This is a genomic window from Vreelandella lutescens (genome assembly GCF_014640815.1).
In the GTDB taxonomy this organism is placed as follows: Bacteria; Pseudomonadota; Gammaproteobacteria; order Pseudomonadales; family Halomonadaceae; genus Vreelandella; species Vreelandella lutescens.
Genome location: NZ_BMHM01000004.1, coordinates 171,199 through 283,759, shown reverse-complemented (window position 1 = coordinate 283,759; position 112,561 = coordinate 171,199). Strand labels below are relative to the sequence as shown.

Annotated in this window: 110 protein-coding genes (2 of these 110 running past the window's edge); 51 read left to right on the top strand and 59 right to left on the bottom strand. The window is 57.7% G+C overall.

Going from position 1 to position 112,561, the window contains the following annotated elements; genetic code table 11:
* Together IEW65_RS11985 and trhO are read right to left on the bottom strand one after the other, a co-directional pair.
* Nucleotides 1-623, bottom strand: the 5' portion of a protein-coding gene (locus tag IEW65_RS11985) for an enoyl-CoA hydratase (RefSeq protein WP_188639709.1). Its footprint begins 178 nt before the window's first position; the window shows 623 of its 801 coding nt (coding positions 1-623); the start codon lies at nt 621-623; its stop codon lies beyond the left edge, outside the window.
* Nucleotides 624-729: 106 nt separating this feature from the next.
* Complete coding sequence (gene trhO / locus IEW65_RS11980; protein WP_188639708.1) at nt 730-1,689, bottom strand: oxygen-dependent tRNA uridine(34) hydroxylase TrhO; 960 nt, start codon at nt 1,687-1,689, stop codon at nt 730-732.
* A gap of 225 nt (nt 1,690-1,914) precedes the next feature.
* Between trhO and IEW65_RS11975 the strand changes: the two genes are divergently transcribed.
* Nucleotides 1,915-2,604 carry a pirin family protein gene (locus IEW65_RS11975; RefSeq protein WP_188639707.1) on the top strand — a complete coding sequence of 230 codons (690 nt, stop codon included), beginning with the start codon at nt 1,915-1,917 and terminating at the stop codon, nt 2,602-2,604.
* 107 nt (nt 2,605-2,711) lie between these two features.
* On the opposite strand, the gene serA is transcribed toward IEW65_RS11975, so the two are convergent.
* Nucleotides 2,712-3,956, bottom strand: a complete 1,245-nt coding sequence (gene serA / locus IEW65_RS11970) for a phosphoglycerate dehydrogenase (RefSeq protein WP_188639706.1) — start codon at nt 3,954-3,956, stop codon at nt 2,712-2,714.
* A gap of 289 nt (nt 3,957-4,245) precedes the next feature.
* On the opposite strand from serA, the gene IEW65_RS11965 reads away from it, so the two are divergent.
* The 5 genes from IEW65_RS11965 to IEW65_RS11945 all read left to right on the top strand — a co-directional run bounded on the left by IEW65_RS11965 (nt 4,246) and on the right by IEW65_RS11945 (nt 8,851).
* The gene (locus tag IEW65_RS11965; protein WP_188639705.1) at nt 4,246-4,542 is read left to right on the top strand and encodes an exodeoxyribonuclease VII small subunit; all 297 of its coding nucleotides are present in this window, start codon (nt 4,246-4,248) and stop codon (nt 4,540-4,542) included.
* Nucleotides 4,536-5,429, top strand: a complete 894-nt coding sequence (gene ispA, locus IEW65_RS11960; protein WP_188639704.1) for a (2E,6E)-farnesyl diphosphate synthase — start codon at nt 4,536-4,538, stop codon at nt 5,427-5,429. The genes IEW65_RS11965 and ispA overlap by 7 nt, the downstream gene beginning before the upstream one ends.
* 2 nt (nt 5,430-5,431) lie before the next feature.
* Nucleotides 5,432-7,357 carry a 1-deoxy-D-xylulose-5-phosphate synthase gene (gene dxs / locus IEW65_RS11955; protein ID WP_188639703.1) on the top strand — a complete coding sequence of 642 codons (1,926 nt, stop codon included), beginning with the start codon at nt 5,432-5,434 and terminating at the stop codon, nt 7,355-7,357.
* Nucleotides 7,358-7,402: 45 nt separating this feature from the next.
* Nucleotides 7,403-8,164, top strand: a complete 762-nt coding sequence (gene djlA / locus IEW65_RS11950) for a co-chaperone DjlA (protein WP_188639702.1) — start codon at nt 7,403-7,405, stop codon at nt 8,162-8,164.
* A 63-nt stretch (nt 8,165-8,227) separates the two neighbouring features.
* Nucleotides 8,228-8,851 carry a glutathione S-transferase family protein gene (locus IEW65_RS11945; protein ID WP_188639701.1) on the top strand — a complete coding sequence of 208 codons (624 nt, stop codon included), beginning with the start codon at nt 8,228-8,230 and terminating at the stop codon, nt 8,849-8,851.
* Nucleotides 8,852-8,854: 3 nt separating this feature from the next.
* Here IEW65_RS11945 and ribA read toward each other — a convergent pair whose 3' ends face one another.
* Nucleotides 8,855-9,490 carry a GTP cyclohydrolase II gene (gene ribA, locus IEW65_RS11940; RefSeq protein WP_188639700.1) on the bottom strand — a complete coding sequence of 212 codons (636 nt, stop codon included), beginning with the start codon at nt 9,488-9,490 and terminating at the stop codon, nt 8,855-8,857.
* 220 nt (nt 9,491-9,710) lie between these two features.
* On the opposite strand from ribA, the gene hemE reads away from it, so the two are divergent.
* From hemE to IEW65_RS11900, 8 genes are all read left to right on the top strand, one after another.
* Entirely contained in the window at nt 9,711-10,826 is a 1,116-nt protein-coding gene (gene hemE / locus IEW65_RS11935) for a uroporphyrinogen decarboxylase (RefSeq protein WP_159343496.1), read from the top strand.
* Nucleotides 10,823-11,683: a polyamine aminopropyltransferase gene (gene speE / locus IEW65_RS11930; protein ID WP_188639699.1), complete on the top strand. Its 861-nt coding sequence runs from the start codon at nt 10,823-10,825 to the stop codon at nt 11,681-11,683. The genes hemE and speE overlap by 4 nt, the downstream gene beginning before the upstream one ends.
* Nucleotides 11,684-11,771: 88 nt before the next feature.
* Nucleotides 11,772-12,797, top strand: a complete 1,026-nt coding sequence (locus tag IEW65_RS11925) for an amino acid ABC transporter substrate-binding protein (protein ID WP_188639698.1) — start codon at nt 11,772-11,774, stop codon at nt 12,795-12,797.
* Nucleotides 12,798-13,022: 225 nt separating this feature from the next.
* Complete coding sequence (locus IEW65_RS11920) at nt 13,023-14,048, top strand: amino acid ABC transporter substrate-binding protein (RefSeq protein ID WP_188639697.1); 1,026 nt, start codon at nt 13,023-13,025, stop codon at nt 14,046-14,048.
* An 84-nt stretch (nt 14,049-14,132) separates the two neighbouring features.
* Nucleotides 14,133-15,323, top strand: a complete 1,191-nt coding sequence (locus IEW65_RS11915) for an amino acid ABC transporter permease (RefSeq protein ID WP_188639696.1) — start codon at nt 14,133-14,135, stop codon at nt 15,321-15,323.
* 20 nt (nt 15,324-15,343) lie between these two features.
* On the top strand, nt 15,344-16,444 hold the full coding sequence (locus IEW65_RS11910) for an amino acid ABC transporter permease (protein ID WP_188639695.1): 1,101 nt from the start codon (nt 15,344-15,346) through the stop codon (nt 16,442-16,444).
* An 85-nt stretch (nt 16,445-16,529) separates the two neighbouring features.
* Nucleotides 16,530-17,258: an amino acid ABC transporter ATP-binding protein gene (locus IEW65_RS11905; protein WP_054640785.1), complete on the top strand. Its 729-nt coding sequence runs from the start codon at nt 16,530-16,532 to the stop codon at nt 17,256-17,258.
* Nucleotides 17,259-17,366: 108 nt separating this feature from the next.
* Entirely contained in the window at nt 17,367-17,759 is a 393-nt protein-coding gene (locus IEW65_RS11900; protein WP_188639694.1) for a RidA family protein, read from the top strand.
* Here the strand turns inward: IEW65_RS11900 and IEW65_RS11895 are convergent.
* The gene (locus IEW65_RS11895) at nt 17,756-18,349 is read right to left on the bottom strand and encodes a histidine phosphatase family protein (RefSeq protein ID WP_188639693.1); all 594 of its coding nucleotides are present in this window, start codon (nt 18,347-18,349) and stop codon (nt 17,756-17,758) included. The two genes, IEW65_RS11900 and IEW65_RS11895, sit on opposite strands and share 4 nt — an antisense overlap.
* 159 nt (nt 18,350-18,508) lie before the next feature.
* Between IEW65_RS11895 and phnD the strand changes: the two genes are divergently transcribed.
* The 7 genes from phnD (at nt 18,509) to IEW65_RS11860 (ending at nt 26,696) form a co-directional block, all read left to right on the top strand.
* Nucleotides 18,509-19,498: a phosphate/phosphite/phosphonate ABC transporter substrate-binding protein gene (gene phnD, locus IEW65_RS11890; protein ID WP_188639692.1), complete on the top strand. Its 990-nt coding sequence runs from the start codon at nt 18,509-18,511 to the stop codon at nt 19,496-19,498.
* Nucleotides 19,499-19,555: 57 nt separating this feature from the next.
* Complete coding sequence (gene phnC / locus IEW65_RS11885; RefSeq protein WP_188639691.1) at nt 19,556-20,362, top strand: phosphonate ABC transporter ATP-binding protein; 807 nt, start codon at nt 19,556-19,558, stop codon at nt 20,360-20,362.
* Nucleotides 20,349-21,152, top strand: a complete 804-nt coding sequence (gene phnE / locus IEW65_RS11880) for a phosphonate ABC transporter, permease protein PhnE (RefSeq protein WP_188639690.1) — start codon at nt 20,349-20,351, stop codon at nt 21,150-21,152. The genes phnC and phnE (IEW65_RS11880) overlap by 14 nt, the downstream gene beginning before the upstream one ends.
* Nucleotides 21,146-21,955: a phosphonate ABC transporter, permease protein PhnE gene (gene phnE, locus IEW65_RS11875; protein ID WP_188639689.1), complete on the top strand. Its 810-nt coding sequence runs from the start codon at nt 21,146-21,148 to the stop codon at nt 21,953-21,955. Before phnE (IEW65_RS11880) ends, phnE (IEW65_RS11875) begins: the two co-directional genes overlap by 7 nt.
* A gap of 92 nt (nt 21,956-22,047) precedes the next feature.
* Nucleotides 22,048-22,479, top strand: coding sequence for a baeRF12 domain-containing protein (locus IEW65_RS11870; RefSeq protein ID WP_188639915.1), 432 nt, complete (start codon nt 22,048-22,050; stop codon nt 22,477-22,479).
* A gap of 102 nt (nt 22,480-22,581) precedes the next feature.
* Nucleotides 22,582-24,450: a methyl-accepting chemotaxis protein gene (locus IEW65_RS11865; RefSeq protein ID WP_188639688.1), complete on the top strand. Its 1,869-nt coding sequence runs from the start codon at nt 22,582-22,584 to the stop codon at nt 24,448-24,450.
* Nucleotides 24,451-24,590: 140 nt separating this feature from the next.
* Nucleotides 24,591-26,696, top strand: a complete 2,106-nt coding sequence (locus IEW65_RS11860; RefSeq protein ID WP_188639687.1) for a methyl-accepting chemotaxis protein — start codon at nt 24,591-24,593, stop codon at nt 26,694-26,696.
* Between the two features lie 3 nt (nt 26,697-26,699).
* Here IEW65_RS11860 and IEW65_RS11855 read toward each other — a convergent pair whose 3' ends face one another.
* Nucleotides 26,700-27,626 carry a LysR family transcriptional regulator gene (locus tag IEW65_RS11855; protein WP_044629892.1) on the bottom strand — a complete coding sequence of 309 codons (927 nt, stop codon included), beginning with the start codon at nt 27,624-27,626 and terminating at the stop codon, nt 26,700-26,702.
* A gap of 193 nt (nt 27,627-27,819) precedes the next feature.
* Between IEW65_RS11855 and IEW65_RS11850 the strand changes: the two genes are divergently transcribed.
* Nucleotides 27,820-28,596: a ferredoxin--NADP reductase gene (locus IEW65_RS11850; protein WP_009098338.1), complete on the top strand. Its 777-nt coding sequence runs from the start codon at nt 27,820-27,822 to the stop codon at nt 28,594-28,596.
* Nucleotides 28,597-28,764: 168 nt separating this feature from the next.
* Here the strand turns inward: IEW65_RS11850 and glnK are convergent, their stop codons facing one another.
* The 3 genes from glnK to IEW65_RS11835 form a co-directional block, all read right to left on the bottom strand.
* The gene (gene glnK / locus IEW65_RS11845) at nt 28,765-29,103 is read right to left on the bottom strand and encodes a P-II family nitrogen regulator (protein ID WP_009098335.1); all 339 of its coding nucleotides are present in this window, start codon (nt 29,101-29,103) and stop codon (nt 28,765-28,767) included.
* A 264-nt stretch (nt 29,104-29,367) separates the two neighbouring features.
* Nucleotides 29,368-30,615, bottom strand: a complete 1,248-nt coding sequence (locus IEW65_RS11840; RefSeq protein WP_188639686.1) for an ammonium transporter — start codon at nt 30,613-30,615, stop codon at nt 29,368-29,370.
* A 75-nt stretch (nt 30,616-30,690) separates the two neighbouring features.
* The gene (locus IEW65_RS11835; RefSeq protein ID WP_058579766.1) at nt 30,691-31,029 is read right to left on the bottom strand and encodes a P-II family nitrogen regulator; all 339 of its coding nucleotides are present in this window, start codon (nt 31,027-31,029) and stop codon (nt 30,691-30,693) included.
* A gap of 371 nt (nt 31,030-31,400) precedes the next feature.
* Between IEW65_RS11835 and IEW65_RS11830 the strand changes: the two genes are divergently transcribed.
* From IEW65_RS11830 to IEW65_RS11810, 5 genes are all read left to right on the top strand, one after another.
* Nucleotides 31,401-31,757: an accessory factor UbiK family protein gene (locus tag IEW65_RS11830; protein ID WP_188639685.1), complete on the top strand. Its 357-nt coding sequence runs from the start codon at nt 31,401-31,403 to the stop codon at nt 31,755-31,757.
* 269 nt (nt 31,758-32,026) lie between these two features.
* Nucleotides 32,027-32,962 carry an AraC family transcriptional regulator gene (locus IEW65_RS11825; RefSeq protein ID WP_188639684.1) on the top strand — a complete coding sequence of 312 codons (936 nt, stop codon included), beginning with the start codon at nt 32,027-32,029 and terminating at the stop codon, nt 32,960-32,962.
* Nucleotides 32,963-33,104: 142 nt separating this feature from the next.
* On the top strand, nt 33,105-35,201 hold the full coding sequence (locus tag IEW65_RS11820; protein WP_188639683.1) for a TonB-dependent siderophore receptor: 2,097 nt from the start codon (nt 33,105-33,107) through the stop codon (nt 35,199-35,201).
* 107 nt (nt 35,202-35,308) lie between these two features.
* Nucleotides 35,309-36,178 carry an ABC transporter substrate-binding protein gene (locus IEW65_RS11815; protein ID WP_188639682.1) on the top strand — a complete coding sequence of 290 codons (870 nt, stop codon included), beginning with the start codon at nt 35,309-35,311 and terminating at the stop codon, nt 36,176-36,178.
* A gap of 117 nt (nt 36,179-36,295) precedes the next feature.
* The gene (locus IEW65_RS11810) at nt 36,296-37,804 is read left to right on the top strand and encodes a YifB family Mg chelatase-like AAA ATPase (protein WP_188639681.1); all 1,509 of its coding nucleotides are present in this window, start codon (nt 36,296-36,298) and stop codon (nt 37,802-37,804) included.
* A 10-nt stretch (nt 37,805-37,814) separates the two neighbouring features.
* On the opposite strand, the gene IEW65_RS11805 is transcribed toward IEW65_RS11810, so the two are convergent.
* Together IEW65_RS11805 and IEW65_RS11800 are read right to left on the bottom strand one after the other, a co-directional pair.
* Nucleotides 37,815-38,402 (bottom strand): NADPH-dependent FMN reductase, encoded by a 588-nt coding sequence (locus tag IEW65_RS11805; RefSeq protein WP_188639680.1) that lies wholly within the window; start codon nt 38,400-38,402, stop codon nt 37,815-37,817.
* A gap of 19 nt (nt 38,403-38,421) precedes the next feature.
* On the bottom strand, nt 38,422-39,390 hold the full coding sequence (locus IEW65_RS11800; RefSeq protein WP_188639679.1) for an alpha/beta hydrolase: 969 nt from the start codon (nt 39,388-39,390) through the stop codon (nt 38,422-38,424).
* Nucleotides 39,391-39,609: 219 nt separating this feature from the next.
* Here IEW65_RS11800 and IEW65_RS11795 point away from each other — a divergent pair, with 219 nt between their 5' ends.
* Both IEW65_RS11795 and IEW65_RS11790 read left to right on the top strand, forming a co-directional pair.
* Complete coding sequence (locus IEW65_RS11795; protein ID WP_188639678.1) at nt 39,610-41,784, top strand: malate synthase G; 2,175 nt, start codon at nt 39,610-39,612, stop codon at nt 41,782-41,784.
* A gap of 294 nt (nt 41,785-42,078) precedes the next feature.
* Nucleotides 42,079-42,495: a PaaI family thioesterase gene (locus tag IEW65_RS11790; RefSeq protein WP_188639677.1), complete on the top strand. Its 417-nt coding sequence runs from the start codon at nt 42,079-42,081 to the stop codon at nt 42,493-42,495.
* A gap of 37 nt (nt 42,496-42,532) precedes the next feature.
* Here the strand turns inward: IEW65_RS11790 and paoC are convergent, their stop codons facing one another.
* From paoC to IEW65_RS11775, 3 genes are read right to left on the bottom strand one after another with little or no spacing between them, the layout of a single operon-like run.
* Nucleotides 42,533-44,716 (bottom strand): aldehyde oxidoreductase molybdenum-binding subunit PaoC, encoded by a 2,184-nt coding sequence (gene paoC, locus IEW65_RS11785; protein ID WP_188639676.1) that lies wholly within the window; start codon nt 44,714-44,716, stop codon nt 42,533-42,535.
* A 3-nt stretch (nt 44,717-44,719) separates the two neighbouring features.
* A complete protein-coding gene (locus IEW65_RS11780) occupies nt 44,720-45,670 on the bottom strand; it encodes an FAD binding domain-containing protein (protein ID WP_188639675.1) in 951 nt (316 codons plus the stop codon).
* Nucleotides 45,667-46,233 carry a 2Fe-2S iron-sulfur cluster-binding protein gene (locus IEW65_RS11775; protein ID WP_188639674.1) on the bottom strand — a complete coding sequence of 189 codons (567 nt, stop codon included), beginning with the start codon at nt 46,231-46,233 and terminating at the stop codon, nt 45,667-45,669. Before IEW65_RS11775 ends, IEW65_RS11780 begins: the two co-directional genes overlap by 4 nt.
* Before the next feature lie 168 nt (nt 46,234-46,401).
* Between IEW65_RS11775 and IEW65_RS11770 the strand changes: the two genes are divergently transcribed.
* From IEW65_RS11770 to IEW65_RS11760, 3 genes are all read left to right on the top strand, one after another.
* Nucleotides 46,402-47,391, top strand: a complete 990-nt coding sequence (locus IEW65_RS11770) for an XdhC family protein (protein ID WP_188639673.1) — start codon at nt 46,402-46,404, stop codon at nt 47,389-47,391.
* Nucleotides 47,392-47,396: 5 nt separating this feature from the next.
* Nucleotides 47,397-47,993, top strand: coding sequence for a nucleotidyltransferase family protein (locus IEW65_RS11765; RefSeq protein ID WP_188639672.1), 597 nt, complete (start codon nt 47,397-47,399; stop codon nt 47,991-47,993).
* A 118-nt stretch (nt 47,994-48,111) separates the two neighbouring features.
* The gene (locus tag IEW65_RS11760) at nt 48,112-50,634 is read left to right on the top strand and encodes an EAL domain-containing protein (RefSeq protein ID WP_229755547.1); all 2,523 of its coding nucleotides are present in this window, start codon (nt 48,112-48,114) and stop codon (nt 50,632-50,634) included.
* On the opposite strand, the gene IEW65_RS11755 is transcribed toward IEW65_RS11760, so the two are convergent.
* Nucleotides 50,621-51,061: a DUF411 domain-containing protein gene (locus IEW65_RS11755; protein WP_188639671.1), complete on the bottom strand. Its 441-nt coding sequence runs from the start codon at nt 51,059-51,061 to the stop codon at nt 50,621-50,623. The genes IEW65_RS11760 and IEW65_RS11755 overlap by 14 nt on opposite strands.
* Nucleotides 51,062-51,205: 144 nt before the next feature.
* Complete coding sequence (locus IEW65_RS11750) at nt 51,206-51,586, bottom strand: DUF423 domain-containing protein (protein WP_188639670.1); 381 nt, start codon at nt 51,584-51,586, stop codon at nt 51,206-51,208.
* 142 nt (nt 51,587-51,728) lie between these two features.
* Here IEW65_RS11750 and thiS point away from each other — a divergent pair, with 142 nt between their 5' ends.
* From thiS to trmB, 3 genes are read left to right on the top strand one after another with little or no spacing between them, the layout of a single operon-like run.
* Nucleotides 51,729-51,950 (top strand): sulfur carrier protein ThiS, encoded by a 222-nt coding sequence (thiS, locus tag IEW65_RS11745; protein ID WP_188639669.1) that lies wholly within the window; start codon nt 51,729-51,731, stop codon nt 51,948-51,950.
* A gap of 27 nt (nt 51,951-51,977) precedes the next feature.
* Complete coding sequence (locus tag IEW65_RS11740; RefSeq protein WP_188639668.1) at nt 51,978-52,772, top strand: thiazole synthase; 795 nt, start codon at nt 51,978-51,980, stop codon at nt 52,770-52,772.
* Nucleotides 52,773-52,784: 12 nt separating this feature from the next.
* Nucleotides 52,785-53,537 (top strand): tRNA (guanosine(46)-N7)-methyltransferase TrmB, encoded by a 753-nt coding sequence (gene trmB, locus IEW65_RS11735; protein ID WP_188639667.1) that lies wholly within the window; start codon nt 52,785-52,787, stop codon nt 53,535-53,537.
* A gap of 3 nt (nt 53,538-53,540) precedes the next feature.
* Here trmB and IEW65_RS11730 read toward each other — a convergent pair whose 3' ends face one another.
* From IEW65_RS11730 to IEW65_RS11720, 3 genes are all read right to left on the bottom strand, one after another.
* Nucleotides 53,541-54,143, bottom strand: a complete 603-nt coding sequence (locus tag IEW65_RS11730) for a glutathione S-transferase family protein (RefSeq protein ID WP_188639666.1) — start codon at nt 54,141-54,143, stop codon at nt 53,541-53,543.
* A gap of 17 nt (nt 54,144-54,160) precedes the next feature.
* Nucleotides 54,161-55,162, bottom strand: a complete 1,002-nt coding sequence (locus tag IEW65_RS11725) for a 2-hydroxyacid dehydrogenase (RefSeq protein WP_188639665.1) — start codon at nt 55,160-55,162, stop codon at nt 54,161-54,163.
* A 310-nt stretch (nt 55,163-55,472) separates the two neighbouring features.
* Complete coding sequence (locus IEW65_RS11720) at nt 55,473-56,387, bottom strand: AEC family transporter (RefSeq protein WP_188639664.1); 915 nt, start codon at nt 56,385-56,387, stop codon at nt 55,473-55,475.
* A gap of 122 nt (nt 56,388-56,509) precedes the next feature.
* Between IEW65_RS11720 and IEW65_RS11715 the strand changes: the two genes are divergently transcribed.
* Together IEW65_RS11715 and IEW65_RS11710 are read left to right on the top strand one after the other, a co-directional pair.
* Entirely contained in the window at nt 56,510-57,010 is a 501-nt protein-coding gene (locus IEW65_RS11715) for a hypothetical protein (RefSeq protein ID WP_188639663.1), read from the top strand.
* 4 nt (nt 57,011-57,014) lie between these two features.
* Nucleotides 57,015-57,620, top strand: coding sequence for an SCO family protein (locus IEW65_RS11710; RefSeq protein ID WP_188639662.1), 606 nt, complete (start codon nt 57,015-57,017; stop codon nt 57,618-57,620).
* A 40-nt stretch (nt 57,621-57,660) separates the two neighbouring features.
* On the opposite strand, the gene IEW65_RS11705 is transcribed toward IEW65_RS11710, so the two are convergent.
* The 7 genes from IEW65_RS11705 to IEW65_RS11675 form a co-directional block, all read right to left on the bottom strand.
* Nucleotides 57,661-58,734 carry an alpha/beta hydrolase family protein gene (locus IEW65_RS11705; protein ID WP_229755546.1) on the bottom strand — a complete coding sequence of 358 codons (1,074 nt, stop codon included), beginning with the start codon at nt 58,732-58,734 and terminating at the stop codon, nt 57,661-57,663.
* Nucleotides 58,735-58,737: 3 nt separating this feature from the next.
* Nucleotides 58,738-59,418, bottom strand: coding sequence for a BamJ family beta-barrel-assembly machinery protein (locus tag IEW65_RS11700; RefSeq protein WP_188639661.1), 681 nt, complete (start codon nt 59,416-59,418; stop codon nt 58,738-58,740).
* 151 nt (nt 59,419-59,569) lie between these two features.
* A complete protein-coding gene (locus tag IEW65_RS11695) occupies nt 59,570-60,013 on the bottom strand; it encodes a universal stress protein (protein WP_188639660.1) in 444 nt (147 codons plus the stop codon).
* Between the two features lie 21 nt (nt 60,014-60,034).
* Complete coding sequence (locus IEW65_RS11690) at nt 60,035-61,318, bottom strand: TRAP transporter large permease (RefSeq protein WP_188639659.1); 1,284 nt, start codon at nt 61,316-61,318, stop codon at nt 60,035-60,037.
* 17 nt (nt 61,319-61,335) lie between these two features.
* The gene (locus IEW65_RS11685; protein WP_188639658.1) at nt 61,336-61,923 is read right to left on the bottom strand and encodes a TRAP transporter small permease; all 588 of its coding nucleotides are present in this window, start codon (nt 61,921-61,923) and stop codon (nt 61,336-61,338) included.
* Between the two features lie 240 nt (nt 61,924-62,163).
* A complete protein-coding gene (locus IEW65_RS11680) occupies nt 62,164-63,210 on the bottom strand; it encodes a TRAP transporter substrate-binding protein (RefSeq protein ID WP_188639657.1) in 1,047 nt (348 codons plus the stop codon).
* A 185-nt stretch (nt 63,211-63,395) separates the two neighbouring features.
* The gene (locus IEW65_RS11675; RefSeq protein ID WP_188639656.1) at nt 63,396-63,968 is read right to left on the bottom strand and encodes a TIGR02444 family protein; all 573 of its coding nucleotides are present in this window, start codon (nt 63,966-63,968) and stop codon (nt 63,396-63,398) included.
* Nucleotides 63,969-63,997: 29 nt separating this feature from the next.
* Between IEW65_RS11675 and IEW65_RS11670 the strand changes: the two genes are divergently transcribed.
* Nucleotides 63,998-65,944 carry an ATP-binding cassette domain-containing protein gene (locus tag IEW65_RS11670; RefSeq protein ID WP_188639655.1) on the top strand — a complete coding sequence of 649 codons (1,947 nt, stop codon included), beginning with the start codon at nt 63,998-64,000 and terminating at the stop codon, nt 65,942-65,944.
* Nucleotides 65,945-65,948: 4 nt separating this feature from the next.
* Here IEW65_RS11670 and dtd read toward each other — a convergent pair whose 3' ends face one another.
* The 10 genes from dtd to IEW65_RS11620 form a co-directional block, all read right to left on the bottom strand.
* Nucleotides 65,949-66,386, bottom strand: coding sequence for a D-aminoacyl-tRNA deacylase (dtd, locus tag IEW65_RS11665; protein WP_188639654.1), 438 nt, complete (start codon nt 66,384-66,386; stop codon nt 65,949-65,951).
* Nucleotides 66,387-66,480: 94 nt separating this feature from the next.
* Nucleotides 66,481-67,056: a chalcone isomerase family protein gene (locus IEW65_RS11660; protein WP_229755545.1), complete on the bottom strand. Its 576-nt coding sequence runs from the start codon at nt 67,054-67,056 to the stop codon at nt 66,481-66,483.
* A 118-nt stretch (nt 67,057-67,174) separates the two neighbouring features.
* Nucleotides 67,175-68,020, bottom strand: a complete 846-nt coding sequence (locus tag IEW65_RS11655; protein WP_188639653.1) for a universal stress protein — start codon at nt 68,018-68,020, stop codon at nt 67,175-67,177.
* 120 nt (nt 68,021-68,140) lie between these two features.
* Entirely contained in the window at nt 68,141-69,007 is an 867-nt protein-coding gene (gene thiD / locus IEW65_RS11650) for a bifunctional hydroxymethylpyrimidine kinase/phosphomethylpyrimidine kinase (protein ID WP_229755544.1), read from the bottom strand.
* Between the two features lie 166 nt (nt 69,008-69,173).
* Nucleotides 69,174-70,283 (bottom strand): TRAP transporter substrate-binding protein, encoded by a 1,110-nt coding sequence (locus tag IEW65_RS11645; protein ID WP_188639652.1) that lies wholly within the window; start codon nt 70,281-70,283, stop codon nt 69,174-69,176.
* Nucleotides 70,284-70,454: 171 nt separating this feature from the next.
* Nucleotides 70,455-71,858, bottom strand: a complete 1,404-nt coding sequence (locus IEW65_RS11640; RefSeq protein ID WP_188639651.1) for a TRAP transporter large permease — start codon at nt 71,856-71,858, stop codon at nt 70,455-70,457.
* Nucleotides 71,858-72,418, bottom strand: coding sequence for a TRAP transporter small permease subunit (locus IEW65_RS11635; RefSeq protein WP_188639650.1), 561 nt, complete (start codon nt 72,416-72,418; stop codon nt 71,858-71,860). Before IEW65_RS11635 ends, IEW65_RS11640 begins: the two co-directional genes overlap by 1 nt.
* Before the next feature lie 103 nt (nt 72,419-72,521).
* Nucleotides 72,522-73,364, bottom strand: a complete 843-nt coding sequence (locus tag IEW65_RS11630) for an endonuclease/exonuclease/phosphatase family protein (RefSeq protein WP_188639649.1) — start codon at nt 73,362-73,364, stop codon at nt 72,522-72,524.
* Nucleotides 73,365-73,366: 2 nt separating this feature from the next.
* Nucleotides 73,367-73,999, bottom strand: a complete 633-nt coding sequence (locus IEW65_RS11625) for a thiol:disulfide interchange protein DsbA/DsbL (RefSeq protein WP_188639648.1) — start codon at nt 73,997-73,999, stop codon at nt 73,367-73,369.
* A 118-nt stretch (nt 74,000-74,117) separates the two neighbouring features.
* Nucleotides 74,118-74,747 carry a c-type cytochrome gene (locus IEW65_RS11620; RefSeq protein ID WP_188639647.1) on the bottom strand — a complete coding sequence of 210 codons (630 nt, stop codon included), beginning with the start codon at nt 74,745-74,747 and terminating at the stop codon, nt 74,118-74,120.
* Nucleotides 74,748-75,056: 309 nt separating this feature from the next.
* Here IEW65_RS11620 and yihA point away from each other — a divergent pair, with 309 nt between their 5' ends.
* Nucleotides 75,057-75,704, top strand: coding sequence for a ribosome biogenesis GTP-binding protein YihA/YsxC (gene yihA / locus IEW65_RS11615; RefSeq protein WP_188639646.1), 648 nt, complete (start codon nt 75,057-75,059; stop codon nt 75,702-75,704).
* Nucleotides 75,705-75,711: 7 nt separating this feature from the next.
* On the opposite strand, the gene IEW65_RS11610 is transcribed toward yihA, so the two are convergent.
* From IEW65_RS11610 to IEW65_RS11575, 8 genes are all read right to left on the bottom strand, one after another.
* Nucleotides 75,712-76,449: an HAD family hydrolase gene (locus IEW65_RS11610; RefSeq protein ID WP_188639645.1), complete on the bottom strand. Its 738-nt coding sequence runs from the start codon at nt 76,447-76,449 to the stop codon at nt 75,712-75,714.
* A gap of 2 nt (nt 76,450-76,451) precedes the next feature.
* Nucleotides 76,452-77,357 (bottom strand): tyrosine recombinase XerC, encoded by a 906-nt coding sequence (locus IEW65_RS11605; protein WP_188639644.1) that lies wholly within the window; start codon nt 77,355-77,357, stop codon nt 76,452-76,454.
* Nucleotides 77,350-78,075, bottom strand: a complete 726-nt coding sequence (locus tag IEW65_RS11600) for a DUF484 family protein (protein ID WP_188639643.1) — start codon at nt 78,073-78,075, stop codon at nt 77,350-77,352. The genes IEW65_RS11605 and IEW65_RS11600 overlap by 8 nt, the downstream gene beginning before the upstream one ends.
* A 16-nt stretch (nt 78,076-78,091) precedes the next feature.
* Entirely contained in the window at nt 78,092-78,925 is an 834-nt protein-coding gene (gene dapF / locus IEW65_RS11595) for a diaminopimelate epimerase (RefSeq protein ID WP_188639642.1), read from the bottom strand.
* Nucleotides 78,925-80,196 carry a diaminopimelate decarboxylase gene (lysA, locus tag IEW65_RS11590; RefSeq protein ID WP_188639641.1) on the bottom strand — a complete coding sequence of 424 codons (1,272 nt, stop codon included), beginning with the start codon at nt 80,194-80,196 and terminating at the stop codon, nt 78,925-78,927. The genes dapF and lysA overlap by 1 nt, the downstream gene beginning before the upstream one ends.
* Entirely contained in the window at nt 80,196-80,324 is a 129-nt protein-coding gene (gene lptM, locus IEW65_RS11585) for an LPS translocon maturation chaperone LptM (RefSeq protein ID WP_188639640.1), read from the bottom strand. Before lptM ends, lysA begins: the two co-directional genes overlap by 1 nt.
* A complete protein-coding gene (gene argH / locus IEW65_RS11580; protein ID WP_188639639.1) occupies nt 80,321-81,724 on the bottom strand; it encodes an argininosuccinate lyase in 1,404 nt (467 codons plus the stop codon). The genes lptM and argH overlap by 4 nt, the downstream gene beginning before the upstream one ends.
* Nucleotides 81,725-81,818: 94 nt before the next feature.
* Entirely contained in the window at nt 81,819-84,269 is a 2,451-nt protein-coding gene (locus IEW65_RS11575) for a sensor domain-containing protein (RefSeq protein ID WP_188639638.1), read from the bottom strand.
* 137 nt (nt 84,270-84,406) lie between these two features.
* Here IEW65_RS11575 and hemC point away from each other — a divergent pair, with 137 nt between their 5' ends.
* The 4 genes from hemC to IEW65_RS11555 are packed head-to-tail and all read left to right on the top strand — an operon-like array spanning nt 84,407 to nt 88,848.
* Nucleotides 84,407-85,351, top strand: coding sequence for a hydroxymethylbilane synthase (hemC, locus tag IEW65_RS11570; RefSeq protein ID WP_268234723.1), 945 nt, complete (start codon nt 84,407-84,409; stop codon nt 85,349-85,351).
* Nucleotides 85,348-86,124, top strand: coding sequence for a uroporphyrinogen-III synthase (locus IEW65_RS11565; RefSeq protein ID WP_188639637.1), 777 nt, complete (start codon nt 85,348-85,350; stop codon nt 86,122-86,124). Before hemC ends, IEW65_RS11565 begins: the two co-directional genes overlap by 4 nt.
* 16 nt (nt 86,125-86,140) lie before the next feature.
* Complete coding sequence (locus tag IEW65_RS11560; RefSeq protein WP_188639636.1) at nt 86,141-87,589, top strand: uroporphyrinogen-III C-methyltransferase; 1,449 nt, start codon at nt 86,141-86,143, stop codon at nt 87,587-87,589.
* Nucleotides 87,586-88,848: a heme biosynthesis HemY N-terminal domain-containing protein gene (locus IEW65_RS11555; protein ID WP_188639635.1), complete on the top strand. Its 1,263-nt coding sequence runs from the start codon at nt 87,586-87,588 to the stop codon at nt 88,846-88,848. The genes IEW65_RS11560 and IEW65_RS11555 overlap by 4 nt, the downstream gene beginning before the upstream one ends.
* 58 nt (nt 88,849-88,906) lie before the next feature.
* On the opposite strand, the gene mscL is transcribed toward IEW65_RS11555, so the two are convergent.
* A complete protein-coding gene (gene mscL / locus IEW65_RS11550; RefSeq protein WP_188639634.1) occupies nt 88,907-89,398 on the bottom strand; it encodes a large conductance mechanosensitive channel protein MscL in 492 nt (163 codons plus the stop codon).
* A 156-nt stretch (nt 89,399-89,554) separates the two neighbouring features.
* Nucleotides 89,555-90,739: a 4-hydroxybenzoate 3-monooxygenase gene (gene pobA, locus IEW65_RS11545; protein ID WP_188639633.1), complete on the bottom strand. Its 1,185-nt coding sequence runs from the start codon at nt 90,737-90,739 to the stop codon at nt 89,555-89,557.
* A 143-nt stretch (nt 90,740-90,882) separates the two neighbouring features.
* On the opposite strand from pobA, the gene IEW65_RS11540 reads away from it, so the two are divergent.
* Nucleotides 90,883-91,797 carry a helix-turn-helix domain-containing protein gene (locus IEW65_RS11540; RefSeq protein ID WP_188639632.1) on the top strand — a complete coding sequence of 305 codons (915 nt, stop codon included), beginning with the start codon at nt 90,883-90,885 and terminating at the stop codon, nt 91,795-91,797.
* On the opposite strand, the gene IEW65_RS11535 is transcribed toward IEW65_RS11540, so the two are convergent.
* The 12 genes from IEW65_RS11535 to IEW65_RS11480 all read right to left on the bottom strand — a co-directional run bounded on the left by IEW65_RS11535 (nt 91,790) and on the right by IEW65_RS11480 (nt 104,237).
* Nucleotides 91,790-93,241 carry an aldehyde dehydrogenase gene (locus IEW65_RS11535; protein ID WP_188639631.1) on the bottom strand — a complete coding sequence of 484 codons (1,452 nt, stop codon included), beginning with the start codon at nt 93,239-93,241 and terminating at the stop codon, nt 91,790-91,792. The two genes, IEW65_RS11540 and IEW65_RS11535, sit on opposite strands and share 8 nt — an antisense overlap.
* 28 nt (nt 93,242-93,269) lie before the next feature.
* On the bottom strand, nt 93,270-94,559 hold the full coding sequence (locus IEW65_RS11530) for a TRAP transporter large permease (protein WP_188639630.1): 1,290 nt from the start codon (nt 94,557-94,559) through the stop codon (nt 93,270-93,272).
* The gene (locus IEW65_RS11525) at nt 94,549-95,094 is read right to left on the bottom strand and encodes a TRAP transporter small permease (protein ID WP_188639629.1); all 546 of its coding nucleotides are present in this window, start codon (nt 95,092-95,094) and stop codon (nt 94,549-94,551) included. Before IEW65_RS11525 ends, IEW65_RS11530 begins: the two co-directional genes overlap by 11 nt.
* Before the next feature lie 6 nt (nt 95,095-95,100).
* Complete coding sequence (locus tag IEW65_RS11520) at nt 95,101-96,132, bottom strand: TRAP transporter substrate-binding protein (protein ID WP_188639628.1); 1,032 nt, start codon at nt 96,130-96,132, stop codon at nt 95,101-95,103.
* Between the two features lie 318 nt (nt 96,133-96,450).
* Complete coding sequence (gene pcaG / locus IEW65_RS11515; protein ID WP_188639627.1) at nt 96,451-97,083, bottom strand: protocatechuate 3,4-dioxygenase subunit alpha; 633 nt, start codon at nt 97,081-97,083, stop codon at nt 96,451-96,453.
* A gap of 11 nt (nt 97,084-97,094) precedes the next feature.
* The gene (pcaH, locus tag IEW65_RS11510) at nt 97,095-97,826 is read right to left on the bottom strand and encodes a protocatechuate 3,4-dioxygenase subunit beta (RefSeq protein ID WP_188639626.1); all 732 of its coding nucleotides are present in this window, start codon (nt 97,824-97,826) and stop codon (nt 97,095-97,097) included.
* Nucleotides 97,827-97,858: 32 nt separating this feature from the next.
* Complete coding sequence (pcaDC, locus tag IEW65_RS11505) at nt 97,859-99,028, bottom strand: bifunctional 3-oxoadipate enol-lactonase/4-carboxymuconolactone decarboxylase PcaDC (RefSeq protein WP_188639625.1); 1,170 nt, start codon at nt 99,026-99,028, stop codon at nt 97,859-97,861.
* 11 nt (nt 99,029-99,039) lie between these two features.
* Entirely contained in the window at nt 99,040-100,242 is a 1,203-nt protein-coding gene (pcaF, locus tag IEW65_RS11500; RefSeq protein WP_188639624.1) for a 3-oxoadipyl-CoA thiolase, read from the bottom strand.
* A 10-nt stretch (nt 100,243-100,252) separates the two neighbouring features.
* Nucleotides 100,253-101,026 carry a CoA-transferase subunit beta gene (locus IEW65_RS11495; RefSeq protein ID WP_188639623.1) on the bottom strand — a complete coding sequence of 258 codons (774 nt, stop codon included), beginning with the start codon at nt 101,024-101,026 and terminating at the stop codon, nt 100,253-100,255.
* On the bottom strand, nt 101,026-101,844 hold the full coding sequence (locus IEW65_RS11490; protein WP_188639622.1) for a CoA transferase subunit A: 819 nt from the start codon (nt 101,842-101,844) through the stop codon (nt 101,026-101,028). Before IEW65_RS11490 ends, IEW65_RS11495 begins: the two co-directional genes overlap by 1 nt.
* Nucleotides 101,845-102,032: 188 nt before the next feature.
* On the bottom strand, nt 102,033-103,373 hold the full coding sequence (locus tag IEW65_RS11485; protein WP_188639621.1) for a class-II fumarase/aspartase family protein: 1,341 nt from the start codon (nt 103,371-103,373) through the stop codon (nt 102,033-102,035).
* Between the two features lie 177 nt (nt 103,374-103,550).
* On the bottom strand, nt 103,551-104,237 hold the full coding sequence (locus IEW65_RS11480) for a TetR/AcrR family transcriptional regulator (protein ID WP_188639620.1): 687 nt from the start codon (nt 104,235-104,237) through the stop codon (nt 103,551-103,553).
* A gap of 164 nt (nt 104,238-104,401) precedes the next feature.
* Here IEW65_RS11480 and IEW65_RS11475 point away from each other — a divergent pair, with 164 nt between their 5' ends.
* The 7 genes from IEW65_RS11475 to IEW65_RS11445 all read left to right on the top strand — a co-directional run bounded on the left by IEW65_RS11475 (nt 104,402) and on the right by IEW65_RS11445 (nt 111,870).
* Nucleotides 104,402-105,448 (top strand): DctP family TRAP transporter solute-binding subunit, encoded by a 1,047-nt coding sequence (locus tag IEW65_RS11475; protein ID WP_188639619.1) that lies wholly within the window; start codon nt 104,402-104,404, stop codon nt 105,446-105,448.
* Nucleotides 105,449-105,536: 88 nt separating this feature from the next.
* Nucleotides 105,537-106,034, top strand: a complete 498-nt coding sequence (locus tag IEW65_RS11470; protein ID WP_188639618.1) for a TRAP transporter small permease — start codon at nt 105,537-105,539, stop codon at nt 106,032-106,034.
* Nucleotides 106,031-107,296: a TRAP transporter large permease gene (locus tag IEW65_RS11465; RefSeq protein ID WP_188639617.1), complete on the top strand. Its 1,266-nt coding sequence runs from the start codon at nt 106,031-106,033 to the stop codon at nt 107,294-107,296. The genes IEW65_RS11470 and IEW65_RS11465 overlap by 4 nt, the downstream gene beginning before the upstream one ends.
* A gap of 28 nt (nt 107,297-107,324) precedes the next feature.
* Entirely contained in the window at nt 107,325-109,202 is a 1,878-nt protein-coding gene (locus IEW65_RS11460; protein ID WP_188639616.1) for a bifunctional sugar phosphate isomerase/epimerase/4-hydroxyphenylpyruvate dioxygenase family protein, read from the top strand.
* Nucleotides 109,199-110,077, top strand: coding sequence for a shikimate dehydrogenase family protein (locus IEW65_RS11455; RefSeq protein WP_188639615.1), 879 nt, complete (start codon nt 109,199-109,201; stop codon nt 110,075-110,077). The genes IEW65_RS11460 and IEW65_RS11455 overlap by 4 nt, the downstream gene beginning before the upstream one ends.
* 79 nt (nt 110,078-110,156) lie before the next feature.
* Nucleotides 110,157-111,107, top strand: coding sequence for an AEC family transporter (locus IEW65_RS11450; protein WP_188639614.1), 951 nt, complete (start codon nt 110,157-110,159; stop codon nt 111,105-111,107).
* 34 nt (nt 111,108-111,141) lie between these two features.
* Nucleotides 111,142-111,870, top strand: coding sequence for an SDR family NAD(P)-dependent oxidoreductase (locus IEW65_RS11445; protein WP_188639613.1), 729 nt, complete (start codon nt 111,142-111,144; stop codon nt 111,868-111,870).
* Nucleotides 111,871-111,909: 39 nt separating this feature from the next.
* Here IEW65_RS11445 and IEW65_RS11440 read toward each other — a convergent pair whose 3' ends face one another.
* Nucleotides 111,910-112,561, bottom strand: partial view of a tripartite tricarboxylate transporter permease gene (locus tag IEW65_RS11440; RefSeq protein ID WP_188639612.1) — the final stretch only. 845 nt of this gene lie beyond the right edge of the window; 652 of the gene's 1,497 nt are visible here — the last part of the coding sequence; its start codon lies off the right edge, out of view; its stop codon occupies nt 111,910-111,912.

The window sequence follows — 112,561 nt, the reverse complement described above, 5'->3', positions numbered from 1 at the left end:
TTCGCACAGATGCTCGATGTCAGCGCTGCCACGGCAGCATCAAGCTCGCCCTCCTCCGCCACGCAATTGATCAGCCCCCATTCAGCCGCTTGGGCAGCGCTGATAAAGTCACCGGTTAACAGCATTTCCATGGCCCGCTTACGGGCGACATTGCGCGAGAGCGCCACGGCAGGCGTCGAGCAAAACAGGCCCACGTTGATGCCGGAGACCGCAAAGCGGGCGCTGCTGGCGGCAACGGCTAAATCGCAGCTGGCAACCAGCTGGCAGCCTGCGGCGGTGGCAATACCCTGCACCTTGGCAATCACCGGCACGGGCAAATGAACGATGCTTTGCATCACCTTGCCGCAGCGCTCAAACAGCGCTTGGTAATAGGCCTTATCTGGGTTCGCGCGCATCTGCTTTAAATCGTGGCCTGCGCAGAAGGCTTTACCGCTGGCCGCCAATACCACGCAGCGCACGTGCTCATCTTGGGCAATGCCATCCAGCGCCGTTTGCAGCGCTTCCAGCATCGTTTCAGAGAGTGCATTAAAGCGCTCGGGCTGGTTGAGGGTGAGCGTGACAACGCCCGCATGGGAGGTATGCAGCAGGCAATCACGAGAGGCAGTGACAGGGGAGGACGACATGGCGGGCTCCTGAGCAGTGGTTGCTGCTCAGTCTAGCGCTTGCTCGGCCCGTCGAGGACGCGCTACGACCAAAGTGGCCTTCTGCAAAACAGAAGGCCACTGATGATTACGCTTTCTCGCGGGTGCCTTGACGATGGTTGTAGCCCAGCGGGTGGGGCTCGCCACGGGCTTTGGCCAGCTCGATTTGGCGCTGGCGCTCGCGGGCGGCGGCGCGGGTTTTCTCGGGCAGCGAGTCGATGCAGTGGGGGCAGCTAATACCCGGCTCATAGGCCGACGACTGCATATCTTCCTGAGAGATCGGCATCCGGCAGGCGTGGCACTGTTCGTGCTCGCCTTCAGTGAGGTCGTGGCGCACGGTAACCCGGTTATCAAACACAAAGCACTCACCGCGCCACAGCGACTTCTCTTCCGGGACTTTTTCCAGGTAGTTCAGCACGCCGCCTTTCAGGTGGTAGACCTCTTCAAAGCCCTCTTTCAGCATAAAGCTGGAAGCTTTTTCGCAGCGGATACCGCCGGTGCAGAACATAGCGACCTTTTTGTGCTGCTCCGGGTTGTAGTGCTCACGCACATACTCTGGAAACTCACGGAAGGTGGTGGTTTTCGGGTCCACCGCGCCTTCAAAGCTGCCAATCGCCACTTCATAGTCGTTGCGAGTATCAATCACCAGCACTTCAGGGTCGGAGATCACGTCGTTCCAATCTTCCGGATTCACGTAGGTGCCGACGGTGTCGTTGGGGTCGATGCCCGGCACGCCCAGCGTCACGATCTCTTTTTTCAGTTTGACCTTGGTGCGGTAGAACGGCGGCTCGTCGCAAAACGACTCTTTATGGTCGATATCACTTAAACGCGGGTCGGCGGTGAGCCATGCGAGCAGCGCGTCGATGCCTTCGCGGCTACCGGCCACGGTGCCGTTAATGCCCTCTTTGGCCAGCAGCAGCGTGCCTTTCACGTCGTTATCGACCATGGTTTGACGCAGCGGCTCGCGCAGCGCTTCAAAGTCGTTCAGGGTGACAAATTTATACAGCGCTGCTACCACAACGGGCGCAGTGGGAGTGGGGGTCGTCATGCAGTGCTCCTGGTAGTCGCCCTCGCAAAGGGCGGACCGGGTCAATAAAGGCGCGAATGATACCAAAAAGCCCACCGTCGGTGCATCTTGGCGTTGTTGATCCAGGTCAACACCGGCGCTATTCATCGATTAATTCGACGAAACCATTGAGAAAGCTTCACCCCACGCCGCGCGCACTCGGTCGTATAGTAGGCAGCAACTTAACTCCGTCATGAGGTGCTGTTGATGAAAATTCGCCGTTCCAACGAGCGAGGCTACGCTGATCACGGCTGGCTGCGCTCTTATCACACCTTCTCGTTCGCTAACTATATGGACCCCAACCATATGGGCTATCGCGCGCTGCGCGTGATTAACGAAGACCGCGTCGCCCCCGGCCACGGTTTTGGTGCTCACCCCCACCGGGACATGGAGATCATCTCCTACGTGCTGGAAGGTGAGATGGAGCACAAAGACAACATGGGCAATGGCGAAGTGATGCGCCCTGGCGACGTACAGCGCATGTCGGCAGGCACGGGCGTGTTGCACAGCGAGTTCAACCACTCCAAAGAGAACGGCCTGCACTTTTTGCAAATCTGGGTCGAAACCGCCCAGCGCGGCATTCAGCCCAGCTACGAGCAGAAGCACTTCCCCACCGCCGAGCGGCAGGGCCAGTGGCGCTTGGTGCTTTCCCCCGATGGCCGCGATGGCTCGGTCAGCGTCAACCAGGATATGAACCTGTATGCGAGCCTGCTGGGTGCAGGCGATCAGGTGGCGGCTCCGCCCTCCCGCTATGCATGGCTGCACGTGGTGAAGGGGGCTGTCGAGGTCAACGGTGAGACGCTCGCCACTGGCGACGCCGCTGCGTTTACCCCCGATGAGCCGTTTGAGCTGACTTGCACCGATGCCAGTGAAGTGCTGCTATTTGACCTTGCATAGCGCGCAAGCTTAGCTAGTACGCAGCACTCATCAAAACGCAAAACGGCCCCGGAGGGCCGTTTTGGTGTCAGCAGTACAACGCCGTCAGACTCGCTATTCTGCGCCGACTAGCTGTTCTGCGCCGAGTAGAGCGCGCGAATTTTCAGCGTGTGCTCTACCTGCTTTAACGCTTCCAGCGCCTGAGGGCCGTAGGCTTTATCCACATCAATCACCACGTAGCCCACCTTGTCGTTGGTTTGCAGATACTGGCCAGAGATGTTGATGCCATTTTCCGACAGCACGCGGTTGATCTGGGAAAGCACGCCGGGCACGTTGTTGTGGATATGCAGCAAACGATGCTTGTCCGGGTGGGCGGGCAGCGCCACTTCGGGGAAGTTGACCGAGGTCACCGTGGTGCCGTTATCCGAGTAGGTGATCAACTTCTCAGACACCTCAATACCGATGTTCTCCTGGGCTTCCAGGGTAGAACCACCGATATGCGGCGTCAGAATCACGTTGTGCAGGCCACGCAGCGGGCTTTGGAACTCTTCCTCGTTGCCTTTTGGCTCTACCGGGAAGACGTCGATGGCTGCACCGTTGAGCTTGCCAGCCTTGATGGCATCGGCCAGGGGCTCAATTTCTACCACGCTGCCACGGGCGGCGTTAATCAAGATAGCGCCATCTTTCATGGCGGCGATCTCTTTGGCACCGATCATCCAGCGCGTAGAGGCAAGGTCCGGCACGTGCAGGCTCACCACATCTGAGCGGCCCAACAGCTCTTCCAAGCTACCAACCTGGCTGGCGTTACCCATGCCCAGCTTGGTGATCACATCGTAATAAATGACGTTGAAGCCCAGCGACTCTGCCAACACAGACAGCTGCGCGCCGATGCTGCCGTAACCGACGATACCCAGCGTTTTACCGCGTGCTTCGTGGGAGTTTTTCGCCGACTTCAGCCAGCCCCCTTGGTGGGCCAGTGCATTTTTCTCAGGAATACCGCGCAGCAGCATGATCGCTTCTGCTAACACCAGTTCCGCTACCGAGCGGGTGTTGGAGTAGGGTGCATTGAAGACGGCGATACCACGCTTCAGCGCGGCCTCCAAGTCCACTTGGTTGGTACCGATACAGAAACAGCCAACGCTCACCAACTTCTCGGCCGCTTCGAACACGCGCTCAGTCAGCTGAGTACGGGAGCGAATGCCGATAAAGTGAACATCACGAATCTTTTCGATCAGCGCTTCTTCGTCTAACGACGTGGGCAGCTGTTCGATATTCTCGTAACCTGCGTTGTGAAAATTGTCCACCGCGCTTTGGTGGACGCCCTCGAGTAGCAGGATCTTAATCTTGCTCTTTTCCAGGGACGTTTTGGCCATGGCTGAATCAACCTCTATGGTCGGCGGCATGCGCCGTGTATCGGTTCACGGGAGGCCCGTATGGTAGCACAGCCGCTAGCGCTCTCGGCGTCTTGGTGTGATGAAAAGTGTGCGCTTTCAAGATGAACAGAGCGCAAGTCGATGAATCGACCCACGGGGAGGGCAGACGCCACCCCCTCGCCTCGGTGTATACTATGCGCCAGTATGACGTACCTGTTTAACAGCACCTGAAGCCACACTCGCCGCCCGGTGACCCCTCGGGCGCCCGGAAAACGGTAGGCATTGCCCAATGAGCGACACCACACCCCCACAAGATTTTGCCGCAACGGTTGCCCAGCTTGAGACCATTGTGGAACGCCTTGAGTCTGGCGAGCTCTCATTGGAAAATGCGCTCACCGCTTTTGAACAAGGCGTGCGTTTGACCCGCGATGCCCAGCAGCGGCTCGACACGGCCGAGCTGAAAGTGCGCGCACTCAGCGAAGATAACGCCGGAAAACTTGAGGTGGCTCCCTTCGCGGCGGCACCGGATGCCAGCGCCCCGATCCCTGATCCCGGCAACGACAGCGAGGAAACGCCGCCATGGTAACCGTTCAAGCCTCAAGGCTTACCACGCTACGCCACGCCAGCAGTACCCGCGTCGACGCTACGTTAGCTGCGCTGTTCGATGCACGCCCAGCGGTGGATGAGCGTTTAGAAGCGGCCATGCGCCATGGCCTGCTGGTGGGCGGCAAGCGTCTACGCCCCTTGCTAGTGTACCTCGCGGGCCAGGCACTCGGTGCCAGTGAAGACGACCTGGATGCTCCGGCAGCGGCCATTGAGCTCATCCACGCCTACTCGCTCATTCACGATGACCTGCCCGCGATGGACGACGACGACCTGCGCCGCGGCCAGCCCACCGTGCATAAAGCCTTTGATGAGGCGACCGCCATTTTAGCGGGCGATGCCTTACAGGCACTGGCGTTTGAGGTGCTCGCTAGCCGCCCGCACCCACGCTTGGGCCATTTGGTCACCACCCTGGCCGTGGCCTCTGGCCGCGACGGCATGGTAGCCGGCCAAGCGCTGGATTTAGCCGCCGTGGGCGGCCACCCAGATGCCGAGGCACTCGCCCACATGCACGCCCACAAAACCGGCGCGCTGATTGTCGCCGCCGTGCGCCTGGGCGGGCTGACCGCGGTGGACGCAAACGACCCGCGTCTTACGGCGCTGATTCGCTACGCTCGCGCCATTGGTCTAGCCTTCCAGATTCATGACGACATCCTGGACGTGACGGGAGACACCGCCACGCTGGGCAAAATTTCTGGCGCTGACGCCGCCCGCGCCAAGCCCACCTACCCCAGTTTATTGGGGCTGGCGGGCGCGCAGCGCAAAGCGAACACGCTTATTGACGAGGCCATTGCCGCCCTCGCCCCGTTAGGCGAGCAGGCCGCACCCCTGGCCGATCTTGCCCTCTATATGATCGAGCGCGACCACTAACGATGCCTATGAAGCTGTTCGACGAGATACCCCGCGAGCGCCCGGCGACGCCGCTGCTCGACTCTTTTGATCACCCCGCGGCACTGCGGGCCATGAACACGAAGCAACTCGCCCAGCTAGCGGATGAGCTGCGCGCTTACCTGCTGTACAGCGTCGGCGTGACCGGCGGCCACTTTGGCGCAGGTCTGGGCGTGGTTGAGCTCAGCGTCGCGCTGCATCACGCTTTTCACACCCCGAAAGATCGTTTGGTGTGGGACGTGGGTCATCAGGCTTACCCGCATAAAATTCTCACCGGCCGCCGCGATGCCATGCTCAGCATTCGCCAGCACGGTGGTTTGGCAGCCTTTCCTCGCCGGGCGGAGTCCGAGTACGACACCTTTGGCGTAGGCCACTCCAGCACCTCGATCTCTGCAGCGCTGGGCATGGCCCTGGCCGCCCAAGCACAAAACGACCCGCGTAAGGTCTGTGCCATCATTGGCGACGGTGCGCTCACCGCAGGGATGGCGTTTGAAGCGCTGGCCCATGCGGGCCACGTGAATGCCAATATGCTGGTAGTGCTGAACGACAATGAGATGTCGATTTCTGAAAACGTCGGCGGCATTGCCACGTATTTAGCCCGGGTACTCTCCAGCAAGCCCTACCTCAAAATGCGCGAAGAGGGCAAAAAGGTGCTTTCCCACCTGCCCGGAGCACTGGAGCTTGCCAAGCGCACCGAAGAGCACATGAAGGGCATGGTCAGCCCGGCCACGCTGTTTGAAGAGATGGGCTTTCACTACGTGGGCCCCATCGACGGCCACGACTTAGACGCTCTGACCCAAACGCTGCGCAACCTGCGCGATCAGCAAGGCCCGCAGTTCCTGCACATTAAAACGGTCAAAGGGAAAGGCTTCCTGCCCGCCGAAGCGGACCAGATTGGCTACCACGCGATTACTAAGCTGGAGAAAACCAGCGTCACGGTAAGCGCACCGCTGGTGAAGAAAGCAGCGGCTCCAAAAAGCGCTGCAAAGAAAAAATACTGCAACGTGTTTGGCGATTGGCTATGCGATATGGCCGCCGCCGACTCACGGCTAATGGGCATTACCCCCGCCATGGGCGAAGGCTCGGACCTGATTCGTTTCTCACAGACCTACCCTAAGCGCTACTTTGATGTGGCGATAGCCGAGCAGCATGCGGTGACTCTCGCCGCAGGGATGGCCTGTGAAGGCATGAAGCCGGTGGTGGCGATCTACTCCACCTTTTTGCAGCGCGGCTATGACCAGCTGATTCACGACGTGGCCGTGCAAGACCTGGACGTGACGTTCGCTATCGACCGCGCGGGCCTTGTGGGCGAAGACGGCCCCACCCACCACGGCAGCATGGATCTTTCGTTTTTACGCTGCGTGCCGGGCATGGTGATTCTGGCCCCAGCCGATGAAGCCGAGTGCCGCGCGATGCTCAGCGCCGCCTATCATCACCCTGGCCCGGCTGCCGTGCGCTACCCGCGAGGCACTGGCCCCGGCGCAGTGATTCCCGAACACCTGGAGCCGCTGGCGATTGGGCAAGCCCAGGTGCGCCGCGAGAGCACCAGCGACGGCGTGCGCATTGCGCTGCTGGCGTTTGGCAGCGTCAATAGTGCCGCCGCTGAAGTGGCTGAGAAGCTGAATGCCACGCATATCAATATGCGCTCGATCAAGCCCCTTGACCGTGATGCCGTGCTCCACGCCGCCGATGAGCATGAACTCCTCATCACGCTGGAAGAGAACGTGATTGCTGGCGGTGCTGGCAGTGCGGTTAACGAGCTGCTGCACGCAGAGGGCGTTCAGGTCGAAGTGCTGAATTTAGGCCTGCCGGATACGTTCGTTGAACACGGCACGCCCGCCGAGCTGATGCGCGACTGCGGCCTGGACGCTGACGGCATTGAGCGCGCTATTCGCGCCCGGCTGCCGTAATCCACGCGTATCACCAACGCCCTTCTTTAACCTGTTGAGATAGCTATGTTATTTCTGATTATTGTGTTTGGTTTGATTGGCCTTGCCGTCGGTGGCCCTGTTGGCCTGTTAGTGGGTGGCGGTTTGGGTTGGTGGCTGGGGCGGCGCATTGGCCGCCGCTTAAGCGCTGCCCGCATGCAGCTTCAAGAGGGCTTCTTGGAATCGATTTTTTCGGTCATGGGCTGCCTGTGCCAAGCGGACGGCAAAGTGACGGAGGGTGAGTTGAGCGTGGCCGAAAAGCTCTTCGACCAAATGCACCTACAGGGTGAGCACCGCGCTAAAGCCCGCGCCGCCTTTGCACGTGGCCGGGCAGATGACTTTAACCTGGAAGCCGAGCTGGCCAAGGTCAATCGCCTTACCCAGCGCCAGCCGGTGCTACGCCAGGTGTTTTTGCAGGTTCAGTTGAGCGCGATTGCCGCCGATGGCGTTCTGCACCCCGCCGAGCACGAGATGATTCTGCGCGTTGCACGTGGCATTGGCTGTAGCGACGCCGAAGTACAGCAAATCGAAGCAATGCTCCACGGTGCCGCCGCGAATTCCCAAGGTGCCAGCGAAGAAGCCTTAAAAGATGCGTACCGTGTGCTTGGGGTATCTGAAGAGACCAGCGACGCCGAACTTAAGAAAGCTTACCGCCGCCTAATGAGCCAAAACCACCCGGACAAATTGGCCGGTAAAGGCCTGCCGGAAAGCATGCGCGAAGTGGCCCAGGCGCGCACCAGTGAAATTGGTAATGCCTACGAGCGTATTCGCGCCGCCCGCGGCCAGTAGCCCGTGACAGGTTTCCAGGGAGTGCTACAGTGAAAGCTTCACGGTACTGCCTGGAGCCACCGAATGATCACGCTATACAGCTTTCCCAACTCCCGCTCTTTACGCGCCGCTTGGACGCTTGAAGAACTGGGCCTGGAGTACCAGTGCCACCACGTAGCGCTGGATAAAGGCGAAGGGCAAAGCGCGGAGCACCTCGCCCGCCACCCGGATGGTAAGGTGCCGGTACTGGAAGATGGCGAGCTAACGCTGTTTGAATCCGCGCCTATCTGCCGCTATCTCGCCGAGCAGTATGGCGATGGGCAACTGCTGCCTCAAAGCGTTGCCGAGCGCGCTCAGGTCGACCAGTGGCTTAGCTTTATCGTCACCGAAATCGAGCAGCCCCTGTGGTTACAGGCAAAACATAAATTCGCCCTGCCACAAGATAAGCGCGTGCCTTCGGTGCTACCCACTGCGGCCTGGGAATTTCAACGGGCACTGCTCGCGTTAGAGCGCCGCTACCGCGGCCAAGAAACCTTAGTGGGGAATACCTTCACTCTTGCGGATCTTTTCCTGACGCATACGCTGACCTGGGCGGCCAGCATGAAACATCGCCTGCCGGAGCCACTGGTGGCTTACCGCGCCCGCCACGCCAACCGCCCGGCTCTTGCCCGCGCCGCCGAAAAAGAGCAAGCGGCGGCTAACGGTTAAGCACTACCCCTTACGTTCAATATCCACATCGCTGGCCTGGGTGAAATCATCCAGCGCCATCATGTGGCCGAGCTTGCCCGCTTTGGTAGAGAGGTACTGCTCGTTGTGGGGGTTTAAGCCGGTGGTAATGGGCAGCCGCTCGACCACGTTAACGCCGTCGCGGGTCAGCGCATCTACCTTGCGGGGGTTATTGGTCATCAGCTTGAGCGCGGTAATGCCCAAGTGGTTGAGCATCGGCACGCAGAGGTCGTAGCGGCGCATATCAGCACCGAAGCCGAGCTGCTCGTTGGCCTCTACGGTGTCGGCCCCCTGGTCTTGCAAATGGTAAGCGCGGATTTTATTGAGCAGGCCAATGCCCCGCCCTTCCTGGCGCAAGTAGAGCAGCACACCGCGCCCCTCTTCTGCAATACGCTTCAGCGCCTCTTGCAGCTGGTAGCCGCAGTCGCAGCGCATGGAAAACAGCGCATCACCGGTTAAGCACTCAGAGTGTACGCGTCCTAACACCGGCTCACCGCCGTTCACATCGCCTAGGGTTAGGGCGATATGATCTTTACCCGTGGCGTCGTCTTCGAAGCCATGCATGGTGAATGTGGCCCAGGGAGTGGGCAGCCGAGAGGCAGCAATGAAGCGAATGGTCACAGGTTTCCTCGCTGATTAACCAAACCAGTTAACCACACCAGTGTTGGCGAAGTGGGCAGATAGTTTAACAGGAAGCCACGCGAGCCTCACGGTCTTCGCTGGGTGCGACGATTTTGCCACGGCTTGCGCCGCCACCCCCGGCTATCTTCACGTACAATTCCTATCTTCAGGTACGATGACTCCCTTACAATGCGGGCAAATTTCTCAAGAGCAAGTGTTTATGACCACCACACCTTTGCAAAACGACCGTTTTCTTCGCGCGCTGGCTCGCCAGCCCGTTGACCGCACTCCGGTGTGGATGATGCGCCAAGCCGGCCGCTACCTGCCGGAGTATCGCGCCAGCCGCGCTGACGCGGGCAGCTTTATGGACCTGTGCCGCAATCATGACCTGGCTTGCGAAGTCACCCTGCAGCCGCTGGAGCGCTACCCGCTCGACGCCGCGATTCTGTTTTCAGACATTCTAACCATCCCCGACGCCATGGGGCTGGGCCTCTACTTTGAAACCGGGGAAGGCCCCAAATTCAGAAAAACCGTGCGCACGCCGGAAGAAGTGGCGGCGCTGACCGTGCCGAACGCCGAGCGCGACCTGGACTACGTGATGCGTGCGGTCTCGACCATCCGTCGTGAGCTGAACGGCCGCATGCCGCTGATTGGCTTCTCAGGCAGCCCCTGGACGCTGGCAACGTATATGGTCGAAGGGGGCTCCAGCAAAGATTTCCGCCACCTGAAAACCATGCTGTACGACACGCCGGACACCATGCACCAGCTGCTGGACACTCTGGCGCAGTCGGTCACTGACTACCTGAATGCGCAGATTCGCGCCGGTGCGCAGGCGGTGCAGATTTTTGATACCTGGGGTGGCGCGCTCTCCACGCCTGCTTATTTAGAGTTCTCGCTGCGCTATATGGAGCAGATCGTCTCCGGGCTGATCCGTGAACACGACGGGCGTCGCGTGCCGGTGATTCTGTTCACTAAAAACGGCGGCCAGTGGCTTGAACACATTGCCTGTGCCGGTGCTGATGCGCTGGGTATCGACTGGTCGACCGAGCTTTCTGATGCCCGCGCCCGCGTAGGCCATAAAGTCGCCCTACAGGGCAACCTAGACCCCAACGTGCTGTTTGCTCGTCCTTCGGCCATTCGCGCTGAAGTGGCACGCGTGCTGGAGAGCTACGGCCACGGCCCTGGCCACGTGTTCAACTTGGGCCACGGCATCAGCCAGTTCACCAACCCCGATCACGTCACCGCCTTCATGGAGGCGCTGCACGACTTAAGCCCGCAGTACCATCAGGGCATTCCGACCCAAACGAACGACCAGTGCCCAGGAGCCAAGCAATGAGCGACTTACGCGACGACCAGTGGTTTACCGAAGTTTTTGATAGCCACGGCAGCGCTTTCTCGCTGAAAGTTACCGAAAAACTGCTGGACGTGCAGAGCCCTTACCAGCACCTGGAAGTGTACGCCACAGAGACCTACGGCAACCTGATGGTGCTGGATGGCTGCGTGATGCTGACCGATCGCGACAACTTCCTCTACCACGAGATGATTGCCCACCCAGCACTGTTCACCCACCAAGACCCCAAGCGGGTGGTGATTATTGGCGGCGGCGACTGCGGCACGCTGAAAGAAGTGCTGCGCCATCCGGGCGTTGAAAAAGTCACTCAGATTGATATCGACAAAGAAGTGACCAAAGCGGCAGAGCGCTTTTTCCCCGAGCTGGTGGAAGCGAATGGCGACTCCCGCGCCGAACTGCTGTTTGCCGACGGCGTTAAATGGGTAGATGACGCCGCCGATGAGAGCATCGACGTGCTGATCATCGACTCCACCGACCCGGTAGGCCCGGCCGAAGGCCTGTTCAAAACCGACTTTTTGAAGCGCTGCCACCGCATTCTGAAAAGCGGCGGCGTGATGGTTCAGCAGAGTGAGTCACCGCTGTATCACAGCGGCTCGATTATCCGCGCACTGCGCAACGACATGCGCGAAGCTGGCTTTGATAGCGTCGCCACCCTGCCCTTCCCACAGCCGGTGTACCCTTCCGGCTGGTGGAGTGTGACGCTGGCAGGCAAAGCGACCAACGTCGAAAGCTTCCGCGAAGAGGCTGCCGCCCATCACGAAATGCCGCTACAGTACTACACAGTAGATGCCCACCGTGGTGCCCTGGCGCTGCCGCCCTTTATGCGTAAGGCCTTCGCATAACCTCGCGGTTCCGCTTTGCATCAGGCCGGGCTCTGCCCGGCCTTTTTTATGCGCAGACAGTGCTGCGCGCCACGTTAAGGAATAACAAATGAACACCACGCGTTGGTTAGGATTGGGAATCACTCTGTTAGCACCCGCCCTGTGGGTGCCTGCCACAGCCATGGCCGATACCCTAGAGAACGTGCAAGCACGCGACAGCGTGCGCTGCGGCGTTAACGCCGCCCAGCCCGGCTTCTCATCGCTAGACGATAACGACCAGTATCGCGGCCTGGACACCGATGTGTGTCGCGCTATTGCTGCCGCCGCACTCGGCGATGCCAGCAAAGTCAACTTCGTGCCGTTAGATTCAGTGGAACGCTTTGCGGCGTTGCAGTCTGGCGAGGTGGACGTGCTCTCCCGCACCACCACCTGGACCTCAAGCCGCGACACCACCCTCGGGATGAACTTCACAGGCGTTAGCTATTACGACGGCCAAGCGTTCATGGTAGCCAGCGATCTCGGCGTACAGAGTGCCAAAGAGCTGGATGGGGCCGCTGTTTGCACCCAGTCAGGCACCACTAGCGAGCTCAACCTTTCCGACTACTTTCGCATTAACAACATGACCTATGATGCGGTGGTGTTTGATTCACCTGAGCAGTCGATTGCTGGGTTTGAAGCAGGCCGCTGCGACGTATTGAGCTCGGATGCCTCGCAGCTCTACGCGCAGCGCATTCAGCTGGCCGACCCCAATATGGCCGTGGTGCTGCCGGAAATCATCTCCAAAGAGCCGCTTGGCCCCGCCGTGCGACAAGGCGATGACCAGTGGTTCAACATCGTGAAGTGGTCGCTGTTTGCCATGCTGAACGCAGAAGAGCTGGGCGTCAGCCAAGCCAATGTGGATGAACAGTTAAGCTCAGACAATCCCGATGTGATGCGCCTGCTGGGGCAAGACGGCGACTTCGGTGAAGCCATGGGCCTACAGACGGACTGGGCCTACCAAATTGTGAAACAGGTCGGCAACTACGCGGATATTTATGATCGTAACGTGGGCACAGGTTCCGATTTTAAGATTGCCCGAGGTTTAAACGCCCTGTGGAAAGATGGTGGCATTCAGTACGCGCCGCCTATTCGCTAACACGCTAACAAAATACTCAGCAACGTTTGCCAGCAGCCGCGCACCAAAAAAGCGCAACGCGTAGCTGCTGGCGCACTTTTTTGCACCACGACCTTCGTTAAATTCGCTGATTTTACGTTGAAAAGCGCTGAATTTGCCGACATATCTTTTTTGGCACCTTCCTTGCTAGCTTTTAGTGATGCATCACCATGCATAACGACATTAAATCGAGGAAGGGGAACAAACATGATGAATAAGAAACACCTGGTACTGCTGGCCTCCGCTGGTGCTATTACCCTCGCCGGTGTCGCCACCGCCCAAGCCGATACATTAGAAGATACCCGCTCGCGCGGTGCCATTCAGTGTGGCGTCAGCGACGGCTTGCCAGGTTTTTCCGCCCCGGACGATAGCGGCGAGTGGCAGGGTCTGGACGTTGACGTATGTCGCGCCGTAGCCGCTGCAGTACTGGGCGACGCGGATGCAGTTAACTACATCTCCTTGAACGCCGTTGAGCGTTTCACCGCGCTGCAGTCTGGCGAAGTGGATATTCTTTCTCGTAACACCACTTGGACCACTACCCGCGATACTACCCTGGGCCTGAACTTCACCGGCGTTAACTTCTACGACGGTCAGGGCTTCATGGTGTCCACCGATCTGGGCATCACCAACGCCTCCGAGCTGGACGGCGCTGCCATCTGTATCCAGTCCGGTACCACCACTGAGCTGAACCTGGCGGACTACTTCCGTGCCAACGGCATGGAATTCGACCCGATCGTTTTCGATACCTCTGAGCAGACCGTGGGCGGCTTCCAAGCTGGCCGCTGTGACGTTCTGACCTCCGACACCTCTCAGCTGGCCGCGCTGCGCATTCAGCTCGACGACCCGTCTGCGGCAATGATCCTTCCCGACGTTATCTCTAAAGAGCCGCTGGGCCCAGTTGTACGCCAGGGTGACGATCTTTGGTTCAACATCGTGAAGTGGTCACTCTACGCCATGATCAACGGTGAAGAGTACGGCGTGACCAGCGAAAACGCTGAAGAAATGCTCAGCTCTGAAAACCCGGACGTTGCTCGCCTGCTCGGCCAAGATGGCAACTACGGTGAAGGCATGGGTCTTGAAGCCGACTGGGCTTACAACATCCTGAGCCAAGTCGGTAACTACGGTGAAAGCTTTGAACGCAACGTAGGTATGGGCTCACCGCTGGAAATTGAGCGCGGTGTTAACGCCCTGTGGAACCAAGGCGGCTTCCAGTACGCACCGCCGATTCGCTAAGCGTCTCGCTTGACCCCGGCCCGCTACCCTTTTTGGTGATGGCGGGCCATTTGATTGACCTTCCGTATCGCGGAGACGCCACCCATGTCCGTAAGACCTAACGCTCGCCCCGTTGGCCAAAAGCCACCGTTTTGGCGAGACCGCGCCAAACGTGCGCTCATCTTTCAATGTCTGCTGATTGCCGCTGTCATCGCTTTCCTGTTCTATGTCGTCGGCAACGTGCAAGACAACCTCTCCTCTCGGGGTATCACCACAGGTTTTGGCTTCCTGAGTAATACCGCCGGTTTTGGGATTGTGCAGAGTCTGATCGACTACTCTTCCCAAAGCACCTATGGCCGCACGTTCTTCGTTGGCCTGCTGAATACGCTGCTGGTGGGTGGATTAGGCGTCATCGCCGCCACCATCGTTGGCTTTATTGTCGGCATCTCGCGCTTATCGCCTAACTGGCTCATTGCCAAGCTAGCGGCAGCGTATATCGAGACGTTCCGGAATATTCCGCTGCTACTGCAAATTTTCTTTTGGTATTTTGCCGTACTGCGCACCCTACCAAGCGCCAGGGACAGCCTAGCCTTTGGTGAAGCCTTTTTCTTGAACGTGCGCGGACTTTACCTTCCGCAACCATTGTTTGAGTCGGGCTTTGGTCTTATACCTGTCACCTTTGTCATCGCCATTATTGCCAGTGTGGCCCTGGTGATCTGGGCGAAGCGTCGTCAGGAAGCGACGGGCAAACGCCTGCCTGCTTACTGGATTTCCTTTGCGCTGATTTTTGGCCTTCCTCTGCTAGTGATGTTTGCCACTGGCGTGCCCATCACCTGGGAAATGCCCGAGCTGCGCGGCTTTAACTTCCGTGGTGGTATTACGGTAATTCCTGAGTTCTTGGCACTGTGGTTTGCACTATCGATCTACACCGCGTCGTTTATTGCTGAAATCGTGCGCTCGGGCATTCAGGCTATTTCACACGGCCAAACGGAAGCCGCTCAGGCGCTTAGCCTGCCACGTAACCTGGTACTGCGCTTAGTGGTCATTCCTCAAGCGCTACGGGTCATTATTCCTCCACTGACCAGCCAGTACCTGAACCTGATTAAAAACTCGTCGCTGGCAACCGCCATTGGCTACCCAGACCTCGTCTCGGTATTTGCTGGCACCACGCTGAACCAGACAGGCCAAGCCATTGAGGTCATTGCCATGACCATGGCCGTCTATCTGACCATTAGTTTGCTGGTGTCCATGTTTATGAACTGGTTCAACGCCCGCGTGGCACTGGTTGAACGCTAGGTTGAGGCGAGGAGCCACAGATGATTCATAACCAAACCATGATTGAGCAGCGACCGGCGCCCAGCAGCTCCGTTGGGGCTGTTGCCTGGTTGCGCACGAACCTGTTTAACGGCCCGATCAATACGATTTTCACGTTAATCGGCCTGTATATTCTTTATCTACTGGTAGTACCGACCGTGCAGTGGGCGTTCATCAACGCCGATTGGGTAGGTACAACGCGTGATGACTGCTCCCGGGAAGGCGCTTGCTGGGTATTTATCAACGCACGATTATCCCAGTTTATTTACGGCCTATACCCTAGCTCGGAGATCTGGCGCGCCAATATCGTGTTTGCCATGTTCTTCTCTTTAATTGGGTGGCTTGCCATTCCTCGGCTGCCCTTTAAGCGCTGGGTAGCGATCTTTGCGCTCATCGTCTTCCCTGTTATTTCGTTTGTCCTGCTTTACGGCGGCTACTTTGACCTTCCCAAGGTGCCTACGCACCGTTGGGGCGGCCTAATGCTGACCCTGCTGTTAGCCACGGTGGGTATGGTCGGCGCGCTGCCTATCGGCATTGTGCTAGCCCTAGGCCGGCGCTCTAACATGCCCATCGTCAAAAGCTTTTGCGTGGTGTTTATCGAGTTCTGGCGCGGCGTGCCGCTGATCACCGTGCTGTTTATGGCCTCGGTAATGCTGCCGCTGTTCCTGCCCTCCGATATGAGCGTTGACCGCCTAGTGCGTGCCTTGATCGGCTTAACGCTGTTCCAGAGCGCCTATATGGCGGAGGTTATTCGTGGCGGCTTGCAGGCGATTCCAAAAGGCCAGGAAGAAGCGGCCGCCGCGCTCGGTATGACGTATTGGAAACGCATGGGGCTGATTATTCTTCCCCAAGCGCTGAAGATGATGATTCCCGGCATCGTGAATACGTTTATCTCGTTGTTTAAAGACACCACCCTGGTCATGATTATCGGGCTCTTTGACCTCTTGGGGATCGTGCAAGCGGCACTGGCCGACTCACGCTGGTTAGGCTTCTCGTTGGAAGGTTACGTGTTTGCCGCCTTCATGTTCTGGGTCTTCTGTTTCAGCATGTCGCGCTACAGCCAGTACTTAGAACGCAAGCTGCACACCGGCCATAAGCGCTAACGCCGCTTTCATTAACGATTTTTAGCAGGATAGTGACATGACTCAAGCAGCCACCAACAACCCTGGCAACAGTACTTCTGACCTGATGGTTGAAATGCGCGGCGTGAACAAGTGGTACGGCGATTTCCACGTACTTCGCGATATCTACTTGGAAGTAAAACGCGGCGAGCGGATTGTTATTTGTGGGCCTTCTGGCTCCGGTAAATCCACCATGATCCGCTGCATTAATCATCTTGAAGAGCATCAGAAAGGCGAGATTGTGGTCGGCGGCGTACCGCTTACCCAAGACGTCAAACGCATCGAGCAGATTCGCCGCAGCGTTGGCATGGTGTTCCAGCACTTCAATCTGTTCCCTCACCTCACAGTGCTTGAGAACTGCTGTATCGCCCCGATGTGGGTGCAGAAAAAGCCCCGCAAAGAGGCCGAAGCCATGGCCATGCAATACCTGGAGCGGGTACGTATTGCCGAGCAGGCCAAAAAGTATCCTGGCCAGCTCTCTGGCGGCCAGCAGCAGCGCGTCGCGATTGCCCGCTCACTGTGTATGCACCCAGACGTGATGCTGTTTGACGAGCCCACCTCTGCCCTTGACCCTGAAATGATCAAGGAAGTGCTGGACGTCATGGTGGAACTAGCCGAAGAGGGCATGACCATGCTCTGCGTCACTCACGAGATGGGCTTTGCAAAGACCGTGGCCGACCGCGTGATCTTTATGGACCAGGGGCAAATCATTGAAGAAAACGCGCCAGAGCCGTTCTTCAACAACCCGCAGTCTGAGCGTACCCAGCTCTTCTTGAGCCAGATTCTGGGGCATTAATTCAGCTTCCAGCGCCACATAGTGCTGAACGTGGGCCTCCAATGAGGCCCATTTTTGTGTGGCCTCTATCCCACAACCACTCCACAACATCACAACAAGTGAGTCATCATGGAAAAGCTATTTATTGACCGCGCACCGCAACCCATTGCCCCGTTTTCACACGCCTGCCGCGTGGGCGACTTGGTCTTTATCACTGGCCAAATGCCTACCGTGCCGGAAACCAACGAGATGCTGTTAGGCACTTTCACCGAGCAAACCCACCGGGTAATGCAGAACCTGGCCATCGTGCTGGAAGAGGTGGGCAGCAGCTTTGAGTACGTGGTGCAGTCGCGGGTGTTCATCACCAATATGGGCCACTTCGATGAGGTGAATCAGGTCTACGCCAGCTACTTCCAACAACCGCTGCCCACCCGCACCTGCATCGGCGTAACAGGGCTTGCGGGCGGCGCGGATGTGGAAGTCGATATGATCGCCTGGATTCCTCCCAAAGAGAGCGCTTAACCGCCCACCAGCGTAATGCTGGCGGGCAGTAGCGCAGGCTGCTCACGGTGCTGAGTCAGCGGCCTGCCCGCCAGCGCCGCGAGCAGAATCTGTAGCGGGTCGCCATGGCTGACCACCAGCACCGTTTCGCCAGTAAAGCGCTGCTCTAACGCTTCCAGCACGGCACACATCCGTGCGGCTACCCGGCTGACCGGCTCTACCTGCCACTGAGCATGCTCCGCACTTTGGGCATCGAAGGCCCACACGTCCGGGTAGTGGTGATCCGCCTGGCCATCCAGTTCGCCAAAGTGGCGCTCACGTAGGCGCACCTCTTGCGTCATCGATAGCCCAAACGCCGCTGCCACTCTGGCGGCGGTGTTCGTCGTGCGTAAAAAATCTGAATGTACGACCTGTGTAGGCGCCGGCCAGGACCACTGCGCTAGCACGTCTACCAACTGCTGTTCGCCCTGCTCTGAAAGCCCGTAACTCGTCAGACCCCGTTCAGGTGAGCTGATGATTTTTCCCTGTGCGTTGGCTTGGCTATGGCCATGGCGCATAAGGAGATAGCGGTTTCGCCAATGGTAGGAGGGGGTCAGGAAAGTGTTTGACATATCTTTGTAACAAATCCTAGATTGAAGATGCTCGTTTTCGAAAAATAAACATCTGCGTTTTTAAATGTCCATTTGCGAAACACACGCTGATCGCAGCACTGATCTGGCGTTCAGACAGTGGACATACGCTACAACAATAATGCACATATGAGGCTGACTATGAAAACGTCACATCTGCGCAAGCGTCCGCTTGCCATGCTCACGGCTATCTCTCTGCTACCCCTTGCCTTGCTCTCTAGTCATGCCTACGCCGAGTGCGAACGGGGTGACTTAGATACCCTTTACTGCGACGAAAATGGCGATATGGTCGCCGACCGCCCGGCCGATGAATCTGAATGGGCCAACCCAGATACGCTGATTTTTGCCTATACCCCGGTGGAAGATCCTGCCATTTATTCCGATATCTGGCAGCCCTTTATCGACCACTTATCGGAAGTCACCGAGCGCGATGTGCGCTTCTTTGCGGTGCAGTCGAATGCCGCGCAGGTAGAGGCCATGCGCAGCGGCCGCCTGCATATTGCGGGCTTCTCCACGGGCCCAACGCCGTTTGCGGTGAATCTAGCGGGTGCCGTGCCCTTTGCGCTGATGGGCTCTGACGATGGCCAGTTCGGCTACACCCTGCAGCTGTTTACCCATGTCGACTCGGATATCGAAACCCTGGAAGACTTAAAAGGTAAGCGAGTCGCCCACACCTCCCCCACATCGAACTCTGGCAACTTAGCGCCGAGAGCGCTGCTGCCCGAGCTGGGCATCACGCCTGAGGAAGATTACGAAGTGGTCTATTCCGGTAGCCACGACCAGTCCATGCTGGGCGTAGTGGCGCGGGACTACGATGCAGCCCCAGTGGCATCTGAAGTCGTCGACCGCATGGCCGCGCGAGGCCTTTACGATACCGACGATGTCCGGATGATCTATGAATCCGACCGCTTCCCCACCACCTCGTATAATTACGCGCACAATCTTCACCCTGACCTTGTGGAGAAAATCGAAGAAGCGTTTTTCACTTTCGACTTCGTGGGCACCGAGCTGGGTGACGAATTCGAAGGCGTCGAGAAATTCATCCCCATCACCTATCAGGATAACTGGCAGGTGATTCGCACCATTCAGGCCGCTAATGGCGTGACCTACACGCCCGAAAACCTGGAGTAACGCGTGCTGCGCCGCTTTTCGCGGCGCAGTTCCTCGTCTATTGATGGATGCGAACACATGCTGGAAATTACCAATCTGGTCAAACGGTATGGCCATAGTGAGGCGGTGTTAAAAGGCCTTGATCTACGGGTAGAAGGTAACAGCGTTGTGTCTATCGTAGGTGCCTCCGGCGCCGGTAAAAGCACGATGCTGCGCTGTATTAATCGCTTGGTGGAACCTACCTCAGGCTCCATCAAACTCAATGGCACCGAGCTTGTGAACCTGAAAGGTGCCGAGCTGCGCCGGGCGCGGCGCAAAATTGGCATGGTCTTTCAAGGGTTTAACTTACTTGATCGGCTAACCGTGATGGAGAACGTGCTGGCAGGGCGGCTTGGTTATGTCAGCTTTTACCAGGCCATTTCGCGCCGCTACCCACCTGCCGATATTGAGCGCGCGTTTGTGCTTATGGAGCGCGTGGGCATTGCTCACTACGCGAATAAGCGTGCGGATGAGCTGTCCGGTGGTGAGCGCCAGCGGGTAGGCGTCGTGCGTGCACTCATGCAAGAGCCCGACGTGCTGCTGGCTGACGAGCCCACCGCCTCACTGGACCCTCGCACCTCTGAACAAATCATGATGCTGCTCCAGAGCTTGGCGAGCGAGCTGTCGCTGCCGGTGTTAATTAACATCCATAACGTGGCCCAAGCCAAAACCTACACCGAGCGCATTGTAGGCCTGCGCCACGGCAAGATGATTTTTGATGGGCAGCCTGCCGATTTTAACAAAGACGCGTTAGACGCCATTTATGGCGGCATTGAAGCCCCAGACGATGCGATCACCGAGCAGCTGGGCACCGCCGTGGAGGAGCCACGCCATGACGCCGTCTAACACGCCCCCTAGAACCTGGAAAAAGCCGCCGTTTATCGCCAACCCACTGCTGCGTTATGGATTATTCGTGATGGCAGCGGTGTATCTGGTGTGGGCGTTTGGCTCGCTGCCTTTCAACTGGGCGCGTATTTCAGAAGGGCTACCACGCGCAGCGCGCATTTTTAGCGGCGGTTTCCCGCCTAACCTAGAGCGCTATGAACTGCTGCTGACCGGGTTTAAAGAGAGCTTTCAAATTGCCATTCTTGCCACGCTGTTGGGGGTACTGCTCTCGATCCCCTTTGCGGTGATGGCTGCCCGCAATATCGCGCCGCTGCCTGTCTATCTGCTAGGGCGCAGCATCATCATTATTTCGCGCAGCTTTCATCCCGTTATTGTCGCCATTCTGTTTGTCGCGGCCGTGGGATTTGGGCCGCTAGCGGGGATTCTCACGCTGACTCTCTACTCCATTGGCTTTGTCGGCAAGCTGCTCGCTGAAGAGATAGAGGAGATTGACTGGGGCCAAGTAGAAGCCATGCGCTCTACCGGCGCAGGCTATCTCGTGACGCTGTTTTATGCGGTGTTCCCGCAAATTCTACCGCGCCAGGTAGGCCTTTCTATGTATCAGCTGGATAGCAATCTGCGCGCATCCGCCGTAGTGGGCATCGTAGGCGCGGGGGGCATTGGGGGCACCCTGATGAATGCCTTTGGGCGCTACGATTACGACTTTGCGTTTGCCATTTTACTGATCATTATCGCGGTGATTCTGCTCAGTGAAGGGATCAGCGGCTGGGTGAGGAAAAAAATATGGTAGATCACGCACAGCGGCTTGCCGACCGCGTTTGGCAGCGCTACGACCGCAAAGAGCGGCTGATCCGTTACGCCGTCCTGCTCGCGACGCTCATGGTGGTATTTTGGGCCGTACGCGATATCGATATTTTCTGGCCATGGGTTTGGGATGCGCCTAATCAAATCTCCAACTTAGGGGCGCGCATGTGGCCGCCCAGCGCGGCCGGGCTAAGCGGCATTCTCAATGCTCTGCTGGAAACCGTGCATATCGCCACGCTGGCGACGTTCCTGACCATTTTCCTCGCCTTGCCCGTCGCGTATATCGCGGCCCAAAACACCACCCCTAACCGTGCTTGCCTGTGGTTGGGCCGGTTTATTCTGGTCTCCAGCCGCTCGGTGAATACGATTATTTGGGCGCTGTTGTTCGTGGCGATTTTTGGCCCCGGCGTGCTGGCGGGGATTCTAGCCATTGTCTTTCGATCTATTGGTTTTATCGGCAAGCTAATGGGTGAGGCGATTGAAGAGATCGACCGACGCCCTGTGGAAGCCATGGAGGCGACGGGGGCATCGAAAGCGAAAGTGGTGGCCTATGCCATTGTGCCTCAGGTGATGCCGGCATTTTTTGCCATTGTGGTGCTGCGCTGGGATATCAATATCCGCGAGTCTACGGTATTAGGGCTGGTGGGCGCAGGCGGTATTGGGGTGATTCTGCAAGGCGCGATTGATACCTTCGCTTGGCCAACCGTGGCGACCATTCTGATCGCCATTATCGTACTGGTACTGTTGGGCGAAGCGATTACCAGCCTGTTGCGCAGTAAGGTGTTGTAACAAAGCGGAGATCCCCATCGGCAAGCGTTTGACCAAACGCCAAACGCTTGCCATGGTTAAAGGGTAACCAACGACATGGAGGACGTATGACGATGACCACCTATATCGTGGTAGCTGACGCCGCCCGCGCACGTATCTTTACCCGTGATGCGCTAAATCTCGCCGAGCAAGAGAGCCTAGTACACGCAGCTGGCAGGCTGCACGAAGGTGACTTAATTACTGACCGCCGTGGTGCCGATGTCCATGAATCCACGTCAACGTCGTCGCGCTCATCCGGTGAAGAGGGTGCCGCCTCCAAGCATGAGAACGAGCTGTTCGCGAAGGAAGTCGCTCAGCGTCTCTACAGCGCCCGAGTAGATAACAGCATGGAAAAGCTGATCATGGTCGCCCCGCCCAAGTTCTTAGGGTTACTCAAAGAAAAGCTTGATAATCCTACACAAAAGCTGCTGATTCATACGCTTTCCAAAGACCTTAGCAAGGCCTCGATGGCCGATATTCAACACGCGGTCAGTGACCTGCGCTAGCACGGGCAGTTAGCACTTACTTACTATTTTCCTGATTTTTACTAAAGGCATAGACGCTCTCGCCGATACCCATCATGAACCCTGATGACCCCGAGAGCGACTATGTTTTCCTCCCTACGTTTACGCATTCTTTTAGCGGCCCTTACCGCTATTGTGTTGGCTTTGACGGTGAATGGCATTGCCAGCTATACCACTGTTAAACATCACAATAGTGAGCAAGTAAATCGTAACCTCAGCGCTGTTGTGCATGGAAACACCCAGGCCATCGATGAGTGGTTCAATGCGCGCTATACGATGTTAGCCAGCATGGAACACACTGCAGGTAGTGAAGAGCCGCTACAAGCCTTGCGTCAGTTAGCCGATTCAGGCGACTTTATGACCGCTTACATTGCTTACCCGTCTACCTCAGAAGGAATTTTTTCAGACGGATGGCAACCCCCTAGCGATTATGACCCACGTCAGCGCCCGTGGTATCAAGGCGCGGTTAATGCACAAGACACCATCATCACGGCCCCCTATGTCGATGCTCAAACGGGCGGTTTAATCGTTACCTTTGCCCGCCCCTTTTATCAAAACGGCGAACTCACTGCCGTGGTTGGGGCCGATATTACGATTGCGGACGTTATCGATATTGTGGCCAGCATTTCCCCCACACCGTCCAGCTTTGGCTTTCTAACCACCAACGACGGTACGCTAGTTGCCCATCCGGATGAGTCACTGACGCTGGAGCCTTCCAGTGTATTAAGCGATGCGCTCACGCCTGCGGATCTCACTCGCATCGTGCAGGCAGACTCCCCACAGCCGCTTGCTCTGCAAGGTAGCGATAAACTGTTGATGGGCAGCGCTGTAGGCGGTAACAGCGGCTGGCAGCTTGTTGTCGCGCTGGACGAAGCAGAAGCCACGGCGGGCCTACGCGCCATTGCCACCACCTCCATCGTCACCCTGCTGATCGTCGCAGCCATCACCGCCGTGGTCTTTGGAATGCTGCTATCACTGCTGCTACGCCGCCTGCTGGGGGTGCGCAACGCGATGAATAATATCGCCTCTGGCGAGGGTGATTTGACCCAGCGCTTGCCAGAGGACGGCAACGATGAAGTGGCTCAGATCGCCAGCGCCTTCAACCGCTTTGTGAGTAAGATGGAAGCGGTGTTAAGCGATGTTCGTACCAGCAGCGAGTCGGTGCACCACGCTGCCAACGAGATTGCCATGGGCGGCCAAGACCTCTCCCGCCGTACCGATAACGCCGCGTCTAGCCTGCAGCAAACCTCGGCTTCCATCGAGCAGATCACCAGCACCGTTCAGCACACAGCTTCCTCTGCTAAAGAGGCGAACAAGCTCTCTCATGCGGCAACCGAGGTCGCGAAAGAGGGGGGTCTGGTGGTGTCTAACGTGGTCACCACCATGGAAGATATCTCCGACGCCTCCAACAAGATTGGCGAGATTGTCACGCTGATGAACAGCATCGCCTTTCAAACCAACCTGTTGGCGCTGAACGCCTCGGTAGAAGCAGCGCGGGCAGGCGAGCAGGGCCGCGGCTTTGCGGTCGTTGCCGATGAGGTGCGCAAATTGGCGGGCCGCAGCAGCGACGCGGCCAGCGATATCCAGAAGCTGATTGAAGACTCGCAAACCAAGGTGAATAACGGCACCTCGCTGGTGCGCAATGCGGGCAGCACGATGCAGGATATCGTGGCCCATATCACCCGCGTGACCGATGTACTGGAAGAGATCAACGCCGCCACTAGCGAGCAGAGCGAGGGTATCAAACAGGTGAATATTGCCGTGGCAGAGCTGGACCGTATGACCCAAGAGAACGCGGCCATGGTCGAGGAATCCACCACCGCCGCCGAGCAGCTAAAAGAGCAGGCGGATCACCTGACCGGTACTATTAGTAGCTTCAAACTCTCTAACGCGGCATCACCCGCGCTGCAAGCGCCGCATAATCGCTTACCGCATACGCCAGAGACCTTCTAACCGTTTGCCTCTACTCCATGGCCGCCGCAGCGCCCGCGGTGGCGGCCATGTCACGCGTTAGCCATGAATCTTTGTTTTACTGGCTAAAAGATGGCACTCGATACGCTCTTCCGCCTCTTGCTAAAACAGGACCACTGCTCATGCACTTTCGCTCCCTTCGCTCCCTCGTTTTGGCGTTGGCAGGCCCTTGCCTGCTCGCTGTGGTCGCCGCGCTGGTGGTTTATAACCTGATCGCGGCCGCCCGCACCCAACAAACTGTTGAGGAGCACACCCAAACGCTCATGCAGAGCGCACTGGACGCTCGCCTCAATGCCATTGCCGAGGCCGAAGGTGAACGTATTCAACGCGAACTGGATAAGGCCATGACGCTGGCCAGCCAGCTTGCGACCACCAACGCCTTGATGGGCGTGGAGGATGCCGAGGGCCAGCGCGCGCTCTACCTGAGCCGCCGTCAGCTCTCCAACTTGGTACGGCAAACGGTTGCCGATAACCCGGCGTTGCTGGATGCGTTCATCGGCTGGGAGCCCAATGCCTTTGGGGACGACGCCCGCTTTGCTGGCGACGAGCGCTACGGCCACGATGGCAGCGGCCGCTTCATGCCCTGGTGGTACCGCACCGGGGATGGCTCGCTCGAAGTCTTACCACTGGGCGGCACCATGGAGAGCGAAACGCGCCTGGCCAGCGGCGTGCGTGAAGGAGAGTACTACCTCTGCCCACGCGAAACGCTCGCCCCCTGTGTGATCGATCCAGCTGCCTACGATTATGACGGCGAAACACAGCTGGTTACCTCGTTTAACGCACCGATTTTGGTGAATGGCGAATTTCGCGGCGTGGCCGGGGTCGACCTATCGCTGAACTTCATTCAAACGCTGCTACGCGACGCCAACGCTGCGCTGTATGACGGCGCAGGACGGATGGCGCTGGTCGCCGGGCGCGGCGGTTTGGTGGCGGACACCAACGGTGAAGAGGCTCTTGGCCTGCCTGCCAGCAACGCGCTGAGCGACACGGCCATGGCAGGCATTGCCGAAGCGACGACACAAGACAGCCTCTACAGCAGCATGTCCGACGGCATGTTTCAGCGCTATCAGCCGCTAACCATTGGCGATACGGAGCAGCCGTGGGTGCTAGTGCTACAGCTGCCCGAGTCCGTCGTGCTCGCCGAACTCAACGCGCTGCAAAACGTTTTGAGCGATCAGCGCCAGCAAAATACCCTGGGGATGACGCTCGTAGGGCTGCTGCTGGCGGCCATCGGCATCGCTGCCCTGTGGTGGATCGGTGGCCGTATTGCGCGTCCGCTCAAACGCTTAGCGAACAGAATGGAAGAGATCGCCTCTGGAAACGGCGATCTCACTCAGCGCCTGCCCGTGCATGGCCGCGATGAGAGTGCCGCCGTGGCCGCGCAGTTCAACGCCTTTGCCGAAAAAATTCAGGCCATTCTGCTGGACGTACGGCGCAGCAGTGAGGCCGTGAACCACGCGGCCAACGAGATCACCCAAGGCGGCCATGACCTGTCACGGCGCACCGAGCAAGCCGCTGCTAGCCTGCAAGAAACCTCGGCAGCGATGGAAGAGATCAGCAGCACCGTCAGCCACACCACCCACGCCTCCCAAGAGGCCAGCGGGCTGTCCAACACCGCCTCGCAGCTGGCTTCCCGTACCGACAAGGCGTTTGTTCAGGTGGTCTCGACTATGGATGACATCCGCGCGACCTCGGCAGAGATTCAGAGCATCGTCAGCGTAATCGACGGCATTGCCTTCCAAACCAACCTGCTGGCGCTCAACGCCTCAGTAGAAGCAGCGCGGGCTGGCGAGCACGGGCGCGGCTTTGCCGTAGTGGCCGATGAAGTGCGTAAGCTGGCCTCGCGCAGCAGCGACGCCGCCAAGGACATTCGCCAGCGCATCGATGCGTCTGCCAACAAGGTCGAAAGCGGCACGCAAATGGTACGCGACGCCGAAGTCGCCATGCACGAGCTGGCCGATAGCGTGACTCGCGTCACCCAAATGCTGGGCGATATCAGTACGGCAGCAGGCGAGCAAAACGACGGCATCAACCAAGTCAGCATCGCGGTGACCGACCTGGATCAGATGACCCAGCAAAACGCCGCCCTGGTGCAAGAGTCCACCACCGCTGCAGAGCAGCTCAAAGACCAAGCGGACAGGCTGGCCGCGCTGGTGGGTGGCTTTACGCTAGAGGCGTCGCAGCACCAGGCTCAGTCACTCCCAAGCCCTGATAAGGCCAAGGTGTAAACGCTAGGGAATCGGCGGCAGCGGAATATCGTCACTGCGCTTGGCCCCGGCGGTCATTTCGCGGCAGAGCCTTAAAAACTCCCGCACACCGGTGGTCAGGTACTTGTGGCGATGCCAGATAAAGGTGAACTGGCGCTTTAGATCCAACTCCGGCGTGGGCAGCGGCACCAAGCTGCCGCGTCGGAAGGCATCGCGCAGCGCCAGCCGCGAAACGCAGCCAATCCCTAAGCCCGATTCCACCGCGCGCTTAATGCCCTCGGTATGCTCCAGCTCCAACAGCGTATTGAACCGGCTGCGACGGTGGCGGGCGGCATGCTCCAGGGTCATGCGCGTGCCTGAGCCCTCCTCGCGCATGATCCAATCCTCCCGCAGCAGTTGGTCCAGCTCCAGATGCTCCCGCCCCGCCAGCGGGTGGCGCGGCGAACAGAACACGCACAGCTCATCCTCGACCCAGGGTTGGCTGATGATCATATCGTCATCGCACTGCCCCTCAATCAACCCTAAATCCAGCGAGTGCTGGCGCACGCCCTCGATGATATGCCGCGTATTGCGCACCGCCAGCCGCACTCGGCTGCCGGGGTAGCGCTGCATAAAATCGCTGATCAGCAGCGTAGCGAGATAGTTACCGATAGTGAGCGTCGCGCCGACGTCTAACGCACCCACGCCCTGCTGGCCCCGTAGCAGCTCCTCGACCTCCTCGGCGCGGTCGAGCAGGGCTACCGCCTTAGGCAGCAGCTGGAAGCCGAGTGCGTTGAGCTTTAGCCGCTTACCAATGCGGTCGAGCAGTTGGCAGTCGAACTGGCGCTCTAGCTCAGCCAGTGCCGTGCTGGTGGCCGATTGCGACATGGCCAGCGCGCGCGCCGCGTGAGAAACGCTCTCGTGCTGGGCGACGGCTACAAACACTTCTAGCTGGCGCAGGGTGTAGTGCATGACCAAAACCTATCTGTAGAGTGATCGGCAAAAACGCTATATCGATTTTAAAGATAAGCGTTATCAAGATAATTTGCTTAACAGATATACCACCCTTTATTTAGAATAAGCAGCAACCTATAGAGCTATTTTTTATTCTTTTTTGGAATATGGCGAGCAAGGCTTAGGCCGCGCTGCCCCTGGAGGAGTTAGCATGAGCAAGTTTGCCCTGGAAGAAGTGCTAAGCGTTCACCACTGGAACGATACCCTGTTCAGCTTCCGCACCACCCGCGAGCGCAGCCTGCGCTTCAAAAACGGCCAGTTTGTGATGATTGGCCTGGAAGTGAACGGCAAACCGCTGATGCGCGCTTACTCCATCGCTAGCCCCAACTACGAAGACCACCTTGAGTTCTTCAGCATCAAAGTGCCCGATGGCCCGCTCACCTCACGCCTGCAGCACCTGAAAGTGGGCGACCAAATCATGGTCAGCCGCAAGCCGACCGGCACACTGGTGTGCGACGACCTGCTGCCGGGCCGCAACCTGTACATGCTCTCGACCGGCACCGGCCTTGCGCCGTTTATGAGCCTGATCCAAGACCCAGAAGTCTACGAGCGCTTTGAAAAAGTGGTGCTGATCCACGGCGTGCGTGAAGTCTCTGAACTGGCCTACGCCGACTTCATCACCAAAGAGCTGCCCGCCCACGAATACCTGGGCGAAGAAGTCGCGGAGAAGCTGGTGTACTACCCCACCGTGACCCGTGAAGAGTTCCACACCATGGGCCGCCTGACTGACCACATCCGCAGCGGCAAGCTTTTTGAAGACACCGGCCTACCGCCGATTGACCCGCGCCAAGACCGCGCCATGATCTGTGGCAGCCCAGCGATGCTGGACGACACCAGCGCACTGCTAGACGAGTTGGGCCTGAACATCTCCCCGCGTATGGGCGAGCCGGGCGACTACGTTATTGAGCGTGCGTTCGTTGAGAAGTGAGTGGTGAGTGGTGAGTGGTGAGTGGTGAGTGGTGAGTGGTGAGTGGTGAGTGGTGAGTAGAAAAATTCTAGCCGCTTTAATGACTACATCACTAATATAAAGCCCCTGCTGGAGATGATCCGCAGGGGCTTTGTGCGACTTACGCCTTACAATTCACAATTCACAAACCTAAACCGCGTCTTTACCGGTTTCGCCAGTACGGATACGGATGACCTGCTCAAGAGGCATCACAAAGATTTTACCGTCACCGATCTTACCGGTGTTGGCGACCTGGGTAATCGCGTCGATCACCTGCTCGGCCATATCGTCGTCAACGGCCACTTCCAGCTTCACCTTGGGCAAGAAATCCACCACGTACTCTGCGCCACGGTAGAGCTCAGTGTGGCCCTTCTGACGACCAAACCCTTTTACTTCCGTTACCGTAATGCCCTGCACGCCGATATCAGAGAGCGATTCGCGTACGTCATCAAGCTTGAACGGCTTGATAATGGCTGAGATCAATTTCATTGCGACATCCTCTAGCTTGGTGGCCCACTGTTATCAAAACAGCGTTATTAAACGGTTGTCATAACCCATCAAGGTTAGCGGGGCGCTCACATAGCCAAGCCCGTTACCCAGTCGGTTAAGCATACACCGCCATGAGCGGAGAATAAAAAACCCGTACGTACCTAGCTAATAACCACCGACGTGCCGCCTATTCGTAAACGACAAAAAGGCCTCCCACTCGGGGAGGCCACAAGGAGCACGCCAGCTCACATGATTAGCGCAAGCTTATTTCTTAACGCTAAACTCGGGGTAGGCTTCCAGACCGCACTCAGCGATATCGACGCCTTCATACTCTTCTTCTTCGCTAACGCGGATACCCATGACCGCTTTCAGCACCAGCCATACCACCAAGCTTGCGATGAAGACCCAGCCAAAGATGCCCACGATACCGATTAACTGTGCGCCGAAAGAGGCATCGCCGTTGGTGAGCGGTACTGCCAGCACACCCCAGATACCGACCACACCGTGTACGGAGATCGCACCGACCGGGTCATCCAGTTTCAGCTTGTCGAGGGTCACGATAGCACCCACCACAATCAAACCACCTACCGCACCAATCATCGCAGCGCCAAGGGCAGAGGGAGAGAGCGGGTCAGCAGTAATCGCGACCAGACCCGCCAGCGCACCGTTCAGTGCCATGGTGAGATCCGCTTTACGGAACCACAGCTTGGCTAGAACCAGCGCGGCAATCACGCCACCGGCAGCCGCTGCGTTAGTGTTCACAAATACTTGTGCCACGTTGTTGGCTGAACCGATATCGGACATTTTCAGCTCAGAGCCACCGTTGAAGCCGAACCAGCCCATCCACAGGATGAAGGTACCCAGCGTTGCCAGCGGCATGTTGGCACCAGGAATCGCGTGGATAGAGCCGTCTTTACCGTATTTGCCTCGACGCGGACCCAGCACCAGCACACCCGCTAGCGCTGCAGCTGCACCGGCCATGTGCACAATACCGGAACCTGCATAGTCAGAGTAACCGACTTCAGACAACCAGCCGCCGCCCCACGTCCAGTAGCCAGACACCGGGTAGATGAACGCAGTCATCACGACAGCAAAGGCCAGGAATGCCCACAGCTTCATGCGCTCGGCCACGGCACCAGAGACAATCGACATCGCGGTCGCCACAAACACTACTTGGAAGAAGAAGTCAGAGCGCATGGAGTAGTAAGGCGCATCTTCGCCACCGGCCAGCACTGCATCGACGCTGTTTTCGGTACCGATCAAGAAGCCCAAACTTGGTAGGAAGCCACCTGCACTGCTGGAGTACATAATGTAGTAGCCCACCAGCAAGTACATGGTGCAAGCAATCGCAAAGAGTGCAATGTTCTTCGTTAGGATCTCTGCTGTGTTTTTAGAGCGGACTAGGCCCGCCTCCAGCATAGAGAAACCTGCGGCCATCCACATAACCAGCACGCCACAGATCAAGAAGTAAAACGTATCGAGCGCATAGCTCAAGTCAGCTAACTCATTCATGAGGTGTTCCCCGTTGGTACTAAGAAGATGTACTTGGCGACGTTACAACGTCATCAGCAGATCGATGGGCGGCGCTTAAACGGCGTCGGCACCGCGCTCACCGGTACGAATACGGATCACATCTTCCAACGGCGTTACAAACACTTTGCCGTCGCCGATTTTGCCGCTATTCGCTGCATTACAAATGGCATCCAACACGCTCTCCAAACGTGCATCATCAACGGCGACTTCCACTTTCACCTTGGGCAAGAAGTCGACCACGTATTCCGCACCGCGGTAGAGTTCGGTATGCCCTTTTTGGCGACCAAAGCCTTTCACTTCGGTCACCGTAATCCCTTGAACGCCGTTGTCGGCGAGCGCTTCACGAACGTCGTCAAGCTTGAATGGCTTGATGATAGCGGTGATGAGTTTCATCCCGGATCTCCCCTGCTGGATCAGTCCCACTCGGTGGATAGCGGCATGGCCGCCCGAATTTAGTGCTTGCCCTGCTAATGCGCATACCGTGCCACCCACTTTTTTATTTTTAAATTTCAGTCACTTAATCTATTTATATAAGCAACTTACGGTAACAGACCGGTGCCACCTATTAGCGCCCGCCCAGGCTTTGCACCATTAATGAACATTAAAAAAAGCTAGGCGCTCCATTTCGATGCATTTATCCACTCCCCATCTGCTCACCGCCCATTGCGCTTAATTAACAAACGGCACATGCGAATCCACGACGGGTTGCGTATCCTTACTCACAAGCAGTTCACATTTATGCGTGATCGTTTAAGGAGAGAGCCATGGCGCCCCAAGATCGCATTAGCCGCTTAGCCCAGCAGATCGGCGACCGTTTACAGAATGCGTCGCAAGCCCCGGAAGATATTCAGAAAGGTGTCCAGCAGGTGGTACGCGGCGCGTTTGACCGCCTGGAGCTGGTATCGCGGGAAGACTTTGATATTTTGATGGATGTGCTGCAACGCACCCGCTCGCGGGTAGAAGCGTTAGAGCGCCAAGTGGCCAGCCTGGAAGCGGCGGTAGAAGCCTCTAGCACCACCGCACCTACGCCCGTAGAAGCCGAAGTACCGCCCACCCCGGTACAACCTTCTAGCACTACTAAGCCAACGCCCGGTAAGCCAGCCACTGGCGACACGGAGTAAGTACGCCGTTTTGCTCAGTATGGGGCAGGCTCGACTGCCCCACTTCTTTCATTTTTCTTCGCTCCCTTTTCTTCGCTCCTTTTCCCTTTCGCCCTTTCCTTCTCCCCGCCCTCCTACCTAACCCAATATTCCACACCAGTGAACAAGAATCACTATCATTGACAACCCTAGAGATAGTGCTATCGTGCGCTTATCTGCAGCCTCCCGCGTGCCGTTAAGCACCAATAAGGCGCAGGCACTACGCCTCCTCCACCATAGCGACTGCCCCCATGCCCCAGCAGGAACGCTTAGCAACGCCTGACATCACCCCCCTTTCATTGGCCCAGCTTGGCCAGCGCTTCGGCATTCACTACCGCGTTGAAGGCCCTGTTTCTCCGCGCCAGCCGGTCGCTACGGGTCATGTTCATGACGTTAGCCTGCGCCAAGGGATGCATTTAACGCTCTCTGATCTGCAGGTAAAACGTGGCTATACCTCCACGTCTTACCAAAGCGTGCCATGGTTTTTGAGCGTGATCTTAGAAGGCACAATTCATATCCAAATGGGCAAGCAGCAGATACAGCTCTCTGCAGGGGATGGCGTATGCAGCCACTTTGATGCCCGACACCCACTCACGGTGCACCAGCCTGTTCAGCCACGCCTTCGTACTGTGAATATTGCGGTTCTAACCACTGCCCCCTTAGGGCTTCCCGCCCCGCCTGATGCTGCGTGTTTGCATTGCTGGAAGCTCCCCAACGCTCTCTGCGAAACGCTTTGCACCATTAGTGAGCAACCGCCCTCGCTCTGGCGACAAGCGATGGTGTGGCAGGGATTAGCGCTCCAGCTAATTGGACTAGGTATGCCCGAGCGACCGACAACGCTGCCGGAGCACAAACGTCTCTCTGCCCGTGATCGTCGCTGCCTCACGGCGCTGCACGCACGCATTGCCCAACATCCCGCCGAGCCTTATAGCCTCGTTGCATTAGCCAAAGAGGCCGCCATGAGCCCCAGCAGCCTTAGGCAGAAGTTTCGCACCCGCTACGGCTGCGCCCTGTTCGACTATATTCGCCAAGTGCGCCTGCAGCAGGGGTACGAGGCGCTGCTTCAAGGCCACAGCGTTCAACACGCCGCCCACCGCTGCGGTTACCGCCACGCCAGCAACTTCTCTAGCGCCTTTAAGCGCCACTTCGGCTTTTCCCCTCACGAGCTCCATCAGGCCAGCGTATAAGCCGCGCTTAAGTTCCCCAGACGCGCCCACTTATGTCAGCACGCATAGCAGGCTTGGCACGGCGCATACCTTTTCGACGCCATAAAAAGCAATAATTCTCATTGCTTAATAAAACTGATTCCACCTCCTCCCAGGATCACTTATGGCCTTCACCTATCATCCGCTGTTATTGGCCCCCTTAAGCAGTGCGCTGCTCATCGCGCTGGCAACGCCTGCTGCGGCACAACCGAGCACTGCCTTAGCTACCGTGACCGTGACTGCCCAGCAGGCGGCGACCAAAGTCGCCACGCCTTTTGTTGAAACCCCGCAGAGCGTTTCGACTATCACCGAGGCGCAGATGACGCAGCGCGGCGTCAACACGGTGCAGCGCGCCACCGACTACACCCCCGGCGTGTATAGCAACCAAGTAGGGGCTTCCAACCGCTTTGATTACTTGGTGTTAAGAGGCTTCTCCGATGGCAGCTTGAGCAACACCTTTTTAGATGGTTTGAAAGTGATGGGTGACGCTAACTCCCATAGCAGCATGCGCATCGACCCCTGGTTTTTAGACAGTATTGAAGTAGTGCGTGGCCCGGCATCCGTGCTCTATGGCCGCGCCTCGCCGGGTGGCGTGGTAGCGCTCAACAGCAAACGCCCTGAGTTTGAGCCGAGCGGCGAGCTGCGTTTTAGGGTCGGTAATAACCATCAGCGCAGCGCCGCGTTCGATCTCACTGGCCCGCTGGGGGCAGAGCAGCGAGTCGCGTTTCGTCTCACTGGCATCGCCAGCGCCGCCGACACCCAGTTTGGCCCTGCCGAAGAGGAGCGCTACGCCATTGCGCCAAGGCTGACCTGGGACATCACCGATGCCACCAGCCTGACCGTAGAAGCCTACCTGCAAGACGAACCGGAAGGCGGCTACCACTCCGGCGTGCCCTATGAAGGCGCTGTGATCGCTCGTAATGGCCGCAAAATCAGCAATAACTTCTTCGATGGTGAAGCCGACTACGACGCCTATGAGCGCACCCAGCGCATGCTCGGCTATACCTTTGAGCACCGCTTTAACGACCGCGTCACCGCCCGCCAACTGCTGCGCTATCTCAATTCAGACGTCACGCTCAATCAGGTGTATGGCTTTGGCTGGGCGTCGCCGACCTCAAACGAACTGACCCGCTACTACTCCGGCAGCGAGGAGTCGCTTCAGGCTTTCACGGTGGATAACCAGTTAGAGGCCCGCCTGACCAGCGGTTTTATGGAGCACACGCTGCTGCTGGGAGCGGATTACCAGCAGCGTGAGAACGAGGTTGCCTGGCCTTCCGGTGCGTTTCCCTCTTTGGATGCTTTCAACCCGGTCTACGGCAGCGAACCGCTGGCGTTCTACGCGCCCATCCTGGAGAACCACGAGCTAGAGCAAACCGGGGTCTACCTTCAGGATCAAATCGCCGTGGATAACTGGCGCGTAACTCTGGGCGGACGCTTTGACTGGGTGAATATCGACAACACCAACCGCGACAGCGGTAATACCAGCGCGCTCAGCGACACCCAGTTTAGCGGCCGCGCCGGGGTGGTGTACCTGTTCGATAACGGCCTAGCGCCCTATGCCAGCTACTCAACGGCCTTTACTCCCACCAGCTTTGTGGACGCCAATGGCGACCTGCTAGCCCCCATGGAGGGCGAGCAGTGGGAAACTGGCGTGAAGTACCAGCCCAACGAACAGCAGCAGTACAGCGCGGCGCTGTTCCGCATCAGCCAGGAGAACGTGGCCACCAAAGAGCAGCCTACCGACCCCTACCGCGCCGTAGGCGAGATTGAGTCGCAAGGCATCGAACTAGAAGCTCAAACCCAACTCACCGAGGCGCTCTCGCTACAGGCAGGCTACAGCTTTACCGACATTACCTACGCCAAAAGCGACGACGGCAACCAGGGCAATAACGCCATTTACTCACCCCGTCATCAAGTACAGCTGTGGGGGCACTATGCGGTGCAGGAGGGTTGGCTGAGCGGTGTGGATATCGGCGTGGGCGTGCGCCACTACGCGGATATTGCCGCCGACCGCGCCAACACCGCCACAGTGCCGGACTACACTTTAGTTGACGCCACGCTGGGCTACGACTGGAGCCAAGCAGGCCTCAACGGCGTCGAAACTCGCCTGAATGTACACAACGCCCTGGATAAAGAGTACGTGGCGTCGTGTAACTCTCTGGAGTACTGCTATTTCGGGGCCGAACGCGGCGTCACCGCCAGCGTTCACTACCGTTTCTAGACAGTACCCACACCCAGGCACACCCCCTGCGCGTGCCTGGGTGTTTCTATTTGCAATTGATAAACATAATCGTTTAAATAAAGCGCTTATTGCTAGGTACAGACCCCATGCGCTGCTTCCCCCAACTGCTTACCCTGGCTCGCCACAGCCTGCTTGCGGCGGGCCTGCTGCTGTCTACCGCCAGCCACGCCCAGTGGGCCACCATCGACTGGACCATTGCCGAAACGCTGCTGGCCATCAATGCCCCCGTGAGCGGCATTGCGCAGCAGCCCGCCTACCACGACTGGGTGGGCGAGCCGCGCATTCCCGAGGGAGTGATGGATATTGGCCTGCGCACCCAGCCCAACTTCGAGCTGATGGCCCAATCGCCCCCCGAGCAAACCCTGCTCTCGCCAATGTTTACCGGGCTAATTCCCCGGCTAGAGAAAATCGCCCCGGTGGGCACCTTCGCGCTCTACTCACCGGGCGCTGATACGTGGCAGGAGATGCAGAGCCTTACCCGCCAGTTGGGCGAGCTCACTGATCGCAACGCCGAAGCCGAAGCGCTGATCAAGAGCACACAACAGCTAATGGCCGAACTGCGCCACCAGCGCAGCGACACCACTCCACTGCTGATGGTGCAGTTTATGGATGCCCGCCATGTGCGGGTGTTTGGTGAGAACAGCCTCTACAACGCCGTGCTGGAACAGCTTGAGCTGCCCAACGCCTGGGATCAGCCCACCAACGCCTGGGGGTTTTCACTGGCCGGTATTGAAGCACTGGCACGCTACCCGGATGCCACGCTGGTTGTCGTCGACCCACTCCCCGCTGGCGTGGAAGAGCAGTTGGAAGGAAGCGGCCTGTGGCAGCACCTGCCGAGTGTTCAAAATGGCCACCTACTGCACCTGCCGCCGGTGTGGAGCTTTGGCGCACTGCCCTCCGCCCAGCGCTTTGCCCGCGAGCTGACCACCGCGCTGAACGCACATTTTGCTGAATAGCCCGCCACCCGCCTGCCCACCTCAGTAGCGCTCAACGCCTGAAATAAAGTAGGCTTAGCCAACGAGATAGCTCATTAAACTGAGCGAGCCGATTGAGAGACGTTGCGAGGGAGCGCCATGACACTAGCAATTGTGGCCACGCGGGCAGGCGTGGGGTTGGAAGCACCGGCGGTACATGTAGAGGTTCACTTGGCTAACGGTTTGCCGGGGTTAACCCTGGTGGGCTTGCCGGAAACCGCCGTAAAAGAGAGCCGCGAGCGGGTGCGCAGCGCCTTGATCAACGCGGGTTTTGATTTCCCCAACACCAAACGCATTACCCTCAACCTCGCCCCGGCGGATCTGCCCAAAGAGGGCGGCCGGTTTGATTTGCCGATTGCGCTGGGCATCCTCGCCGCCTCTGGCCAAATCCCGGTGGATGCGCTGGAAGGCATGGAGTGCGCGGGGGAACTGGCCTTGGATGGCAAGCTGCGGGCGGTGCCCGGCGTGCTGCCATTTGCGCTGGCTACCCGCCGCGCTAACAAAGCGCTGATTGTGCCCCGCGCCTGCGCCGATGAAGCCGCCCTGGCGGGCGATTTACCGGTGCTGCCCGCCGACTCTCTCTGGCAAGTGGTGGCCCACTTGCTGGGCCAGGAGAAAATTCAGCCCCACCAGCTCTCAGCCTCCGTTAAATCCACCGCCCCGGTGGCGGACTTAGCCGACGTGCGCGGCCAGCATCAGGCCCGCCGGGCGTTAGAGGTCGCTGCCGCAGGAGGCCATAACCTATTACTCGCAGGCCCACCCGGCACCGGTAAAACCATGCTGGCCAGCCGCTTACCCGGCATTTTGCCGCCGCTGTCAGAGGATGATGCGCTACAGGTGGCGGCGGTGCGCTCGGTATGTGGCTTAGCGCTGGAAGCCGACTGGGGCCAGCGGCCCTTTCGCCAACCTCACCACAGCGCTAGCGCCGCCGCGCTGGTCGGCGGCGGCTCAAAACCCAAACCGGGTGAAATCTCGCTAGCGCACCACGGCGTGCTGTTTTTGGATGAGCTGCCGGAGTTTTCCCGCAACGTGTTAGAAGTATTACGCCAGCCGCTGGAAACAGGGGAAATACATCTCTCCCGCGCCAGCCATGAACGCCGATATCCTGCTCAATTTCAGCTCGTTGCCGCGATGAACCCTTGCCCCTGCGGGCACCTGGGCGACCCGCGCCAACGCTGCCAGTGCAGCGCCAGCCAAATTCAGCGCTACCAGGCACGGCTCTCTGGCCCTTTATTGGACCGAATCGATTTACAAGTGGAAGTGCCCGCGCTACCACCAGAGCAGCTCACTGCACAAACCCAGGGCGAGCCCTCCAGCGCGGTGCGCGAGCGGGTGATGGCGGCTCGGGAGAGGCAAATGGCTCGCGGCGCGCTCAACAGCCAGCTCAGCGGTAAAGCGCTGGAAGCCGCCTGCGCCCTCAATGATGAAGAGCGCGCTTGGCTCGCTGACGTGCTGGAAAAGCTCAAGCTCTCTGCCCGCGCCTACCATCGCGTGCTGCGCGTGGCGCTGACGCTGGCTGATTTACAGGGCGAGCCCAAGCCTTCCCAGCCGCACTTTATCGAAGCCATCGGCTACCGGCAGTTAGATCGGCTATTGAAAGGGGCATAAGCCCCCTTCGTCATTGGGCGTGTGTCGCCGCGAGGGAGTCGACCAAGCGTTGGCACAGTGCATCCAGCTTTTGGCCCGTGGCCTCGTCGTGCAGCACACCGCTGTCGTTGAAGGCGCTGCCTGCTTTGGGGAGCGAGAGTGGCTGGGGCAGCACGGTGAGGCTTAGGTTCGCTAATAGCTGCTGGCCCAGCGGCAGCGCACGAATGCCGCCTAAACCACCGGGGGAGGCGGCCACCAGGGCAGCCCATTTACCGGCAAACAGCCCCAAGCCGGGAGTGTCGCCGTAGGGGCGCGAGAGCCAGTCCAGGGTATTTTTTAGCAGCGGCGTAATAAAGCCGTTGTACTCCGGCGAAGCGATCAGCAGCGCTTGGTGGTCCGCCAACATCTCACGCAGTTTCAGCACGTTCTCCGGCATGCCTTGCGCTTCAATGTCTTCATCAAACAGCGGGCAGGGGTACTGTTTTAAATCAAGAAAGGTGGCTTTGCCGCCTAACGCCTCAATGCGCTGAGCCGCCAGTTTGGCCAGCTGTTTATTAAGCGAGCCTTCCCGGGCGCTGCCCGCAAAAACCAATACTTTGGGTGGTTGGGTGGCGGTCATGGCCTCTCCTTTGTTGGGGTCAATGCACGTTTTCGACAAAATGGTCGAGCGCTTCAAACAGCACTTGGCGAATCGGTTCTGCTTCGTTCACCAAATGGTGGCGCGCTTCCGGGTGGCGGTGAATCTCCGCGTTGGGAAATTTTTCCGCCAGGATGGCCAAGTTCCACTCCCAATCCACGGTGAGGTCCTGCTCGCCCTGCAGAATCAGCGTGGGCAGCGGGTTGGGCTCAAGCGCCAACAGCCGCGGCATCCAACGGCGCATGGCGGTAATCCAGGCCACGCTTAGGCGCTCTGGCTGTAGCGGGTCTTGGTCGCGTAAAAAGGCGGTGAACTGCTCGTCGGTGGAGTTGGGGCGATACTTGCGCGGCAGCTCTTTCACAAAGGGGCTGGCGATTAAATGCAGCCAGCTGGCCTGGCTCCAGCGCCAGGGGCGTACCAGCGGGGCCAGCAGTACAATGCCTGCCCAGCCAGCGGTGTCGCGGCGGGTGAGCGCATCGGTGGCTAGAATCGCCGCGCCGGTGCTTTGGCCCACGCCTAGCCACGGTTTCGGTGCCATGCCCAGGGTTTGCAGCGACTCTTGCAGGTGCGCTAGGCAGTGCTGGTAATCATCGAAGTCTTCAATTTCCGCCCGGGGGCCGCTGGAAAGGCCGTGGCCGGGTAAATCCCACAGCACCACGCGCCAGCCTTTGGCCAGCAGGCAGCTGAGCAGGTGTCGGTACAAGCCTAAATGGTCAAAGTAGCCGTGAATCACAAACGCGGTGCCGGTGGGCGCAGGCGGGCTCCACACTTGGCACCACAGCGCGAACCGCCCAGTATCGATAAACCCGGCGTGCACTTCGCTGGTGTCGTTGAGCAGCGTCTCTAAGCCGTAGTGGCGAAAGTAGTCATGCACAGCTTCCGTTAGCGCATCGCCCGGGGTTAAGCGGGAGAGCGACGACTCACCTTGCGCCTGCCGAAACAGACCTTCCAAGTGTTGGAAATTATGCATTAACGTCTCTCCGTGAACGCCACACTTCCATGGGCTGTGTAACAGCACAAAATAACAGCGGCGGTTGTGCCCGCTCTCATCATTTGGTCGAGCATTTTACCGCTTTAGGGTCTACGCTGTTTACATGCCAACGCAGATGTGGAAGTATTTTCCATAAATCAACTTCTACCCTGACCGTGGCAGTCAAACCATCCACGGGCACCCCCACAGGAGAACCCCATGAGCGAGCGTATCACGCGTCACCGTTTACAGGTGGCAGCCGACCTAGATCGTTTCATCAACGAGCAGGCTCTGCCGGGCACCGGCGTCGACGAAAGCGCCTTCTGGGCCGGTGTCGATGCTCTGTTCCACGATTTGACCCCAAAAAACCGCCAACTGCTCGAAGAGCGCGACACGCTGCAAGAGAAGCTGGACGCTTGGCACCGTGAAAACCCCGGCCCGGTCAGCGACATGCCCGCCTACCGCAGCTTCCTGAAAGAAGCGGGTTACTTGGTAGACGCGCCGAACAGCGTGAAAGCCACCACCGCCAATGTTGACCGCGAAGTGGCCACGCAAGCAGGCCCGCAGCTGGTAGTACCGGTGAGCAACGCCCGCTACGCCCTGAACGCGGCCAACGCGCGTTGGGGCAGCCTGTACGATGCGCTGTACGGCACCGACGCCATCTCCGAAGAGGACGGCGCGGAAAAAGGCACCAGCTTCAACCCGAAACGCGGCGAGAAAGTCATCGCTTATGCCCGTGGCGTGCTGGACCGTGCCGCCCCGCTGGCCACTGGTTCTCACCGGGATGCGGTGAAGTATGTGATCCGCGATGGCCACTTGGTGGTTAGCCTGGAAGGCGGCCGTGAAACCGGCCTGAAAGACTCCGGTAAGCTGATTGGCTTTAACGGCGACGCCTCCGCCCCCGAATCGATTCTGCTGGCCAACAACGGCCTGCACCTGGAAATCCAGATCGATGCCAACCACTCGATCGGTAAGACCGACCCGGCGCACGTCAAAGACGTGGTCGTTGAAGCCGCGCTGACCGCCATCATGGACTGCGAAGACTCCGTTGCGGCGGTGGATTCTGAAGATAAAGTCGGCGTGTACAACAACTGGCTCGGCCTGATGAAGGGCGACCTGGAAGAGAACATCGAAAAAGGCGGCAAAACCTTTACCCGTAAGCTGCACGCCGACCGCACTTGGCAAACCACTGACGGCAACACCGTCACGCTGCCGGGCCGTTCGCTGATGTTCGTGCGCAACGTGGGCCACCTGATGACCACGCCTGCGGTGCTGGATGAGAACGGCAACGAACTGCCGGAAGGCATTTTGGATGCGGTGGTGACCTCGCTGCTGGCCCTGCACGACCTGAAGAAAGACGCCGACCAACCGCGCAACTCCCGCGCAGGCTCGGTGTATATCGTGAAGCCGAAGATGCACGGCCCGAAAGAAGTCGCCTTCGCCAACGAACTGTTTGGCCGCGTGGAAGACATTCTGGGCATGAGCCGTGACACCCTGAAAATGGGCATCATGGACGAAGAGCGCCGCACCACGGTGAACCTCAAGGCGTGTATTGCCGAAGCGACCTCGCGCGTAGTCTTCATCAACACCGGCTTCCTGGATCGCACCGGTGATGAAATGCACACCGCCATGGAAGCAGGCCCGATGGTTCGCAAAGGCGATATGAAGAGCGCCGCGTGGATCACCGCCTACGAGAAAAACAACGTGCAGGTTGGTTTGGCCTGTGGCCTGCGTGGCCGCGCCCAGATTGGTAAAGGCATGTGGGCCATGCCGGACCTGATGCACAACATGCTGGAACAGAAGATTGGCCACCCGAAAGCCGGTGCCAACACTGCGTGGGTACCTTCCCCCACCGCCGCTGCCCTGCACGCCCTGCACTACCATCAGGTGAACGTTGCTGACGTTCAGCGCGAGCTGGAAGCCCAAGGCGAGCCTGACTTCTTAGACGACCTGCTGAGCGTACCGGTAGCGGCAAACGCCAACTGGTCAGAGGAAGAGATTCAGCAAGAGCTGGATAACAATTGCCAGGGCATTCTGGGTTACGTCGTACGCTGGGTTGAACACGGCGTCGGCTGCTCGAAAGTGCCGGATATCCACAACGTGGGCCTGATGGAAGACCGTGCCACGCTGCGTATCTCCAGCCAGCACATTGCCAACTGGCTGCACCATGGCATCGTTGATGCGCCCCGCGTTGAGGAAACCCTAAAGCGCATGGCGAAAGTGGTTGATGAGCAGAACGCTGGCGACCCCACTTACACCGCCATGAGCGCCGACTTTGAAGGCTCTACCGCGTTCAAAGCCGCCTCTGACCTAGTGTTCAAGGGCCGCGTACAGCCGTCTGGCTACACCGAGCCGCTCCTGCACGCATGGCGTCAGGTACATAAGGCTAAGTAAGCCCTATCGCTAATAGCCCCCAGCCCCAAGGCTCGCGCCTTGGGGCTTTTTTATTTATGCTGGTTTACGTTGACGTAAAAGAAACGCACAGCAAGCTACGCGACAATTAGATGCGCTGGCAGTAGGTTGCCGAGAGGGTCTTATGCCAGGGCCGTGAAATGCTTCCTTGCAATCACGGCATTCCCGCCATCCATGGCGGTCAGTGGCATAAGTAGCGCCCAGGGATGGGTTCACAGCGCCCTCTCGGTGGCCTACTGGCAGCGGACTCCCAGCCTGTCAGAGTGAATAACAACAATGACCGTGATGACCGCCGAGCAGATTGAGCACTTTCTAGATGAGGTCTTTCCCCAGCGGATGGGCAAGATAGTGAGCGTTGGAGAGATGTGCGCCACCATGCGCCTAAGCATTGGCCATGAGCACCTGCGCCCTGGCCCCCGCGTGTCAGGCCCCACCATGATGGGCTTTGCGGATGTAGCGCTGTACGTGGCAATACTGGCCCAAATAGGCCCCGAAGCGATGGCCGTGACCAGCGATTTAAACTGCCACTTTCTCCGCGCGGCCTCCGGCGACCACGACATCATCGCCCACGCCAAGCTGATCAAGCTGGGCAGACGCTTGGCGGTGGGCGAAGTGCGAATCTTTTCCGCCAGCGATGACACGCGCCCCGTGGTGCATGTCACCGCTAGCTATGCGCTGCCGGATACCCCCTAGGCTGCCGAACAGCGCGGCCGTTCACGCTTTAACGCGCTCAACTCACTTTCGGGAGCTGGTCGATCAGCCGATCCAGCGTGATCGGGTAGTCGCGTACGCGAATGCCGGTGGCGTTATAGATCGCGTTGGCCACGGCCGCCGCGACGCCGCAGATACCCAGCTCCCCCACGCCCTTGGCTTTAAGCGGCGTCGAGGCGGCGTCGGTGGTATCCAGAAAAATCACCTCCTGCTCGGGAATGTCCGCATGCACCGCCACCTCGTAACTGGCGAGGTCGTGGTTAACGAAAAAGCCGCGCTCCACATCAGGGATTAGCCCCTCCATCAAGGCTGCGCCCACGCCCATGGTCATCCCCCCAATCACCTGGCTGCGCGCCGTCACCGGGTTGAGAATGCGCCCCGCGTCGCACACCGCCAGCATGCGGCGCACGCGGGTTTCACCGGTATGGGCGTGTACGGCCACTTCAACAAAGTGCGCCGCGAAGGTGCCAATCTGCAGCGTGTCTTTGAAGTCGCCAAAGTGGATGGTGTCTTCTGCCACCAGCTCTTCGCCGTCGGCCACCTCCGCAAGCGCTACTTCGGTGGTGCCTGCGATCACCATGCCCTGTTCAAACCGGGGCGAGTTCATACCAAGGCGCTGGGCAATCTCCTCTTGTAGCTTCAGGCAGGCCGCATAAACACCGGCGGTCGCGCTGGCGGCACCGAACTGCCCGCCGGAACCCGACGAGACCGGGTAGTCGCTGTTGCCCAGCCGTACCTCCACGTCCTCTAGCGCCAACCCCATGGCTTCCGCGGCGGTTTGGGCAATAATCGTGTACGAGCCGGTGCCGATATCGGTCATATCGGTTTCCACCACCAAACGCCCAGCCTGCAAACGCACCCGAGCGCCGGAATCCATAGTGGGCGCTCCGCGATAAGCCCCTGCCATCCCCTGGCCGATCAGCCACTGCCCTTCCCGCTGGCCGCCTGGGGTGCGGTTTCGCGCCTCCCAACCAAAATCAGCAGCCCCTTTTTGCAGGCACTCTACGTAGTGGCGGTCGCTAAACGGTTTGTTGGGGTCTTCCGGGTCGACCTGGGTGTCGTTGAGGATACGGAATTCCACCGGGTCCATGCCCAGCTTCTCGGCCATTTCGTCCATGGCGATTTCTAACGCGGCAAGGCCGGAGGCTTCGCCGGGGGCGCGCATATCCGCCGACTCAGGCAAGTCCATCTCGATAGCCGTATGAGCCACGCGGCGGCTTGCACCGGCGTAAAAGGCGCGGGTTTGGTTGACCGGATTCTCGCCGCTGCCGCCGGGCAGCGTATGGGAGAACGCCGAGTGGTCGAAGGCGGTAATCCTGCCCTCGGCATCGGCGGCAATGCGCAGGCGCTGAACAGTGCCGGAACGGTGGGTGGCGTTGTTGAACACCAGCGGGCGCGGCAAGGCCAGCTTGACCGGCCGCCCGGCCGCCCGAGAGCCGAGCGCGGCCAGCACGGTATCTGCCCGCAGCCAGAGCTTGCCGCCAAAGCCACCGCCCACATAGGGGCTCTCTAGACGAATGGTCTCGAGGTCGATAGCAAAGGTCTTGGCCAGCGCTTTGCGGGTCCAGGCAATCATCTGGTTGGAGGTCCAGACCGTCATTTGGCCGCCATCCGACCAATCCACGATGGAAGCGTGAGGCTCCATCATCGCGTGGCTTTGGGAGGCCGTGCGGTAGACCTCATCCAGCGTTACCGCTGCGTTTTTAAAGGCCGCATCCACATCGCCCACGTCAGAGAGCGGCTCGTCGGGTGTTTGCTGCTCCCAGGCGGCGTCTAAATCAAACACGCCTTGCTCTTCTTGGTAGCGCACCTCAATCAGCGCGGCGGCACTTCGCGCCTGCTCTAGGGTGTCGGCCACCACCACGGCAATGGCTTGATGGTAGTGGGCAACCGTATCGCCACCAAATAGGCGCGCCACATTGCTTTTGGCCTGTGCCAGCGGTTCTATGTCTAGGGTGGTGACCACCGCCGCCACCCCAGGCGCGGCGCGGGCGGCCGTGGCATCCATGTGGGTAATGCGCCCTTTGGCGATGGTGGCACATAGCGGATAGCCCACCAGCTGGTGGGCCGCCACGTCATGGCGCTCGTAGGCGTAGGGCGCTTGGCCGGTCACTTTAAGCGCGCCATCAATGCGCGCATGGGGCTTACCGACAATACGGGCATGGTCGAACAGGTTATCGTCGGTCGATTGATTGAAATCCATCGGTTACTCCTCGGCTAGCAGCGCAGCGAGCGTTCGCTCTGCCAGGGTCAGCTTGTAGGCGTTCTCTTCGGTGGGGCGGGCACCATCTAGCAGCTCAGCCATCACCGCGGCTGCGCCTTGGGGCAGCGCAGCGTCCGCTGCATCGCGCCGCCAAGGCCGGGGGGCCATACCGCCCAGCGCCACGCGCCCGGTGCCATCTGGCGCGTGAATCAGCGCCACTGAGACCAGCGCAAAGGCGTACGAAGAGCGGTCGCGCACCTTGAAGTAAGCATGGCGGCCCTCAACCGGCGCGGGCAGCACCACCCCGGTAATCATTTCGCCCTTGGCCAGGGTGTTTTCTACATCGGGGGTATCGCCGGGCAGCTGGTAGAACGCATCCAGCGTCAGGCTGCGGGTCTCACCCTCGGGGGTGACGGTTTCCACGCGGGCATCCAGCGCTTGCAGCGCCACTGCCATGTCGGAGGGGTGCGTGGCAATGCACGCATCAGAGGTACCAATCACGCCCAACTGCCGAGTGGTCGCGCCTTTTCCCAGCGCCGCGCAGCCAGCGCCCGGTGAACGCTTGTTGCAGGGCATGGCGGTATCGTAAAAGTAGGGGCAGCGCGTGCGCTGCAGCAGGTTGCCGCCGGTGGTGGCTTTGTTGCGCAGCTGGCCAGACGCCCCAGCCACCAGCGCCCGACTCAACACGCCATAGGCTTCGCGCACGCGTGGGTTGGCCGCCAGGGTGCTGTTGCTGACCATCGCCCCCACCCGCAGGCCACCCTCTTCCGTAGCAGTAATGTCGTTCAACCCTGTGCCGCGCACATCAATCAGGTGCAGCGGAGTTTCAATCTCGTGCTTCATTAAATCCAGCAGGTTGGTGCCGCCGGCAATGAATTTCGCGCCCGGCACCTCGGCCGCGCGGGCCGCTGCATCGGCAGGGCTAGCCGCTCGCTCGTAGGAAAAGGCTCTCATGCGCGCTCCTTGGCAACCTGGGTAATGGCCTTGAGGATGTTGGCGTAAGCGCCACAGCGGCAGAGGTTGCCCGACATCCGCTCGCGAATCTCGGCGTCGGTGATCTCGATAGTCGCGGTGAGATCCGCCGTGACATGGCTGGGAATATTGGCGGCGATCTCCTGCAATACGGCGTTGGCCGAACAGATCTGCCCAGGCGTGCAGTAGCCGCATTGAAAGGCGTCGTTAGCGACAAACGCCTGCTGCATAGGGTCTAGGTGTTCTACCGTGCCCACGCCTTCGATGGTGGTGATCTCGTCACCTTCATGCATCACTGCCAGGGTAAGGCAGGCATTGATGCGTTCGCCATTCACCGACACGGTGCAGGCGCCACACTGGCCGTGGTCACAGCCTTTCTTGGAGCCGGTGAGCGCTAGGTGCTCACGCAGGGTATCCAGCAGCGTAGTGCGGTTATCAAGCGTTAGGGTGTGCTGGGTGCCATTCACTATCAACGTGACGGTTGAGCGCGGCACGTCTTGCGGTGCCTGATCGCGGCGCTGTTCAGCGCTATTCGGAGCGTTCATAAATCGGTGCCTTCCCTGCTCATTGCTGTTGCTTATCGACGGTCTCGCCCCTTCAGCATAGTCATAAATCGGCGGCAGCGACCTGACGCTTGCCAGGCGGCTGCGCTACGCTTAGCGCAACAACCCGCACCAGGCGGGCAGGGTGACTCACGAAAGGACGCGACATTGATGCAACACTTGGATCGGCAGGTGATTGAACACGCCCTGGCGTGGTGCCAACAGGGCCGCCCTTTTTGGCTCTGCACGGTGCTGGCGACCTTTGGCTCCTCCCCTCGCGAGCCGGGTTCGTGGATGGCGGTGAACGAGGAGGGAGAGGCGATTGGTTCGCTGTCCGGAGGCTGTGTGGAGGAGGACTTTCTTCAGCGCGTCAAAGAGGGCGCGTTTGAGCGCCCGGTGACGGTCATCCGCTACGGCGACCAGGACGATGTTCAAGGCGCCAACGTGACGCTGCCCTGCGGTGGCATCTTAGAAGTACTGATTGAGCGCCTGCCCGCCACTCAAGCCACCGAAGCGCATCTCACCACGCTGCTGGCGACGCTAGACGGCCAGCAGCCGCTGGTGCGCCACGTCGAGCTCCCCAGCGGGCGATTTGGCTTTCACGAGGATACCTCGCTTGGCCCGCGGGTTTACCGTGAGCAGGTGCAGAGTGAATCCGAGCGCATCTACCTACGCGTTGCCCCCGCCAGGCGGCTGATTATCGCGGGCATCTCCGCCATTACCGCCCCCTGCGCGGCCTTTGCCGTCACGCTCGGGTTCGAGGTCATCGTCTGCGACCCGGACGCCACCGCCTGCGCGCACTTCTGCGTACCCGGCGCGGTGGTCAAGGCACAGCTGCCGTCTCAATACATCGCCTCCGGCGCTTGCCACGGGGCGACGGCAGTGGTGGCGCTCACCCACGACCCGCGAATTGATGATTTGGCCATGATGGAAGCCTTACGCACACCTGCGTTCTATATTGGCGTGATGGGCTCTCAGCGCACCTCCACCGCGCGGGCCGAGCGGCTAATACGCTCCGGCGGTCTCACCCAAGCCCAGGTAGCGCGCCTGCATATGCCCATTGGCTTGGCGCTGGGCAGTAAGACTCCGGCGGAAATCGCCCTGGCGGTGATGGCGGATATCGTACGGGTTCAGCACGGCAAGGCCGTCAATGAGCTTTAATCGCCATGCGTGCTAACCACGTCGTCGCCTTAGTGATGGCGGCAGGCTACTCGCGGCGCTATGGCGAGGCTGATAAGCGCCAGGAACGTCTTGCCGATGGCAGAACGCTGTTGGCCACCACCGTTGCGCGCACCGCGCAGGCGTTTAGCCAGGTACGGGTCGCGATTCGTCAGGAGGACGACGCTTTTCAGCTAGGTTTGGCTGCCAGCACGCCGCTGATTCGGCTACGTCAGGCGCACCTGGGGCTGGGCGCCAGTTTGGCCGAAGCGATGGTGGCGCTAGGCGGTGACCGCCGCTTGAATGACAGTGAGGCGGTGGCGGTACTGCTAGGCGATATGCCCGGTATTCACCCCGCAACGCTGCTGGCACTGCAGCAGCAGGCCACCCGCGACACCATCTGGCGGCCGTGCCACGGCGGGCAGCCCGGCCACCCGGTGCTGTTTGGCAGGGCATTCTGGCCAGAACTTGAGCATTTACGGGGCGAAACAGGGGCCAAAGCATTGATTCAACGCCACTCTTTGCATTACCGGAGTTATGACGTGCAGGACCCAGGCATTTTGCTCGATATCGATACACCCGACATGCTCGCCAGCATCGATTAATCCTTGTAGATCAATACACCTTTTACCCAAGGTCGTTAGCCCCACTGCGTAATAACGTTTAAGTGCCGCCCCGATTATCAGAGCAACAAGTTAACAAACATTATAAAGTAGTCTGTGCATGCCACTGTCACACAGCGACTTACTCATGATACTGCCCAACCTGTTACTGGATCCGCAGGCGCTGAGTGCTCTGCAGGGAAAACACGATATTCCACTGGTGATGTTATCGTGGCTGGTCGCCCTAGCCGCCTCTTTTGCCAGCCTGGAGATTATTCGCCTAGTAGGAAGAATTTCATCTTCACTATGGCGACGAACATGGCTCATCGCCGGTGCCAGCGTGATGGGCGCTGGCGTCTGGAGCATGCACTTTGTCGGCATGCACGCTTACCGCCTGGATTTTCACGTGAGCCATAGCCACCTGCTCACGCTGCTTTCTATCCTGCCCGCGATTGTCGGTAGCTTGGTCGCGATGACACTGCTGTGTCGTGAGCACTTAACACATCGCACGCTGATCATCGCGGGGACCAGCCTGGGCCTTGGCATTGGCGTGATGCACTATAGCGGCATGGCGGCCATGCGCATGCCGGCAACGCTTTACTATGCGCTGGACCTTTTCCTTGCCTCTTTAGTGGTTGCCGTTGGGCTGGGGGTTTTAAGTGCCTACGCCTACCGTTTATGCCGCATGGAAAATGGCAAAGCACACTACCAGCGGTACGCCTTTCTCTCCGCGCTATGTATCTCGCTTGCGGTGAGCGGTATGCACTATGTGGCCATGCAGGCCGCGTGGTTTGTGCCTTTAGAAGCCAACCTGCCCCATGACCACATGATGGCTTCGCACTGGCTGATTTATGCCATTAGCGGAGCCGCCGTCTTTGCTGCCCTGCTGACCTTACTGGCGATTAAAATTCAGCGCCGCCTGCAAGATAGCGAGCGCCACGGCTATATGACCCAACGGCGTCTACTGGAAGTGATTGCCGCTCTGCAGGATGGCGTGGTGCTGTTCGATGACAACGCCCGCATCCGACTCTGTAATAACGCCTTTGAGCAATTAACGGGCATGACCCACGCCCAGCTCATCGATTCGGATATCACGCAGGTACCGTACGCCAAAGATAGCCAGGCGCTTACCCCCGCTATTCATCGCGCGCTGGTGGCGGAAGGGGAGTGGAGTGGTATGGTGACGGCGTTGCGCTCCAATGGCGATGAGTACCCGGCATGGCTCAGCATCAGCCGCGTGAACTACGCCAATAGCAAAGACAGGGATTACGTGGCCCTACTCAGCGACCGCACCGACGAGCAAAACGCGCAGCAGCGTATTCGCTACCTGGCTTTTCATGACATGCTCACTGGCTTGCCGAATCGCCTGGCCCTTCAAGAGTACTTGACCAGCCACCTGCAGGACACACAGCAGAAAGGCCGCTATTCATTTTTAGCGCTTCTAGATATCAACCGCTTCAAGGTGCTGAACGACAGCATGGGCCAAGATATTGGCGATGAGCTGTTACGACAACTGGGCAGCCGCCTTCAGCAACAGGCCGGAGGTCAGGTTTACGCTGCCCGCTTGGATGGAAATGAGTTTGCACTCTGCATATCGCTCACCCTCACTGAGCATGGGGCCGCGGAACAACAGGCCTATCAGCATATCGATAGTATTCTGGCATCACTAACGGCAGATTATCAGCTCCACGGGCACACCTACCCCTGCAAAATTAACGTGGGCATGCTAATTTTTTGCCATCGTGAGATTGAGAACGTTGGGCAGCTATTCAAGCGAGCAGGCCTTGCGCTACTGGAAGCCAAGCGCCAGCGAGACGGCGAGCCGAAGCGATTCTGTTCAGCGCTGGAGCAAAAACTTGAAGAGCAACTGACGCTTGAGCGCGAGCTGCGCATCGCGATTGATAGCGGCGCGCTTAGCCTGCACCTTCAGCCACAGGTGGGGGCGCAGCAAGAGGTCATCGGTGCCGAGGCCTTGGTACGCTGGCTCCACCCACAGCAGGGCATGATTTCACCAGGGCGCTTTATCCCCATCGCCGAGCAAACCGGCCTCATTTTGCCCCTAGGCGCTTGGGTGTTAAAAGAGGGCTGCCGCCTGCTCGGCGAGTGGCAGTACGACCCGCGCCTGCGCGATTTAAAGCTCTCCCTCAATGTCAGCGTGCGTCAGTTCCAACAACCCAGTTTCGTCGAGCAAGTTATCTCGACGCTGCGTGACACCAGCGCTCCGCCTGAACGTTTAACGCTAGAGCTTACCGAATCACTGCTGATGAGCGACCCAGAAGGCACCATCGATAAGATGCTGCGCCTGCGGCAACTGGGCATTCGCTTTGCGCTGGATGATTTTGGCACCGGCTATTCGTCGCTGGCGTATCTCAAATCGCTGCCGCTGGATACGCTCAAAATCGATATCGCCTTCGTCAAGGATTTGACCTTGGATATGCAAGCGACGCCGATTGCCGCCACCATTATTGCTTTAGCCGAGAGCTTGGGCTTAGATGTCGTTGCCGAAGGCGTGGAAACCGCCGACCAGTGCACGGTGCTGGCTCACCTGGGGTGCCATGTGTACCAGGGCTACTACTTCGGCAAGCCAGTCCCCGCAGCGGAGTTCACGCGGCTCAATAGTGCCTCTTCGTTTATAGCGTCATAAACGGTTGGGCGTCTTGATCACTGAACGAGTAGACCTGATAGGGCTCGCTCTGGGGCCCCGGCATGCCCGGTGTGCCAATCGGCATACCGGCTAGGCCGATGCCATCGACATCCGGCTGCTGCTCGAACAGCGCCTCGACCGCCTCCATGGGCACGTGCCCTTCAATCCAGTAGTTGCCGATCTCAATGGTATGGCAAGAACCCAAACCATAAGGCACGCCCGCCTGCTGTTTGATCTCACCCAGCTCGACGTCATCAATAATGGTGACGTCTATGCCCAGTTCTTCAAGATGACGCGCATACTCATCGCAGCAGCCGCATTGCGGGTTTTTATACAGCGTCGCCTCATCGGGCAGCGCGGCTTGGGCCGTGCCAGCACCGAACATCAGTGCACCGGATACCATAAGCGCCATGGCGTTACGTGTCATATTTACCTCCTACGAAAGGGTCTCTATTGCAAAGCTTACAACCCTGGGGTCACCCACAGGTCAAGCCCACAGCAGCCCATGTACCCGTTGGGGATTAAGGCCATGGATGCCGCTGAGCAAGCTGCAGGACTAACGGCTATGACACTAAGAGCGACTAAGCAGCGCCGTGACGCCCAGGGCCAGCCAACCGGCCATCAGTAGAAGCCCGCCGATCGGCGTCACGATACCTACACTTAAACCGGCCAGCGCCATTAGGTAGAGCGAACCAGCAAAGGCCAGTACGCCTAACGCCCATAGCGCCAGTACGACCTGCTGGCCGGGGTGTGGGTAGTGGCTGCGCCACGCAAGCACCGCTAGCATCGCCAACGTGTGCCACGCTTGGTAGCGCACGCCGGTTTCCACGATATTCACCATGGCGGCGCTGGTGCGTGCCGCCAACCCGTGGGCAGCGTAAGCCCCCAGCATCACCATGAGCGCCCCCGAAAGCGCCACCACACACCACCACAGCTTGTCGATTCGCTGCACGCCCTACTCCTTTTCACCTATGTTGGCGGCGCATCGCCACCCCGTTAATCATTGAGATATTCACCCCACTGCATACCTTGCACGGGTCGAAACCGCTACAATAGAGGCCGTTTTGCCTCATCCACCAGGGTGCTTACTGTTTATGTCTACCCCCAATGAGTCGATACAGCTTACGCTCAACGGCGAACCCTACGCCATGACCGCTGGCCTCACCGCTGCTGACTTGATCGAGCAGCTGGGCCTGGGCGGGCGTCGTATCGCTGTCGAAATCAACGAACAGATTGTGCCCAAGAGCCAACTGGCCGCGACCCCGCTGGCCTCAGGCGACCAGATCGAAGTGGTCCACGCTATTGGCGGCGGCTAGCTGCCGGTGCTTTTTCAAGGAATCGCTATGACGCAACTGACTGATACACCGTTCACCATTGCCGGACGTGATTTTAGCTCCCGCCTGTTAGTGGGTACCGGCAAGTACAAAGACTTTACCGAAACCGGTGCTGCCATTGCCCAGAGCGGTGCCGAAATCGTCACCTTTGCCGTGCGCCGCACCAACCTTGGCCAGGATGCCGACGCGCCGAACCTACTCGACGTTATCTCGCCCAAGCAGTACACCCTGCTGCCCAATACCGCTGGCTGCTACAACGCCAAAGATGCCGTGCGCACCTGCCGCTTAGCCCGCGAATTGCTGGATGGCCACAACCTCGTCAAGCTGGAAGTGCTCGGCGATGACCACACGCTCTACCCCAACGTGGTCGAGACGCTCAAAGCGGCCGAGACCCTGCTGGCCGACGGCTTCGACGTGATGGTGTACACCAGCGATGATCCGATTGTGGCACGAGAGCTGGAAGCCATGGGCTGCTGCGCCATCATGCCGCTGGGCTCACTGATTGGCTCGGGCCACGGCATTCAAAACCCGCATAACGTTCGCCTCATCGTGGAGCAGAGCCGCGTGCCGGTGCTGGTGGATGCAGGCATTGGTACGGCCTCCGATGCCGCCATGGCCATGGAGCTTGGCTGCGATGGCGTACTGCTCAACACGGCGATTGCCCACGCCCGCGACCCGCTGCGCATGGCCAACGCCATGAAGCTAGCCGTCGAGGCTGGCCGCGATGCGTTCTTGGCAGGCCGCATGCCGCGCCGCCAAAGTGCCGACCCCTCTTCGCCTTTTGCAGGCCGAATCAACGGCTGATACAGAGACACCATGACCGATACGAACGACACCGCGCCCGAGAGCAACACCACTGGCCCCGAAAGTGCCGATGCGCCGCTGCACCGCCGCGGCATTAAAAGCTATGTGATTCGCGCCGGGCGCATGACCCAAGCCCAACAACGCGGCCTGGAAGACGTGTGGCCGCGCCTGGGGCTGACCATTGCCGATGGTCGCCAGGATTTAGACGCCCTGTTTGGCCGCCAAGCCCCCCGCGTGGTGGAAATTGGCTTTGGTATGGGTAACTCGCTGATTGAGCAGGCCGAAACCCACCCGGATACCGACTTTATCGGTATCGAAGTACACGCCCCCGGCGTTGGCAAACTGCTTGATGAAGTGGATAAACGCGGCCTGACCAACCTGCGCGTTTACCGTGAAGACGCCCTGGCGGTGCTGGAGCAGTGCCTGCCCGAAGGTTCGCTGACCACGCTGCAGCTATTCTTCCCCGACCCGTGGCCGAAGAAGAAGCACCATAAGCGGCGCATCGTCCAGCCTGCGTTTGTAGAGCTGATTCGCACGCGCCTCAAGCCCGGCGGTACCTTCCACATGGCCACCGACTGGGAAGCCTACGCCGAGTGGATGGCGGAAGTGATGGAAGCCGCCCCCGGCTACGCCAACACCGCCACCGCCGAGACCGCGCCTTACGTGCCCCGCCCGGCCTTCCGCCCGCTCACCAAGTTTGAGGCCCGCGGTGAAAAGCTCGGCCACGGCGTGTGGGATCTGATCTATGCGCGGGAAGAAGGGTAATTCTTACTCAAACGCCGTTAGCGCAAAGCTGTCGCACGCGGTCACCTTCGCACACCACGCCTGCAGCCGTGGAAAGCGGTTCGGCCAATCAAAGGCCGGTAAGCGAAAGCTGAGGTAAGCCAGGGCGACAGCCACCACAATCGCCCCTAGCGTGCGCTGGGTATGATCAGCCAGCACGCTAGGGTGCGCTTCCAGCGTCACTAGCGTGCGCTCAATCGCTTTTAACCGTCGACTTCCTAACAGCGTCTCATCCACGTCTGGCCCGCCATGCTTGCGGCCAATCACCACGTTAAACGCCGCCTCCATCAAGCCCTGCCCCAATCCCGCCAGCGCCAGGGTTTCCGCTAAACCATCCGTTGATAGCAGCTTCGCGCCTTCGCCCACGGCATCCAGATAGTGGGCAATCAGCAGCGATTCGGTCAGCACCTCGCCGCCTTCCGTGACCAGCGTCGGAATACGACTCAGCGGAGTCATCTTTAAAAGCTCGCTATCCGCCGCCCAGGGGTCGCACCAGCAAAGCTCCGTGCGCTCCATGAGCTCTTTTTCATACAGGCATACCCGCACGACGCGGGCGTAAGGTGAAGAAGTATTGAGATAAAGCTGCATGGTGGTCTCCCCTCAGGTTACGAAGGCTTATCGTAAACCACTCGATGCAGCGTGCCGCTACCACTTTCGAAGGCGTCGATATTGGCGAAGGTCGTCTCGGCAATATTGGTCAGCGCTTCCTGGGTGAAAAATGCCTGATGGCCGGTAATGAGCACGTTGTGGAACGTCGTCAGGCGCATAAATTGATCGTCATCAATCACTTTATGGGAGAAATCCTCGAAGAAGAGCTGCTCCTCCTCTTCGTACACATCCAACCCCAGGTAGCCAATATGGCCACTTTTAAGCCCGGCGATGACTGCTTGGGTGTCCACTACCCGCCCGCGGCCGGTGTTGATCAGCATCACCCCCTGCTTCATTTGGGCAATGGCGCTCGCGTTAATCAGGTGGTTAGTGTCAGGCGTGAGCGGGCAGTGGAGTGAAATGATCTCCGCCTGGGCGTAGAGCGATTCCAGCGGCACATACTCCACAAAAGGCTTGGCCTCAGGGCTCGGGTAAGGGTCGTAGGCCACAATGCGGCAGCCAAATCCGTGCATGATGTCGGCAAAAATGAGCCCAATATGCCCTGTGCCAACGACTCCGACGGTTTTGCCGTGCAGATCAAACCCCAGCAGGCCATCGAGGGCGAAGTTCCCCTCCCGCACCCGGTTATAGGCCCGATACGTCATGCGGTTTAAGCTCATCACCAGTGCCACCGCATGCTCTGCCACGGCGTGGGGCGAGTAGGCAGGCACCCGCGCTACCGTCATTTCCAGCCGCTGCGCCGCTGCCAGGTCCACGTGATTAAACCCTGCTGAACGCAGCGCCACTAGCCGTATACCGCCTTGATGAAGTTGCTCCAGCACCGCCGCATCCAGGTGGTCATTCACAAACACGCAGACGCACTCACACCCGACGGCAAGCGGCGCGGTTTCGACGGTGAGCCGCGCATCAAAAAAGCTGAGCGTATGGCGCTCGGCAGCGTTGGCGCGCGACAAAAACGATTGGTCGTAAGGTTTAGCGCTAAATACGGCTATGCGCATGACGAAGGCTCCCGGCAGTGGTGTTATCAGCATAGGTGAAGAACGCCTATTATCTGCACAAACATGGCGGGAAAAGCGTGGCAGGTATCAATAAATGGGTCGTTTAGAAAAAAGAAGGCCGCTCCATGGGGGAGCGGCAAAAGACCGTGACTAGCAATGAGAGGGAGAAACCATGACAGTAAACTGGCGCTGATCGGTGCCAAGCAGCTGTCGTGGTTGCCAGCGACTCATTAAACGCTGACCATCACAATATAATCATTCTCATTTACCCCGTCAACACAAATGCGAATACTTTTTATTTATTTTTATATTAGCTCACTAATTTTAGCCAAAACGGTAGCGTCAACATGGCGAGCAGCGTTTGCCCGGTGATAATGGCCGCCATTAATTCCGCATCGCCGCCTAGCTGGCGGGCCAGAATATACGCAGAGGTGGCGGTAGGCAGCGCCGCAAATAGCAGCGCTACGTCCCGGCTGACGGGGTCGAGCCCCAGTAGCCATGCCAACAGCAGTACAAGCGCTGGCATGCACAGTAGCTTAACCGCGTTAGTAGCAATCACCCCTCGGTCAATACGCAGCAGTGCCATGGGCTTAAGCGCCACGCCTACGGCCACTAATCCCAGCGGTAGGGCTGCGCGGCCCAGTAGCGTCACGGTATCTTCACTCCAGCCGGGCAGGCCAACGCCACTCAGGTTCAACCCAATGCCTGCTAAACATGCCAAAATCAGCGGATTTTTCACCAGCGCTAGCGCGCTTTTACCCAGGCTTGCACTGCCCAGCGTGCCCGCCGCCACAAAGCTTGCCACACACATCACGTTAACCACGGGCACCATCAGCGCCACGGCGACTGCGGCCGTCGTGGCCCCCAGCAAGCCATGCAGCGCGGCGGCCCCCGCCACCCCCACATAGGTATTAAAGCGTACCGCGCCTTGAAACACCGAGGTAAAGGCGGCGGGACTTAACTTTAGCCATGCCCGGAAGTGCCACAATATAAGGCCAAACAGAGCCATCGCCCCCAGCAGCGCCAATGCTAATCGGCCCACGGGCACTTGGCTTACATCGGCTGTCGCCAGCGTGCCCACCAGCATGGCGGGAAACAGCACAAAGTAGATAAACCGCTCCATTTGTGCCCAAAAATCGAGGTTAGGCCAGCGGCCATACCCCATCATGGCCCCTAATAAGATCAATAAAAACAGTGGCCCTAGTGCACCGGTAATGCTCTCCATTCTTCTTCCTTATTAAGTGCGACATCCCAGCACAGCGACATCTGCGGGATAGCTGTTACCATAAAACACAAACCACCCAAACAATTTCCCCGCCTGATGGCCTGCGTAGCGACTATTCTGCCATGAAGAATTTTCCTAAACCCGACGTAACGGGTTTTCCAGCGCTGAAAGTGCTTATTCTAGTGACTGGCCTCGCGCTGGCCGCATGCACCTGGTACGTGTTTGCCAACTGGCTACGCGACGACAGCGATATTGTATGGTTCTCTCCCAATGGCGAATGCAACTTGCATATAACCCCATGTTCGGTAACGCTGGGAGACAAGGGGCAGTTAACCTTAGCCATTGACGCGAACGGCCGCATTGAGGCGCTGGAAATTCTACCGCTGGATGTAGAGGTGGAAGGCGTGGATACCCGCCACGTGACGGTAGACTTTATCGGCCGCGATATGGATATGGGATTGAATCGCTTTGCGCTCACCGCCACAGCACCGGGGCATTTTCATGGCCAGGGGCAAGTGGGCGTTTGTACGCAAGAGGTGATGCCTTGGCGAGCACGGGTTATTCTGGAAACACCCGAAGGCAAGATGGGCAGCTGGTTCGATTTTGATGTCACAAGGAGCTAAGCGCATGGCAGCATCTATAAAACGCAAGCCACTTTGGCTTGGCCTCGCGCTATTAGGCGCGCTACTGCTCGTGGCAACGATTGGCCTTTACCAGTTAGGCAACGGCCAAGACAACGGTGAACCACAAGGTGGCCCTATCGCGATGCCCTCAACTCAGGGGGACTTCTCGCTTACCCAGCTAGGCGATGACGATATTGCGATTGTCTCTTTTGGCTACACCTACTGCCCTGATGTGTGCCCCATGAATCAGGCCGTCAAGCGTCAAGCGCTAGCACAGTTAAGCGACGAACAGCGAGAGCGTGTGGTGCCGGTCATGATTACGGTAGACCCAGAGCGGGATACGCTCGCCCGCATGAGCGAATATATGCAGTTCTTCGGCAGCGAGTTTATCGGCTTAGTGGGCAGCCAAACGCAGCTAGCCGATGTGGCTGAGCGTTACGGCGTCATTTGGCGGCGAGTAGAAGCACCAGAGTCTGCCATGGCGTATACCATCGACCACAGCGCTTCGCTGTTTTTGGTCAACCGTGAAGGGGAAATATTGCAGCGGGTGCTCTACTCCCCAACACCACACGGATTAGTGTCAGCGTTGGGAAGTGAGCTAGACAGCTGATGTTCACACCATAACCACTAAAGAGACCGCTGCTACGGGCTTATTGCGCCGTGGCAGCTTCCTGATTAGCAGGTTCTGACTGCAACTGATCCAGCATCGCCATTAACGCTCTCGCTTGGGTACCATCACGAGTATCGTGCAATGGGTTGATCTGCCAAGTGCTCTCAGCAAATCCCCACCAGTCCCAGCACGCCTGTGGGTTAGCCATGCTATTTTCCGCCTGTGGGTAGAGCACCACTTGCCCATGCTCTTTGGCCCAACGGTTTAATCCGCTATAGCGCACAAACGTCTCGCCAATGGCTTCTGCATTCATCTGGCAACCGTGTAGTGCGACCGTCACAGGGCAACCACCCGCTTCACAGGCCTCTGGTACAAACAGGTAGCCGGTATCAGCAAATCCTTTTACCGCGAAGTCGGACTGGTCAAAGGCGCGCAGTTCACCGTCGCTAGCGTTGACCTCACGCTCCGGGTAAAGCCATGCCAACATCTCACCAGCGACATCATCGCCACACGCCAGCACATGACTACCGCCACCGTTGTGGCAATCGCCCATCTCCTGGGGATCGATGGGGGCATCTTTTGGCATGGTGACCGGCCAGCCATGCCCAGTGTTTTCTCGCAGTACGTAGCGCAACTGCTGGTCCGGGTCTGCGAGCCAGCGCTGCCACTGCTGGGTAAGCAAGTCGCCCAACGCAGGCGATACCGTTGCATCAGCACCACCGTGCCACACAAAGGCGCGTAGCTCGCCTAGTGCTGCTTCGCTGCCCACTTGATCCAGCGAAGCGTAGCGCTCACGCCGCTGCTCCAAGTCATCCAGCGATGGCAGCCCGCGTCGAGTCATCATGCACTGGTTAAGGGCTAGGCTCAGCGCCCCTTGAGCGCAGCCCCAAGGGCCTGCTGCCAGCACGCCCACACCGCTAAAGCGCTCAGGCCAGGCCACCGCCAGTTGAGTGGCCATGTAACCACCCGACGAGACACCTACCACGCTGGCTTGGTCGCTCGCCGCCCCTAACGCTGGCAGACTTGGCGACTCTTCTTCCTGGGCGTGGGCAGCGCTGCTGCCCAGCAGGATAAGCGCGGCCATAAGGCGGCGCTGATGAACGGCGATGCCCATAGTTTATTCGATGCCTAACAGTTCAACGCGGAACGTTAACATTTCATTCGGGCCGATCGGGCCTTGGCCACGCTCGCCGTAGGCGAGTTCAGCAGGAATGTAGAGCATCCAGCTGTCGCCCACGCTCATCAGCTGCAGCGCTTCCTGCCAGCCTTCAATCACTTGGTTGACTTGGAAGCTGACCGACTCACCGCGCTCAAACGAGCTATCAAACACGGTGCCGTCCAGCAGCATGCCTTCGTAGTTCACCTCAACGGTGTCTTCTGCGCCAGGCGTTGCGCCGTCGCCAGACTCCAGCACTTCGTACTGCAAGCCTGACTCGGTCACTTCGACGTCGTCACGCTCGGCGTTTTCCGCCAGGAAGTCTTGCCCTTCTTCTAGGTTCATCTGCGCCAGTTCTGCGGCCTGCTGCTCGCGCGCTTCCATTGAGCTCTCTTGGAAGGCCATCAGCGCTTCCATCATCTCTTCTTCGTTCAACGCCAGCTCGTTGCCCTCAAAGACATCGCGCATACCGTCGGTGAACGCATCCATATCCAGGTCTTCAATATCGGCTTGCATGCTTTCGCCCAGCGTTACACCCAGGCTGTAGGCCAAGCGCTGCTCGTCGGTTTCCGGGGCAGCGGCGGCAAACGGAGCGACCAGCAAAAGGCCAGTCAGCGCGGTAGAAGAGAGTAGTGCTTTCATGGAAACAACCTTATCCAGCGGCGCAGCGCGCCAAATGTTTTTGAGTGTCTCAAAGACTAACACCCGCCGCTTCAGGCTGCATTACCTGAAACGGCGGGTGTTTATCAGACCACGACGATACGCAGAGGTTTATCCACCATTACAAAGAGCGCTACACCACCAGTGTTGGGCAGTGGGCTGCACCCGCCACCCGTTGCGAAACACTGCCTAGCAGCAGGTTCTTTTCACCGTTGGTGCCTTGGGCACCGATCACTATCAAGTCGCACTCCCGCTTGTGGGCAAAGCGTACAATCGTGCGAGATGGGCGGCCCCCCTTCACAAAGGCCCGCACGCGTACGCTGTCTGCCCCCAACTCGATGGCATGAGCCTTAGCATGCACGGCGATTTCCGTGGCGTACTCTTTGAGCGCATCATCTGGGATATCAAGCTTATTGGGGCGCACCATGGAGAGTGACGCCTCCAACAGGCTGTGGTGTTTAAACACACACAGCAGGTAAAGCTCAGCCCCAGTGAGCATATGCAAGCCAACGGCTTTCTCTAGCGCTTTAATCGCCCCTTTGGAGCCATCCACCGGGATCAAAATGCGGTTAAACATACGCGTTCTCCTAGCTGGGGCTTAGCGAAACGCAAGATCGCGCAGAAACAGAGCAATTTGCGGGAACATGATGATCAGAGCAGCCGCGGTAATCAGCATAATAATAAAGGGAGGCGTACCTTTAATCACTTCGAGGTACGGGCGTTTAAAAATCGCTATGGCCGTAAATATATCGCACCCAAAGGGCGGCGTTGCCGACCCAATCGCCACCTGCAGTGTAATCAATACGCCAACCAGTACAGGATCAAGCCCTGAGGCCGCAATGGCAGGGGCAAAAATAGGCGTTAGCACCAAAATGACGACAATGGGGTCAACGAACATACAGGCGACAAAAAACGCGATGGATATCGCGACCAACACGCCCACAGGACCTGCTTCGTTGATGCCAAAAGTACCCAAAATTGCCTGCGGTATCTGAGCGAAAGAGATAATCCAAGAGAAGCCATTACCCGCAGCCACCAAAATAAAGACCACTGCCGTAATCAGGCCAGTGGACTTGGCGATCGTAAATATATCGGGCAGCTTCAAGGAGCGGAAAATGACAAACTCCAGCAACACGGCATACAACACACAGGCTGCCGCCGCCTCAGTAGGGCTAAACACCCCACCGTAAATACCCCCTACGATCAAGACCGGGAAGCCCAGCGGCCAAAGCGCTTTCTGCACGGCTACCGCGCGCTCTTTCCAGCTGGCCTTTGGCTCAGTAGGCACCTTGTTGACGATAGCGTAAATAACACAATACGTTGAAAACATGGCTAAAATCAGCAAGCCAGGGCCGATCCCGGCAATAAACAGCTCCGCTATCGACGTTTGTGAGACCACCCCGTAAATAATCATGCCGATACTAGGCGGTATCAGAAACGCGATGTCGCTTGAATTGATAATCAGCGCTAAGGTAAACGGATCTTTATAGCCTGCCTTTAACATACGCGGGCGCAGCGGCGACCCCACCGCTACCACCGTCGCTTGGGTAGAGCCAGAGACCGCCCCAAACAGCGTGCAGGACACTGCCGTACTAACCGCCAGTCCGCCTTTCACATGGCCGACAAAGGTCATGACCATATCAATCAGGCGATTCGCCGACTGACCGCGGGTCATAATATCTGCCGCCAAAATAAACATTGGCACCGCAATAAGAGCAGTAGGGCTAATCCCGCGCATCATCTGTTGGATGAGCGTTTCCATCTGCCCCAAACCGCCAAAGCTCATGAAGAAGCCAACAAACGCGGCCGTCATTAAGGGGATCATCATCGGGAAGCCAAGCAGCAGCAGCACGATCATGATGGTGACTATTGTTGCAGTCATACGCGTATCCTCGCTGCCTAAACTTCCGTTTCTGTATCTTTGTACCCATCAACCACGTGGGTGGATAAGTACACATCTTTTGAAACGAGGTTAGTAATCGCCGTTAAAACGTACTGAATCCCGGTAATGGCAAAGCCAACGGGCACCCACACGTACATCCACCAAGCAGGAATCCCTGTAGAAGGCAAACTACGCCCGCGGCTCATGATGGTGTCGATATAGCCAATCGAGAAGTAGCACAGCACGAACATGACCGTAGCCGTAAACAGGCTGATGAAGATCATTAACGCGCGCCTGCCGCCCGCTGGCAGCGCATCATAGATCGCAGACATACGAATATGCCGCCCGTGCCGAGCCGCGTACCCGATGCCGGCAAAAGTTACCAACACGATCAGCATCCGATTCACTTCTTCAGAAAAGTGCAGGCTCTCTCCAAAAACAAAACGACCTATCACGTTGGCGACGGTGTTAATGGCCATCAGAATGACACCCGTGGCTAAGATAAATGCCTCGGCTTTACTGATCCATGTATCAACGGTGCCCAGTATTCCAGGCAACATAGAGCGATACTTTTTTTCAGCAATATCATCTTCGCTCATATCCATTGGAGTTATTCCTCTCTGTTCCCGTATGACTTGTCAGCACACATCTCTACTGTAGCGGCTTAACAGACGCCACCATTCAACGCTGATTAGCCGCACCCAAGTGCGGCCACGCACGTTTGTCAGAGTTCTTTCAACGATTAACAAAAAAGGGGCAGCGCTTGGCCACCCCTTACTTTATTTCATTTAGTGCTTGAGGCGCTGTGCGAGCATCTTCCCCGCACAGCACAGGCCATGCCTAAATTAGTTGCTAGTCACAGCGTCAAGGTCGTCCTTGAACTGCTGAAGCAGTGCTGCACCGCGCTCGCCAGTCAACTCCACAAACTCTTCTTCTACCTGTGGCGCGCGCTCACGGAACGCCTGAATTTGCTCTTCATTCAAGCGAGTTACCGTCACTTCATCAGAGGCTGCTTGGATTTTCTCCAGCGACTCGTCGGCCAAGCCTGAGATGTGTTCGATGGTGTGCTCATATGCTGCTTCAGTGGCATCGCGTACCAGCTGCTGCTCATCGTCAGACAAGCCTGCAAAGAAGTCCTGATTTGCCATCATCGCGGTGGTAAACCAACCATGTCCGGTGAAGACCAAGTTGGGCGAGACTTCATATAAGCCGCCTGACTCGATCCAGAAAATGGGGTTTTCCTGTCCCTGAAGAATATTGGTTTGCAGGCCACCGTACACTTCGCCCCAGGGCAACGGCGTGGGGCTAGCACCAAAGGCGCGGTAGGTTTCCGCCAGTAGCGGATTGGTCATCGTACGGATGTTTTTACCGCGCAGTTCATCGGGCGAAGTGAATGGCTCGTCGAGTGTGACGACCATCTCACCCTCTGGGTACATCTTCAAAAGCTCCAGCCCCTGCTCGGCGTAAAGCTCTGGGAATGTTTCATGAATGGCGGTACTGGAGTTAAAGAACTCAATAACCGTCTCTTCATCGGTAGGCAGCAAATACGGGACAAAGAAAATCTGTGCTTCAGGAATGAGTGCCCCGGTGAAGCCCGGTGACTGGTTCACGAATTGCAGAATACCGGCCTGAGTTTGCTCCATGATGTCATCTGACTCACCCAGTTCACCAAAGCGATACACTTGTACCGTGTGGTCGGAATTCTCTTCGATGTACTCTTTAAATGCGTAAGCAAAGACATCCTGTACGTCGCCTTCGTACTCTTCGTGGGCGTAACGCCAGTTATCAGCCTGCGCGGTAGCGCTAAGACCCAACAGCAGAGCACCCACGCTTGCCGTAGTGAGTAACTTAGTGGTGATTGAACGAGTCGAAACTAATTTGCTTGCCTTCATGCAGAGTTCCCCTAGCAGTGGTAAGCGCGCCGTACGAGAGCGCCAGAATCTAATTTTTGTTTATCCCGTGCAGCGTGCCATGGTTGCTCAGCCGCTAACACGCAGTAACGTCGTTCATTGCTGTGGGTTAGCGGACGACATAAACGCTGACAACGCGGGTTAATCAAAAACAGCTTAATTTCAGGCTAGCGTGGTGACTCACAGTGGTCAAGCTGGCTTGCCAGGGCCAATAGCGCCATTTGTGTGTTTTCACGCACGCGTGCGGCCTTCGACAAACGCTTGTCAAGTGGCGGCGAAAACAGCGTATCTTGCAGCCACTGTGCAACATTGTGCTGGTTTATGTCGCTTTTTGTTAATCGAACCTCCTCCACCGAGGAGCGTAGCGCCCACTGCTGCCAACGTTGAAGGTTTTCACGTTCAGCCTGCAGCTCTGCCTTTTGTAAGGTGGCACGCAGCGCCTTAATGTCATCGTTGTGGGCCGCCTGGGGCTTGAGTGTGCGACGCAATTCACGCAGCGTCGCGGTGACCTGCTGCTGCCATCGATAGCGCTCTTCCTGTATGGCCTTCAGCGAGCCGGGGTCGGCAGCCAAGCCGTGCTCGTACAGCCAGCAGTGAAACAGCAGCTCACACACATCAATACCGGCCTCATCTTGCAAGGTCAGGCAGGCCTGCTCCACGCCAGGCTTTGCATACAGCGCTAAGGCAAAATCCCACAGCGGTCTCTGCTGCAAGCGCTGCAATCGGTTAGAATCGCGCATTGGTTTACCCACCTTTTTCGGGAGAAAACATGATCGCACTGCGCCAAGTCGCCCTGCAACGGGGCACACAAACGCTCCTAGAGAACGCCGATCTTACGCTACATAACGGCGTCAAGGCCGGTATTATTGGGGCCAACGGTGCCGGTAAGTCGAGCCTGTTTAAACTCCTGCTGGGCGAACTAGGCCCCGACCAGGGCGATGTCGAGATGAGCGGTGGCCAACGCGTTGCCCACATGGCCCAGGAAGTGGAGGCGCTGGATCGCCCAATCGTGGAGTACGTGCTAGACGGCGATTATGCCTTGCGCCAAGCCGAAGCCGACCTATTGGCCGCCCGCGAAGCCGATAACGCGCACCGAGAAGCCGAACTCCACGGGCTGATCGAAACCTTGGATGGCTACACGGCAGAGTCACGGGCATCACAGCTGCTGGTGGGACTGGGCTTTGTGCAGGCGGATCTTAAGCGGCCGCTGTCGGACTTTTCGGGTGGCTGGCGGATGCGGGTCAATCTTGCCCGGACGCTGTTTATGCCCTCCGACTTGCTGCTGCTGGATGAGCCAACTAACCACCTGGACTTAGACGCCCTGCTGTGGCTGGAACAGTGGCTCACCCGCTACCCCGGCACGCTGCTGCTGATTTCTCACGACCGCGACTTTTTGGATGCCGTGTGCGACCACATCGTGCATATGCATCACCAAACGCTAGAGCTTTACCGAGGCAACTACTCTCGCTTTGAGCGCACACGAGCCGAAAAGCTTGCGCTACAGCAAGCCGAAGCGGCCAAGCAGCAGGCGCGGCGTGAAGAGATTGAACGCTTTATTGCCCGCTTTCGCGCCCAGGCAACAAAAGCCAAGCAGGCGCAGAGCCGGGTAAAAATGCTCGAGCGCATGGGCGATATCGCCGTCGCCCACACAGACTCTCCTTTCCACTTCACCTTGCCCGCCGCTGATAAAACGTCGCACCCGCTGCTGGTGCTAGACCAAGCCACCCTGGGCTATCGCAGCGAAGCGGGCGATGTGGCTCAGTTAGAGAAGGTCAATATTACGCTGCTGCCCGGTAGCCGTATCGGCCTATTAGGTCCGAACGGTGCGGGTAAATCGACCCTGATCAAGTCACTCACGGGCGAGCTTGCGCTGTTAGAAGGCAAACGCGTACCCGGCGAACATCTCGCCATTGGCTATTTTGCTCAGCACCAGCTGGAAAGCCTGGACGTGACCACCACGCCCTTTGTGCATGTGCAGCGCCTCTCCCCCACCGCCAGTGACCAAGATATCCGTAATTTCCTCGGCGGCTTTGGTTTCAAAGGCGATGACGCCTTTGGTGAGGTGGCGACTTATTCAGGCGGTGAAAAAGCGCGCCTGGCACTGGCACTCGTGGCCTGGCAAAAGCCCAACCTGCTGCTGCTCGATGAACCCACCAACCACTTGGACCTAGAAATGCGCGAAGCGCTGACCGAGGCGCTGGCAAGCTTTGAAGGCACGGTCATCCTGGTATCGCATGACCGGCACCTATTGCGTGCTACGGTCGATGAGTTTTGGCGTGTGGCCGACAACCGGGTTGAGCCTTTCGACGGCGACCTGGAAGATTATCGAGCTTGGCTAAAAGCGCGCCTGGAAGAGAACCGCCGCGACGCCCGCAGCGAAAAGAGCGAGCGCCAGAGCCAGCAGCCTAGCGGCGACCGTAAAGCCGCCCGCAAAGCGGCGGCAGAGCTGCGTGAGAAGCTGCGTCCGCTGAAAAAAGAGCGCGATCAGGCAGAAAAAACCATGGAAAAAGCCCAGCAGGACCTTGAGGAAGTCGAAGCGGTGCTCGCTGACCCGGAGCTTTATACCGACAGCGCCCGCAAGGCAGAACTCACCCAGGCACTCGCTAAGCAGGCAGAAAGCAAGGCGCGCCTGGACAGCAGCGAGCAGGCTTGGCTCGCCGCCGAAGAGGCTTTGGAAACGATGGAAGCGGAGCTCTTGGCCAGCGAAAACGCTTGAGGCCTTAGCCTTCTAGCAAAAACGTCACCGGCCCGTCGTTCACCAAGGCGACCTGCATATCCGCGCCAAACTGCCCTGTGGCGATAGGCGACCAAGCGGCATGGGCCTGGGTTACCAAATACTGAAACAGCCGCTCACCTTCATCGGGTGGGGCGGCACTTGAGAAACCGGGGCGCAGCCCCTTACGGGTATCGGCGGCCAGGGTGAACTGCGACACCAGCAGCAGGCCGCCTTTGGCCTGCTGCAGGTTATGGTTCATCTTGCCCGCCTCGTCGCTAAATACCCGGTAGTGAAGCAGCTTATGCAGCAATTTATCGGCATTCGCCTCGCTGTCGCCTTTCTCTACCCCCACTAGCGCCAGCAGCCCATGCTCAATGGCGCCCACCGTACTACCTTCTACCGTGACGCTGGCGTGTTTTACCCGCTGAATCAGTGCCTTCACGCTTGCCCCTTCAGTCAACGCTGTTTGAAGAGCAGAGTGTAAACGCAGGCACATGCTGGCCCAAATGAATACGCCGCCCGCCCTTTTTTACAGGCTAGTTTTGTCCAAGCAAGGCATCGCGAAAGTCTTCGCCTAGTGGGCGCTCGCCCAACCAGATCCCAAACATCGCGCTGGCAAATTCGGCGCTGCTATCTTCGTAGAGCGTTTCACCGTTCAAGGCAAGGCGCAGTTGGTCGCCGTCCCAACTCAGCAGGTAGCGGTCACCGGGCACCACATCCCGATACTGCTGGTTTAGCTGCGCCATGCTCTCTTTCACCTGATTGAACTCAAAAAGCGTCAGCGAATCGTTGAGGGTTTTCTCTGTGGCCTCGGCGAAGTCTTCAGCGGCAATCTCATGGAAGTAGGCAAGCTCTAAACGGCGGGGCACATCGCTTAACGGCTGAGGCTCGCGCTCCCCTTCCAGCTGATAATACGCTCCCGCATAGGCGGTCCAGATCATGTAGCGAAACACCCCGCTCCCCAACAGCGTATATCGCTGGCCGTCTTCTTCTACCACGCGGTCAAAGCGCTCGCCTCGCTCGGTCACGCTATTAGCTGAGGCGCTGGTCGCGATGAGTACAGCACTCAGCAGCGCGGCCAGCACGGCTATTTTCTTGTTGATTCGTTGCACGGTGACTATCTCCCCTGTTGGCTTGGGTAACATCATGCTTCGTTATACATACACACCCTAGCCATAAAGGTTCCGTACAACCATTTGTTTAACGACGCGTATCCCCACTGCACGGTCTTTACCAAGGCCGACAGATCATCAAATCGCAGTGGGGCTCACTCAGCAGCATTTCGGTTAACGGGTTGGGTTGATGCGGTCGACTGCGGCTGCCCAGCATGACCAGATCCGGCGAGTGCCGTTTCACATAGTCATGCAGCACGTCGCAGGGCTGGCCCGACTCAAGCGCCAGCTCAATGTCCGGCACGCCGTCCAATTCACGCAGCAGGCTTTCGACTTCGTTATCCAGCGCTTCTCGAAGGCGGGCGACTTCGTGGTCACGCCACTGGGCATAAAACGCCTGATTCCCCAACTCCCGTTCGCCAGGTAGGCTCCAGGCGTGTAGAAGCGTTAGCTTCGACTCAGGAAAGCGAATCAGCGCTTCTTTTAAGGTTTGCCGAGCCGTCAACGAGAAGTCGATAGGCACCACAATGTGCTGCCAGGCCTGGGTAGGCAGATAGGACGCCACCACCACGGGGCACGGCGCGCTGCGTAAAATACGCATCATCGTGGTGCCATAAAGGAGGTCTTTTTGGCCGCGTTTGCGGTGCATTCCCAGCACGATAAGCGACGCATGACGCTCATGGGCTTCCCGCGCGATTTCTACATGGGGCTCCCCGACCACCGTTTGAATCATCAGCGATGGTAGTTCCAGCGCGTAGTCTTCTCGCAGGTCGGTGAGCGTCGCGCTTATATCGTCGTTAACGGCGCGCTCCAAGTCATGAAGCATGCGATGAGGAAGGTAGGGGTCGAGGACGTGCAGCACATCCAACTGCGCGCCTTGTTGGTGAGCTAAGCGCAGCGCGCGAGCAAACGCCGCGCGGTTTTCCTGGGAGAGATCGGTGGCAAACAGCAGCGTGCGGGACATGGGCAGCTCCTTGGCCGAATAGCTCAGCCTAGTAGGCAAACAAACGGGCACCCTTCAGCATGGTGCCCGTTGGCCTATCCCGCAAGGAGACTCTGCGCCTCCCATATAGCCGTCATGCATTTACCACCAAGCATGGAAGTGGTGTACCGGACCGCGACCTTTGCCAACGCTCAAGCGGTGGCTAGCGGCCAGGGCGTCATAGAGCCACTGCTTTGCTTCCATAATGGCCTGCTCAGCAGCTTCCTCACCAGCATCTTCAGGCAGCTTTGCAAGACAAGCGGCCATCGCCGATGAGAGCGCACACCCCGTGCCGTGAAGGTTTTCAGTAGCGATGCGTGAAGCAGGCAGCCACTGGTGCCCCTTAGGAGTTGCCAGCAAATCTGGGCAGGTGTCACCTCTCAAGTGGCCGCCTTTCAGCACCACGTAGGGTGCGCCCAGTGCGACTAGTTGGGGTAGCAGTGCCTCCATATCTTCCAAGCTGGCGGGCGTTGTGCCGTCGAGCAGCACGGCGGCTTCCGGCAGATTGGGGGTAATTACATCGGCGAGCGGCACCAAAATCTCTTTCACTGCGCGAATACCGGCGTCATCCACCAATATATCGCCGCTCTTCGCCACCATCACAGGGTCCAACACAATCCAACGCGGGCGCTGTTGACGCAATACCTCAGCGATCACCTCGGCAACGACACGGCTGGCCACCATGCCTATTTTCACGGCATCAATGGCGACATCGCTTAACAAGTGTTCGAGTTGGTGACGAATCGCCTGAGGCGATACGGGATACACCGCCGCCACGCCGCAGGTGTTCTGCGCCGTTAAGGCGGTAATGACACTGGTACCGTAGGTGCCGAGGGCTGAGAACGTCTTTAGATCGGCCTGAATGCCTGCACCACCGGAGGGGTCAGAGCCTGCAATGGTCAGCACATTGCGCAGGCGCGGTTCGGTTGGCCTAGAAAGCGTAGGCGTAGACATAGCGGACGTAGACATGGAGCTCCTTACACGGCAGAACAGTATCTGCCATAGGATACCCAGTCGGCAGCGCTTACGCTGCTTTAATCTCAGCCGCCTGCGCTGTACACAATGCGCCCTATACACAGCACGCTCCATAAAAATGGCCGCCCGAAGGCGGCCATTAGCGCGTTGGATACACCGATTACTGCGTGGTGTCGCCTTCCGGGTTACGGGCGTTGTAGTACGCCTGTTCGGAAATCGCGTGATAGTCTACTACTTTATCCTGGAACTCACGGTAGGAGTCGTAGATGCGGGTTGCCAGCTCGCTGGAAGCCGCAAGTTCACCCACAACGTCTTCCGAGTGCTCGCGGGCTTGGGCCAATACGTCGTCAGGGATACGGCGCAGCTCAACATTGTGCTCGTTTACTAGGGTTTCCAGCGCGTCGTTGTTACGGGCGGTGTACTCATCCAGCACGCTCTGGTTAATGTCGCTGATAGCGGTGCGCAGAATCGCCTGAAGGTCCGCCGGCAGTTCTGCCCAGGCCTCTTCGTTGACGATGGCTTCGAACACTACCGTCGGCTCATGCCAGCCGGGGTAGTAGTAATAATCCGCTGCCTGATGCAGGCCGAAGGCTAAATCGTTGTAAGGGCCGATCCACTCGGTTGCATCAATGGCACCAGACTGCAGCGAGGTGAAGATTTCACCACCCGGCATGTTCACAATCGCCACACCCATACGGCTCATCACTTCGCCGCCGAGGCCCGGCATGCGCATTTTAAGGCCATCCAGGTCAGCAACCGAGTTAATTTCTTTGTTGTACCAGCCACCCATCTGCACACCAGAGGAGCCAGCGGCCAGCACATCGACGCCGAAATCATCGTACAGCTCGTTCCACAGCTCCATACCGCCGCCGTAGCTTAACCAGGCGTTCATTTCCTGGGCATTCATACCAAACGGTACGGCAGCGAAGAACTGTGCCGCCGGGGCTTTACCTTTCCAGTAATAAGAGGCGGAGTGGCCAAGCTCAGCGGTGCCATCTGATACCGCATCAAACACCTCAAACCCGGGCACTAACTGGCCTGCACCAAATACTTCGATGGTTAGACGACCATCAGACATCTCGTCAACCAGCTGGGAAAGACGCTCAGGGCCTTGACCAACACCAGGGAAATTTTTCGGCCAGGAGGTGACCATTTTCCAACGAAAATTATCTTGCGCTTGGGCTTGATTATCGAAACTGGAGACCACCAGCAGGCTGGTAGAAAGAGCAGTCGTCATGGCAATGGCGACAGACAGTGCTTTGGCTTTCATGCGGTAACCCTCTGCTTATTTTATTGCTGTTATGGGTAGGGAATACCCCGTCTGACGTCTTCCGCCAGACGGGTTGTTACAAGCCATTTTGTGTTTGCAGCTTGGCTGCTTTTGGTTAAGGTTGCCACTCCCTTGCGTTGATAGCAGGACTCTTTTTCAACTTAACTCAGGTTAGAACTGAGTCGGTAACCATGTTGCCAACTGCGGGAAAAACGTTAACAGCAGCAGCATACTCAACTGCATCAGGATAAACGGCACCACACCGCGATAAATCGCAGAGGTCGGCACCGAAGGGGGCGCGACGCCACGCAGATAGAACAGCGCAAAACCGAACGGCGGCGTCAGGAAGGAGGTCTGCAGGTTAATCGCGATCATAATGCCTAACCAGATGGGGTCGAGCCCCATGGCCAGCAGAATCGGCCCCACAATCGGCACCACCACAAAGGTGATCTCGATAAAGTCGAGGATAAAGCCCAGCAGGAAGATCACCAGCATGACAATGATCGTTGCGCCCACGACGCCGCCCGGCATGCTTTCAAACAGCTCGGTGACCATATGTTCACCGCCGTAAGCGCGGAACACCAGCGAGAACAGCGCCGCACCGATCAGAATCAGGAACACCATGGTGGTCACGTGCGTGGTGGAGCGCAGAACGTCTTTGAGCGTGGCCCAGTCCAACTGACGATAGGCCAACGCCAACACCAGCGCGCCAAAGGCCCCCACTGCGGACGCTTCGGTAGGAGTGGCAAAGCCGCTAAGAATCGAGCCCAGTACGGCAACGATCAGTACCACCGGCGGCACCAAACCTTTGAGTAGCAGAATGCCTAACCCCGAGGTGTGGCCAAGCTCGGCCATCAGCTCTTCGCGGTCAGCCGCAGGTGCCATGTGAGGGCGGAAGAACGCCACCAAACCCACGTAGATCATGTACATGACCACGAGAATCAAACCCGGTACCAGCGCGCCCATAAACAGATCCCCCACCGAAACCGTTTTCGGACTGAAGACCCCCATGGAGAGCTGTGCTTGCTGATACGCCGAAGAGAGCACGTCGCCCAGCAGCACCAAGGCAATGGAAGGCGGAATAATCTGACCCAGCGTGCCGGTAGCGCATATGGTGCCGGTTGCCAACGAGGTACTGTAACCACGTTTGAGCATGGTAGGCAGCGACATCAGGCCCATGGTCACTACCGTGGCACCCACAATGCCCGTGGACGCCGCCATCAGCATGCCCACCAGCGTGACCGAAATACCTAAGCCCCCCCGCATAGCGCCAAACAGCAGCGCCATGGCATCCAGCAGCGTTTCGGCTACTTTAGACTTCTCTAGCAGTACGCCCATTAATACAAACAGCGGCACTGCCAAGAGCGTCTGGTTGGTCATAATCCCGTAGAGGCGGTTGGGCAGTGCTGCTAGGTAGCCACTGTCGAAATTGGCATCAATACCAATGGCCTCTAGGCCTAACCCCATTCCCGCAAACAGTAGTGCGGTGCCCGCCAGCGAGAGCGCCACAGGAAAGCCAAACATCAAGACGATACAGATGGTGGCAAACAGAATAAGCGGCATAAATTCGAGCATCAAACACGCTCCTCAAGATGATTGTCGTCAGCGGCTGGCGGCGTTATTCGCCCGGCGAACATATAGCCATTGCGCACTACTTCAATCAGTCCTTGAACGATCATCAACACTGCGAAGGCTGGAATGAGGGTTTTAAGTAGGTAAACAGCGGGAATGCCACCGAAATCGGAGGAGGTTTCTTTAATGCGCCAAGCGTTATAGACATACCCTTTGCTCGAAAGGATAACAAACACCATCACAGGTATGAGCAGCAATAAGATACCCAGGATATTAACCACCGCTTGACGGCGTGGCGTCATACCGCGATAGAAGATATCAACGCGCACGTGCCCGTCATGGCGAAAGGTATAGGCGGCGGCGAGCATAAACACGCTGGCGTGCATGTACATCACCAGTTCTTGCATGAAGATGCTATTCACACTGAAGGCATAGCGAAGCAGTACAATCGCGAACTGAATCAACATCATAATGATGATCAGCCACGCAAGGGTGCGGCCAAACCACTCTGAAGCGCGGTCCAGCACACCGATAAACCCAGGTAGTTGTGTTGTGTCCGACATGGAAGTGTCTCGCGTAAAACGGGCTAAGGGGGGTCAGCGCCCCAGACAATAGCGCATATACGCAGACAATGCAGCGCCCTACAAGCGTTCAGCAGGGTTATTGTTAAACGCTTGGGCGAATTGCGGCGAGACACGACGCCGGCAACGGCAGATCCACTGCAATCGGCAGGTGGTCAGAGAACAAATGATCCAGCACGCGCACTTCTGCCGCTTCAAGGGTTTGCGACAGCAGAATATGGTCAAGCGCGCGACGTGGCTGCCAGGAAGGGTAGCTGAGTAGCGGCTTCACTGGGTGTAACGGTAGCGATGTACTAAAGCGTTCGTGAGCATGGAGCTGCTCGGGAGTGCAGTTTAAATCGCCCATCACCACTACATGGCGCAGCGGCTCGATAATATCGCTTAAATAATTGAGCTGGCGCACGCGTCCACGATGGCTAAGCGCTAAGTGGGCAACAAAAATATGCAGAGCGTCAGGGCCTTCACCATAACGCACATGAATCGCACCACGCCCTGGCAACATGCCTGGCAGGCGGTGCTCTTCAATATGGCTGGGCACTAACCGAGAGAGCAGCCCATTACTGTGCTGAGCAAACTGGCCTAAATCGCGGTTCAGCTGCTGAAAATAGTGGGGGAACCCGGCCTGGGCAGCCAGGTACTCCACCTGATTCACACGGCTGGAGCGAAAACTTCCACCGTCCACCTCTTGCAACCCCACCACATCAAACTGCTCTAGCACGTTGCCCATCATGGCCAATCGCTTAAGCCGCTGCGGGTTAGGCAGCACATGCTGCCAGCTACGCGTAAGGTAGTGGTGGTAAGCAGACGTTTGAATGCCCACCTGCAGATTAAACGTTAGCAGCCGGATATGGCCGCGTTCAATCAACGCAGAGGTTGTTTGGGCTGCGGGCGAACGCGAGGATCCGCCCGTGTGGCCGTGCTCAAGCACCGTTATTGTGTGCGCTCGCTGCGTACTTTTTCGATCAGCGCATCGGCGATTTGCGGCATGTTTTCTAAGCTGCCTGCCGACTGCGGCGACACGACGTAACGGCCATCTACGATCAATGCAGGGACGCCCATTAGGCGCATTTCACGCATGCGGCTGTTCGCCTTATTCACTTCACTACGTACGCTAAACGCCGTTAACGCCTGCTTGGCTTCTTCTTCGCTCACACCGTAGTCGGAGAAGAACTCAGCAATGTCGTCAGCCTCTGTCAATGAGCGGCCATCCTGATGAATCGCATCGAAGAAGTCTTGATGCAGTTCGTCTTCAATGCCTAAGGATTGAGCGGCATAGAAGGCCGTGGCGTGGGTATTCCAGTCGCCGCCCATGGTCGCCGGCATGTGCACAATGCTGACATCGTCATCTAAGGTCTCGTACCACTCGTTGACCGACGTTTGCAGACGGTAGCAGTGTGGGCAGCCAAACCAGAACGCTTCGGTCACTTCAATCTGATCTTCATCTACCTGGGTAGCCACGGGCGACTCAAGCAGTGTGTAGTGCTGGCCTTCCACCAACTCCTGGGCACTTACCGCAGCAGACAGGCCAAGACCGGCCAACGTGACCATCAACGTTTTCAACATAGCGAGAGTTCTCCAAAATAAGCGGGCCAGCAAAAAGTGAACATGTGACCATAAGAGTGCTAGCGGGGTTCCCCACCCTGCTGAGGTTTCGCAGGATGAGGAGGCCTACGATGGGGAATTAGTTCAAACCCAACACGTAGTTGGCCACGGCTTCCATGTCCTGGTCGCTCATTTTAGAAGCGATGTCGCCCATCAGGTTATTCGGACTGTTCGCGCGCTCACCCGAGGCAAAATCCTGCAGTGTGGAAATGGTGTATTCCACATGCTGACCAGATAGCCCCGGATACACCGCACTGCCGATACCTACACCCGTGGGCGTATGGCAGGCGCTACAGGCAGGAATGCCTTTGGACATATCACCCGCGCGGTAGAGTTCTTCGCCACGGGCTAGCAGCTCAGCGTCTTCATCGCTGGTTTGACCAAGGTTGGCATCTTGGCCCGCAAAGTGAGCGGCCACATCCCAAGCATCTTGGTCGGAGTAGTCATCGACCAAACCGGCCATTTGCGCGACTACACGGTTGCCGTCACGGATATCCATGATCTGTTTGGCGAGGTAGGACATTTGCTGCCCTGCCAGGTTAGGGAAACTGCCCACTGCGCTGATCCCCTGCTGGCCATGACAGGCCGCACAGGTTTGCGCGAGTTCACGACCTGCCGCTGCGTCAGCATCGGCTTGAAGGTCCGTTTGGGCGTGGGCGGTGCCAACGGCACCCATGGTAATTGCCAGGCTTGCCAGTAACTTTCTCATTGCTAATCCACTATGCCGTTTGATTATTGACTGGTACGCACCCTGGGCGCTGCCCAGGTTCAGCACATTACCAGGGTCAGCTCCGCCAAAACGAACAACATGTTGTGTTGGTCGCTGCTGGCTAGAGCGCGATGGTACACTAGCGCCCCAGGTCGCAGTTATAAACCGCTTGCATTATAACGAATCACCCTAGCGGCGGGAATGCAAGTCCAGGTCTGCTTTTGGGGTAATTCGTCACGGTACTGCTTGCTTTCACGTTTAGGTGAGCCTGCGGGCCGTCTTATACGTTTGTTTTTCAGGATTAAATCCATGTCTACCCCCCATAATAGCCCAGTTCCTCGGCTGAACTACCCCACAGCGCGTTTTATGATCAGCGCGCCGACACTTGCGCTGTGCCCTGATGATACCGGCGCAGAAGTGGCGTTTGCTGGGCGCTCGAATGCTGGTAAATCTAGCGCCATTAACGCGCTAACCCAGCAAAATGCACTGGCCCGTACCTCGCGCACGCCGGGGCGTACTCAGCTGATTAACTTTTTCACCGTTATGAACGATGAGTCGCGCCGTCTCGTGGATCTGCCCGGTTACGGCTATGCCAAAGTGCCGGAAGCGGTCAAAATTGAGTGGCAAAAACACCTATCCGACTACCTGCGCGGCCGCTTTAGCCTGCGAGGCCTTGTACTGCTAATGGACGTGCGCCACCCGCTGACCGAATTCGACCAAATGATGCTCGATTACGCCGACCAGCGTGGGATGCCGGTACATATCCTGCTCACAAAAGCCGATAAGCTGAAAAGAGGCCCGGCCAGTGCCGCGCTGCAACAGGTACGCTCTCGCCTAAAAGAGTGGGAAGACCTAGTCTCCGTTCAGCTCTTTTCGTCACTGAAGCGCGACGGCGTAGACATGCTTTCCCAAAAGCTTGACCAATGGCTGCATACGCCCGAAGAAGCGAATCAGTAACGCGTTTCTAGGCGCGCTTTTCAAGCCACTCAATCAGGGTAGGCAGCTCCTTCACATGGGCAATGCGGTGAACCCGCGCAGGCAGCGCTTGGTCGCCACGCTCGGCCACCCAGGCGGCGTGCATACCCAGCTTCTGAGCGGGAAGCACATCTTCCAGCCAGGAGTCCCCCACGTGCATGGCGCGCTGTGGCACGGTGTTCAAACGCTCTAACGCGGTGAGAAACGGCTTAGGGTCAGGCTTGGGTGCCAGCAGTTCCCCGGCAGCAATCGCGACGGGGAAGTGAGCCGCTAACGGCTGGCGCTTAAGGTGAATATTGCCGTTGGTAATGGCCGCTAGGCGATACCGCTCGGCAAGCGCTGCAAGCAACCCTGCCGCTTCAGGATGCGGCGTCACCTGCACACGCAGACGATGAAACTCGTTCATTGCGGCTGACGCCCACAGCAACGCGGCACTGCGTGGTAAACCGTTAGCTTCTAACTGAGCCTCTAGCGCGCGCAGCCGCAGCCAAGTAAAGTCGCCTCGCCGCTCAGGCACTTGGCTTGCCCACTGCTGGCGACGCTGTAGATAATCTGCCACGCCCGCCTCATAACCTAACGCCAGCGGCGCTTCTTGACGGGTTGCCCGCCAGGCGGCCAGTGCCTCAAGCAGCCAACGGTAGTGGCCCTCTTCGGTTTTCAGCATCACCCCCTGGTTGTCCCATAAGGTGTCGTCTAAATCAAAGGTAATGGCGTCTAAGGTAACCATAACTAACTCTCGCTGGGGCGACGTTTAGCGCGTGGATGGGCGGCATCGTAGCTTTCCGCAAGGTGCTGCCAATCCAGGCGCGTATACACCTGAGTCGTCGATAAATTCGCGTGACCAAGCAGCTCCTGCACCGCGCGCAGGTCTTGGCTAGATTCCAGTAAATGGCTGGCAAAAGAGTGACGCAGCCGGTGCGGATGCAGGTGTTCAGGCAAACCGCGTACCACCGAAAGCTGGGCTAGGCGCTTTTGAATACCGCGATGCCCTAAACGCTTGCCGCGCTGCCCGACAAACAGCGCCACTTCGTCGCTTGGTGCCAGTACATCACGGCAGGCAAGCCACGCGGCCAGCGCCTGCTGAGCGCGGCCCCCCACAGGCACTTGGCGGGGCTTGCTGCCTTTACCCATCACCCGCACATAATTCGCCGTGAGATGGCTGACGTTCAGAGCTGCCAGCTCGGCTAAGCGCAGGCCGCTGGAGTAGAAAAGCTCCAGCATGGCTTGGTCACGCAGCGCCAGCGGCGAGCCATCGTGGGGGGTGTCTAAAAAGTGCGCCAGAGAGTCAACATCCAGCGGCCTAGGTAGGTGGCTGGGCTGCTTGGGCGTCCGCAGCAAGCTGACCGGGTTATCCGTTAGCCAGTGATGCTGCACTAAGTGGTCGGCAAAGCGTGATAACGCCGCGCGACGGCGCGCCAAACTGCGTGGCGCTAACCCTCGGCTGCGCTCAGCGCCTAAAAACGCTCGGGCAAGCGGAGTGTCCAGTTCACTAATCTCCGTCACTCCTCTGCCCTGAGCAAACTGGCAAAATGCGCTTAAATCCTGGCGATAGGCTGCCACCGTGGCAGGGCTTGCCCGGGTGGCTAGCTGCGCCAAATACGCTGCAACAGCGTCCTCTAACGAGGGGTTATCCATGCGGCTCCACGCCGTGCGGCCCTAAGCGAAGCAGCAGCCGCGCCACGATGTCACTGAGGTACTCGGTAAACAGCGTATCCATACTGGCGCGGTAGCACTCGGGGTCGGGGCTGGCGAGCAGCAAGTAGCCCAACTGCTCCCCCGCGGAGAGCCGCGAGATCGCACAGGAGCCCGCTTTACGGGGCGGTTTGATATGCGGCAGCAAGCATTTCCAATCGCTGACACTCAGCTTGGCACAGCGACTTGAGCGGCCGTCTAACAGCGCCGCTAGGCGGGCGCTGGCGTGCTGGTCAAGCACATGGCGCGGCGGCTGAGGCGGCGAGGGCTCAGCATCGCTCAGCGATGCCGGGCACCACATTGACATCGCCGGAGTTTGAAAGCGCTCACTCAACTGGGTGGCTAACGCCTGTGCTAGCGCATCACGGTCTTCCGCTTCCACTAAGCTGAGCAGCGTTTCCCGTAGACGACGGTACTGAGCTTCATTATGGCGTGCGGTTTCCAGTAAATGCTCAAGCCGCCCCTCTGCCGTTTCGGCTCGCTGGCGCAGGTCCATTACCAGCCGCTCTAGCAATGACACCGCGCCATCAATGTGGGGATGCGGCACTTTCAGCTGCTGCAACAGCCCTTCACGGCCCGTAAAAAAATCCGGGTGACGAGCCAACCAAAACGCCACTTGATCAGGGTCGAGCGTTTTGCGTGGCTCAGGGGCTTGAGACATCGCCGTTCTCCTCGAATTAGTTGAGTGATACCCGCCCGTCGAACACTCGGGTCGCTGGCCCGACCATCACTAAAGAGGCCTCAGGGTCAGGCCACTCGATGCTTAACTCGCCGCCGGGCAAGTGCACTTTCACCGGGCTTTTTAACAGCCCTTGGCGGATACCGCTCGCCACCGCCGCGCAGGCACCCGTGCCGCAGGCTAACGTCTCGCCGCTACCGCGCTCAAACACCCGCAGGCGAATCTCGCTGGGCGACAGCACCTGCATAAAGCCCACGTTGACGCGCTTGGGAAAGCGCGGGTGCGACTCTAGCAGCGGCCCCAAGCGCGCCACAGGAGCGCTATCCACGCTCTCAACCTGCAGCACCGCATGAGGGTTACCCATGGAGACCACGCCAAGCTGCAGCGTTTCGCCCTCTACGTCCACCTCGTGCAGCGGCTGGTCGCCCGGTGCTTCAAAGGGCAGCGTTGTCGGGTTAAACCGCGGCCTGCCCATGTCTACCCGCACCATACCGTCGTGCTGAACATTGAGTACTAACGGGCCACCGGCGGTTTCCACATGGATTTCATGCTTGTGGGTTAAACGCTGGTCGCGCACAAAGCGGGCAAAGCAGCGCGCGCCGTTGCCACAGTTCTCCACTTCGCTGCCATCCGCGTTGTAGATGCGATAGCGAAAGTCCATATCCGGGTCGCGTGGCGGCTCAACGATCAGCAGTTGATCAAAGCCAATACCAAAACGGCGATCCGCCAGCTGGCGAATCTGATCATCCCGCAGGCGCGCCCGCTGGGTAACCAGATCCACCACCATAAAGTCATTGCCCAGGCCGTGCATTTTGGTGAAGTGCAGCAGCATTAGCGCGCCCCTTCCGGCAGCAACGCCTCACCGGCCCACAGGCTTTCCAACGTTTCCCGAGCGCGCACCACGTGGTACGTGTCACCATCCACCATCACCTCTGGTGGGCGCGGGCGGCTGTTGTAGTTCGAGGCCATCACAAAGCCGTAAGCACCGGCGGAACGCACCGCCAACAGATCGCCTTCGGCGATCGCAAGCTCACGCTCTTTGCCCAGGAAGTCGCCGGTTTCACACACAGGGCCGACCACGTCGTAGGTGGACTTCTCGCGAGGCTGACGGGTATCTACCGGCACAATCGCCTGCCACGCCTGATACAGCGCCGGACGAATCAGGTCGTTCATGGCCGCGTCGACAATGGCAAAATTCTTGGTCTCGCCGGGCTTCAAGAACTCTACCCGGGTGAGCATCAGCCCGGCGTTGGCCGCAATAGAGCGGCCCGGCTCAAACAGCAGCGTCAGGCTTTCGCCGCCTTCCCAGCGGGAGAGACGCGCCAAGAGCTGGCTCGCGTAATCAAACGGCTGGGGCGGCTTCTCATCGCGGTACGGCACGCCTAAACCGCCACCTAAATCCAGGTGATCAATCTCAATGCCGTGTTCGCGAAGGCGCTCCATCAGCACCAGCAGGCGCTCCAGGGCGTCTAGGAACGGCGCGGTTTCGGTGAGCTGCGAGCCGATATGGCAATCTAGGCCCGTCACGCGCAGGTTGGGCAGGCTGGCGGCCAGCTGGTATACCTCCAGCGCGTCATCCACTGGAATACCAAACTTGTTGTCTTTCAAGCCGGTCGAGATATAGGGGTGAGTGCCAGCGTCCACGTCGGGGTTAACCCGCAGCGAGACGGAGGCCACCTTGCCAAGCTCGCCCGCTACCGTGTTAAGGCGCTCAAGCTCGGGGCGCGACTCTACGTTAAAGCACTTGATGCCGACTTCCAGCGCCCGCGCCATTTCATGCGGCTGCTTAGCCACGCCAGAAAACACCACTTTGGCGGGGTCACCGCCCGCTTTTAGCACCCGCTCAAGCTCACCCACGGAGACAATATCAAACCCGGCACCCAAGCGGGCCAACAGGCCCAGCACGGCAAGGTTCGAGTTGGCTTTCACCGCGTAGCAGATCAGGTGCGGGTGGCCGCCCAGCGCTTCGGTGTAGGCACGAAAGTGGCGCTCAAAGGTCGCTTTTGAGTAGACGTAGCAGGGCGTGCCCAGCTCGGCAGCCAGCTGCGTTAACGGTACATCTTCGGCGTAGAGCACGCCGTCGCGGTAGTTAAAGTGGTCCATTACCCCTCCTGCTCGGCGGCCGAATCATTGGTATCGTCAGGCAAATAAAGCGGCCCTTTTTGACCACAGCCCGCCAGCAGCAGTGCGGCCATGAGCAGCGCGCTCAGTGTGATGGCACAGCGTTTCATGACACCCCTTTCAGCGCTGCCAGCGCTTCTCGTGCACGGTTTGCTGCGGCGCGCACTTGGTCAGGCGCCGTACCGCCAATGTGATTACGGGCAGCGACCGAGCCTTCCAGCGTCAACACTTCAAACACGTCCTGCTCGATGATATCGGAGAACTGTTTCAGCTCTTCCAAGCTCATTTCTGAGAGGTCTTTTTTAGTCTTCAGGCCATAAGCCACTGACAAACCAACGATTTCGTGGGCATCGCGGAAGGCCACACCTTTACGCACCAGGTAATCCGCCAAATCAGTGGCGGTAGAGAAGCCGCGCCGCGCCGCTTCGTACATGCTCTCTTTCTTCGGTTCGATGGCGGGCACCATGTCCGCAAAGGCTTTTAAGCAGTCGCGCACGGTGTCGACGGCGTCGAACAGCGGCTCTTTATCTTCCTGGTTGTCCTTGTTGTAGGCCAGCGGCTGCGACTTCATCAGCGTCAACAGCGCCATCAGATGGCCATACACGCGGCCGGTTTTACCGCGTACCAGCTCAGGCACGTCAGGGTTTTTCTTCTGCGGCATGATGGAGGAGCCGGTGCAGAAGCGGTCGGGCAGATCAATAAAGTTGAACTGCGCACTGGTCCACAGCACAAGCTCTTCGCTCATCCGCGACAGGTGCATCAGCAGAATGCTGGCGAAGCTGGTGAATTCAATCGCAAAATCACGATCCGAGACGGCGTCTAGGGAGTTTTCTGCCGGGCGGTCAAAACCGAGCAGCTCAGCCGTCACGTGGCGGTCAATCGGGTACGTCGTGCCTGCCAGCGCAGCAGAACCCAGCGGCATCACGTTCACCCGTTTGCGGCAATCCAGCAGGCGCTCGTGGTCGCGGGCCAGCATCTCTTGCCACGCGAGCAGGTGGTGGCCAAAGGTGACCGGCTGAGCCGTTTGCAGGTGAGTGAAGCCGGGCATGATGGTGTCGGCTTCGCGCTCGGCAAGCTCAATCATGCCGTCGCGCAGGCGGGTCAGCTCAACCTCAATCACGTCGATTTCATCGCGCATGAATAGGCGAATATCGGTAGCGACTTGATCGTTGCGCGAGCGGCCGGTGTGCAGCTTCTTGCCGGTAATACCGATTTTATCGGTCAAGCGCGCTTCGATGTTCATATGCACGTCTTCCAGCGGTACCGACCACTGGAACTCACCGCGCTCAATCTCGCCCTGAATCTCGGTCAGGCCGTTGATAATGGCGTCGCGCTCTTCTTCGGTGAGCACGCCCACCCCCGCCAGCATGGTGGCGTGGGCAATCGAGCCCTGGATATCTTGACGCGCCAGGCGCTGGTCGAAATTCACAGACGCGGTAAAGCGTGCAACAAAAGCATCGGTGGGCTCGCTAAAGCGACCGCCCCAAGACTGGTTCGTAGCTTGGCTCATTGGAGAGTTATCCTGCTGACAAAACTAAGGGAATCGTTACCGGAAAGTGTACCAGAGTCACTGCGTGGAGCGGCATGCCGTTTTAGGGCAGCGGTTATAACGAGGTGGGCGCTCCTAGGTTAACAACAGCTTCCAGGGGCATGTTCAAGTAGGTCTTCAGCGCACTTAAGGCCATGGGACGCGCAAAATAGTAGCCCTGAAAATGGTCGCACTGCAGCGTGCGGAGAAAGTGAAACTGCTCGGCGGTTTCAACGCCTTCGATCAGCACTTCTAAACCCAACTTATCCGCCATGGTCACCACGCCTTCTACAATGGCCGCGTCGCGGGAATCCACTGCCACATCGTTAACAAAGGAGCGATCCACTTTTAGCTTATTAATCGGCAGACGTTTGAGGTAGCTCAGGCTTGAAAAGCCAGTGCCAAAGTCATCCAGCGCAATATGCACGCCCAGCTGCCGAATAGCTATTAGCGCCTGAATCGTGTGTTCGGCGCTATCCATTAATACGCCTTCCGTCAGTTCAAGCTCTAACAGCGCGGGCGGTAACCCGCTTCGCGCCAGCACCTGTTTCAAGGAGTCTAAAAAGCCTGGGCGCTGAAACTGCATCGGCGAAACGTTGATGGCCATGGTCATGGGCACTGTGCTCGTGGCATTGAGCGCTACGGCATCGCGGCAGGCGGTTTCCAGCACCCATTCACTGATCGGAATAATCTGCCCGGTATCCTCCGCCAGAGAAATAAACTGCCCCGGCGGAATATTGCCGCGCTCAGGATGGTGCCAGCGGATCAACGCCTCAACGCCAGCCACCCGTCCGCTATGGTGAATTTGGGGCTGGTAGTGAAGCTCAAACTGTTTCTGTTCAATGGCTTGTTGCAAGGCGTGGCGTAAGTTGACGCGTTCCGTCACCTTGCGGTTTAGCTCATCGGTGTACCACTGAAAGGTGTTGCGCCCTCGCCGCTTGGCCTTATACATCGCAAGATCAGCCTGTTGAATCAGCTGGCGCGGCGCTTGTATCGTGCCGTTATCGGTGGCGATGCCGATACTGGCGGTAATTCTAAGCTCACTGCCACGATACCAATAGGGTGACGAGACCCTAGCCAGCAGGCGTTCAACCACCTGTAGCACGTCACTTTCATGGGCTAAATCCGGTAGCAGTACAATAAACTCATCGCCGCCAAAACGTGCCACGGTGTCCCAGGGGCGCAGCTCCTCTTCTAGCCGCTTCGCCACTTCCAGCAAGATATAGTCACCTACCTCGTGCCCCAGGGTGTCATTGATCGGCTTAAAATCATCCAAATCAATAAAGAGCACCGCTAAATAGCGCTGGTAGCGCCTTGCTAGTAGACAGCCTTGGGCAAGGCGCTGATCTAGCAACAGCCGGTTTGGTAGCCCCGTCAACGCATCATGGTTGGCGTTATGGCTTAGCTGCGCTTGATACTCTCGCTGGGCGGTAATATCGTTTTGCGCACCAATAAAGTGAGTCACCACGCCATTTTCATCGCGCACAGGGGAGATATAAAGGTCGTTCCAAAACGGCGCACCACTGCGACGATAGTTACGAATCACCACGTGGACATCGCGCTGCTCTTGGATACCTTTGCGCAACTGAGCGAGTGTGGCAGCGTCGGTATCCGCCCCTTGTAGAAAGCGGCAGTTACGGCCTAAAGCCGCCTCTCGCGAGTAGCCGGTAATGCGCTCAAAGGCCGCGTTCACATACACCATCGGCAGGTCTGGGCGCTGCGCATCGACAATCACCACCCCGTTGGTGCTGGACTCAACGCTACGCTCTAGCAGGGTCAATTGACGCTCGGTATCTTTGCGTTCAGTAATGTCTTGGGTTGAGCCCTGCACCTGAATAATGTGCCCTAGCTCATCGCGCACGGCGCGGCCAATAACCCGCACCCAGCGTCGCTGGCGCTGTTTAGTGATGACTTCGAGCTCTTCATCAAAGCTGACGCCCTGCTCACAGCATGCCGCAAACACTTTTTTAATGCGCGGCTGCGCATCGGGCGCATAAAAAGCGATGGCTTCATCTATCGAGGGCTGATAACCCACAGGCATGCCGTGAAGCCGACATACTTCCTCTGACCACGTGGGCACGCCAACCGCCAATTCCATATACCAGCCGCCAATGTGGGCGGTTTCACCGGCAATACGGAAAAGGCGCTGATTGCGCCTTAGCTGCTTTTCTACGGCCTTGCGCCGGGTGATGTCTCGCGCAATCACATAAATCACCTGATCGCCCATAGAGGCTGCTACTTCTAACCAGACCCGCCGACCCTCTGCCGTTCGCGCACACACGTCAAAGGTGCTGACTTTCTCACCCCGGCATAAACTGGCCAGCGCCGCCTCAATCACAGGATGATCGCGTGGCTCGACCATGATGCCACAGGGCTTTCCCAGTAGCGCTTCAGGCGGGTAGCCCAACAGTGATGTAAAGGTGGGATTGACGCTGAGCAGCGTGCCCGCAAAGTCGATGCAGCAGAACAAATCCTGCGAAAGCAGAAAGAATTGGTCTAGCTTGCCTTGCGGTTCAACAGGGGGCATGGCGTTTCCTAACAGGCGTTAAACGCGTTCAGCGCTGGCCTTAAATTCGGCCGGTTATTTTTACTGTGTGGCTGGGTGCTTTATGATGAGAATTATCACAGTTCGACGCGCCGTGTCAGCGGCAAAGGGAGAATCAGGTGTCATCCATCACTAAATTGCGCATCGCCACGCGTAAAAGTCAGTTGGCCATGTGGCAGGCCGAGTACGTCCGCGACCGCTTGATGGCGGCACATAGCGGTCTGGAAGTTGAGCTTGTCCCTCTGTCTACCAAAGGTGACAAAATTCTCGATACGCCCCTCTCCAAAATTGGTGGCAAAGGGCTGTTCGTCAAGGAACTTGAAGACGCCATGCTGGATGGACGTGCCGATATCGCCGTGCACTCCATGAAGGACGTGCCGATGCACTTCCCTGAAGGGTTGGGGCTTTCTGTGATTTTGGAAGGCGCTGACCCCACCGATGCGTTTGTCTCTAATCACTATAGTAGCATTGATGAACTGCCCGAAGGTGCACGCATTGGTACCGCTAGCCTACGCCGCGGTTTGCAGATGCGCGAGGCACGCCCCGACCTGCAGATTCTGAACCTGCGTGGCAATGTGCAAACCCGCCTCGGCAAACTGGATGACGGCGAATTTGATGCCATCATTCTGGCGACGTCTGGCCTACAACGCTTAGGCTTAGATGCTCGCATTGCCCAGGCACTGCCGCCTGAACTCTGTTTGCCCGCCTGCGGCCAAGGCGCTCTAGGGATTGAGTGCCGCCTGCACGACCCCGAGCTAATGACCCTGCTGGCACCGCTTGATGATCAGAACACTGCCACCCGCGTTCGCGCCGAGCGCGCCATGAATACGCGCTTAGAGGGCGGCTGCCAAGTGCCCATCGCCGGGCACGCGGTGCTAGATAAGGCCAATGACACCCTATGGTTGCGCGGCCTCGTCGGCAATCCTGAAGGCACCGAAGTACTCCGTGCAGAAGGACGAGGGTCGATTCATGAACCCGAAGCACTCGGCATCCGTATTGCCGAAGAGCTTTTAGATCAAGGCGCTGGCGATATCTTGGCCGAGGTGTACGGCCGCAACGTATGAACCAACCGGTACTGATTTGCCGCCCAGGAGCGCGCGGGCAAGCACTGGCAGATGCCCTACACGAACGCCATGGCTGGGTGGAGTCGCTTGACGTGATGCGCCTGGAAGCGCTGCCTGAAGAGGCAGCGCAGCGCCAAACCTGGTTGGATATTGATCAGTACCATAAGATAGTGGTGGTTAGTCCCTTTGCCGCTTACTGTTTAAGCGAGGCAATTGACCGTTATTGGCCTCAGCTGCCCATCGGCATTGATTACTATAGCGTTGGGCGGGGGACTGCCAGCATACTGTTTGAACAGCTTGGGGTGCGGGTACGCATTCCCCCCCAGCAGGGAGAGGACACCAGCGAAGCGCTGCTTTCGCTGGCATCGCTTCAACACCTAGCACATCAGCGAGTGCTGCTGGTGGCAGGGGAAGGCGGCCGCACGCTCATCGCTGATACCCTGGCGGCACGCGGAGCGGAGGTGGCCCGGCTGGCGGTGTATCGGCGGGTTTATCAGCCACCCTCGTTGGCAATGCGTGAGCGTCTCAACACTGGCGACTTCCGAGCGTTCATCGTCACCAGCGGCGAACTGCTTGAATATCTGGCAAAATGGTGTGGTCAAGCAGCGTTGAACCAACCGCTAATCGTTTCCAGTCACCGTTTAGCTACACTGGCCGGTAAACTGGGTTTTTGTGACCTCAAGGTGGCGTCGGGAGCAACGCCGGCTGCGCTGGTAGCCGCGTTGGATCGGTCCTGCAACCCAAAGGGTGCCGATGTCGATCAAGGAACTTAATAAGGGCTAGCGACAGATGAGCAAACAACCAAACGAGCAGGAAGGCGTTAACAACACGTCTGCCGATGCATCCAAAGACAGCGTGCAGCCGAACGAGACCACGGCATCATCGGCTAACAGCGAGACCACCGCTGGCAGCGCTTCCTCGTCTTATGCGGCCAAAAACAGCCGTTCGCGTCGCCGTAATAAAGGTGGCCCGACTCATTCCAACACGAGCGCACCCAGCGCCAGTGCAACCACGCCTAGCCCCGCTCAGGAAAGCGCCTCTCAACAGACCAGCGCCCCTAACGATGCAAAAGCGACGGCAGCAGATACCAAACCGACCGCCACGGCAACGCCTGCAGCGTCCACATCCGCTAAAAGCGGCAGCGCATCTGCTACGGGCAGCCCCGGCAAACCAACGCCGCCCACTTCTACCAGTGGCGGCGGCAGCAAAGGTAGTGGCTTAGCCATTGCCCTGGTGATTATCCTGGCGCTCGCCTTGGGTCTAGTCGCTTGGCAAGGCTGGCAGCGCCTGGATAGTCAGCAGCAGCGTTTAGATGAACTGGCTCAGCAGGCCCAGAACAGCGCTTCCCAGCAGGCCGTTAGCGACCTTGAAACACGTATCGAAGAGAGCGAAGCCGAGCGTGGTCAAGCACTCGATAGCACCATGAGCGAGCTGCGTAGCGAGCTGGATAGCTACCGCAGCGAGGTCAACGGCACGCTGGACGACGTACTGGCGCAACTCTCCCAAGACCAAGATGCTGACGAGCGCGACTGGCTACATGCCGAAGCGGCCTACCTGCTGCGGTTAGCGAACCAGCGCCTACAGTTAGAAGGTGACGTCGAAGGTGCCGCTGCGCTGCTGCGTACCGCCGATGCCCGCCTTGCCGATGCGGATAACCCGGCGCTGACGCCGGTGCGTCGCGAGATTGCCAATGAACTCGCCGCGCTAGACGCCGTGCCTCAAGTAGATCGCACCGGCATTTACCTTGCCTTAAATGCCCAGCAAGAGCGCGTAGCGGGCCTGCGCCTGTCTCAAGAAATTGAAGAGCGTGCTGTAACGTCAGGCATCGAGCAGCCGCCTACCGGCACTTTCCAGCGCCAGTTAGCCCGCTTCGGTGCCGAACTGAAAGACCTTGTAGTGATTCGTCAGCACGATGAAGCGCTCGAAGCCCTGGTGACGCCTGAGCAGGAGTCTTACCTGCGCCAGAGCCTGCGACTGATCCTCGAACAGTCTCAGCTAGCGCTGCTTAAAGAGGAGCCTGAGCTGTATGAGGCCAGCATCGACAAGGCCCTGGAACTGCTCAACGGCTACTACGATACCGAGCGCGAAGAGACACAGAGCGTGATTGCCCGTTTGCAAGAGCTGAAGCAGGTTCAGGTACAGCCTGAGCTGCCGGATATCAGCGCCTCTCAACAAGCGCTGGCCAGCTTCATCGACAACCGCTTTGAGTCGCGCCGTCAGGATGGAGGTGATGCATGAGAAAACTCATCCTGCTAATTGTTGCGGGCCTTGCGGTTGGCGCACTTTTTGGGCACCTGATGATGTCGGTGCCCGGCTACTGGCTGATCCGGGTCGGTGACACCTCGGTTCAAACCTCATTCTGGTTTGGTCTGGTGCTGTTGCTGGGCGCCTTTATCGTGCTGCACTTCGCGCTGCGCCTGCTCACCGGCATTATTCGTCCGGTAGGTCGCTTTCGCACCTGGAACAGTCGTGCCCGTAACCGTCGCGCCATGAAGCGCACCGTGCACGGCTTGGTGGCACTCACCGAAGGCCGTTGGAAGAAAGCGGAAAAAACTCTGGTGCGTGCAGCCGATGACTCCAGTACACCGTTGGTGAACTACCTCTCGGCTGCACTGGCTGCGCACTACCAGGGCCACCACGAGAAGTCTCAAGAGCACCTGAACCAAGCTCAGCTCACCACCGACGGCGCGGATACCGCCATTGGCTTGATGCAGGCACAGCTGATGATTGACCGTCAGCAGCCGGAAGAGGCACTGGCGATTCTCAACCGCCTGGATAAGCAGCTCACCAATCATCCTCAGGTATTGAAGCTTCTGAAGCAGGTCCACCTGAGCGTCAACGATTGGGAAGGCCTACGCCGCCTAATTCCGCGCTTGGCCGCGCAAAAGCTGATTACCCAGCAAGAGCGTGAACAGCTGGAATTCAAAGCGTATCGCGAACTGATCATCTTCGAAGCAAAGAACCCCACCAATATCGAACGGGTTCGCGGGCTGTGGGCCGATATGCCCGACTACCTGCGCGGCAATACCGAGCTGATCGTGCTCTATACCGAGGCACTGCTGCAAGCTAACGAAGAGCCCATTGCCGAGCGCTTGCTTAATCACTCGTTGGATAACCACTGGGACGCCCGCTTAGTGAAGCGCTACGGCCTGCTTAATGTCGATGCTGCTCGCCAGCTCGCCAAAGCCGAAAAGTGGCTGCAAGAGCGCCCCAACGACCCCGAGCTGCTGCTCGCCTGTGGCCGCTTATCGCTACGTGTGGGCCAGTGGGAAAAAGCGCTGGAGTACTTTGAAGCCAGCCAGCGCCAACGCCCCAATGGCGAAGTGTGTGCCGAGCTTGCCCGCCTCTACGCAAGCCTAGGCGAGCACAACAAGAGCCAGCTCTACTATCGCCACAGTGTCGATATGCTAGCCAAATCACTGCCATCGCTGCCACAACCCAGCGATGCCAGTGACAGCAAGCAGAGCGATCAGAAAGCAGTGAAAAAGACGGCGTAACTGTCCACTGCAATGTAAAAAGGGTGCCTAAGTGGCACCCTTTTTTTATGACGATTTGCTACACGCTCTCGACAGACTTCTCTTGAACCGCCGCCTGCAGCTCAGACGTACAGTGCCCACAACGAACGGCCTTGATCGGCACCACCATAAAACAGTAAGGGCAGGGCTTTTCAGTCGGGTCTGCCGGAGCCACTGCTTCTTCTCGCTTCAAGCGGTTGATCGTGCGCACCAGCAAAAAAACCACGAACGCGACGATAGAAAAACTCACTACCGCGTTGATAAATAGCCCCACGTTGAGCGTCACCGCCCCCGCCGCTTGGGCTTCCGCTAGAGTGGCATAGGGTGCTTCCGCCACGCCTTCTCGCAACACAACAAACAGATTCGAAAAATCGATTCCGCCCACCAGCAAACCAATCAGTGGGTTCATCACATCTCTGACGAGGCTTTGCACGATCAGCGTAAACGCCCCGCCAATGATGATGCCAACGGCCATATCAATGACGTTGCCCTTGACTGCAAACTCTCGGAATTCATGAAAAAATTTAGCCATACGTCACCTGTTCTCACCAAGCCAATGAAACCCAAAGGGCTAAATTGCCCTGAGAGAAGAATGGGCCACGGTTAAAAGAGCGGCAAGGGGAAGGATAATATAAAAAAGCCCAAACAAAGCTGCTTGGGCAAAGAAGGGGAGCTCAAACGTGTTTGCTTACTCTAGGGACTCATACGGCAAACCAACATAGTTTTCTGCGATGGTCGTCAGTCCAGCCTGTGAGCTAGTCACATAGTCCAACTCGGCCAGCTGCATGCGGCTATTGAAATCCTCCTCATCCGAAAAGTTGTGCAGCATGGAGGTCATCCACCAGGAGAACCGTTCAGCTTTCCAAATGCGTTTCAGGCACGTTTGCGAGTAGCGCTCGATCAGATCTGTACGGCCTTCTTTGTAGACCTTCACCATTAACCGGTAAAGCGTATTGACATCGCTGGCGGCCAAGTTCAAACCTTTGGCACCGGTGGGCGGCACGATATGCGCCGCATCGCCAACCAGAAACAGCCGACCGTACTGCATCGGCTCAACCACATAGCTACGCAGTGGCGCGATGCTCTTCTCGATGGATGGCCCAGTGACAAGCCTTTGAGCGACCTCTTCCGGCAGGCGACGCTTCAGCTCTTCCCAAAAACGCTCATCTGACCAGTTTTCAACTTTTTCATCTAACGGCACTTGCAGGTAGTAACGGCTGCGGGTGGCGGAGCGCATGCTGCATAAGCTAAAGCCGCGCTCATGGCGCGCGTAGATGAGCTCATCAGAGACCGGTGGCGTATCCGAGAGCACACCCAGCCATCCAAACGGGTACACCTTTTCAAACTCTTTAATGCGGTCCTCGGGAATCGCCCGGCGGGAGACGCCATGGTAGCCATCGCAACCGGCAATATAATCGCAGTCGAGCCTGACCGTTTCACCGTTGTGCTCAAAGGTTAAATAGGGGCTGTCGCTTTCCAAGTCGTGGGGCTGGACGTTTTCTGCTTCATACAGTGTGGTTGCACCAGCAGCGGCACGCGCCTCCATCAAATCCCGCGTCACCTCGGTTTGACCATACACCATCACTGTGCTGCCGCCGGTCAGTTCATCCAGAGCAACCCGCACGCGCCGGTTGTCGAAAACAAGCTCAAAGCCATCATGGGGTAAGCCTTCTTTATCCATGCGCTGATCAACACCTGCTTCACGCAGCAAGTCCACCATCCCTTGCTCAAGCACGCCAGCGCGGATTCGGCTTAATACATACTCTCCGCTACGCCGCTCAACAATCACGTTATCAATGCCTTGACGCTGCAGTAGCTGGCCCAGCAATAGGCCAGAAGGGCCTGCGCCAATTATCGCAACCTGCGTTTTCATAGGGGGCCTCATCGTTGTCATTATATAAATGCTGATGACTTGTATTTTTCAATGAAACGATGCGCATAATAAGGCATGAATAAGAAGGTTAATTGGACTTTTCCAGTGTTACTGCACGACATTAGTCGCATGAGGAGCAGCGCGTGAAAACAGCAACGACAACCCATGTTCCCGTGTTCAAGCTATACGGTGAAACACAGCACTGGCCGACGCCGGACTTATTACACTGTGAGTCAATTCCCGAGCGCAGCCGCCTGCATGACTGGCGCATTCGCCCTCATCGGCATGTGGATTTAGTGCATATTCTATTTATCAGCCACGGAAGCCTGGAGTTAGAGCTTGAAGGAGCTAAACAACGCCTTGAAGGCGCAGTGACCATTATTGTGCCCGCGATGGCCATCCATGGTTTTCACTTTTCTCCCGATATCGTCGGTCACATTATTACCCTGGCGAAGCCGTTGGCCGAGCACCTTAACGAGTTAATGGGCGAAAGCAGTGCGCTACGCAAAGCTGATTTTGTACGCCTGAATCAGCCCGTTAACACCCAGCGCATTGCAACGCTGATCGACCAAATTGACCAGGAGTACCGCCAACCGGCACCGGGAAGAAACCGACTGCTTGAAGCGCTGGTGCAAGCGTTAGTCGTCGAGCTATCACGTCTTACTGCTTACCCTGACAAGCCTGCAAAGCGCCATGGCCCACGCCAGCACGATAAGGGGCGCATGCACCTTGAGAACTTTCAAGCGCTGATCGAAGCGCACTACCGTGAACAGCCAAGCATTGAACAGTTAGCCGAGCAGATAGGCGTGAGCAGCGCGCACTTGAACCTGCTCTGCCGCCAACTCGCCGGGCACAGCGCTCTGCAATTACTGCATGAGCGCCTAATGCTAGAAGCCAAGCGCCAGCTCACCTATACCAATATGACCATTGGCGAGGTCTCCGACAGCTTAGGCTTCTCAGAACCGGCTTACTTCACGCGCTTTTTTAAGCGTAATACAACGCTTTCACCAAGGGATTTTCGGCTGCGACAAACGGCAGTTAACGAGTCCACTAAATAGGATAATGCCGCGGCCCGAGCTGCATGGTCATCCAGCGCAGCTCGGTGAACTCTTCGATGCCTGCTTTACCCCCAAAGCGCCCGTAACCGCTGGCTTTGACGCCGCCGAAGGGCATTTGCGGTTCATCGTGTACCGTCGGGGCGTTGATATGGCAGATACCCGTTTGTAAGCGCCCTGCCACTTTCATGGCGCGTGCGCTATCGCGGCTAAACACCGCCGATGAAAGGCCGTACTCGCTGTCGTTGGCGACGCGGATGGCCTCTTCTTCGCCGTTAACGCGAATCACCGCCACGATGGGGCCAAACGACTCTTCGCTATATAGCCGCATATCACTGGTGACACCATCGATAACCGTGGCCTGCATCACCACGCCCTTGGCTTTGCCACCAGCGGCTAAGTGGGCGCCTTGCGTCACGGCATCATCAATCAGGCTATTTAGTTTTTCACCTGACTGAGCGTTAATTAACGTGCCCAGGGGGTTGCCTTCATCACGCGGGTCGCCTGCCTTTAGCGCCTGAGCACGGGCGGAAAATTTCTCCACGAAAGTATCCGCCACTTGGGTATCAACAATGACACGCTCAGTGGACATGCAGATCTGGCCTTGGTTAAAGAACGCGCCAAAGATGGCAGCATCCACGGCGGCGTCGATATCCGCATCGTCCAGTACCAAAAACGGCGCTTTGCCGCCCAGTTCAAGCAGCACAGGTTTTAAATATTTGGCCGCTTGCTCGGCGATGATTTTGCCCACGCCGGTGGAGCCGGTGAAATTGATTCGGCGTACGGCGGGGTGGGCAATCAGCGCACTCACCACCTCAGCGGCGTTATCAGGCGCGTTGGTAATCACGTTGACAATACCTCCGCCAAACCCTACTTCTTGAAGCACTTCACCAATGAGGTGATGGGTTGCTGGGCACTGCTCGGAAGCCTTCAGGATAACGGTATTGCCGCAGGCCAAGGGCGTGGCGATGGCTCGCGTACCTAGAATAATCGGCGCATTCCAGGGCGCGATACCGACCACCACGCCACAGGGAACGCGCACGCCCATGGCCATACTGTCGGGCACATTTGAGGGAATAATATCGCCGTGAATTTGCGTGGTTAACGCCGCCGCCTCACGCAGTACATCGGCCGCTACTTTGACGTTAAAGCCCGCCCAACCCGGCGTGGCACCAGTCTCATCAATCATTCGATCAATAAAATCGCTCTGACGCGCCTCCATCAGCTCGGCTGCTTTTAGAAGCTTCGCACGCCGCTCGCCTGGGCCTGTTTGCGACCATGCATCAAACGCCCGTCCAGCCGCGTCGGCAGCTGCATTTGCATCACCCACACTTGCTGCCGCCGCCGTGGTGACAACCTCGCCACTCAACGGATTGGCTCGGGTAAAGGTGGCTTCGTGCTCTGCGGCTTTTGCTTCACCTGCGGACAATAGCTCAATAGTGACCATGGCATTCACTCCTTGTAATAAAACCAGCCTAGAGCAGAAACAGCGTGCTCAAAATCGGGAACGCGATGAGCAGTGCCAGGCGTATTAAGTCAGAGACCACAAACGGCGCGACCCCTTTAAAAATCTCCCCCAGCCCAACATGTGGTGCCATCGCTTTAATCACAAACACGTTCATCCCCACTGGCGGGGTCATCAGCCCCAGCTCTACCGTCAAAACAGTCAGAATACCGAACCATACAGGGTCGATGCCCATCGCCTGAATGATGGGGTACACCACGGGAACGGTGATGACCAGCATGGCGATGGAATCCATAAACATGCCCAGCACAAAGTAGAGGGCCAGGATGCACAGCACCACAACGAGCGGTGTGAGATCCATTCCATAGAGCAGGTCAGTAATCGAAAAAGAAATACGCGATACCGAGATGAAGTATCCCAGCGTTTCAGCCCCTACCAGCATAAAGAACACCACCGCAGAGAGCGCCAGCGTTTCTTGTACGCTGCGCCACAGCTGGGCACTGCGCATGCCTTTCACGAGGGCGTAAATCAGTGTGGCAAATGCCCCTACGCTGGCCCCTTCGGTGGGGGTAAAGGCACCAAAATAGATACCTAAAATCATCACCAGGAAAACGCCAAAGAACGGTATTAAGCCAGTGAGCGACACCAGTTTCTCTTTCCAGGGCGTTGGCTCTCCTGCCACCGCTAGAGAGGGGCGCAACCGCATGACAACGGAGATCGTCAGCGCGTACATCACCAAGCCCAACAGGCCAGGAATTAACCCCGCCATAAACATATCGCCCACCGACTGCTCGGTGAGAATGGCGTAAATCAAGAGAGCAATACTGGGTGGAATCATGATGCCCAGCGTGCCGCCTGCAGCAAGCGCCCCGGTGGCCAACCCACGGTGATAGCCATAGCGCTCCATTTCCGGCAGCGCTACCCGGGTCATGGTGCTCGCTGTCGCCAGCGATGAACCGGAAATAGCAGAGAAGATGCCACAAGAGCCAATGGCCGCAATCGCCAAGCCCCCCTTCCAGCCGCCGCAAATGGTACGCGTTGAATCAAACAGCTTTCCGGCCATGCCAGAATGGGCAGCCAAAACGCCCATCAAAATAAACATCGGTACGGCGCTGAAGCTGTAGTTGGAAAGCACCTCTACGGGTACCGTTTTAAGCTGCGCAATTGCCGCATCCCAACTGACGATTTGGGCAAACCCCACCACGCCGACAATGAGCATGGTTAACGCTACCGGGACGCGTAGGATCATCAGTACCAGCAAACACCCAAGACCAATAGCGCCAATCGCTTCACTCCCCATGAGCAGCCTCCTCGCCCTTGCCGTAAAGAATGCCTAGCAAGGCATGGATAAAGCTGCGTAACCCCAGTAGTAAACTGAGCACGGCTGCCAGCTGATAAATGGGCCCCATGGGCAGTCGCAGATCCTGAGTGGTAGTGCCGTGACGGGCAGCTGCCGCTGCTGAGTCCCATAAACCTACAAATAAAATGAATCCCAGCGCCATAAAGCCAAGAAAATAGAGACCTTGTAAGCGGTTTTTAATGGCTTGGGGCAAACGGTGTGAAAAGGCTTCTACCACCACCTGGCTCTTCTCAACGTTTGCGGACATTGCCGCTAATAAAGCAAACAGCATTAAATAGCTAACTAACTCCACGCTCCCTGATACGCGTAACGAAATAGCGCCTTCCGTCACGCGGGCAAGGTAGCGAGTACTTACATCGGCCATTGTGACTGCCAGTAAGCCAATCAGCGCTATTCCGGCAATCAAACGACAAATAAGGGCCAGCCAATGGCTGGCCCTGTTGAGAATATGCTGAAAGTGGAGAGTAGACTGCATGACACCTTATCCCTGTTGGGTACCACAAGACTCGCTCGCTGCTAGTGCAGCTTCATACACCTCACGGGATTGGCTCAAACCGCGCTCTTCTAACTGCGTTAAGTAGTTTTCAATACCGGTTTGCAGCGGCTCCTGCCAGTCGGGGTGTTGAAGCGGGTTTTCGATTTCACGGATGGTGTGGCCCGCATCAACCGCTTCCTGCTTGCCTTCCACATCTAGACGGTCAAACACTTCACCGGCCTTTTCAGCCCACTTCATACCTGAGTTATTGTCGATAACTGCTTGCTGCTCGGGGGATAAGCCTTCATAGGCACGCTGGTTCATGGTGGCGACAAAGATCAGCGTATAGAACGGTACTTCGGTGTGATAACTGACGAGCTCATTAACACGAAAACCTTTTAAACCTTCCCAGGGGAAGCTCAGGCCATCGATAACGCCGCGCTGCATAGAGGTATAAATGTCTGGTGCTGGCATGCCCACCGGGCTTGCGCCCATATTTTCGAGCATTTCACCCGCGACAGCAGTGGGTCGGCGAATACGTAGCCCTTGCAGGTCAGCAGGCGTTTGCACGTCTGTATCGATGGTATGGATGCCGCCAGGCCCCGTGGTAAACATAAACAGCGGGCGGGTATCTTCGTATTCACTATCCAAATGACCGTCGTCGTAAAGCGTTTGCAGTACGCAAGCACCTTGCGTTGCCGTACTCGCTACCCCAGGCAGTTCAACGATTTGAGAGAGCGGGAAACGGCCGGCGGTATAGCCCTGGGCAGTGGCACCGATATCGGCAATGCCGTTGGCGGCGGCTTCATAAATCGAATCCGGTTTGGCTAGCGTACCAGCAGGGAACATTTGAATGGTTAGATCGCCATCGGACTCTTCGGCAACGGTATCGGCCCACGCCTGCAACACATCTTCATTAACGCCGGAAGGACCAGGCCAAAAATGCGCCATCCGTAGGGTGGTTTCTGCCTGAACCGAACTGATGCTAAGACCTGCAATAGCGGTCGCCAACAGACACCGAGATAGGGTTATTTTCATGGGGGACTCCAGGACTTTTGTTAGATTATTATAAGTTCGCATAACGAATACTAGTTCGCCCTAAGAGCCAGATTAGTCCACTCTAGCGCCTAGAGCTAATCGACATTCGTCTATGGTTAAACGCAGTCAAACCACGCTTACCCTAAACCCACGCCGAGCCCCAGTGTCACGACTCTTCAGTGCATCCGATAAGGCACTTTGGCAGCATAAAATTGGACTTTTCCAACATACACCCTCGACCATGGTCTTAACCCAATAAAAAAGCGCTGCCCAGTAATGAGCAACGCTTTTTGTTCTGCATTCATCTTATTAAAACGGTTAGAAATCAAAAAATACCGTTTCACCTTCGCCCTGAAGGCGGATATTCAGCCGGTAGCGCACTTTGCCATTGACCTCTTCGCGCTTGGCGATCAGGGTTTGACGGCGCGCCGGGGATTCGATGCGGGTTAGCACCGGGCACTGAGCGTTCGCCTCAGCTTCGTCATCGAAGTAGAGCCGCGTTTGCAGGTGGATGTTCACCCCACGGGCAAACAGCGTCAGGTTAATGTGCGGGGCCATTAGTTGGCCGCTGGGGTGCTTCACCGCGCCGGGCTTAATGGTGGTTAACGACCATTCGCTACCGTGATCGAAGGTGGTGGCAGTGCGGCCGAAGCTATTGAACGGCTTGCTCAGGTCGTAATCGGCCTGGTAGTTACCGCTAGCATCCGCTTGCCACGCTTCCACGAAAGCATCGCGGACTAGATCGCCGTTGCCGTCGATGACGATGCCGACCACTTCGATATGCTCGCCTTCGGCTTCAGGCTTGGCCATCTCGTTCCAGATCTCTTCATCCCGCACCGGATTACCGGCAGCGGCGAGGGCAAGACCAATATGCACGTAGGGGCCAGCGGTTTGCGAGGCGGTTTCCCGTAGCATCAGATCGCTGGTCGGCTGGCTATTCGGCTGCTTCATGAGGTATCCCCTTATTGATTCTCAAAATAGGTCTGCAGCTCGCCGCGCACGACCACATCAAAGCGATAGGCCAAGCAGTCCATCGGTTTGCTATGGGCCATATCGAGCCGTCCAACCATGGTCTCAACCGCAAGCGGATCTTTCAGCGTATGCACGATGGGGCAGAGGGGAATCAGCGGGTCGCCCTCAAAATACATCTGGGTGATCAGCCGGGTAGAAATTGAAGGTCCGGTGACTGAAACGTGGATATGCGCCGGGCGCCAGCTGTTCATGTCATTCGGCCACGGGTAGGGGCCGGGCTTGATGGTACGGAAGCGGTACATCCCCTGTTCATCGGTTAAACAACGCCCCACACCGCCGAAGTTAGGGTCTAGCGGTGCCAGGTACTTATCGTTCTTATGTCGATAGCGACCGCCCGCATTGGCCTGCCACATTTCCACCAGGGTATGGGGTATCGGCTTGCCAAACTGATCAACTACACGGCCAAACATGATAATCCGCTCGCCCTGGGGTAGCCCGCCCTGGCTTGAATCCTGACGAAAGTTCAGCAACAGGTCGTTATCGTGGGGGCCCATACGTAGGTGGCTAAAGTCTGGGCCGGTCAGCTCTGATGCTGTGGGCTGCTGCATGCTCACCAGCGCCTGCTGGGGCGAGCGCGCTACCGAGGTTTTATAACCGGGTGCATAGGCAGGCGGATGCCAGTTGCGGTCGCGTGCCACAAAGCGTTTATTGTCGTGGGTCATCGCCCTTACCTCTTATCCATTATTGTGATTCGCTACTCGCCCCAGCCCAGCTCTTTGGCGAGGGCAAAGGCATGGTTAGCTGCGGGGACGCCGCCGTAAATTGCCACATGCATTAGCACTTGGCGCAGCTCGGCTTCTGTTAGCCCAATCCGCTTGGCGGTTTTCAAGTGCAGCGTGAGCTCTTCGCGGCCGAGGGCAGCGAGAATACCGGTGGTGATCATGCTGCGTTCGCGACGGGTTAGGTCGTTGTTGCTCCACAGCTCGCCCCAGGCCAGCCGGGTAATCATCTGCTGGAAGGGCGCGTCCAGGCTGTTGGCGTTGGCGGTGGAGCGCGCCACATGCTCGTCACCGAGCACCTGCTTGCGGGTCTCCAGGCCGGTGGCGTAAGCCACGCCGTGGTTGGCTACGTCACCTAAGTCAGTGGCAAGCACTGCGAGGAGCTTTTGCGCGAACAGCGCTGGGGCTTCTACCGAAGGCACATGGCCTACGCCATCAAAAATCTCCAGCGGTGCGCCATCGAGTTCCGCAGCCAGGGCTTCCAGTGTTGCAGGCGGCGTGGCCATATCTTCACTGCCGCCAAATAGCTGCACTTTGACTTTCTTAGAAGCTAATTTTCCGGTGAACGTATCGCGGCCCAGCATTTCACACAGCTGGGCGTAGGATTCATCATCACCACGGCCCATTTGTACGCACCATCCCGCTTTCAGCGCTGGGCTTGCCTCAAACGCCGCTGGTGCAAACCAGCGCGGTACGATCTCTTGAGACATGGCCGCCAAGCCTTCCTGACGTACCCGGCCTGCGCGGGTATTCCACAGGTCAGGATTACCAATCACCGCACCGGTGTTGGTCAGCGTAACGGAAAGCAGCCGTTCGCTATGCTCGGCAATTAGTTGCTGGCCGACAACGCCACCAATGGAAGTCCCGGCAAAGTGGAAGCGCTGTGCGCCCGCAAGTTCTACCAACGCCAATACTTCCGCCGCTAGGTCAGCAGGGCTGATCTGCTCACCGCTAACCGCTTGGCTAGCGCCGTGGCCAGGCAGGTCCCAGGTCAATACTCGGTAGCGAGACAGCAGTACGGGAATCACGTCATCCCATACCGCTTGGCTCATGCCCAAAGGGTGCGCCAGCACGACAAGCGGATTTACTTCTGCGCCGAGCAATCGATACGCCACGCTACGACCATTGATGGTATGAAAAGCCATAACTGCCTCCGTTAAGCGCGCTCAATCAGCGTTGCGATGCCTTGGCCAACACCCACGCACATGGTGCAAAGCGCGTAGCGTTTGCCGCTGTTTTGCAGCTCATAGGCGGCGGTCATTAAAAGACGCGCACCAGACATGCCCAGCGGGTGGCCCAGCGCAATCGCGCCGCCGTTAGGGTTCACGCGGGGGTCATCGTCTTTAAGGCCCAGGTCACGCGTACAGGCCAACGCCTGAGCGGCGAACGCTTCGTTAAACTCAAACACATCGATCTCATCCATCGAGATACCGGTGCGCTTAAGCAGCTTCTGCACCGCAGGCACCGGGCCATAACCCATGATGCGCGGCTCGACACCTGCAGTCGCCATGCCGATGATTTTCGCCATCGGTTTAAGACCGTGCTGTTTAACCGCCGCTTCGCTGGCGACCAGCATCGCCGCTGCACCGTCGTTAACGCCGGACGCGTTGCCTGCGGTGATGCTGCCGCCTTCACGGAAAGGCGTAGGCAAACCCGCCAGCTTATCAAGAGTGGTCTCCCGCAGGTGCTCATCTTGATCAAAGATCAGCGGCTCTTGCTTGCGGCGGGGAATCTCAATGGCGGTGATCTCTTGAGCAAAGCGGCCGGCCTTTTGAGCGGCAGCGGCTTTCTGCTGGGAGCGCAGCGCAAAGGCGTCCTGATCTTCCCGGGAGATATTGAACTGCTCGGCAACGTTTTCTGCCGTTTCCGGCATGGAATCGACCCCAAACGCTTTCTTCATCAGCGGGTTGATTAAGCGCCAGCCGATGGTGGTGTCTTCGAGTTTTTGATTGCGGGCGAAGGCGCTATCGGCCTTGCCCATCACATAGGGCGCGCGGGACATGGACTCCACGCCACCCGCCAGCGCCAGCTCCATCTCACCCGCTTTAATGGCGCGAAAGGCGGTGCCCACCGCGTCCATTCCTGATCCGCACAAGCGGTTCATAGTGGTGCCAGGCACCGAGGTAGGAATGCCCGCCAACAGCGACGACATGCGCGCCACGTTACGGTTGTCTTCACCGGCCTGGTTGGCGCAGCCCATAAAGACTTCTTCAATGGCAGCAGGGTCGAGATCCGGCGCTTCCGCCAATACGGCCTTGAAGATGGTGGCAGCGAAATCATCCGGGCGCACGCTGGCTAAGGTGCCGCCAAAACGGCCAATAGCGGTGCGGCGGGGATGACATAAATAAACGTCACTCATAGCAAACTCCTTATTCGCCCGCGTGCGCCCGCTCGGTACGGGCTTTTAGCTCACGCAGAATCGTCAGCTCGTTTTCGCTGGGCTCTGGGGTGCTCTCCAGCTGCTCGGCAAAGCGAATGTCCCAGCCCGTTGCGTCAATCACCTCTTCGCGGGTTACGCCGGGGTGTAGCGATACCACCACTAACTCTTTCGTCTCCGGGTCAGGCTTCATCACGCACAGGTCGGTAATTACCCGGGTGGGGCCTTTGCCGATATTGGGCACGTTATCGCGCCCTTTACCGTCGCGGCCAAAGCCTAGCGTGGTGACGAAATCAACGTCTTTTACAAAGGCCCGCTTGGAGTGCTTCAGGGTGATAAACACTTCGCCTGCATTGGTGGCGATTTCCGGTGCCCCGCCGCCGCCTGGCAGGCGAACCTTGGGCGCTTTGTAATCACCGATCAGCGTGGTGTTAAGGTTAGCGAAGCGGTCGATTTGCGCGGTGCCTAGAAAGCCCACATCCACTTTGCCGCCTTGCAGCCAGTAGCGGAACATTTCCGGTACTGCCACGGTGGTCAGCGCTGATTCGCATAGCTCCCCATCGCCAATCGAGAGCGGCAGAATATCGGGCTTGGTTTGCAGGGTGCCGGATTCGTAAATCAGCACGACTTCAGGGGCGTGAGTCAGCCGCGCTAGGTTGGCAGCTTCTGAAGGTAAACCGATACCTACAAAGCAGGTCATGCCGTTTTCCAGCGCCCGAGCAGCAGTCACCGACATCATTTCAGAAGAGGTATATTCGAGGCTCATTAGCGTTTCTCCTCTTTACGGTAAACGTTCTCGTCGAGCCACTGAGTAAAGGTGTCGCGATCACGCGCGATGGCATCCCACTCTTTATAGAAGCGGTTGCTGCGGCCGTAATAACCGTGGGTGTAGGAAGGCAGCGCGCCTTTCTCTGCTACCGCAACGGCGCTGATCGCCCAGCTGGGGATCACGCAGGCGTTGGGGTGCGCGTTCAGATCATCGACGATCTCCTCCACCGTGACGATGCTGTGCTTGGCAGCGAGCACGGCCTCTTTCTGTACGCCGACAATGCCTTCTACCAGCACGTTGCCTTGGCGGTCAGCACGCTGAGCATGAATGATCGAGACATCTGGACGCACCGACGGTACTGCGGCCAGGCGTTCACCGGTAAACGGGCACTCAATGAATTTGATTTGATCATTGACGCTGGGCAGTTCGCTGCCGATATAGCCACGGAACACCGCTAGCGGTAATCCTGCGGCACCTGCTTCAAAGGCGCAGGCCATGGCCGCGTGGCTGTGCTCGAGAATCTCGATCTTGCACGGCCAGCCTTTCTCAACCGCATCGCGCAGGCGGTGAAGTGATCCTACGCCGGGGTTACCGCCCCAGGAGAAGATGACTTTTTTGGCACAGCCCGCGCCGATCATTTGATCGTAAATAATATCGGGGGTCATGCGGATCAGCGTCAGATCGCGTTTTTTCTGCCAGATCACTTCGTGACCGGCGGCAAACGGAATCAGGTGGGTAAAGCCTTCCATGGCCACCGTAGCGCCGTCTTGGACGTAGCGCGCTACCGCGTCATGCAAGCTGAGAAACTCGGCCATGATGGGTGCCTCTTAGCTGGTCGTTGCCATACTTGTCGGTATTTGTTCGTCAGACGAACACAGATTCTTAATACGAACAAGTTACTGCTGAACACCCATCGGGTCAAATAGCGGCGGAGCCTCTCAAAACAACGGAACCATTCAAATGCTTCGTTCAGGCAACAAACAAAACGCTTATAAACAATTACTTATTCAGAAATCAGCCATTGGCAGGCACGCGCCACCTGCCGTTCGCTGCTACCAAGGTATAAAGCAGGGTCACACGCCTGACGCAGCGCCGTGGCATCAACTTGGTCGGTGAGCTCGGGAGACGTGGAGAGCACCTCAACAAGTACCTCAGCGTAAGGGCGCCTTTCAAGGCGCGACGTTTCTGCCGCTGCAGCACTCACTGCTTTAGCCGCATCAGACCCCAAATGAGGTGTTAATAAGCGCGCCACTGGCTCTGCCATAATGCCACCACCAGTGGCCGCCAAGTTGCGCTGCATGTTGCCGGGATTCACTTCTAATCCCTCCAGCAACACAGCCACTTGCGCCAGCGCCCCTTCTACCAATAAAGCGCTTTCGATTAGCGGTGCCCACTCCGCATGCCACTCACCCAACCCTCGCTCCAGAGGCTGAGCAGAAGCATTGATCAAGACGCTGGTGTGGCCATGTACTTGCCGTGCTGCACTTCGAATCATGGCGCAGCGCACAGGATTGCGCTTATGGGGCATTGATGAGGACTCCCCCATCCCGGGTGCTGAGGGCTCGGCCACTTCACCGATTTCCGTTTGTGTGAGCAGTGATATGTCCAAGGAGATTTTGTCAGCAGCACCAGCCACTGCATCGAATGCCGTACCTAGTGCGTGAATTGGATAGCGGTCGGTATGCCAGGGAAGAACGGTCGATGCCAAACCTAGCCGCTCGGCTAGCGCGTCCATCCAGTCAAGCCCAAGGGCATCCCAGCCAGAGTGCACCCCTACCGCGCCGCCAAACTGCACGGGCAGCTCTACGGTGAGTAATCGCCGCCGTGCTTGCTCTAACCCTACTGCCCAGTGAGACACCTTGACCCCAAAAGTAATCGGTAGCGCCTGCTGCATCAGCGTGCGCCCCACCATGGGCGTCTGAGCATGAGACTCCATAAGCACCAGCGCCGCAGAGCGACAGCGCCGCAGCAAACTATCCAGTGCCACTAAGCGGGGTTTTAGCAGCAGCATTAATGCAGAATCGACGACATCCTGACTGGTCGCCCCCTGGTGCCAGTAGCGTTTTAACTCGTTAGGGAGCAGTGAGCGCCCCTGCTTGACGAAAGGAATCGCCACATTGCCACCACTGGCGATGCCCTCTGCAATGGTGTCAACGCTGAAGATGGCCTTTTCTAACTGATCGCGTATTTGCTGGCTAACCCCGGCTGGGATTGCTCCGCTGGCTTCTTGCACTTCCGCAAGGGCGAGTTCAAAGGCCAGCATGGCGTTCACCATGGCCTGTTCATCACAGGCATCCAAGGCTGGCTGGCTCATGAAGGGGTGTTTGGTAAAGATGGCGGGCATGGCAACGACGTCTCCGTTAGCAACACCTTGGCAACTGAGTGCCAAGAGGCAATAGTTCTGAGTGCACTCACACGTTTGTACTTATGTTCGCTCTTCGAACTATAGGCTAAATAGACCGCTACCTATCGGGCAACCAAAATTTAAACATGACCGATATTGCTGCTCACGAGAGCTTTGCTAGGGATTTGCCATCGCGGTGTCATCCGGCAACACGTACCGCATCACCATGTCCGTGACATGGTCTTCCAATTTGCGCTGATTCTCCGGTGCCGCCTGTTTCCAATCGAAAATGCGTGAAAACGTGTGCTGGTTGGAGACATTAAAGAATGACAGCGCACTAATAAGCCAATGAAGCTCACGGGGATCTAGCCCTTCACGAAAACAGCCTTCTTCAACACCGCGGTTATAAACGTTGGTGAGCGCATCAATCACCCCCGCATTCAGCGACTGGATCAGTTTCGATTGCGCTAAGTAGCGGCCGTGATGAATATTCTCAATCATCACCAGGCGAATGAAGTCAGGGTTTTTAGCGTGATGGCAAAACGTAAAGCGTACTAATCGACTCAGTGCCTCTAGGGGCGCTAAGTGATTGAGTTGCAGCTCTGCCTCTTGTAAACGCACCTTTTGATAAGCCGCTTCTAGCGTATGTAAGTAGAGCGTCTCTTTATCTTTGAAGTAGTAGTAAATCATGCGCTTGGAGGCACGCGTTTTTTCGGCGATCTCATCAATTCGCGCCCCCGATAAGCCTTTTTCCGAGAACTCTCGAGTCGCGACCGCAAGAATATCGGCCTGGACAGACTCAGGGTCGTTTTTACGACCGCGTCGTGTGGAAGAGGACGAAGAAGCGTTGGATTTGGCTGTCATTAATGGGCCTTTATTATCGTGATCGTCTTTGGTCTAGTATGCCATACCTTGACTGAACGTACCATTTCGTACATTGTTGTTTTGGACACAGTGAAATGGCCATGCGCGCTACCTTCATGGCTTTTCAAGCCCCATGACAATGGCTCGATAAGAGGACAACAATAATGTCTCTACGCCCCATGTTTTCACTACAAAAAACATCAATGAAACGCACGCTAACAGTGGCTATCACCACGGCAGCACTCTTCTCTGCGGCCCATGCCTCTGCACAAACCTTGCGCTTTGCCCATGTGGACCCTGACGACTGGACAACCTCTAAAAAGGGCGCGGCCGGTCAAGTCTTCAAAAACCTAGTAGAAGCCGAAACCGATCTGACGGTTGAGCTCTATCCGGCGGGTTCGTTAGGGGGTGAAACCGAACTGATTGAAGGTGCACAGGACGGCACCATTAGTATTGCGATGGTCTCCGGTGCTTACGCTAACTTCTGCCCAGCCGTCGCGGTGACAGATATTCCGTACACCTTCCCATCAGCGCCCGTTGCTTGGGAAGTCATGGATGGTGAGTTCGGTACGGCACTCGCCGAGCACTGCCTTGAACAAACCGGCTTGCGTACTCTGGCCTATGGGGAAACTGGCTTTCGTCACTTCACCAACTCTGTGCGCCCCATTCATACCCCCGAAGACATGCGGGGTTTAAAGTTCCGGGTGCAAACCATTCCCCTCTACCTAGAAATGGTGAATGCGTTAGGGGGGGTACCACAAGGGATTGCCTGGGGCGAGGTGCCAACAGCACTGGCGACTGGCGTCGTGGATGGTCAAGAGAACCCCATCTCGGTTATCTACGGCAACAATTTCTATGAGTTCCAGGACTACCTCACCCTTGATCGCCATGTGTACGGTGTCGATCACATCCTGATCAACGATGAGATCTTCCAGTCGCTTTCTGAAGAAGAACAAGCCGCCGTGAAGCGTGCTGCTGTGGTGGCAGGCACCACCGGCCGCGCCATCCAGCAGTTCAATTCCGCCGAGGGCATCACCAAGCTGCAAGCAGAAGGCATGGAGATCACTCAGCCAACCGCTGAGCAAATGGAGGCTTTCCGGGAAGCAGCACAGCCACCGGTTCAGGCTTATCTGCGCAATGAGCTTGGCGATGATGCCGAGTGGATTGATCGCCTCTCTTCCGCAGTGGATGACGCCTCCTCACGCTTCTAACACGCCATTCAAAGTAAGTGCTTGCGAGTAGGCCAACCGTGGCCTGCTCGCCTACTTGCGTGCCTGACTATTGATTGAAGGTGCCCTTATGTCTGCTCTTCTCAGCCGGATACATCGCGGCCTCATACTTTTTAATGGCAGCTTGGCAGGGCTTGCCATGATGCTGATCTTCCTGCTGGTCGCGGGTAATGCATTTGCGCGCTACACCTATGGCGGTTCCATTAGCTGGGGAGAAGACACCGCCATTTACCTGATGATTTATGGCCTGATGTTCGGTATGTCCTGGGCCTATTTACAAGATAAACATATCGGCTTTGATCTTATTCGCCGTTTACTGCCTGCACACTGGGTGCGCTGGCAGGCGGTCGCTGTCGACTTAGTGGTGCTCGCCGTTGGAATCGGCTTAATGGTGTCAGCGGTTGAGTTCATCTCAGCACGGGGTGGGCGCACCTCATCAAGTACCGGCATGCCAATGTGGCTGTTCCAAGCCTCTATGTTGCTGGGCGGTGGGTTACTTAGCCTCTCAGCGCTCGTCATGGGTGCACTACGCCTGAGTCAGCCAACTGACGAGGAGGCATCCTCATGATTTTTATACTGCTTGTAGCACTTGTTTTACTGGGTGTGCCGTTTGCCTTCGCGATTTTAGGCTCCCTCACGGTACTGATGAGCGTCGGCGATTTGCCCTACCACATTCGCATCGTGTCGCAGCAGTTTTTTGGCGGCATGGAATCGTTTCCGCTGCTGGCTATTCCGCTCTTCATTTTAGCCGGCGAGCTAATGAACGAAGCCGGTATCACCCACCGCATTATTAACCTGGCCAGCGCCATTGTTGGCCGGCTCAAAGCTGGGCTTGCACACGTCAATATCTGGGCATCCGTGATTTTTGCCGGGCTTTCGGGCTCAGCGATTGCGGATACATCAGCGCTTGGCCGCGTGTTCATTCCTTCGATGGAAAAAGAGGGCTACCCGCGTGACTTTGCCGCCGCTCTCACCGCGGCGTCGTCAGTCATTGGCCCCATTATTCCACCTAGCATTCCGGTCATTATTTACGCGCTAACGGTATCGGGCGTCTCGGTGCCGGGGCTCTTTTTGGCTGGTATCGTGCCTGGCTTCTTACTCGCCCTTGGGCTCTCGATTTACGTTTACTTCTTTGCAGGCGACCTTAGCACGGCAAAGGTAAAGCAGCAGTCACGGCGTCATGCGTTACTGCATGGTTTACTGCCTGCACTTATGCCGGTGTTTGTCGTCGGTGCCATTCTTGCAGGCATTGTCACCCCAACGGAGGCAGCGGCGTTTGCTGTTGTGTATGCGCTGATTCTCGGCGTGGTGCTCTACCGCAACATCAAACTGGTTAACCTACCCGGTATCTTTGCTCGCGCCATGCGCGATAGCGCGGTGATCATGGTCATCATGGGGGCCGTTGCCGCCGCCAACTGGGTGTTAACGTTCGAGCGCGTGCCCAACATGCTAACGGAATGGGCCTTAATGAGCATTGATACCCAGTGGACCTTCCTCATTGCCGTCATTCTTCTGCTGTTGGTGGTCGGGCTCTTTTTGGAAGGCATTGCCGCCATTTTGGTGCTTGTCCCCATTCTCCACCCTATTGCCATGGCGCTGGGCATCGACCCATTGCACTTCGGCATTGTGGTGATCTTTAACTTAATGATGGGTCTGATCACTCCTCCCATGGGGCTCTGTCTCTTTGTTGCGGACTCCGTCTCGGGCGTGGGCATGGGCCCCATTATCCGTCGCATTATGCCCATGCTCGCTGTTCAGTTCTTAATCCTGCTGCTCATTACCTTTGTACCCTCCTTAGTCACGTTCCTGCCGCGTTTGGCTGGCTACTGATCTCCACCATTACAAGGAGCATGATGCTATGTACTCATCGATTGCTACCGTTTGCCTCAGCGGATCACTGGAAGAGAAAGTAGACGCAATTGCTCAGGCAGGTTTTGAAGGGCTTGAGCTGTTTGAAAACGATTTAACGGCATTCGCAGGCACGCCACGGGAAGCAGGCGAGCTCATTCGTTCCCGTGGGTTGAAGCTGGTCACTCTACAGCCTTTTCGAGACTTTGAAGGGCTACAGGGCCGCGCGCGGGAGCGCGCCTTTGATCGCGCCGAGCACAAGTTTGACCTGATGGAAGAGCTCGGCACCGATTTGCTGATGGCATGCAGCACCGTTCACCCGGATGCACTCCCAGGAATTAGCCGCGCTGCCGATGATTTTTTCGAGCTGGGCGAACGCGCTGCGAAACGCAAGTTACGTGTGGCCTATGAAGCCCTGGCCTGGGGGCGACATATTCACGATTACCGAGACAGCTGGGAAGTGGTACGCCGCGCTGCCCACCCTCATGTTGGCTTAGTACTGGATACTTTCCATATTTTCTCGCGCCAGACTGAGCTAGGCACCATTGGCCGCATTCCCGGTGATCATATCTTTTTAGTACAGACCGCCGATGCGCCACGCCTGTCTATGGATCACCTTTCATGGAGCCGTCACTACCGCTGTTTCCCCGGCCAGGGCGAACTACAGATGGATAAGTTCATGGCTATGCTGGAAGAGACTCGCTACGACGGCCCGCTCTCCCATGAGATTTTTAACGATGTGTTCCGCATGGGCCACAGCGATCAAACCGCTCGTGATGGTTTACGCTCCTACCACTTGCTGCGCAGCATGCAGGGCGATAGCGGCATTCCTGCACCACAGCCGATTGAGTCCGTCGCCTTTCTCGAAATAGCGGTTGAGCCCAATGACTTAGCCCCGCTGCGCGAGCTGCTCAGCGCACTGGGAATGGCCTGCGTAGGACGACATCACACGCTGAACGCCGAGCGCTGGGCCGCAGGCGACGTCAACTTAGTCTTGAATACCGAATCAAGCTTTACGGGCCGTGTGCCAGGGCGTGACGCCACGGCTGTCACAGCGATTGGCCTACGCGTGGGTAACGCGTATGAGGCGTTTAAACGAGCGGACAAGCTGGGTTACGAGATCGTGGAGCCTGAAGAGGTAGGGGCTAGCCACCGAATGAGCGCACTAAGAAATGTGGACGGCAGCCTCTCCTATATCATCGATGACTCTCAGCTGAGCCGCACGTGGGATCGCGAGTTTCCTCTGGAGCGTCAGCCGGTTCCTCAAGGGTCGCTAGTGGATATCGACCATATCAGCGTCGCACTCTCCTACCATGACTACCTTTCACTGATGCTGCAATACCGCGCTATCTTCCAGTTGGAGGTGACCCCCTCTTTTGATGTCACCGACCCGCGCGGCTTGATTCAAAGCCAAGTACTCCAAAACGGCAATGGCCGCTTTCGCCTAGCGCTCAATGCCAGCGCCTCGCCGGACACTGCCAGCAACCGTTTTGTTCGTCAGTATGGTGGTTCGGGCGTTCACCATATTGCCTTGAGCACCACCTCCATGCGCGACACCAGTACCGCCTTACATAAGGCAAAGACCCCGGTGCTACCGATACCCAGCAACTACTATCGTGACCTGGCTGCGCGTTTTGACCTCCCTGCACAAACCCACGCCTGGATGCAGGAGCACCACATTCTCTTTGACCAAGACAGTCACGGCGACTTCCATCAGCTCTATACGCAACCCAACCATAAAGCCTTTTTCATCGAATTAGTGCAGCGAGAAGGCTATCAAGGGCTAGGTGCGCCAAATGCCTTTGTGCGTGTCACCGCGCAGCAGCGCCTAGAAGCAGACCTCTTAGCCTCAGATAGTAATGCCGACACGGGAGAGCGCCCAGCATGATCAAATTAGGACTCGTTGGCGAAGGCATCGCCAAATCACAATCTCCCGACCTGCACGAACGCTTGGGAGCATCATTGGGCGTGGCTGTCCGCTACGACTTAGTGGACAGCCTGGGAATCGCGGATTTCGACTTCGCCAGCGCGATTCAAACGCTGCGCGCAGAGGGGTACCGGGGCACCAACGTCACCTTTCCCTTTAAAGAGAAGGCCGCAAAATTAGCAGATGTCTGCGGAGAAGGCGTACAGCGAGTCGGTACTGCTAATACACTACTGTTCGATGAACAGGGATTACGTGCCGAAAACACCGACTATACGGGGTTTATTAGTGCCTACCGCCACTCGTTTGGTAGCCAGCCTGCTGGCGATGTCTTACTGATCGGGGCCGGTGGCGTAGGACGCGCCGTGGCATGTGCACTCGGTGAGCTGTCGGCGCACTGCATCCATATTCTTGAACGCGACGAGCAGCGTGCCGACACCCTGTGTCGAGACCTTAATGCCATGGGCATTACAGCGGAGTGCGTTTCAGCCGAGCAAGCTCAGCGCGAATTGCCAACATGGCAAGGTGTTGTGAATTGCACCCCTATTGGTCACATCAACCATCCCGGTTGCCCTATCGATACCACAGGCCTTGGCGCTCAGCACTGGGTATTTGATGCCGTTTATATTCCGGCCCATACCGAGCTGTTAAAGGCGGCTCATCAAGCAAAGGCGAAAACACTCTCCGGCGTTGACCTGTTCGTCTTTCAGGGCGTAGACGCATTTCGATTTTTCACCCATGGTCACCTCAGTGCTGAACAGATTACGCCTCATGTGATCCCCCTACGCACGCACTACATTGAGCAACTTGTCTCACCGAGAGCCCAACGTGTGCCATGATAGACTCTCGCAATAGCGTACAGTTATTCGCCATTCGAACTTGAGTCTTTTAACCCTATGATGCGCTGGAGAGACTGCCATGCTCGCCATTCTAGCCATTACCACCCCTATTTTTCTGCTGATTGGTATTGGTTATATGGCTCGGTGGAGCGGAGTTATCCAGCGCGAACAGCTGCAAGGCGTGGGTATTTTTGTGCTGTACTGCGCCCTGCCAGCCCTGGTGATTCGCGCCTTAACCCAGCAGCCGCTGGGCGAAATTTTTCAGCCCAGATACTTGATGGCCTACGGCTTAGGCTCGATAGCCGTGTTAGGCGCAGGCTTAATACTTTGCTTAAAGCTGCAGCGCCAACCCCTTAACGCCAGCGCCATGCAAGCGCTCGGAATGGCCGCATCGAATAGCGGATTTGTTGGCTACCCGGTCGCCGCCATGGTCATCGGTTCACCGGCTGCGGTGCTGTTAGCCCTCAATATGCTCGTTGAAAACCTGCTGGTGATTCCCGCGGCGCTTATTCTTGCTGAGATGGGTAACCAACAGGGCTCAAACGTATGGCATACCCTGCGCCAAACGGCACAGAATCTGGCCAAAAATCCGATACTGATTGGGTTAACCATAGGGATAGTAATCGCATCGACGGGCATCGTTATTCCACCCCCGATTGATAAAGCAATCCACATGCTGGCCGAAGCCGCCGGGCCTGCCGCGCTCTTTGTCATTGGTGGATCGTTATTTGGTCTGCGCGCTCAAGGAATGATGAGAGATGTCGGACAAATTGTGGTTGGGAAGCTGCTGATTCATCCCTTGGCTATTTTGGTCGCGTTTTTACTCATGCCTGATATTGAGCCACTCTACATGGCGGGTGCGCTTCTGTTTGCCGCGTCACCAATGATTAGTATCTATCCCCTATTTGGACAGCGCTATCACTTAGGAGACGTGACTGCTACCGCCATGCTAGTGGCGACGGTAGCTTCCTTTTTTACGCTTAGCTTACTTATTTGGCTCATGACACTGGGTGGTTTACTCGCCTTTTGAGCCTCCCGACTATATCGCAAACGAGGAAACATGAATGAGCCACGAGTATTCTCAACAAGACGTTGCTGTTGTCACGGGAGGGGCAAGAAATATCGGCCAAGCTATTGCCTTGCGCCTTCAGCAGGATGGCTATCGCGTTCTCGTATTGGATATCGTCGAACCAGAAGTAGACTCTTTGCAAGCAGACGCCTACCAAGTCGATCTTGCCGACGCCGAGGCAACTCGTCAGATCGTGGCTGATATTGCCGAGCGCTATCCAGTGACCCGACTCATTAACAACGTCGGTATTGTTGCGCCTGCCCTACTTGAGGAGGCCACACTCGAGGACTTCGATAAGTTAATGCAGCTCAACGTTCGCTCAGCGCTGATCTGCACTCAGGCGTTGCTGCCTGCGATGAAGGCACAGGGTAGGGGGCGCATCGTCATGAACGCTAGCCGCGTGGTACTGGGCAAAGAAGCACGCACTATTTACAGTGCAACAAAGGGAGCGCTGCAATCCATGGCCCGCACCTGGGCGCTTGAGCTTGCAGAGCACGGCATCACCGTTAACTGCGTCGCTCCGGGGCCCATCGCGACCAGTGCCTTTTGGCAAAATAACCCACCCGACTCTGAACGCGCACGCCGTATCATTGACAACATTCCGCTACAGCGGATGGGCCAGCCAGAAGACGTGGCTCAGGCGGTTAGCTTCTTTTGCGACGAGCGTAGTGGCTTTATTACCGGCCAAACGCTTTATGTGTGCGGCGGTGTGACCGTCGGGTAACAGCCGCCGCCGAGCGTGCATGCGCAACTTGGCCTTTTATCAAGCCTTATCAGCGATATTACGCGCTTCACGGCGCGCTGAGATAAAGCGATAAAGGGCTAAGCCAATCGACCCCACCGTCAAAGCAATGAAAGCCCAGGTGATGGGCCCGCGCACAAAAATTGAAAGATCGTTATGGCCTATCAGCAGCGAACGGCGCAGGTTATCTTCAAACATAGGGCCGAGAATAAAACCGATCAAAAAGGGCGCTGCAGGTATCGCGGCACGATTGAAGATATAACCCAACACACCAAAGGCCAGCATGAGCCATACATCAAAGGTGTCATTGTTAACGGCATACGCACCGTAAACGCAGAACATTAACACAATGGGAAAGAGAATCGATTTAGGAATGTCGGCAATTAAAGAGAAATACTTAATGGCGACATTGCCCACCAGCAGTAATACCACCGAGCTAAACATAATGCCCATAAACAGCGCGTAAATCAGCGACAGGTTCTCTTGGAACATGATGGGGCCAGGTGTCAGGCCATGAACCATAAAAGCGCCCAGAATAATGGCCGTAATCACATCACCGGGGATACCCAGTGATAATAGAGGAATCATCGTGGCGCCAGCGACGCCATTGTTGCCTGCCTCTGCAGCCGCCACGCCTTCTACCTCACCCTTACCGAAATTCGCCTTATTAGGC

Excerpts from the sequence above, each read along its gene's own strand:
- trhO (WP_188639708.1), bottom strand. The coding sequence starts at position 1,689 with ATGACGACCCCCACTCCCACTGCGCCCGTTGTGGTAGCAGCGCTGTAT.
- IEW65_RS11975 (WP_188639707.1), top strand. The coding sequence starts at position 1,915 with ATGAAAATTCGCCGTTCCAACGAGCGAGGCTACGCTGATCACGGCTGG.
- serA (WP_188639706.1), bottom strand. The coding sequence starts at position 3,956 with ATGGCCAAAACGTCCCTGGAAAAGAGCAAGATTAAGATCCTGCTACTC.
- IEW65_RS11965 (WP_188639705.1), top strand. The coding sequence starts at position 4,246 with ATGAGCGACACCACACCCCCACAAGATTTTGCCGCAACGGTTGCCCAG.
- ispA (WP_188639704.1), top strand. The coding sequence starts at position 4,536 with ATGGTAACCGTTCAAGCCTCAAGGCTTACCACGCTACGCCACGCCAGC.
- dxs (WP_188639703.1), top strand. The coding sequence starts at position 5,432 with ATGCCTATGAAGCTGTTCGACGAGATACCCCGCGAGCGCCCGGCGACG.
- djlA (WP_188639702.1), top strand. The coding sequence starts at position 7,403 with ATGTTATTTCTGATTATTGTGTTTGGTTTGATTGGCCTTGCCGTCGGT.
- IEW65_RS11945 (WP_188639701.1), top strand. The coding sequence starts at position 8,228 with ATGATCACGCTATACAGCTTTCCCAACTCCCGCTCTTTACGCGCCGCT.
- hemE (WP_159343496.1), top strand. The coding sequence starts at position 9,711 with ATGACCACCACACCTTTGCAAAACGACCGTTTTCTTCGCGCGCTGGCT.
- speE (WP_188639699.1), top strand. The coding sequence starts at position 10,823 with ATGAGCGACTTACGCGACGACCAGTGGTTTACCGAAGTTTTTGATAGC.
- IEW65_RS11925 (WP_188639698.1), top strand. The coding sequence starts at position 11,772 with ATGAACACCACGCGTTGGTTAGGATTGGGAATCACTCTGTTAGCACCC.
- IEW65_RS11920 (WP_188639697.1), top strand. The coding sequence starts at position 13,023 with ATGATGAATAAGAAACACCTGGTACTGCTGGCCTCCGCTGGTGCTATT.
- IEW65_RS11915 (WP_188639696.1), top strand. The coding sequence starts at position 14,133 with ATGTCCGTAAGACCTAACGCTCGCCCCGTTGGCCAAAAGCCACCGTTT.
- IEW65_RS11910 (WP_188639695.1), top strand. The coding sequence starts at position 15,344 with ATGATTCATAACCAAACCATGATTGAGCAGCGACCGGCGCCCAGCAGC.
- IEW65_RS11905 (WP_054640785.1), top strand. The coding sequence starts at position 16,530 with ATGGTTGAAATGCGCGGCGTGAACAAGTGGTACGGCGATTTCCACGTA.
- IEW65_RS11900 (WP_188639694.1), top strand. The coding sequence starts at position 17,367 with ATGGAAAAGCTATTTATTGACCGCGCACCGCAACCCATTGCCCCGTTT.
- IEW65_RS11895 (WP_188639693.1), bottom strand. The coding sequence starts at position 18,349 with ATGTCAAACACTTTCCTGACCCCCTCCTACCATTGGCGAAACCGCTAT.
- phnD (WP_188639692.1), top strand. The coding sequence starts at position 18,509 with ATGAAAACGTCACATCTGCGCAAGCGTCCGCTTGCCATGCTCACGGCT.
- phnC (WP_188639691.1), top strand. The coding sequence starts at position 19,556 with ATGCTGGAAATTACCAATCTGGTCAAACGGTATGGCCATAGTGAGGCG.
- phnE (WP_188639690.1), top strand. The coding sequence starts at position 20,349 with ATGACGCCGTCTAACACGCCCCCTAGAACCTGGAAAAAGCCGCCGTTT.
- phnE (WP_188639689.1), top strand. The coding sequence starts at position 21,146 with ATGGTAGATCACGCACAGCGGCTTGCCGACCGCGTTTGGCAGCGCTAC.
- IEW65_RS11870 (WP_188639915.1), top strand. The coding sequence starts at position 22,048 with ATGACCACCTATATCGTGGTAGCTGACGCCGCCCGCGCACGTATCTTT.
- IEW65_RS11865 (WP_188639688.1), top strand. The coding sequence starts at position 22,582 with ATGTTTTCCTCCCTACGTTTACGCATTCTTTTAGCGGCCCTTACCGCT.
- IEW65_RS11860 (WP_188639687.1), top strand. The coding sequence starts at position 24,591 with ATGCACTTTCGCTCCCTTCGCTCCCTCGTTTTGGCGTTGGCAGGCCCT.
- IEW65_RS11855 (WP_044629892.1), bottom strand. The coding sequence starts at position 27,626 with ATGCACTACACCCTGCGCCAGCTAGAAGTGTTTGTAGCCGTCGCCCAG.
- IEW65_RS11850 (WP_009098338.1), top strand. The coding sequence starts at position 27,820 with ATGAGCAAGTTTGCCCTGGAAGAAGTGCTAAGCGTTCACCACTGGAAC.
- glnK (WP_009098335.1), bottom strand. The coding sequence starts at position 29,103 with ATGAAATTGATCTCAGCCATTATCAAGCCGTTCAAGCTTGATGACGTA.
- IEW65_RS11840 (WP_188639686.1), bottom strand. The coding sequence starts at position 30,615 with ATGAATGAGTTAGCTGACTTGAGCTATGCGCTCGATACGTTTTACTTC.
- IEW65_RS11835 (WP_058579766.1), bottom strand. The coding sequence starts at position 31,029 with ATGAAACTCATCACCGCTATCATCAAGCCATTCAAGCTTGACGACGTT.
- IEW65_RS11830 (WP_188639685.1), top strand. The coding sequence starts at position 31,401 with ATGGCGCCCCAAGATCGCATTAGCCGCTTAGCCCAGCAGATCGGCGAC.
- IEW65_RS11825 (WP_188639684.1), top strand. The coding sequence starts at position 32,027 with ATGCCCCAGCAGGAACGCTTAGCAACGCCTGACATCACCCCCCTTTCA.
- IEW65_RS11820 (WP_188639683.1), top strand. The coding sequence starts at position 33,105 with ATGGCCTTCACCTATCATCCGCTGTTATTGGCCCCCTTAAGCAGTGCG.
- IEW65_RS11815 (WP_188639682.1), top strand. The coding sequence starts at position 35,309 with ATGCGCTGCTTCCCCCAACTGCTTACCCTGGCTCGCCACAGCCTGCTT.
- IEW65_RS11810 (WP_188639681.1), top strand. The coding sequence starts at position 36,296 with ATGACACTAGCAATTGTGGCCACGCGGGCAGGCGTGGGGTTGGAAGCA.
- IEW65_RS11805 (WP_188639680.1), bottom strand. The coding sequence starts at position 38,402 with ATGACCGCCACCCAACCACCCAAAGTATTGGTTTTTGCGGGCAGCGCC.
- IEW65_RS11800 (WP_188639679.1), bottom strand. The coding sequence starts at position 39,390 with ATGCATAATTTCCAACACTTGGAAGGTCTGTTTCGGCAGGCGCAAGGT.
- IEW65_RS11795 (WP_188639678.1), top strand. The coding sequence starts at position 39,610 with ATGAGCGAGCGTATCACGCGTCACCGTTTACAGGTGGCAGCCGACCTA.
- IEW65_RS11790 (WP_188639677.1), top strand. The coding sequence starts at position 42,079 with ATGACCGTGATGACCGCCGAGCAGATTGAGCACTTTCTAGATGAGGTC.
- paoC (WP_188639676.1), bottom strand. The coding sequence starts at position 44,716 with ATGGATTTCAATCAATCGACCGACGATAACCTGTTCGACCATGCCCGT.
- IEW65_RS11780 (WP_188639675.1), bottom strand. The coding sequence starts at position 45,670 with ATGAGAGCCTTTTCCTACGAGCGAGCGGCTAGCCCTGCCGATGCAGCG.
- IEW65_RS11775 (WP_188639674.1), bottom strand. The coding sequence starts at position 46,233 with ATGAACGCTCCGAATAGCGCTGAACAGCGCCGCGATCAGGCACCGCAA.
- IEW65_RS11770 (WP_188639673.1), top strand. The coding sequence starts at position 46,402 with ATGCAACACTTGGATCGGCAGGTGATTGAACACGCCCTGGCGTGGTGC.
- IEW65_RS11765 (WP_188639672.1), top strand. The coding sequence starts at position 47,397 with ATGCGTGCTAACCACGTCGTCGCCTTAGTGATGGCGGCAGGCTACTCG.
- IEW65_RS11760 (WP_229755547.1), top strand. The coding sequence starts at position 48,112 with ATGCCACTGTCACACAGCGACTTACTCATGATACTGCCCAACCTGTTA.
- IEW65_RS11755 (WP_188639671.1), bottom strand. The coding sequence starts at position 51,061 with ATGACACGTAACGCCATGGCGCTTATGGTATCCGGTGCACTGATGTTC.
- thiS (WP_188639669.1), top strand. The coding sequence starts at position 51,729 with ATGTCTACCCCCAATGAGTCGATACAGCTTACGCTCAACGGCGAACCC.
- IEW65_RS11740 (WP_188639668.1), top strand. The coding sequence starts at position 51,978 with ATGACGCAACTGACTGATACACCGTTCACCATTGCCGGACGTGATTTT.
- trmB (WP_188639667.1), top strand. The coding sequence starts at position 52,785 with ATGACCGATACGAACGACACCGCGCCCGAGAGCAACACCACTGGCCCC.
- IEW65_RS11730 (WP_188639666.1), bottom strand. The coding sequence starts at position 54,143 with ATGCAGCTTTATCTCAATACTTCTTCACCTTACGCCCGCGTCGTGCGG.
- IEW65_RS11725 (WP_188639665.1), bottom strand. The coding sequence starts at position 55,162 with ATGCGCATAGCCGTATTTAGCGCTAAACCTTACGACCAATCGTTTTTG.
- IEW65_RS11720 (WP_188639664.1), bottom strand. The coding sequence starts at position 56,387 with ATGGAGAGCATTACCGGTGCACTAGGGCCACTGTTTTTATTGATCTTA.
- IEW65_RS11715 (WP_188639663.1), top strand. The coding sequence starts at position 56,510 with ATGAAGAATTTTCCTAAACCCGACGTAACGGGTTTTCCAGCGCTGAAA.
- IEW65_RS11710 (WP_188639662.1), top strand. The coding sequence starts at position 57,015 with ATGGCAGCATCTATAAAACGCAAGCCACTTTGGCTTGGCCTCGCGCTA.
- IEW65_RS11705 (WP_229755546.1), bottom strand. The coding sequence starts at position 58,734 with ATGGGCATCGCCGTTCATCAGCGCCGCCTTATGGCCGCGCTTATCCTG.
- IEW65_RS11700 (WP_188639661.1), bottom strand. The coding sequence starts at position 59,418 with ATGAAAGCACTACTCTCTTCTACCGCGCTGACTGGCCTTTTGCTGGTC.
- IEW65_RS11695 (WP_188639660.1), bottom strand. The coding sequence starts at position 60,013 with ATGTTTAACCGCATTTTGATCCCGGTGGATGGCTCCAAAGGGGCGATT.
- IEW65_RS11690 (WP_188639659.1), bottom strand. The coding sequence starts at position 61,318 with ATGACTGCAACAATAGTCACCATCATGATCGTGCTGCTGCTGCTTGGC.
- IEW65_RS11685 (WP_188639658.1), bottom strand. The coding sequence starts at position 61,923 with ATGGATATGAGCGAAGATGATATTGCTGAAAAAAAGTATCGCTCTATG.
- IEW65_RS11680 (WP_188639657.1), bottom strand. The coding sequence starts at position 63,210 with ATGAAGGCAAGCAAATTAGTTTCGACTCGTTCAATCACCACTAAGTTA.
- IEW65_RS11675 (WP_188639656.1), bottom strand. The coding sequence starts at position 63,968 with ATGCGCGATTCTAACCGATTGCAGCGCTTGCAGCAGAGACCGCTGTGG.
- IEW65_RS11670 (WP_188639655.1), top strand. The coding sequence starts at position 63,998 with ATGATCGCACTGCGCCAAGTCGCCCTGCAACGGGGCACACAAACGCTC.
- IEW65_RS11655 (WP_188639653.1), bottom strand. The coding sequence starts at position 68,020 with ATGTCCCGCACGCTGCTGTTTGCCACCGATCTCTCCCAGGAAAACCGC.
- thiD (WP_229755544.1), bottom strand. The coding sequence starts at position 69,007 with ATGTCTACGTCCGCTATGTCTACGCCTACGCTTTCTAGGCCAACCGAA.
- IEW65_RS11645 (WP_188639652.1), bottom strand. The coding sequence starts at position 70,283 with ATGAAAGCCAAAGCACTGTCTGTCGCCATTGCCATGACGACTGCTCTT.
- IEW65_RS11640 (WP_188639651.1), bottom strand. The coding sequence starts at position 71,858 with ATGCTCGAATTTATGCCGCTTATTCTGTTTGCCACCATCTGTATCGTC.
- IEW65_RS11635 (WP_188639650.1), bottom strand. The coding sequence starts at position 72,418 with ATGTCGGACACAACACAACTACCTGGGTTTATCGGTGTGCTGGACCGC.
- IEW65_RS11625 (WP_188639648.1), bottom strand. The coding sequence starts at position 73,999 with ATGTTGAAAACGTTGATGGTCACGTTGGCCGGTCTTGGCCTGTCTGCT.
- IEW65_RS11620 (WP_188639647.1), bottom strand. The coding sequence starts at position 74,747 with ATGAGAAAGTTACTGGCAAGCCTGGCAATTACCATGGGTGCCGTTGGC.
- yihA (WP_188639646.1), top strand. The coding sequence starts at position 75,057 with ATGTCTACCCCCCATAATAGCCCAGTTCCTCGGCTGAACTACCCCACA.
- IEW65_RS11610 (WP_188639645.1), bottom strand. The coding sequence starts at position 76,449 with ATGGTTACCTTAGACGCCATTACCTTTGATTTAGACGACACCTTATGG.
- IEW65_RS11605 (WP_188639644.1), bottom strand. The coding sequence starts at position 77,357 with ATGGATAACCCCTCGTTAGAGGACGCTGTTGCAGCGTATTTGGCGCAG.
- IEW65_RS11600 (WP_188639643.1), bottom strand. The coding sequence starts at position 78,075 with ATGTCTCAAGCCCCTGAGCCACGCAAAACGCTCGACCCTGATCAAGTG.
- dapF (WP_188639642.1), bottom strand. The coding sequence starts at position 78,925 with ATGCTGCTGCACTTCACCAAAATGCACGGCCTGGGCAATGACTTTATG.
- lysA (WP_188639641.1), bottom strand. The coding sequence starts at position 80,196 with ATGGACCACTTTAACTACCGCGACGGCGTGCTCTACGCCGAAGATGTA.
- lptM (WP_188639640.1), bottom strand. The coding sequence starts at position 80,324 with ATGAAACGCTGTGCCATCACACTGAGCGCGCTGCTCATGGCCGCACTG.
- argH (WP_188639639.1), bottom strand. The coding sequence starts at position 81,724 with ATGAGCCAAGCTACGAACCAGTCTTGGGGCGGTCGCTTTAGCGAGCCC.
- IEW65_RS11575 (WP_188639638.1), bottom strand. The coding sequence starts at position 84,269 with ATGCCCCCTGTTGAACCGCAAGGCAAGCTAGACCAATTCTTTCTGCTT.
- IEW65_RS11565 (WP_188639637.1), top strand. The coding sequence starts at position 85,348 with ATGAACCAACCGGTACTGATTTGCCGCCCAGGAGCGCGCGGGCAAGCA.
- IEW65_RS11560 (WP_188639636.1), top strand. The coding sequence starts at position 86,141 with ATGAGCAAACAACCAAACGAGCAGGAAGGCGTTAACAACACGTCTGCC.
- IEW65_RS11555 (WP_188639635.1), top strand. The coding sequence starts at position 87,586 with ATGAGAAAACTCATCCTGCTAATTGTTGCGGGCCTTGCGGTTGGCGCA.
- mscL (WP_188639634.1), bottom strand. The coding sequence starts at position 89,398 with ATGGCTAAATTTTTTCATGAATTCCGAGAGTTTGCAGTCAAGGGCAAC.
- pobA (WP_188639633.1), bottom strand. The coding sequence starts at position 90,739 with ATGAAAACGCAGGTTGCGATAATTGGCGCAGGCCCTTCTGGCCTATTG.
- IEW65_RS11535 (WP_188639631.1), bottom strand. The coding sequence starts at position 93,241 with ATGGTCACTATTGAGCTATTGTCCGCAGGTGAAGCAAAAGCCGCAGAG.
- IEW65_RS11530 (WP_188639630.1), bottom strand. The coding sequence starts at position 94,559 with ATGGGGAGTGAAGCGATTGGCGCTATTGGTCTTGGGTGTTTGCTGGTA.
- IEW65_RS11525 (WP_188639629.1), bottom strand. The coding sequence starts at position 95,094 with ATGCAGTCTACTCTCCACTTTCAGCATATTCTCAACAGGGCCAGCCAT.
- IEW65_RS11520 (WP_188639628.1), bottom strand. The coding sequence starts at position 96,132 with ATGAAAATAACCCTATCTCGGTGTCTGTTGGCGACCGCTATTGCAGGT.
- pcaG (WP_188639627.1), bottom strand. The coding sequence starts at position 97,083 with ATGAAGCAGCCGAATAGCCAGCCGACCAGCGATCTGATGCTACGGGAA.
- pcaH (WP_188639626.1), bottom strand. The coding sequence starts at position 97,826 with ATGACCCACGACAATAAACGCTTTGTGGCACGCGACCGCAACTGGCAT.
- pcaDC (WP_188639625.1), bottom strand. The coding sequence starts at position 99,028 with ATGGCTTTTCATACCATCAATGGTCGTAGCGTGGCGTATCGATTGCTC.
- pcaF (WP_188639624.1), bottom strand. The coding sequence starts at position 100,242 with ATGAGTGACGTTTATTTATGTCATCCCCGCCGCACCGCTATTGGCCGT.
- IEW65_RS11495 (WP_188639623.1), bottom strand. The coding sequence starts at position 101,026 with ATGAGCCTCGAATATACCTCTTCTGAAATGATGTCGGTGACTGCTGCT.
- IEW65_RS11490 (WP_188639622.1), bottom strand. The coding sequence starts at position 101,844 with ATGGCCGAGTTTCTCAGCTTGCATGACGCGGTAGCGCGCTACGTCCAA.
- IEW65_RS11485 (WP_188639621.1), bottom strand. The coding sequence starts at position 103,373 with ATGCCCGCCATCTTTACCAAACACCCCTTCATGAGCCAGCCAGCCTTG.
- IEW65_RS11480 (WP_188639620.1), bottom strand. The coding sequence starts at position 104,237 with ATGACAGCCAAATCCAACGCTTCTTCGTCCTCTTCCACACGACGCGGT.
- IEW65_RS11475 (WP_188639619.1), top strand. The coding sequence starts at position 104,402 with ATGTCTCTACGCCCCATGTTTTCACTACAAAAAACATCAATGAAACGC.
- IEW65_RS11470 (WP_188639618.1), top strand. The coding sequence starts at position 105,537 with ATGTCTGCTCTTCTCAGCCGGATACATCGCGGCCTCATACTTTTTAAT.
- IEW65_RS11465 (WP_188639617.1), top strand. The coding sequence starts at position 106,031 with ATGATTTTTATACTGCTTGTAGCACTTGTTTTACTGGGTGTGCCGTTT.
- IEW65_RS11460 (WP_188639616.1), top strand. The coding sequence starts at position 107,325 with ATGTACTCATCGATTGCTACCGTTTGCCTCAGCGGATCACTGGAAGAG.
- IEW65_RS11455 (WP_188639615.1), top strand. The coding sequence starts at position 109,199 with ATGATCAAATTAGGACTCGTTGGCGAAGGCATCGCCAAATCACAATCT.
- IEW65_RS11450 (WP_188639614.1), top strand. The coding sequence starts at position 110,157 with ATGCTCGCCATTCTAGCCATTACCACCCCTATTTTTCTGCTGATTGGT.
- IEW65_RS11445 (WP_188639613.1), top strand. The coding sequence starts at position 111,142 with ATGAGCCACGAGTATTCTCAACAAGACGTTGCTGTTGTCACGGGAGGG.